Raw genomic sequence first — 112,577 nt, 5'->3', positions numbered from 1 at the left:
GAAGAAGAGCTGATGCACACGGTGTTCCCGCACCCGACGTTGTCGGAGATGATGAAGGAAGCCGTGCTGGACGCTTACGGGCGGGTGCTGAATATCTAGCCCCCGCCGGAGCCGTCATTGCGAGCGAAGCGAAGCAATCCAGACTGCCTCTGCGGAAAGATTCCGGATTGCTTCGCTGCGCTCGCCATGACGAGCAGAGAGATCGACTGCAAAACAAGAAGGAAACCAACCCATGCAAGACAACGACAATCTCACCATCGAACGCCCGACCTTCGTCACCCATCTCGAATGCGCGATGGAAGGCGATCATTACGCCGCCGACCAGGTCCACAACCTCTCCAAGGCGGGCAAGCCATTGCTGGTGCGCTACGACCTCGCGGGCGTGAAGAAGGCGCTGACCAAGGACGCGCTGGCGCAGCGGCCCGCGGACATGTGGCGCTACCGCGAGCTGCTGCCCGTGCGCAAATGCAAAGACATCGTCTCGCTCGGTGAAGTCACGACGCCGCTGATCCGGCTGCCGAAGCTCGGCGCGAAACTCGGCGGCGGCGAGATCATCGTGAAGGACGAGGGACGCCTGCCGACCGGCTCCTTCAAGGCGCGCGGCCTGGTGATGGCGGTGTCGATGGGCAAGGCGCTCGGCATCAAGCACATGGCGATGCCGACCAACGGCAACGCGGGCGCTGCGCTCGCGGCCTATGCGACGTCGTGTGGCATCAAGACCACGATCTTCTGCCCCGCCGATACGCCGGAAGTGAATGTCAGCGAGATCGAGCTCCAGGGCGCGACCGTCTATCGCGTCAACGGCTATATCGACGATTGCGGCAAGATCGTCGGCGAAGGCAAGGCAAAGGTCGGCTGGTTCGACACGTCCACGCTCAAGGAGCCGTACCGGATCGAAGGCAAGAAGACGATGGGCCTCGAGCTCGCCGAGCAGCTCGGCTGGGACGTGCCCGACGTGATCTTCTATCCGACCGGCGGCGGCACCGGCCTGATCGGCATGTGGAAGGCGTTCGACGAGCTGGAGAAGATCGGGTTCATCGGCTCCAAGCGCCCGCGCATGGTCGCGGTGCAGGCCTCGGGCTGCGCGCCGATGGTGCGGGCCTATGACGCCGGCACCGAGCATGCGACGCGCTGGGAGGACGCCCACACGATTGCCTCGGGTATCCGCGTGCCGCAGGCGATCGGCGATTTCCTGATCCTGCGCGCGGTGCGGCAGAGCAAGGGCTTTGCGATTGCGGTCGACGACGACAAGATCTCGTCGGCGCTGAACGAGGTCGCGCGCGAGGAGGGGCTGCTGCTGTGCCCCGAGGGCGCCGCGACCTACGCCGCCTACAAGGAAAGCCTCGCCGACGGCCGCGTCAGCAAGACCGACCGCGTCATGCTGTTCAACTGCGCGACCGGCCTGAAGTACCCGCTGCCCCCGGTTGCCCGCACGCTGGATCGTCACAAGCCGATCGACTACACGCAGTTCTAGCGCGTCATTTCGTCTCTTCACGAACGATCCCTCTTCCCGTACGCGGGAAGAGACAAAAAACAACAATGACATCGCTGGGGAGAAGACAATGAAGAAGGCCATCTGGGCCGGGCTGCTCGGTATTCTCGCTGTTTCAGGCGCCGCGCGCGCCGACGACTATCCCTCGCACCCCATCACCATCATCGTTCCCTTCGCCGCCGGCGGCCCGTCGGACGCGATGGCGCGGGTGCTTGCCGAACGGATGCGCGTGACGCTCGGCCAGCCGCTGGTGATCGAGAACGTCACCGGCGCCGGCGGCTCGATCGGCGTCGGCCGCGCCGTGCAATCTCCGCCGGACGGCTACACCATCTCGTTCGGCCATCTCGGCACCCACGTCGCCAATGGCGCCGTCTACAAGCTCAAATACGACCTCGTCGCCGATCTCGAGCCCGTGGTGCTGTTGCCGAGCAATCCGATGATCGTCGTCAGCAAGAACGCGGTGCCCGCGACCTCGCTGAAAGAGCTGATCGAATGGCTGAAGTCACGGCCGTCGCCGCCGACCGCCGGCACCGCCGGCGCGGGCTCCGGCAGCCACATCGCCGGCGTCTATTTCGAGAGCGTTTCCGGCATCAAGCTGCAATACGTGCCGTATCGCGGCACGGCCCCCGCGCTGAACGATCTCATCGCCGGCCAGATCGACGTCATCATCGACCAGACCTCCAACTCGATCAACCAAGTCCGCGCCGGCACCATCCGCGCCTACGCCATCACCGACGACAAGCGACTCGCGTCGGCGCCGGATATCCCGACGGCAGCCGAGGCGGGCCTCAAAGGCTTCAACATGACGCTGTGGTCGGGCCTGTGGGTGCCGAAGGGCACGCCGAAGGAGATCGTGACCAAGCTCAATGCCGCAGCGGTGGAAGCGCTGAACGATCCCGCGGTGAAGAAGCAGCTCGAAAGCCAGGGCCTGGAGATGACGCCGCAGGACCAGCTCACCCCCGAAGCGCTCGGCAACCGCCAGAAGGCCGAGATCGCAAAGTGGTGGCCGATCATCAAGGCCGCCAACATCAAGGTGGATTGAGGCGAGGACGACACGTCGCCGCACCCTGTGGAGCCATCAGGGTCACGCGGCGTCGCGTCAGGATTTGGCTTCACCGGGGCTCGCCAGCGCCGTCTCCAGACATTTGATCAGGGTCGGCGTGGAAAACGGCTTCGCGAGAAAGCAGATGGCGCCGGCTTTCAGCGCGCGCTCGCGCACGGCATCGTCGGGAAAGGCCGTCACGAAGATGAACGGCGTGAGGTGACCAAGGCCGCGCATATGCATCAGGAGATCGACGCCGCCCATGACCGACATCTGCACATCCGCGATCACGCAGGACGTCGTATGCAGTTCGGCGGACTGGAGAAACTCGCGAGCGGAGCCGAAGATGCAGACCGTGTATCCCCGCGACGTCAGGAGATTGTTCGTCGCGAGGCGGACTGACGGATCATCGTCAATGATGGAAATGACCGAGAGAACCGACAAGATGATCGCTCCTGATCGGGAAGCCGCCGATCATGGTACGGCACCCGCCGGAAATTGGGCCCTCGGGGCGAGCTTGGAAAGCATACTTAGGTTTGCACTTTTCCCCTTGGCCGGGGGATTCCGAGCGTCTCGGTCATTCTGACGAGATCTGCCAATGACTTCGCGCCCATTTTCCGCATGATCTGCCCGCGATAGATCTTGACGGTAATCTCGGCCAATCCAAGCTCGGCAGCGACCTGCTTGTTCATCAGGCCGGACGCAACCAGGGCGAGGATGTCGCGCTGACGCGCTGTCAGGCCTTCAAAGCGTGTCCGCACGCTTGACACCGACTTCTCGGCATCGCGCCGCCTGCGGTCCCGTTCGATCGCGGCCTGGACCGCATCCAGCATGTCCTGGTCGCGCACCGGCTTGGTCAGGAAATCGATGGCACCACTCTTCATGGCCCTGACGGTCATGGGAATATCGCCATGACCGGTGATGAAGATAATAGGCGTGTGAATGTCGGCCTTTACGAGGTCCGCCTGGAGGTCGAAGCCGCTCGAGCCGGGCAGGCGAATGTCGAGCACAAGGCAACTGGGGACCACCGGCGGCTTGGCCTCCAGGACCTCCGCCGCCGAGCCGAAGGCCTCCACCCTGAGGCCGACCGATTGAAAGAGATTGGTGAGCGCACGCCGCATCGACGGATCGTCGTCGACGATCAGGACGATCGGATCATCGGCGCTTGCCTGGGCCTGCACCTGCGTCGGCTTGGCGTGGTCAGTCACGACGCGTCCTCTTGTGGGAGGGGCAGGGCGATCTGAAATGTTGCACCGCCCCCCTCATTGGGAAACGCCGAAAGCCGGCCCGCGTGAGCCTCGATGATGGATCGGCAGATCGACAGTCCCATCCCCAGGCCGCTCGATTTTGTGGTGAAGAACGGCGTGAAGATGTGGTCTGTCACGTCGCCGCCAAGGCCGACACCGCGATCTGTCACGGTCAGGAGCAGGTGCTCGTCACCGTCCTCGCCGGCCCGACTGGAGCGGATCGCCAGCTCGCGCGGGCGGTCGACATTGGCTTGCATGGCTTCAATCCCGTTCACGACAAGGTTGATCAGCACCTGCTGGAGCTGGATCCGATCGCCGCAAATACTGGGCAGGCCGGACGACAACTCCATTCGCACCGACACGGCATGCGTAGCGAGCTCGCGCCGGACGAGGGCCATCGCCTCCCTGACGACCTGATTGATGTCGAGTGGCACCATCTCGATCTCGGTCTTTTTCGCATGCGCCCGGATCCTGCGGATCACCTCGCTGGCCCGATTGGCGTCCTCGACGATCCATTCCACGGAACGGCGCGCAGCCTCCAGATCGGCCGGCTCGCGGCCGAGCCACGCGATGCAGGCGTCTGCATTGGAGATTACGGCGGCGAGAGGCTGGTTGATTTCGTGGGCGATCGAGGCGGTGAGTTCGCCGAGCGTCGTGACGCGCGTGACATGGGCGAGCTCGGCTTGCGTTTTCCGCAGCTCTTCTTCGGTCTGCTGGGCGCGGATCGCCGCCGTCACATCGCTGCTGACGCCCCTGTAGCCGAGAAAATTGCCGTCCTCGTCATGTAACGGCTTGCCGCTGGTGCGCACGTAAATTGGCGATCCATTGCGATCCCGGCCGCGGTAAACCAAATCGCGGAACGGGAGGTGAGCGTCGAGCGCTGCGCGATGCTGCTCCCACTTCCCCGGCTCGAGCTCGGCGTCGGGCCGAATGTCCCAACGGGTCAGGCCGACCAATCCCGTCGGCGCAGCACTGGCCGTATCGGCGTGTTCTGATATCTGCGTGATGCGGTGATCCGGCCCGGTCTCCCAAAACCAGTCAGATGCGGTTTCAGCATAGTCGCGGAAGCGCTGCTCGGATGCCTTGAGTTCATCAAATGCCTTTTGCAGTGCTTCTTTTGCAGCGACCTGCTCGGTGACGTCCACATGCGTGCCGATGATCTCCCTCACTTCGCCGTCGCTGCCGACAACGGGGAGTCCCTCGGTGTGGACCCGTCGTATCGAACCGTCCGGGCACGCAATGCGAAAGTTGATTTCGAACGGTTCCCTTTGGCGGAGGGCCTGACGTTCCACCTCGACGATCCGTTGGAAATCCTCCGGGAGTATGCGTTGCTGGAAAGCCCGCGCCGGTAAGTCGGTCTGGCCCGGCTCAAACCCGAACAGGCGGAAGAGTTCAGCCGATCGGTAGGCAAACTCCTGACGACGTACATCCCAGGCCCAGCTGCTCGTGTGGCTGAGTCGCTGGGCCTCGGCCAAATAGGCCTCGCTGCGACGCAGCCTCTGTTCTGCCTCCTTCGCTATGGTGACATCGGTCACAGCCCCGACAAACTCGATGCGCCCGGATGCGTGTCGCACCGCGCGTGCCACGGAATGAAGATATTTGACCGATCCGTCCGGCATCAGCAGGCGATATTCGTGGTCGAAATCCTCCGCGAGGCGCGAGGCGCGATCGAGGGTCCTGCGGACCGTATCGCGATCTTCCGGATGGATGCGTTGAAAGACGAAGTTCAGGGTCGGCTTCGTCGCGGGGTCGCATTGGAAGATACGAAAAGTCTCCCTCGACCAGACGGCCTCGCCGGTCGCAAGGTTCAAGCCGAAGCTGCCGGTGCGGCTCAGCTCCTGCGCCTGCGCGAGGTAGGTCTCGCTCTGCCGCAGCGCGTCCTCCGCCTCCTTGCGCTGGGTGATGTTCTCGCAGGCGACCAGCACGATCGGCGTGCCGTCGCCGCGCAGCATCGCCTTGGCGTTTTCACGGACCCAAAGGACCGAGCCGTCCTTCCGGAACTTGCGAATCTCCCAGGTATGCGACTGGTCCAGGGTTTCGAGGGACAACGCCACGCATCGACGGACGAAGTCGTGATCCTCCTCGAAGAACACGTTGAGCACGGACTGGCCGATCAGCTCGGCCGCCGTGTAGCCCAGTTGTGCGGCGCCAAATGTATTGACGTTGAGCACCGTTCCGGCCGGATCCACCATGAAGTACATGACCGGGTTGTGCTCGAACACCTCGCGCCACTGTTTCACTGCGTCGCGTAGATCGATGGTGTCCTGCCGCGAGGCACCTCCGAGCGCGGGGCTGTCCTTCTCGCCGTTGCCGAAAGATCGAAGCGCCGCGAGGCCGCCGAGCAGCAATTGCGCGGCCGAATTCCCGATTTTCGCGATTTGGCCAGGCATCATCGCGGGCGTCCCGGCACGCTGGGGTCGAAGCAAGTAGAGCACTTTGCAACAAGGGGAGCAATTCCCTCCGACCAAAGTAGAACGCCGCTGCGAAACTCGCGGCAGCCGTGCAGCCTACCGGCCATGCGCCGTCTCGTTGCGAAGGTGCGGCGGAGACCCGAAAAACTACGGGACAAACCTACGTATAGCTCGCGCATCCCAAATCATAGAGCACATTTACCTCCGTACAATTGAGGAGTCCGTTGCACGCGGATTACTCTCACAAGCATCGAGGGGACGCGATGTGCAAGGCACAAGCCGGCGATTAGCTCGATGTGCAGCTCATATCTCTGCCTCCGTTGTCCGACTTGCCGCATGATCGGCCGGTCACGATCGAGAGGCCGCATTTCACTAACGAGCGTGGATGGCCGTGCGTCAGCGCACGAGCGAAGCCACGACCATGAGAGCCAGGAGAGAGCATGATGTGCGATACGCCTGAATACTCCGAGCGCGCTTCTGCCGTAAGAGGTTGCGCCGTCTGCAGCGGCAAGTTCGGCCTGATCCGATATTATTCCTGGCGAACGCCGCTGTGCTCCAGAAAATGTCTCGATCGCTTCAGGGCACGCCGCGAACGCGACCGTCGATGGCTTTTTCGATTTCAGGCGGCATGAGGATTAGCGCTTCGGTCCGCTCCATTCGGTAAACAGGAGGCTGCGTGCTGAACCGTGCTTGCAAGCTCCTCTTGATGGTCGCGCTGCTGCTTCCGTTGATGACGGCAGCGCAGGCCGATGAGGTCGGACGGGATGGTGGACATCGTCATCATCCGGTCCAGGATCAGCTCCTGCACGAGAAGTTCTATTCCAGCTGGCATATGCCCGACAATCCTGTGCTCAGCTGCTGCAACAGCGCGGATTGCTACCCGACCGAGGTGCGATACGTCGACGGCAGGATCTACGCGCGGCGGCGGGAAGACGGGAAGTACATCCTCATCCCGTCCCAGAAGGTTGAGAGAAACAGGGACAATCCGGACGGCCGCAACCATCTTTGTGCGCCGCCGCCGTCCGCCTCCCTGGTCGACACGGTCTACTGCTTCGCGTTGGGAGGTGCCACGTGAGATTCATATTGGTGAATGGCAGGACCCCTTTTCGCAAAACCTTCTGTCTGTGGTGCTGCGAGGAGATCAGCGGCAGCTATCTGCGCGATGCGAAGTCGCTGCTGCCCTACTGCGGCTACGAGTGTTACGCGCTTCATCACGAAGCAGCAGCGCCGTTGATCGAGAGGCCGGCGCGAGCGGCGTCTTGAGCAGACGGGTGGGCGAGGCGGAACCGGCGGAGACGGCTGCTGGCACAAGAGGACATGACGTTGAGATTCATGCTCGTCAATCAGGACCAACCCCACCATGGCGTCACCTGCAGCGCGTGCGCACAGCCGCTGGGCTCGAGTTACGTCCGGCATGTGTCCACGCAACGGCGGTACTGCGAGTATGATTGCTACCGTCGATATCAGCAGACGACCATGGAAACGCTCTGGCCTTACCGCAGTTCGCTCGAGGCGATCACGGTGTTTGCGGCCATTTCGAGCTGGAGCTGGATGATGCAGGTGAGCGCGCTCTCTGGCGCGCTGACGGAGGCATTTCTGCGCGCGCGCGAACCTTCTGACCACGGAAGGAGGTGACCGCTAGCCGAACGATGCGAGCCGCGCAGAGTGGTCGGCCGCAGTCACTGCATCCAGCTTCGAGCCGCGTCCAGCCCCGGCGTTGCGAAGCTAGGGCGCGGTGGCTGCGGCCGCTGCCGTAGGTGCCGCGCTGACTTCGTGCGTCGGAACGCGTTGCTCGGATTTCGCCGTGGCTGTGCCGCTGCCCTCGAACCGGGCGCGGTAGACCAGCACGTTCTCCATCACGCGCTGGACGTAGTTGCGCGTCTCCGACAGCGGGATGCGCTCGACCCAGTCGACCGGGTCGACCTTGGGGTCGCGCGGGTCGCCGCGGACCTGCACCCATTCGCGCACCCGGCCGCGGCCGGCATTGTAGCCGGCGAAGGTCATGATCTGGTCGCCGCGATATTCCGACAGCAGCGCGCTCAGCTCGGCCGCTCCCATCTGCGTGTTGTAGACGGGATCGGAGACCATCCTGTCCCAGTCATAGGTCAGGCCGAAGCGCCTCGCCGTGTCGCGTCCCGCTTCCGGCGTTACCTGCATCAAGCCGACCGCGTTGGCGGGCGACTTGTCACGCTGGTCGAACGAACTCTCGGTGCGCGCCACCGAATAGATCACGCTGGTCTCGATCGCTGGGGCGACCTGCTTGTGCTCGGGAATGCCGATGGTCGGGAAGGCGTAGTGGTCGAGCGCAAGTCCGCGCGCCAGCGCCGACTTGCCGACCTCCAGCATCACGCGCGCATCGTTGCGGCGGCCGGCGAGCTCGCCGAGCGCTTCGAGCGCCGCGACATCGGTGCTCTCCCTGGCGAAATCCTCGGCGTAGTAAAACACCACGTCGCGCTCGCCGATGCCGTAGAGCATGTCGGCAGCGCGTACGCGCTCGTCGGCCGGCGGAGCATCGGCGGCGGCCGGCACGGGCGAGGGCGGGCGCAGCTCGATCCGGTCAAGGCCGAGCCTGGCGCGTGCGAGCTGGCCGTAATAGGCGGTCGGATAGCGCGCGGCAGCCTGATAGCTCATGCGCGCATCCGCCGTCGCCCCCATCGCCTCGGCCGCGCGGCCGCGCCAGTAATGTCCGCGCGACAGCGCGATCGGATTGGCCGAGCCCTCGTCGATCGCGGCGAAATGCGCCATCGCCGTCCTGGGATCGTCGAGATAGCGCAGCGCGATCCAGCCGCACATGAAGTGGTAGTCGACGCGGTAGACTTCCTTCTCGGGCACCGCCGCGGCGCGCACGACGTCGTAAGCGGTCTTGAATTTGCCCTGGTCGAGCAGCTTTCGCGCGAGCAGGCGGCGCTCGCGCCACCAGGCATCGGTGTCCTGTGCCGCCATGGTGGCGGGCGCGGCGGCGAGGATCACCGCGGCGGCGTCGTCGATGCGGTCGTTCTGGAGATGCCACTGCGCGCGGCACAGGGCATAGCCGAGATCGCGGCGCGCCTCGGCCGGCACGTCCTCGAGATAATCCCCGGCCTTGTTGGCCTTGCCGGTGACGGCGGCGCAGGCCTTGACGATCGCGAGTTCGTCCTCGCCGAGCCGTTTGGCGGCGCGCCGTGCGCCTGCATAATCCTTGGCGCCGAGGCGCTTGTCCATCCGCGCGCGATGATCGTCGGCCGTCAGGAGATCGCGGAAGGCCTCGTAGGAATCCTCCTCGCTGCGCTCGGACAGTTCGTCCGTGCGCCAGGCCTCGCGCACGAGGCGAGCGGCCCTGTCGGTCTCGCCCTCGGTGAGCAGCACGCGGGCGAGCGCGAACTTGCCCTTGGCGCTGGCCGGCCGGTCCATCGTGAATTTGTGCACGGTTGCCGCATCGCTCTTCTCCTGCCACAGCCGGGCCTCGGCGCGGCGGCGGAGCAGGGCGTTGCTCGGCCAGTCCGGATTGGCGGCGACGAAGGCCGCGTAGCGCTTGAAATTCGCGGTGCTCTCGGAATGGCGCAGCATGAACCAGTCGGCGAGCTTCTGTCCGGCGGAATCGGCAATGCGGTCGCGCGCCGCGCTCGCATCCTCGGTCTTGCCCTTGCGCGCGAGGGTGATGGCGTCCTTCAGCGCGGCGAGGTCGCCGGTCAGCGGCGGCGGCGCCGGCTTGTCCGAGAGCTCGTCGTCCTTCCTTGACTTGCGCTTGGCCTCGGCGTGTTTGCCGCGGCGCGACTTGACCGCAGCCTGGCGCTGCTTGCCGGCTTTGGCCTCATGCGTCTTCTTCGACGCGGACGGTTTGTGGCTGCTCTTGGCTGCCAGCTCGGTTGGGATGAAGGCCAAGGCGGCCATGGCAACGAGACACGCGAGCGAGCGTAGGCACTGGTTCATTCGATGGTCCCCCTGCGAAACCACTACAAACCAAGGTCCGCGACGACATGCGGCTTGAGAATCAAAGACGACACCAAAACGATGCCATGACATCGTTTCGCATTCCTCACGCTCGTTCAACAATGCGGCAAAATACGGATGGGAACTGGGGAACTTCCGAAACGGCGGAAACGGCAGTTGTTTTAGCTTTTGTTAACGAATGGGGCTCGCGCGACGGTTGCGCGCGGCTCGGGGCGTCGCAACGGCCAGATTGCGCGTGTTCCCGCCGTCAAATCCGGTGTATTGAGGTTCCAACCCGTCCCTTCAGCCCTTTACTCCATCGCTCATGCCGCTTTTCAACCAGTCGATCCGGCGCAAGATTGTCGGCATCGCCCTCGGATTGATCGTCCTGATGCTGGTCACCTCGATCCTGTCGATGGTGATGTCGAGCCAGGTCGGCGTCCTGCTCGGCGAGCTGACCGACCGCTACATCCCGGCCTACGGCAACCTCGCGCGCGCCAATATCCGTTCGCTGGAGCGGTCGGTGGCGCTGCGGCGCATGGTGATGATGAAGATGCAGGATGCTTCGGACGAGGAGGCCTATGCGGCGCGTCTCAAGGAGTTCGAGGAAGCCGACCGCAGGATCGAGGAGGAGACCTCGGGCGCGCGCAAGCACATCAACGCGATCATCGACGATAGCAGGACACCGTCCGACAATGCCGCGCTGGCGCGGATCGACACCCGCATCGAGGCGACGGTGTCCGAGCTGCGCCAGGGCATGAAGGAAGATCACGCAAGGCTCCTCAGTCAGATCGACGGCAAGCAGATGACGGAGGCGCGCGGCACGCTCGAGCATCTCGACATGCTGCGCGACCAGTTCAACCAGAAGATCGACGGTATCCGCGCCGACATGCTCAAGCAGGTCTTCGCCTCGACGTCGACGGTGATCGGCCGCCAGCATCAGGCGATCATCATCTCGGGTGTCGTCACCGTTCTCGCGGCGATCGTCGGCTTCGTCTTTGCGCTGATGGTCAGCAGCGGCATCACGCGGCCGGTGCGACTGCTCCTCGCCGGCACGCGCGAGGTCGAGGCGGGGCGCTTCGACAAGACCATCACCGTCTCGACCCAGGACGAGATCGGCGAACTCGCCGCCGCCTTCAACCGCATGACCGAGCAGCTGCGCCACAACGAGCGCGTCCGCGAGACCTTCGGGCGCTACATCGATCCCAAGGTGGTTCAGGGCCTGATCGACCGGCCGGAGGTCGCCATCGACGGCCAGCGCCGGGTGATGACGATCATGTTCTGCGACATGAGCGGCTTCACCTCGATGAGCGAGGGCATGACCCCGCGCGGCCTCGTCAAGGTGATGAACCATTATTTCACGGTGATGTCCGCGCCGATCCGCAGCCATCGTGGCATCATCGACAAATATATCGGCGACGCCATCATGGCCTATTGGGGCCCTCCCTTCATCGAGGAGGACGAGCCCGCGCTGCTCGCCTGCTTCGCCGCCATCGACATGGCCGATCAGGTGCCTGCGCTGCAGAAGCAGTTGCCCGATCTGCTCGGCATCCGCGCCATGCCCGGTCCCTGCGACCTGCGCATCGGGATTGCCACCGGCGAGGTCCTGACCGGCAGCATCGGCTCGGAGCTGATGATGAGCTTCACCGTGATGGGCGACGCCGTGAACCTCGCCTCGCGGCTCGAGCTCGTCAACAAGGTCTACGGCACCCGCATCCTGGTCTCGCAGGCGACGGCGGACGCGATCGGCGCGGCCTGCGAGCTGCGCGAGATCGATCGCCTGGCGGTCGCCGGCCAGAGTGCGCCGCAACCCATCTTCGAGGTGATGAGCAAGGCGCATGGGCTCAGCGTTCCGCAGGAGAGCTTGCGCGCGCACTATGCCGAAGGCCTCGCCGCCTATCGCGCGCGGCGCTTCGACGATGCCCGGACCGCGTTCAATGCCGCACTGGAAACCGTCCCGGGCGATGGCCCCTCGCGCACGCTGCTCGCCCGTATCGCGCAGTTCGAGGCCGATCCGCCGGGCGTGGAATGGGACGGCGCCTGGCGGCTGGAGCAGAAATAGGTAGTCACATCCTCTCCCTGCGGCCCGCGCTGGCGAAAATTGATTCTACTCCATAACGATGTTCGCAGTGACGTATTTCCCGGGCTTAGGTTACGTGTCCTTGAGGCGTTTGACGGGGACACGCCAATGACAGAACTTGAGGACAGGCTGGAGCGGTTTGAGACTCTCACCGCCGAATGCGAGCTGATTGCCAAGCTCGCCACCGACAGCACCAAGCGCGAATTTTATTTGAAGCTCGGGGAGCAGTACCGCCAGCTGGCGGTCGATATGCGGTACGTGATCGCGGCCAGGGCCGCGGCCTGAGGCCGGCTGCAAGCCGTTCTTAATGTTTGGCGCGCATCCTCCTGGATGCGAGCGTCGCGATCCATGATTGCTCGCGGTGGGAATGCCGAGGTCCGTTGCGATGCAGCGTATCTCGCCGACGTCGCTTTGCCGCTCCTTACCAGGGCAATCCCATGCGCCTGCTTGCAGTCCTCATCTTCGCGCTCATGACGGCGGCCTGCAACCAGGAGCAGGACATCACCGGCTCGACGCCGGTCTGCGCGATGCGGAACTACAGCTCCTACAATCCCCGCGACATGAACCAGTGCGTGGCCGCCTGCAAGGCGTGCGACCACGGCAACACGGTCACCTGCACCACGTCATGCACCCTCAAGGGCGCCCACTGAGCGGCGGAGGTTCGGGAGCCGGGGCTGACGGTGCTCGGGCACCGGAACGATTCACAAGGGTTAATCATTGAAGGGATGGGCAGGACGCGGAGTCCTATGGAATGGGTATGCTCGATCCCGGTCGGTTCCTGGTGTCGTGCTCGCATTGCAATGCATGGCCGATGGCGGCCAACGTAAAGCGTGCGAGCTGGTCGGCGTCGCCGCACGAGGTCCGCTTCGTATGCCCGCGCTGCCGCCGCGAGGAGACCGCCATCATCTCCGCCTCGGGTGAACTGACCCCGATCCGGCGCATCGACGTCCCGCCGCGCGACGTCACCGCGGCCTGGGCGCAGGCCCAGCGGCCAAGAGGGCGGGCATAGCCCACCCGTCACAATAGGACAGGGCGGGCGTAGTCGGTTCTGCACAGGGCCCGGTGCCGTTTGGAACCCGGCCGACCGCCAGGCGTTTTAGCCCGACATCAAACGCATCAAGGTCCTGCGAATGATCAGCGAGCATTTCGACACCCGCACACGGATCAACATGAAGCTGGCGCTGGATCGGGTCTGCCGCAATCGCCCGGTCGGCGAGGACCATGACTTCCGCAGGTCCGTTGCCGAACACATCATCCGATGCGCGCTCACGGGCCGCACCGGCATCGGCCAGCTCGTCGATGCCGGCGAGCGGGCGATGATCAGGACGCGTCAGCAGCGGGAGCCGACCTGATTGCGCCAGGTCAACCTGCGCGCGGTGCTGCGACGATCATGCAATCAGCCGATTGACTCACCGCTCCAACGACCCGTAAATTGGATCCTGACGGTTCTCCTCACGGAGATCAAAAGGGAACGTTGTGCGGGATTGTCCCAACGCCGGGATATTCTCAATGCAGCGGCTGCCCCCGCAACTGTAAGCGGTGAATCTTTCGTCATATGCCACTGGGAATCTCGGTCCTGGGAAGGCGACGTAAGGTAACGACCCGCGAGCCAGGAGACCTGCCGTCAGCCGTGGTCACACGCGAAGATGTCGGTCGGGGAGTACAGACATTAGCTTCACCGGAGCAATCGATCGCTCCGTGAAACCTCGTTCGCTGTGACGTGCCACTGACGTCATACCGAGGTTACAAGAGTGTCCCGTATTGTCTCTGCCGCCAGGCGCCTCAGCGCCGGCCTCTTCACGTCTGTTTTCCTGTACTCGTTCAATCCTTCCGCCGCGTTCGCCCAACAATCGGCATCGCCCAATCTGCTGCCCCCGGTCGAAGTCGGGCCATCCGAGCGTACGGCTCGGCCACCGGCCGTACGACATACGTCTGACAAGCCCGAGCGCGGGCGCGTCGTTCGAGCGCTGAGACCAGTGCCGCCGGTATCGCCCCCCGTTGCCGGTATATCCGCGGCCAATCTGTTTCCAACCGTCGTTGTCAGTCCAACTGGCATTGTCACTCCGACCAATCTGGTCGCGAGCTCGGTGACCGTCCTGACCGCCAGGGATATGGAGCGCGATCAGCGCCGCACAGCGTCCGATGCGCTCAGCGCCGTTCCCGGGCTCAACCTCGTCCAGACCGGCGGACCGGGCGGACAGACGTCGGTCTTCATGCGCGGAACGAACTCCAATCACACCAAGGTCCTGATCGACGGTATCGACGTCAGTGATCCCGGCAATCCGAACCGATCGTTCGACTTCGGCCAGTTGTTGACCTCCGACATTCAGCAGATCGAAGTCCTGCGCGGCCCGCAGGGCGGTCTCTACGGCGCGGATGCGCTGGGGGGCGTGATTTCCTTCGTGACCAAAAAGGGTGATGGTCCCGCCCGCGCGACCGGCTCGGTCGAGGGAGGCTCGTTCGGGACGTTCAATCAGACGGCAGGTCTGAGCGGGTCACAGGACCACTTCAACTATGCCTTCAACGTCGCGCATTTTCGCGCAAGCGACGTGCCGGTGACGCCTGTCGAACTGCTGCCGCCGGGCCAGAAGGCGATCGGCAATTCTTACGACAACATGACTTATTCGACCAAGCTCGGTGCCGATGTCAGCGAAAGCCTGACGCTCAATGGCGTCGCGCGCTACACCGACGCCACGCTGCGCTTCACGGGAGACACGTTTGATCCCGTGACACTTGCCAGCTTTCCCGCCGCCGCGCAAAGCACGCAGACCGTGCATCAGCTGTTCACGCGCGGCGAGGCGGTCTGGTCCATTCTCGACGACCGGATGAAGAGCTATTTCGGCGTCAACTACACCAACCACTGGAACCACAACATTTCGCCGGGCGATGCGATGCCGACCATCACCACCGGCGATCGTGTCAAATACGATTGGCACACCACCACACGGCTCGCGCCCAACAACAATGTCATCATCGGCGCCGAGCATGAGACCGAAACGCTGCAAACGGCGACGGTCTCCGCCCAGAACGTCAACAAGGCAGGATATATGGAGTTGCAGTCCCAGTTCGTGGACCGCGTCTTCTTCACGGCCAACGTCCGGCAGGACGACAACGAGCGGTTCGGCGAGCACCCGACCTTTCGCCTGACGTCAGCCGTGATCGTGCCGGTCACGGACACGAAGTTCAGGGGAAGCTACGGCACGGGATTCAAGGCGCCAACGCTCAACCAGCTTTACGTCAGCTTTCCTGCGTTCTTCTTCTTTGCGAATCCCAACCTCAAACCCGAGGAAAGCGTTGGATATGACGCAGGCTTCGAGCAGCCCTTGTTCAACGATCGCATTCGCTTCGGGTCGACCTACTTCCGCAACAACATCACGGACCTGATCCAGAGCACGTTCGATCCAGTGACATTCACGAGCACCAACACGAATATCGGCAGGGCCATCACGGAAGGCACGGAAAGCTTCGTCGCCGCCGCAATCACCGACCGCCTCCGCGTTCGTGCCGATTACACCTTTACCCGCGCCGTCGATGCGACGGCGGGACTGGAGCTGCTGAGGCGTCCGAAGGAGAAGTGGAGCGCGAATGTCATCTGGAATCCGATCGATCCGCTCACGCTGTCCGCGACCGTGCTGCACGTCGGAAGTTTCGTGGACGGCAACCGCGACTTCAGCATTCCGCGTCTGCTGGCGCCGGCCTACACTGTCGTCAACGTGGCCGCCGAATATCTGGTCACCGATCAGATCAAGGTATTTGGCCGGGTCGATAATCTCGCCAATGTGCGCTACCAAAATCCGACAGGCTTTCTACAGCCGGGACTCGGCGTCTATGGCGGCATTCGCCTTGCGAATTACGACGTCAGATAGCGGGACTCCGGAGGAAGCGATCTCATGACGACAGCCGATCCGATCATGGACTTGCTTGCAGGTCAGCTTGCCGATGCCGAGGCGGGCTGGAGCGTCGGTACGTTCGGGGCCATTGCCGAGTTCACGCGCGAGCCCGGCGATGCCTTGGACACGGAGCGGTCTCGCAACGGGATCAGCGTTGTGACGGAGAAGGGTGGGATACGCATCGCCTCCCACCCCGACCTGCGCCTCATCGCGTCGGAATCGCCGACCACCGAAAGCTGGAGTCACCGCGTCGCGATGTGTCTTCCGCATGAAGCTGGCATCATGAGCGGCCGCACGGTGCTGACGGAAATCGGTCCTGATCGCGCAGCGCTGCGCCATCGGGATCGCAACGGCATCCTGTTCGACCTTGGCCTTGGAACGTTGCAGATCGACGCCTGCATCCGGACCGGCGAGGCGGATGTCGTCGCCGCGCTCAGGAGCCGTGCGGGGCAATCCGTGTTCGCGCCGGATAGCGATGCCATGCGGGTCATCCTCGCCGCCAATCCGCATCGCGTCTTCATCAGCCGGATCGGGCGGGCCGAAGTGTTCCAGCCGATCCCGCCACCGGGCGGCAAAAGCCCAGATGGTCCGCACACGCACGTCCTGCCAAAGCTGCTCGCGCATCGCCGCACCCATGCTGCGACCGAGCCGCTGCCTGATGGCTGGATCCCCTGTGCGCATCTTTATCCGGCCCATCCGCTGCGCGATCAACTCGGCCGGCCACACCCGTTTCGGCCGGATCAGCACGCAGCGTTCCAGGCCCTGCTCGAACGCTACGGGCTGCCGGAGCTGACGGCGCTCAAAAGCAACGTAATCGGAGCCGTCGCGAAGGGGCAGGGACCTGAGACCGTGACGCTTCCGTCCGACCGCACTGCGCGCGCCGCAGTTCGGGTGACCGTGCGGCAGCTCGCGGCCGCGGAACCGCGCGCGCCGTTGCTTCTCGCCTGGCTCGCCGCATACGACCGGCGCGATCCGACCGAGGCCGAAGACCCCATGGAGGCCCTTCACTAAAGCCCGGATGCACTGACCCCATACCCGCAAAATGTGCTACAAATCCTGCAAGGAGATCGTTTCATGACTGTCACTATCCTGCCGCCTCATGCCGACCGCTTCCGCCTTCATCCGGTTGCGCCACGGCTTGCGCCGATGTTCTGCTTTGCGCTGCTGACCCTGTCATGCGCGCTCGCCAGCTTTGCGCTGGCCTGCGCAACGCCGTTTGCAGCCTTCGCGGTCGTCGCGGCCGCGATGCTGCCGCTGCGTCCGGCGCTGCTCGTCGTCACTGGCGCCTGGCTCGTGAATCAGACGATCGGTTTCAGCGTCCTGCACTATCCGATCGACGGCAGCACCATTGCCTGGGGTTTTGCGATTGGCGCCGCGGCGCTTCTATCGACCGTAGCAGCATCGGCTGTGCTCCGCATGCTGCCGCAGGGCCGCGCGCCGCTGGTGCTGGCGATCACGCTCGTTGCCGCCTACGCGGCCTATGAGCTCGTGCTGCTCGCCGCGACGCCGGTCCTCGGCGGCGAGGGGGCCTTCACCGCGGCCATCGTCACGCGCATTGGGCTGACCAGCGCCGTCTGGCTCGCCGGCCTCGTTGCCGCCTGCGAGATCGTCCGCCTGGTCGATCCGTTCCGTCGCAAGGGAGCGATGTCGGCCTGAGCGCCGCTTCGCTCCATACGGGCTACGAGACTGAGGTCCGGTCATGGCGATGACCGGCCCTTTGCCCATCGCCGCAGTACGACCGCCGTCCAGACCGGTTGCGGATGAACAATATCTGCCGGGAGCTGCCGTCCGGCATGGACGCCCTTCAGCCGCGCCCGGTGCGTGGCTTCAACCATCCCATGATCACTGAGCACGGCGTTTGACGGCTGCGTGGCAGCCTGTGCCTCTCGCTCGCATCTCTTGCGAAGGTGAGGGCCTGTTGGCTGGACCGCCGCTGCGCGGGCGCGCGTGCCATCCACTCGCGAATGACTGCGCGTCGTATCTTCGATTTCAACATATGAGGGTCTCCAAGGGCTGGATCAGCCATGCGGCTGTTCCAGCTCTCTCTGATCGCCAGCGTGCCTAGGCCGCCTTTTGCATCGGATAGGCTTGCGAACGTCGCGCGAGCAGGGCGCTGCCACACGGATGTTCGGTGCCTTGCAGGACGACGAAGCCACGCTTTGCGACCGCGGCGCGAAGATTGTCCTTCGCTGCCGATTTCTGCGCGTCGAGCCAGATCACCAGCACGGCGCGGGGGCCGAGGAAACCGTCGAGCCAATCCACCGCCGCACCGAGAGCGCCAAGCGGGCGTCGTCGCCAGTCCACGAGGGCTGCGTCGTATTGGGCGGCCGCCCGGCCGCAATTGCCGGCCGCTGCGGCCAGGAAATATCCGCGCCTTTGCAGATCGATCGTCAATTCCATGCTCTTCGCGCCGACCACGACGATGCGCTGCCGGGGTGAGCAGCCTGCGAGCGCGATCATCGGTTCTATGATTCTGTCGCTGATCTCTGAGGGAGACATGAGTTCACCGGTTCGGTTGTTGTTGTCGCGGTCCCTGCGATGCATCGGGCTGCGTGACCGGCTCGATATGTTTCCGGTTGCGATAGGATTTCGAGATGAGCGCGGTCCCGATTGTATAGATTCGGCATAGGACCAGCGCGGCACCTATGCCGTTCCTAGAAACGGGCGATGCGATCCCCATCGAATTCAAATTTGTCCGCCGTCATGTTCTGACGTGAAGCTGCAACTCTTTCTTGGAGGTCAGGATGCCGGCATACCGCGCATTTGTCGTGGGACGACACAGCGTACCGATCGGAGTGGTTCAGATGGACTGTGCCGACGATGAATCCGCGATCTCTCGCGCCGCGAAACTCGTCGACAGCCACGATGTGGAGCTCTGGCAATTCGACAGGCCGGTCGCGAGATTCGAGGCGCAGTCCGGACAGACGCACCGGAAATAGACCATGGTCCTTCGGATGCTGTCTTCCCGACTGCGCTCAGCGTGCCGTCCGGAACGCAAGTTCGCGCAGCCTCGGCAGCGCGGCGTTACGGTTGTCGCTGCGCCAGATCGCGTGCAGCTCGGCGAAGACGGATGGTCCGAGCCTGATCGGGCGAAACACGACATTGTCGAAGCACGCATTGCGGGTCTCGTCCGGCACGATGGCAAGTCCGAGGCCCGCGCTTACCAGCGACAGGATCGCCTGCGCCTGACTCATCGATTGCACCACTTGCGGCCGCACACCATTGGCATCGAACGCCGCGGTCAACAGTGAACGCATATACGGTCCGTCGGGCGAATACATGATGAAGGGCTGTCCCTCGAGATGCGACAGCTCCGGCCGCCGGCGCACCGCGAGCGGATGGTCGAGCGGCAGCGCAAGGGCAAGTCCTTCGCGGAAGACGCTCGCACTTCTGATCGGCTTCTCCGTCTCGATCGGCCGAACGAGGCCAAGGTCGATCCGCCCGGATCTCAGCGCATCGAGCTGCTGGCGCGAGGTCAGCTCTTCGAATGTGATCTCGATGTCAGGCAACTCATCGCGAACGCGCGTCGCAAGCCAGGGCAAATAGCCGTAAGTGGTCGCGCCGACGAAGCCGATCGACAGCGCGCCGCCGGTCAGCGCCGCTGCCTGGCGCGCCGCCTTCACAGCGTGCTCGCGCTGCTGAAGCAGTGCGCGCGCTTCGCCGAGGAAGGCGCGGCCTGCGGCGGTCAGCTTCACGGAGCGGCTGGTGCGCTCCAGCAGCTTCACCCCGAGCGTCCCTTCCAGAATCTGGATCTGCCGGCTCAGCGGGGGCTGCGTCATGTTCAGCCGCTTGGCGGCGCGACCGAAGTTCAACTCATCGGCCACCGCCACGAACGCGCGCACTTGCCCGAACTCGATCATTGATACCTTTTCTGGATCAATTAAATCCAAAAATGAGTTTAGACCTGAATTGATCGCTGATCTAGCTTTCTCGCGTCCGGACGTCGCTGACGTTGCGGACCTCCACGGTCGCCGAAGGCGGCCGGGCAAAACAAAACCGGGAAAGGGAGCAGCGTGACCATGGAGCAGAAGCCGTCCGCACGGACGCATTATCGTTTCGTCACCTTGGCGTTGATCACCATCCTGCTGGCGCTCAGCAGCGGCGATCGGGCGACACTGTCGATCGCCGGTCCCAACATGTCGAAGGCGCTCGGCATCACGCCGGTCGAGCTCGGCTGGATGTTTTCGGCGTTCGCGTGGGCCTACGTGCTGGCGCATCTGCCCGCAGGATGGATCGCGGACCGGCTCGGCGCGAAGCAGACCATTTTGGGCGGATTGATCCTGTGGTCGTTCGTCACCTTCCTGATGAGCTGCGTCGGCTGGGCAAGCTATCCGTTCCTGGTGATGCTGATCTTGCGCTTCATGCTGGGCGTCTTCGAGTCACCCGTGGGTCCCGCGGCCGGGCGCATCATCGCGGCGTGGTTTCCGTCCGCGGAGCGCGGTATCGCAGGCGCCATCTTCAACAGCGCGCAATACGTCTCGCTTGTCGTCTTCATTCCGCTGATGGGCTTCCTCGATCATCGATTTGGTTGGGAGCACATCTTCGCCGTCATGGGCGCGCTGGGCTTCCTGTTCGCAGCGGTCTGGGCCGTCACCTATTATCCGCCGAGCGGTCATCCCAAGATAAGCGCGGCGGAGCTCGATCATCTGCGTGCGGGAGGCGCGCTGGTCGAACTCGGCGGTGCATCGCCGGCCGTTGCCGCGGCGCATGGCCCGCAATGGTCCGATCTCGCAGAGCTGTTCAAAAGCCGCATGCTCGTCGGCATCTTCCTCGCGCAATACGGCATCTCGTCGATCACCTGGTTCTTCGTCTCGTGGTTTCCGACCTACCTCGTCAAGGCGCGCGGCCTGTCCGTGCTCGATGCGAGCCTGATCGCGACCATTCCCGCCATCTGCGGCTTCGTCGGCGGCGTTGCGACCGGATTCTTCTCTGACTGGCTGTTCAAGCGCACCGGTTCGCTCAGCATCGCGCGCAAGACCCCGATCACGATCGGCCTCGTCATGACCGTGCTCATCATCGGCTGCAACTACACGGACTCGACGGTCCTCATCACGGTGCTGATGAGCGCGGCCTTCTTCGGCAAGGGTTTTGGCTCACTCGGCTGGACGGTCGTCGCCGACACCGCACCCAAGGAGGTGATCGGTCTTACCGGCGGCGTCTTCAACGCTATCGGCAACACTGCCGGAATCGTGACGCCGGTTGCGATTGGCTACATCCTCTCTGCCACCGGATCGTTCAACGGCGCGTTGCTCTATGTCGGCCTGCACGGGCTGCTCGCGGTGCTTTGCTACTGGGTCATCGTCGGGCCGATCGAACGCCTCGTCATTCGCGAGGGCGCCGGGCTGATCCGCGCCGCGCCAGTGGCGGCCGAATAACCTCATCACCTGAAAATCCACATCAAAGGAGAAAGCCATGAACGTCCACACGCAGGCCAATACGCGCATCATCGCCAACCCGCTGGCTGCCGGTCTTGCGGCCGGCGAAGCCACGACCGACCGGATCGCCTGGGTGCGGACGTCGCTCGTCTTCCTGCCGCTAGCCCAGGCGATCAGCGACGCAAAGGTTCTCACCGGCCGGCAGAAGCCGCTCACCGAGATCGCCTTCCTGTTTGCGGAGATCGAGACCGAGAACGGCCATAGCGGTATTGGCTACAGCTATTCGAAGCGCGCCGGCGGTCCGGGCCAGTTCGCGCATGCAAAGGAGATCGCCGGCGAGCTGATCGGCGAGGATCCGAGCGATATCGCGCGGCTCTGGGACAAGCTGGTCTGGGCCGGCGCCTCGGTCGGCCGCAGCGGCATGTCCACGCAGGCGATCGCCGCCTTCGACATCGCGTTGTGGGATCTCAAGGCCAAGCGCGCCGAACTGCCGCTGGCAAAGCTGCTCGGCGCCCATCGCGATTCCGTGCGCTGCTACAACACCTCGGGCGGATACCTCTCGATGCCGATCGAGGAGGTGAAGGAGCGCGTCAGCATGGCGCTCGACAGGGGCATCGGCGCCATCAAGCTGAAGGTCGGCCAGCCCGATCCGATGGTGGACCTCAAGCGCATCGAGGCGGTGCGCAATCATATCGGCGACGTTCCGCTCGCGATCGACGCCAACCAGCAATGGGACCGCACCACCGCCTTGCGCTTTGGACGTATCGCCGAGCAGTTCAACCTGACCTGGATCGAGGAACCGCTCGACGCCTACGACTACGAGGGCCATGCCGCGCTCGCGGCCGAGCTTGCGACCCCCATCGCGACCGGCGAGATGTTGACGAGTGTCGACGAGCACTACGAACTGATCCGCAACAATTCGGTCGACTTCATCCAGCCCGACGCGCCGCGCGTCGGCGGCATCACGCCGTTCCTCAAGATCCTCGCGCTCGCCGATCACAGGAAGCTTCAGCTCGCTCCGCATTACTGCATGGAGATCCATCTGCACCTGACGGCCGCCTATGCGCGCGAACCCTGGGTCGAGCATTTCGAGTGGTCGGAGGCGATGTTCAACGAGAAGCTCGAAGTCGTGAACGGCCGCATGATCGTGCCGAACCGGCCCGGTCTCGGCTTCAGTCTGTCGGAACAGGCGCGCGCCTGGGCGCGCGACGTCCACGAGGTCGGCAAGCGCCCCTGAGGGAGAACCGCCATGTATGAGCCAAAGACAAAGTTGCAGCCCCTCGATCCTTCCGTCATCCGCCGGCTGAGGGACGTCTCCTCGGGTTCGCTGACCACCGAGCTGTTCAAGAAGGGCCTGCGCCAGTGTTTTCTGGTCGGGCTGGTGCCGATGAACAGGGATGCGGTCCGCTTCGCCGGCGAGGCCTTCACCATGCGCATGATCCCGGCGCGCGAGGATCTCGACACGATCGAGACGCTCACTTCGCATCCGAACGCCGACAATCTGCAATGGGAGGCGGTCGAGAACATTCCGCCCGGCCACGTGCTGGTGATCGACAGTCGCAACGATCCGCGCGCCGCATCGGCCGGGGCGATGCTACCAACGCGGATGAAGGTGCGCGGCGCAGCAGGGATCGTCACCGATGGCGCGTTTCGTGACGGCCAGGAACTGGCGCAGCTCGATTTCCCGGCCTATGCGCGGCAGGTCACGGCATCGACACGGCTGTCCTATCACCGGGTCGCCGACCTCAACGTGCCCATCGCGTGCGCCGATGTCGCGGTCTATCCGGGAGATGTCATCGTTGGCGACGGCGACGGCATTACCGTCGTGCCGCGGCATCTGGCGGCCGAGATGGCCGACCTCTGCGAGAAGCGGGACCAACTCGAGAAATACCTGTCGTATCGCATCGGCGCAGGCGAGCCGCTTTATGGCGTCTATCCGCCGACGCCTGCCGTCCGTGCCGATTTCGAGGCCTGGAAGAAGGCCGGCGCGGATCCGGCGAGCGCGACGACGATCCGGGCGGGAGGGTGAGATGAGCAATACATCGCCCGCCGCCATGGAGGCGACGATCCGTCGCTATTTCGACGCCTGCAACGCTGCTGACCACGAGGCCCTGATGTCCTGCTTCACCGCGGACGCAGTCCATTATTTTCCACGGGGCTTGCCGGACATTCCGTGGCGCGGCGCCGAGACCATTGCGCGCAAATGGATCTGGTGCGTCGAGACTCTCGGCTCGCAATGGACGATCGAAAAGATCCTGTGCTCGTCGACGGCGCCGGAAGCCGTGATCGAATGGACCCATTGGAAGCGCAAGCAGAATACCGCGCTGCGTGGCGACGAATGGTATGTGTTCGACGAGGCGACCGGTCTCATCAAGGAGATCCGGGCCTATTACGCGGCGCCCGCCGATCCCTTGGTTCGGATCTGCGAACTCGTGGACTTTGATTATCGTGGTCGCGGATATCACCTCCCGCACGAATAACGCCAGGCCGGGAAGCTTCGGACCGACGGGCGTCCCGACCGCGGGTGCGGCCGGCACCCGGCCTTCCCTGCGCCCCCGGATATGAGGGTGGGGCGAGCAAAGCAAAGCAAAGCTCGGGCGGAATGCGCCGCGAGGACGCGAAGGTGTGTCCGTCGTTGGGGTGCAGAAATCGATGCGGCGAACAAGACGTCATCCCGCGCAATGGCAAAGCCGTTGTCGCTGAGGTGCGTTCTGCGGCGCGATGGGGCTCTCTATGGGGCGCGCTACGTCCCATGCCTCGCAACTTCAGGAGGGACAGGACCAGAAGTGTCGCGACTCAGCAGAGGCGCCTTCGCATAGGATGAAGCCGGGTGCGTCGTTCCAGCCACAAAATCTGAAGTTGTGAACGACCTTCCAACTGCGGGTATCACGGTAAGCCTAGCCGTGTCCTCCGAGCCACGATTGTGCCGTCTCTGCAACACTCATCTTGGATTAAACCCTTATCTCCGTCCGTTCGCATCAGCGCCGCTTTTTGGCCACACCCGGATATGAATAAAATCGCTCTAAAGTTTGAAGGGTAGCGGCGGTCTTTGAAGAACGAGAAATCCCAAGGTCGATTCAAATCTTGGCTCTGATTTTTCGGGTCTGAAAGGGTTGGCCGGGGAAACTGGTTTGCGATGGACGCGAAGACCGACATCAAGCAGAGGCTGCCGAGCCGTCACGTGACGGAAGGCCCTGCGCGCGCGCCGCACCGGTCCTACTTCTACGCCATGGGTCTGACCACCGACCAGATCCACCAGCCCTTCGTCGGCGTCGCCTCATGCTGGAACGAGGCTGCTCCCTGCAACATCGCCCTGATGCGTCAGGCGCAGGCGGTGAAGAAGGGCGTGGCGTCGGCCGGCGGCACCCCCCGTGAATTCTGCACCATCACCGTCACCGACGGCATCGCCATGGGCCATGACGGCATGCGCTCGTCGCTGCCGTCGCGCGAGTGCATCGCCGACTCGGTCGAACTGACCGTCCGCGGCCACGCCTATGACGCCCTGGTTGGACTCGCCGGCTGCGACAAGTCGCTGCCGGGCATGATGATGGCGATGGTCCGCCTCAACGTCCCCTCGATCTTCATCTATGGCGGCTCGATCCTGCCCGGCAATTTCCGCGGACAGCAGGTCACCGTGCAGGACATGTTCGAGGCGGTCGGCAAGCACTCGGTCGGTGCCATGTCGGACGAGGACCTCGACGAGATCGAGCGCGTGGCGTGCCCCTCGGCGGGCGCCTGCGGCGCGCAGTTCACCGCCAACACCATGGCGACCGTCTCCGAGGCGATCGGCCTCGCGCTGCCGTACTCGGCCGGCGCCCCGGCACCGTACGAGATCCGCGACGCTTTCTGCATGACCGCGGGCGAGAAGGTCATGGACCTGATCGCCTCCAACCTGCGGCCGCGCGACATCGTTACCCGCAAGGCGCTGGAGAACGCCGCCGCCGTGGTCGCGGCGTCCGGTGGTTCGACCAATGCTGCACTGCACCTGCCGGCGATCGCGCACGAGGCCGGCATCAAGTTCGACCTGTTCGACGTCGCCGAAATCTTCAAAAAGACACCATATGTCGCGGATTTGAAGCCGGGCGGCCGTTATGTCGCCAAAGACATGTTTGAAGTAGGTGGCATACCGCTTCTGATGAAGACGCTGCTCGACAACGGATTTCTCCACGGTGACTGCATTACGGTTACCGGTCGAACGATCGCCGAAAACCTCAAAAGCGTGAAATGGAATCCGCACCAAGACGTGGTGCACCCGGCAGATAAGCCCATCACCGTGACTGGCGGTGTGGTCGGTCTGAAGGGCAATCTGGCGCCAGAAGGTGCGATCGTGAAAGTCGCGGGAATGTCCAACCTCAGGTTTACCGGTCCGGCCAGGTGCTTCGACCGCGAGGAGGATGCTTTCGAGGCAGTCCAGAAGCGCACCTACCGCGAAGGCGAAGTCATCGTGATCCGCTACGAGGGGCCCAAGGGCGGTCCCGGCATGCGGGAAATGCTCCAGACCACCGCGGCGCTGACCGGCCAGGGCATGGGCGGCAAGATCGCGCTCATCACCGATGGCCGCTTCTCCGGCGCCACCCGCGGCTTCTGCATCGGCCATGTCGGCCCGGAAGCCGCCATCGGCGGCCCGATCGGGCTGCTCGAGGACGGCGATATCATCGAGATCGACGCCGTCGCCGGTACCCTTAACGTAAATTTGAGCGACCAGGAGCTCGCCCAGCGCAAAACCAAATGGAGCGCTCGCGCGACTAACCACACGTCGGGTGCGCTCTGGAAATATGCTCAGCAGGTTGGACCAGCGGTCGGTGGGGCAGTAACCCATCCGGGCGGCGCGCACGAGAAACAGTGCTATGCGGACATCTAGGCGTACCATAGTTGCGTTTGTGTTGGGGGCCAGTGCGCTGGCCGCGCCGGCGCTCGCCTTTGACGGTTCGGCCAGCAAGGACGCGACCATCCCGGTCGTGACGACCTTGCCGGGCGCCGCCGGGACCGTCCGCAGCAAGGTCGCGCCGACGACCGCACCCCAGGAAACCTCGCTCAGCGCCCTGCAATATGCCGCCGAAGGCGGCCATCCCGGCGCCCAGTTCAAGCTCGGCCGCATGTATGCCAACGGCGACGGTGTCGCCCAGGACGATGTGCGCGCCTTCGAATATTTCAGCCGCATCGCCAATGCGCATGCCGAGGACAGCCCGTCAGCGCCGCAGGCGCAGGTCGTGGCCAATGCCTTCGTCGCGCTCGGCCGTTATTATCTCGCCGGCATCCCGAACTCGAAGATCAAGGCCGACCCGGACCGGGCGCGGGAGATGTTCTCCTACGCGGCCTCCTATTTCGGCAATGCGGATGCGCAGTACGATCTCGCCCGGCTGTATCTGAAGACCCCCGACGCCTCGCGCGAGGATTTCCGCTATGGCGCGCGCTGGCTCGGCCTTGCCGCCCAGAAGGGCCAGCACGAGGCGCAGGCGCTGCTCGGCCAGATGCTGTTCAACGGCGACCGCCTGCCGCGGCAGGCCGCGCGCGGCCTGATGTGGCTGACGCTGGCGCGTGACAGCGCCGGGATCGAGGAGACCTGGATCAAGGAAAGCTACAACCGCGCTTTCGCCAAGGCCTCCGACGACGACCGCGCCATGTGCCTGCAAATGCTGGAACAGTGGGTGCAGGGCGTTCAGGGCCGCCGGTAGTCGGTACCCGTATTGGCCGGGTCGGCTCGCGGCTGCGCGAAGCGCAGTCTGCTGGGGTAATCCAGGATCCCCACCCGCACCGGCTCAAGCCGCCTCGAGATCCAGATCCGCCCATACCGGCACGTGGTCTGACGGCTTCTCCCAAGCCCGCACATAGCTGTCGATGCCGACATTGGCGAGCCGGTCGCTGGCTTGCGGCGACAGCAGCAGATGGTCGATCCGCAAGCCATGATTCTTCTGCCAGGCGCCGGCCTGGTAGTCCCAGAAGGTGTAGAGCCCGGGCTCGTCGGTGACCGCGCGCAGGGCGTCGGTGAGGCCGAGGCCGAGCAGGGACTGAAAGCTCTCCCGCGTCTCGGCCTTGAACAGGGCGTCCTCGGTCCAGGCGGCGGGATTATGGACGTCGCGGGCATGCGGGATGACGTTGAAGTCGCCCGCGAGGATCAGCGGCTCCTCGGCCTTGAGGCGCTCCTTCGAATACTCAAGGAGCCGCGACATCCATTTGAGCTTGTAGGGATATTTCTCGGTCCCGACCGGATTGCCATTGGGCAGATAGAGGCAGGCGATGCGCAGCACCCCGCGCTTCAGCGTGACCACGCCCTCGAGGAAGCGCGCATGGGCGTCCTCGTCGTCGCCGGCGAGCCCCGACTTGGTCTCCTCGAAGCGGAGCTTCGAGAGCAAAGCGACGCCGTTGAAGGTCTTCTGACCGTGGGTGACCACGTTGTAGCCGAGCGCCTCGATCTCCAGTCGCGGGAAGGCCTCGTCGACGCATTTGATCTCCTGGAGGCAGACGATGTCCGGCTGGCACTCTTTCAGCCAGGTCAGCAGCAGATCGATCCGCTGCCGGACCGAATTCACGTTCCAGGTGGCAACTCTGATGGGCATGTCGGCGGGCTCCGGGCAGGGGCCATGGTTAGAACAAACTGCAAACACGCCCGTCAAGGACGCCGCAAAATCTCCCACAAAATTAACCCGGTTGAAGCCGGGCCTGGGCCATTGATACCGAAAAGGTTTTTCGAATGGGATGGCCGGACAAATCCATGAGGGCAAGCGAGCCGCGCGACGGCCTGGTCGGCGCGTTCCTGTACTGGCTCGGCGGCTTCGAGATCGAGGACGGCATGACCGCCGATCTCAGCGAGCGCGAGCTGCGCCGCATCCGTGCCAAGCAGATCGATGCGGTGACGCGGCAGATCCCGGTGACCATGGCCGTCACCATGCTCAACGTCGCCATCGTGCTGATCCTGACTTGGGGCAGGGGCTGGAACGATTTCCTCGCGATCTGGGGCATGACCCTTGCCGCCACCGCCTCGCTCGCGGTGCGCGCCTGGCGGCGCGCTCACCAGAACCCGCCGCAGGAGGCCTCGGCGCGCGCCGCGCGGCAGATGCTGCGGCAGGCGTTCTTCCTCGCGGCGATCTGGGGCACTCTGCCGCTCGCACTGTTCAGCCGGGTCGAGCCGACCAGCCAGCTGATCCTCGCCTGCCTGATGGTCGGCATGATGTCCGGCGGCGCCTTCACGCTGTCGACCTTCCCGCGCGCCGGCCTCGTCTATCTCGCGACCGTGACGATGGCCTGTGCCGGTGCGCTGCTCCTGTGCGGCACCGGGCCGTATCTGGTGACCGCGGTGTTCCTGCTGCTGTTCGCGTTCTTCATGGCGCGCAACATCGTCTCGCAGGGCAATCTGTTTCTCGGCAATCTCAAGGCCCAGCTCGAGCTTGAGCGGCAGACCGAGATCATCTCGCTGCTGCTGAAGGACTTTCAGGAGAACGCAAGCGACTGGCTGTGGCAGACCGACGCCGAAGGGCATCTGGTCGACGTGCCGCAACGCTTCGCCGAAGTGGCGCAGCTTCCGCTTCCACTCCTGAAGGGATCGCATTTCGCCGACGTGCTCGACATGCTCTGTCCCGAGGACAAGAGCGCAGCCTACAACGTCGTCGGCCTGATGGAGCAGAGCGAGCCGCTGCACGAGATGAACCTCAAGGTCGTCGCCGGCGGCGAGGCGCGGCTGTGGTCGCTGACCGCGAAGCCCGCCTATGACCGCGACGGGCAGTTCCTCGGCTATCGCGGCTTCGGCCGCGACGTCACCGAGCGCTGGCGCGCGGAAAAGGCGGAGGCCGAGAGCCGCGCCAAATCCAACTTCCTGGCGGTGATGAGCCACGAGATCCGCACGCCGATGAACGGCGTGCTCGGGCTTGCCAGCATGCTGCTGGAAACCAGGCTGGATCCGGAGCAGCACGAGGCCGTCACCACGATCCGGGAGTCCGGCGACAATCTGCAGCGCATCCTCAACGACATCCTCGATCTGTCCAAGCTCGAGGCCGGACGCTTCGCGTTCGAGGCGATCGACTTCGCCCCGCAGGCGCTGGTCGAGGCGGTCGCGACCGTCGTGCGGGCGAGTGCCAAGAGCAAGGGACTGGCGATCAAGGTCGAGCTCGATCCGGCGCTGCCGCCGACGCTGCGCGGCGACGTCGCGCGCATCCGGCAGGTGCTGCTCAATCTCGCCTCCAACGCGGTGAAGTTCACCGACGAAGGCGAAGTAACGATCTCAGCCGTCTGTCAGGCGCGCCGCGATCTGCTTGCGACCGTCGAGTGGACCGTGACCGACAGCGGCATCGGGATCTCGCCCGAGAAGCTCGGGCAACTCTTCAGCGACTTCGCCCAGGCCGACGCCTCGATCAGCCGCCGCTTCGGCGGCACCGGGCTTGGCCTTGCGATCTCTCGCCGCATCATCGAGCAGATGGGCGGTACCATTGGCGTCACCTCGACACCGGGCGAGGGCTCGACCTTCCGCTTCACGCTGGTGCTGCCCTGGAGCCAGGCGCAGGCATCCGACCAGGCGGCCGGCCGCGATGAAGCCGACGAGCTCAAGGCGCGGATCGCCGGGCTGGACCGGTCGCTGAAGGTGCTGGTCGCCGAGGACGACGCCGTCAACCGCATGGTCGTGAGCAAGATGTTAGGGGCCTTCGACGTCGAACTGCGCGTCGTCACCGACGGCGTCGAGGCCGTCGCGGCGGCCTCAGAAGGCGACTACGATGTCGTGCTGATGGACGTGCGCATGCCGGACATGGACGGCCTTGCCGCGACGCGGGCGATCCGCGCGCAAGGCGGGCGCTTCGAAGCCTTGCCGATCATTGCGCTGACCGCCAACGCCTTCCCCGAGGACGTCACGATCTGCCGCGAAGTGGGCATGTCGGACTTCCTGGCCAAGCCGCTACGCAAGCCGGCGCTCGCCGCAGCCTTGCTGCGCGCACTCGATGGACACGTGATTACGGAAGACGCGCCGCTCCAGCCCGAGCTGATGCCTGATGAGGTGGAGTGGACGGATGAGGAAAGGCAGATGACGGGCGCTTAAACCGCCCGTCAGATCGTCACAGTTTTCCATAGACTCGCCCGGCGACCGCCGTCAGGCGCTCGACCGAGCCGGACTCCGGATGCGGCTTGACCGGCGCGAACAGGATCGAAGCCTGCCTGCCGTTCTTCCAGACATAGATGTTGACGGCGTTGCCGTTGCCCTTGGTGCAGGAATGCTCGCCGAACGCTTCACTGCCGAGTGCCGGTATCGCCACGTGCTTGCACGGGCCCGCGCGTTTCATCATGCCGATGACGGTGTCGCGCGACATCGCGATCACTGCGACGGTCATGGTGTTGGCCTCGCGATCGAACATCATGCAGCTGCCTGCGCCGGTGCGCTGGACCGTCAACGTGCTCGTGTCGAGAAAGCCGTCGGCATCCGCGGCCGTGAGCCACTCGCAATTGCCGAACCGCTCGCTGCTCTTGCTCACGTTGGCGATGGCAACGCGCGCGGCTTCGGTAATCGGTCCGAGCAGCGCGCCGTCGGCACGCCGGCCGACCGGATAGACGCTGATCTGCAGAATGTAATCGCCGGACAAAGCCACGACCGATGCCTCCTGGCGCTCTGCGCCTGCGGCGCTCGTTCCGCCCTGGCCTTCATCGCCGATCCCCGCGACTGCGTTCAGCGGCATGCGCTCGCCGAGCGTCTTGACGAAGGTCGCGTATAATTCCTTGGCGCGGTCCTTGTCGGGATTGCGGAACACGGTGAGCATCATCGTGTCGCCGCGCCCGCCCTGGTAGATGCAGCCGCGGCCGTCCTGATTTGAAATCAGTGACCATTTGAGCGCCGGCATCGCGCCGGCTAGCTCCTTGGCGCTGATGAACGGGCAGGTTTCCGCAGCGAGCGCGGGAGGCACCGGGACGGCTGCGATGGCAAGGAACAGAGCGAGGCACGCGAACAGACGATCGATCATGCGCATTGGATCATTTACAACCGCTATGGGGGCGCTACGGCCGATGAAGAATCGGCGTCGCCTAAACAGATTGGGCTGTTCGCACGTCGCTCACTACCTGCGATGTCCGAGTCGGGTCAAGAGCCACTATCGCGACCTTCGGAGCGCGCGGGGGCCTAGTACAAGCGGGGAAAGGCTGAAAGGCAATCCTTCACTGCCCACCGTGGCCGCATCGGCGCTCACGCCGATGCGGCGCGTATGAACGGATTGCCGCGACGATAATTTAGGACGACCTGACGAATCCAAGATCGTCTTCGATCACGGCGTTGGGTCCGACCGGCACCCGACCTGCATTGGCTAGATTGAGTTTGCGGAAGACGATCTTGTCGCGCCAGACCTTGCGGAGAAAATCTTCGAACACCTGAATGGTCAACTGCTCGCCTGGACACCGTCGGTATCCGAAGCCGAATGGTGCGAAGCCGGCATAGTCACAAACGGGGATGCTCTTCCCGTCGACAACACCGAAAACCGTCCCGAAACCACTATTCGTCACGTTTGCCTTACGTCCATCCTTGACCTCGAAATTTGTGATCTCAAACGGGCATCGCGCGAGGCCGATCTGCTGGCATTTACCTTCATTGATCTGGGCGCTGGTGGGAACGCCAAGATACCTTGATGGATCGAAAGCATCCGGGTCCTTCCAGTGGACCGGGTCCAGGCTGGTACTTGTGTGGGGTGTGCTGATGTAGCTATGGCGTTCCACGGGTAGGCCAAATCTTTGCTGCGGAGATGCGCCATAGGCGCTGGTCCTGGCATCCTGGATAGCTGAGATGCTGCCGCCGTTTGGCGATATGACGCGGAATAATTCCATGACGAACAATTCAAGTGGTGTGTAGGGAGCGCCGTTGGCGTTATCGAAATTTCCGCTCATCGTCGTCTGAAAAGATGCCCGCACGGCCGGATCGCCACCATCTTCGGACAAACGCGACATGATCCCGAAGATCGAGTTGCCCCATTGGCTGAGCGCCACAAAATTGTGGAAGCACTCGAACACGACGTCCCGCTTCGCAAAGTGATGTCCGTCGCCGGCGTTCTTCAGCCAATACCAAGCCATCGTCTTTTCGGGATTCTTGGTCTTGCCACTTTCAATGTCGGCGAGTCGATCGTCGATCCATGATTTCAGAAAGTCGAGGCGCTCACGAACTATCATGTAGTTATCATACGTGATGGGCAGCAGAGGATTCCGGTACGCAAGAACCGTGTTGAATGCTTCACCAATCTGCCGCACCTCGAAGGGAATGGCGTTCCCGGTCACTCCAAGGTGAAGGTCCCAATAGAGGTCGAAATAATAGTTGAGGTAATGCCGCATGAACGGCTTGTTGGCGAATTGCTTGTCCATGAGCTTATCGAAGAATGCGACGACCTTCGGTCCATACATTGGCTTGTAAAGGTCCGGCGTCACCCCCGAGAAGTAAATCCTCTTACGGAGATTATTGGGGCCACGTTTCTCAAGACCCTGCAAAAAGACCGTAACGCCATCTTCGGGAGTCGGCCGCCAGTCCCGGGTAATAAGTCCCCATAGGTCGTAGGGTAGTGCGTTTTCCTTGCTGAACGTGACGTCGATCAGGGGGAGCATTGGACGCTCGCCTTCATAGAAACTCGTCAGAAAAAACGGTTTGACGGCCTTCTCGACATACTCATGATCGAAGTTTGCTGGAATCGTTTCGCGGAAGCGTTGAAACGCAGCCTGAATTTTATCCGGAACTGACGATGGCGGCGCATCGGCGGATGCCTGTTGTACGCCCGCCACCAGCGAAGCGGACGCTCCGCTCCCCAACATGCCGACTGCAGCTGCGCTCCCCTTAAGAACCGTCCGACGTTCCACTCTCTTCGATTCCATTGTCTTCTCCTTTTTGCTCGCGTTCGAATGTTCTCCGTATCTTTGGCAGCCACGCACTTGTCGTGCGCGGCGATCGCAAACCTTTACGGCAACTGACGATTGGCGAAGACGATGTTCGGCCGCTGGCCTGCCTCAGCGGCGACGAGAGAATTGCACCTGAAGCCGACGTGGCTTGATCAAGAGGTGTACAGGGACGGAGCTGCACACTTCTGGATTGATCTAGATCAAAAGGACCGCACCAAGGATTGTCAGCGGCCCGATGCTCCTTACCGGCAGCTGCTTCTGCGCCGCTTGCAGTGGAGCGATGACGCGGTTGTCCAGGGCGCACCGTCCCCATGGAAAACTCGACACGATGGTCGTGGAGTACATCGAGCACCGTTTGTTGGAGCCCAAGTGGCTGGAACGCTGCTGTCGCACGTACTCGATCGCCGCACCGAGCGCGCCGAGCGGCGAAAGTCGCACACCGCCGAATTGCGCGAGCGGGCGGCCGAAGGCAGACGCCAAACTCAAGCGCCTCGACGACGCCATCGAGAACGGCGTCGTCGATCTCTCTGACCCGATGCTGAAGGATCAACGCGTCGAAGTCGATCAGAAAGAACTGCGGATCATGGGATCGAAGAGCGGGCTTCTGCGCATGCTCGTCGCCGCTTCAAGCGCAAAAACGGCAGGTTTTGGCGTGCCCAGTTCTGTACCGAAGTGGCGCCGCTGACGAGATTCGAACTTTTTCGAATTTTGAGTCGGGCTAGATCGAGAAGCTGGTCCCGCAGCCGCAGGACGCCGTCGCGTTCGGATTGTTGACGCGGAACGAGGCGCCGATCAGGTCGTCGACGAAATCGACCTGCGAGCCCGCCAGGAACGGCTGGGAGGCGGAATCGACCAGCACCACCGCGTTCTCCTGCTCGATCACGAGATCGTCGTCGGTGCGGTCGCGGTCGATGTCGAACTTGTACTGGAAGCCGGAGCAGCCGCCGCCCTCGACGGAGATGCGCAGCATCGCGCCAGAACCTTCGCCCTTGAGGATTTCCCCAATCCGGCGTGCGGCGCGGTCACTGATGGTCACGTCAGTCGTCATGGCTTGTCTCCGATCGTCCCGCGGTCATACCAAATTCACTTGTCAGGTTCACGTGCCCAATTCATTTGGTATCGCGCGTCCGGCATAGTTAAGTGCAAGGATACGCAGAATCAAATGGATAGGGACTAAATTCGTCGTGTCCGTCGGAATGGCAGCCCCCCGCGCGCCCTATGCCTGCGACCCCGACCGCAGCCGCGGCCGGCTGGTCACGGAGCCGCCGAGCCGGACCCGCAGCCCGTTCCGGCGGGATTGCGACCGGGTGATCCATTCCACGGCATTCCGCCGGCTCAAGTACAAGACCCAGGTGTTCGTGTTCCACGAGGGCGACCATTACCGCACCCGGCTGACCCATTCGCTGGAGGTGGCGCAGATCGCTCGCGCCCTGGCCCGGCAGCTCGGGCTGGACGAGGACCTCACGGAAACGCTGGCGCTGGCCCATGATCTCGGCCATCCGCCGTTCGGGCACGCCGGCGAGCGGGCGCTGGACGCCTGCCTGAAGGATTTCGGCGGCTTCGATCACAACGCCCAGACCTTGCGCGTCGTCGCCTCGCTCGAGCACCGCTACCCCGAGTTCGACGGACTGAACCTGACCTGGGAGTCGCTGGAGGGTATCGTCAAGCACAACGGCCCGCTGGCGGATCGCAGCGGCGCGCCGGTCGGGCGCTATCGCGAGCACGGCATTCCCGTCGGCATCGCCGACTACATCAAGACCTACGATCTCGAATTGTGGAGCTTCGCCTCGCTGGAGGCACAGGTCGCCGCGATCGCCGACGACATCGCCTATGACGCCCACGACATCGACGACGGCCTGCGTGCCGGCCTGTTCCATCTCGACGATCTCAAGGTGATGCCGCTGACCGCGGAGATCATCGCCGAGACCTCGGCGCATTATCCCGAACTCGAAGACGTCAGGCGCGGCGCCGAGCTGGTGCGCGAGCTGATCTCGCACCTCATCGGCGCGGTGTTTGCGGAGGCGCGGAAGAACCTCGCGGCCGTGAAACCGCAATCGGCCCAGGACGTCCGCCAGCAGGATAGGGCGCTGATCGCATTCCCGGCCGACGTCGCGGAGGAAGAGGCCGCCATCAAGCGCTTTCTCTATCAGCACATGTACCGCCACAAGCGGGTGATGCGGGTGATGGGGGAGGCGGAGCAGATCCTGTTCGACCTGTTCGCAAAATACCTGACGTCGCCCGGTGAGCTGCCGCCTGAATGGCTGCTGGGGGCGGAGACGGACGATGAGGGCGACCGGGCCCGCCGGATCGGCAATTTCATTGCCGGAATGACCGACCGTTTCGCCCTGACCGAGCACCAGCGGCTCTTTGACTCGACCCCGGATTTGCGTTAGGCGGCGCCCATGCCCGACACATCCTCAGCACCGCACCTGTTCGCCGACGTGCTCGCACGTGTGCACGCCGCCTGCCGCACGCTCGCGGCGGACGCCAACTGGCCCGAGGGTATCGATTTCTCCCGCGTGGTGGTCGAGCCGCCGCGCGATGCCTCCCATGGCGACATGGCGACCAACGCTGCCATGGTGCTTGCGAAAGAGGCAAAGGCAAAGCCGCGCGACCTCGCCGAGCAGATCGCCGAGCGGCTCCGCGCCGATGCGCTGATCGCCAAGGTCGACGTCGCCGGTCCCGGCTTCATCAACCTGACGCTGAAGCCGGCCGCCTGGGCCGAGGCGCTCCGCACGGTGCTGCGCGAGGGCGCCGATTACGGTCGCGTCCGCGGCGGCTCCAAGGTCAACGTCGAATACGTCTCGGCCAATCCGACCGGGCCGATGCATGTCGGCCATTGCCGCGGCGCCGTGTTCGGTGACGCGCTGGCGAGCCTGCTCCAGTTCGGCGGCCATGACGTCACGCGCGAATACTACATCAACGATGCCGGCGCGCAGGTCGACGTGCTCGCGCGCTCTGCCTTCCTGAGGTATCGCGAGGCGCTGGGGCAGGACATCGGCGCTATTCCGGAAGGGCTCTATCCCGGCGACTATCTGAAGCCGGTGGGTGCGGCGCTCGCAAAGGAGCATGGCGACAAGCTCCTCGCGATGAGCGAGGCCGAATGGCTGCCGACGGTGCGCGCCAAGGCGATCGCGATGATGATGGACGAGATCAAGGACGATCTCGCCGCTCTCAACATCCGCCACGACGTGTTCTTCTCCGAGCGCTCGTTGATCGAGACCGGCAACAACAAGGTTGCCGAGACCATCGATTTCCTGCAGGCCAAGGGCGACATCTACGAAGGCCGCCTGCCGCCGCCGAAGGGCGCGCCCGTCGAGGATTGGGAAGACCGCGAGCAACTGCTGTTCAAGGCGACCGCTTACGGCGATGACGTCGATCGTCCGCTGATCAAGTCGGACAATTCCTACACCTACTTCGCCTCCGACATCGCCTACCACAAGAACAAGTTCGACCGCGGCTTCGCCGAGATGATCGACGTCTGGGGCGCCGACCATGGCGGCTATATCAAGCGCATGCAGGCGGCGGTGAAGGCGACGACCTCCGGCAAGGGCGCGCTCGACGTCAAGATCGTCCAGCTCGTCAAGCTGCTGCGCAACGGCGAGCCGGTGAAAATGTCGAAGCGGAGCGGGGACTTCGTCACCCTGCGTGAGGTGGTGGATGAAGTCGGTCAGGATGCTGTCCGCTTCATGATGCTCTACCGCAAGAACGACGCGGTGCTCGACTTCGACCTCGCCAAGGTCATGGAGCAGTCGCGCGATAACCCGGTGTTCTACGTCCAGTACGGCCATGCGCGCGGCCACTCGATCTTCCGCAACGCGCGGGCCGAGGTGTTCCCGGAACTGCCTGAGGATACCGGCAAGCGCATCGCCTGGCTGGGCGAGTCGGCGGTGGAACGACTGTCGGACCCGGTTGAACTCGACCTGCTCAAGCGCCTCGCAATTTTTCCGCGCATGCTGGAGGCGGCCGCCGCGGCCCATGAGCCGCACCGAATTGCCTTCTATCTCTATGATTTAGCCAGCGAATTTCATGCACTTTGGACGAAGGGGCGCGATTTGCCCTATTTACGCTTCATTATCAATAATGATGCAGATCTAACGAAGGCGCGGCTGGCCATGGTCCAGGGCGTCGTCTCTGTCCTGGCATCGGGCCTCGCCATCCTCGGCGTCCATGCTCCGGACGAGATGCGGTAGTTTGGGGCGAACTACTTAAGAGGAATTTGGGGGTAACCGGCAGAAGCCGGATCGCTTAGACTTGGTTGAAAGCCTTGTGGGTCGAAAGCCGCGCCTTGGTCGAGGGGCGCGCGGCTTTCCCGAAGGGACGCATCATCACGATGGCCGAACGATATCAGCACAGACCGTTTCCTTCCGATGACTACGGTCGCGGTGACGATCAGCATGGGAAGACGGAAAACGATCCCTTGGCCGAGCTCGCCCGCCTGATCGGACAGACCGATCCATTCGCAGCGCAGGGGCGACCGAACGCACAGCCAGCGGCAGCGCCCGCCCAGAGCTATCAGGACCACCACTATCCGCAGGACGATTATCAGCAGGACCATGCGGAGCAGGCCCCGCCGGCTCAGCCCGGGCCGCCCTCATGGATGCGGCGCGCCAACGTGCAACCGCAACCGCAGCCGGCGCCCGAGCCCGACTATCCCGTCTCTGTGAACCCGGTTCATCCGTTGCATCGCTATTCAGCCCAGCCGACCGCGCCCGAACCTGATTTTCATCAGCCGCAGGCCCGTCAGGACCACGGTTACCAAGCTCAGGCCTACCAAGCTCAGGCCTATCAGGATCAGGCCTATCAGGGGCATGCTCACCAGCAGCATGATCAGGCGTATCAGGAGCAAGCCTATCAGGAGCCGCATCAGCAGCCCGATCCGGCGCGCTACGACGATGCGCTCTACGGGCGGCTGGAGTCGGGCGAGCAGGACTATCAGCGCGATCCCGCCTATCCGGATGATCCCTACGCGTTCCAGAGCGACTACCCCGAGGCCGATCTCGACGAGCCGAAGAAGCCCCGCGGCGGCATGATGACGGTCGCGGCGATCCTCGCGCTTGCCGTGGTCGGCACTGGCGCGGCCTTCGCCTACAAGACCTATGTCGGCTCGCCCCGCAGCGGCGAACCGCCGATCATCAAGGCCGACAATACGCCGACGAAGATCGTGCCGGCGCCGACCGACTCCTCGGCCAAGGTGCCGGATCGCATGGCGAGCGGCGACGGCTCCGAGAAGATCGTGCCGCGCGAAGAGGCGCCTGTCGACGTCGCAGCCAAGGCGGGCGGTCCCCGCGTGGTGTTCCCGCCGCTGAACCAGAACGCGAATCCGCCGACGGTCGCGAGCGTCTCGCCATCCACGGTCCCGCCGCCGAGTGCAGGTCCGATCCCGAGCAACGGCACGCTGCCGGCCAACGCGCCGCGATCGATCAGGACCGTGGCTGTGAGGGGCGATCAGACCGATAGCGCCGCGCCGCAATCGGCCGCCGCCAAGCCGACGGCAGCCGCGCCGAAGTCCGTTGCTACGCCCCCGGCCATGCCACACAATCCACCGACCTCGGCCAATGCCAGTGCCAACCAGCCGATGTCGCTGGCTCCGCAGGCATCGCCAGCCGAGCCGCCGCAGCGGATGGCTGCGAACAATCCGACGCAAATTGCGCCCGCGAGCAGCGCCGGCGGCGGGTTCATCGTACAGGTCTCCTCGCAGCAGACGGAGGATAGCGCTCACGCTTCCTACCGGGTGCTTCAGAGCAAGTATGGCAGCGTGCTTGGATCGCGCTCGCCGGTGATCAAGCGGGTCGACCTTACCGACAAGGGCAAGGGGGTCGTCTACCGCGCCTTCGCCGGCCCCTATGCTTCGGCCGAGGAAGCGACGCAGGCCTGCAACAGCCTGAAGTCTGCTGGCCTGTCCGCCTGCTTCGTCCAGAGGAATTAACGGCGGTTTCCTTGACCCCCTCGCGGGGCAGGGTTAATCGGCCGTTATGAGCACGCGGGCCTTCATAACGGGCGTATCCGGAACGAAACTGACCGCCGCCGAGCGGGAGTTTATCCGTGCCGAGCGCCCGTGGGGCTTCATCCTCTTCAAGCGCAATGTCGAGACGCCGGCTCAAGTTGCTGCGTTGGTTGCGGAATTACGGGCAGTTGCCGGCGCGACTGACGCGCCTGTCCTGATCGACCAGGAGGGCGGACGGGTGCAGCGGCTGGGCCCGCCGCACTGGCCGGTCTATCCGCCGGGCGTCATTTTCTCGACCTTGTACGACACTGATTCGGCGCTCGGACTGACGGCCGCGCGCCTCAGCGCCCGGCTGATAGCGTCTGATCTCGCCGATCTCGGCATTACCGTGGATTGCCTGCCGCTGGCCGACGTGCCGGTGCCGGGCGCCGATGCCGTCATTGGGAACCGGGCTTACGGCACTGAACCCAGCAAGGTCGCCGCGATCGCGCGCGCGGTCACCGAGGGCCTGGAGCAGGGCGGCGTTCTGCCGGTTCTGAAGCACATTCCCGGTCATGGACGCGCCACCGCCGACACTCATTTCAAGCTGCCGACCGTCGATACCCCGAGGGACGAGCTCGACCGAACCGACTTTGCGGCCTTCAGGCCGCTCGCGGACCTGCCGATGGCGATGACTGCACATGTTGTGTTTAGCGCTGTCGACCCCGCCCATCCGGCGACGACTTCTGCGACAATGATTGCGCAGGTGATTCGCGGCGTGATCGGGTTCCAGGGTTTGTTAATGAGTGATGACGTGTCGATGAACGCGCTGTCGGGGAATATCGCCGAACGGACCCGTGCCATCTTCGCGGCCGGCTGCGACATGGCCCTGCATTGCAACGGCAACATCGACGAGATGCGCGAGGTCGCCGGCCAGACACCTGAGCTGTCCGGCACGGCGCTGGAGCGGGCGAAAGCCGCGCTTGCGTCGCGCAAGGCACCGCAGCCGTTCGATCGGGCGGCCGCACGCGCCGAACTGGACGCATTGATCGCACGGGCAAACACGGCATCCGCATGACCGCAGAAATCCTATCGTTCGAAACCGGGCGGCCCGCAGAGCTCGCCGAGGATGAACCGGCGTTGGTGGTGGACGTCGAGGGCTATGAGGGCCCGCTCGACCTGTTGCTCGCGCTTGCTCGCAACCAGAAGGTCGATCTCGCCAAGATCTCGATCCTGGCGCTGGCGGACCAGTATCTCCACTTCATCGAAGCTGCGCGAAAGATCCGGCTGGAGCTTGCTGCTGACTATCTCGTCATGGCGGCCTGGCTCGCCTTCCTGAAGTCGCGCCTGCTGCTGCCGGAGCCGCCGAGTGCGGAAGGTCCGAGCGCCGAAGAGATGGCGACCGCGCTCGCCAACCGGCTGCGCCGGCTCGAGGCCATTCGCGAAGCCGCCAACCGGCTGATGAACCGGCAGCAATTGCTGCGCGACATCTTCCCGCGCGGCGAGCCCGAGCAGATCGCCGAGATCAAGCATCCGAAATACACTGCGACGCTGTACGACCTGCTGACCGCTTACGCTTCACAGCGCCAGTCGCGCGTGCTGGCGAGCGTGCATCTGGCCAAGCGCACGGTGTGGTCGCTCGCCGAGGCGCGCGCCACGCTGGAGCGGCTGGTCGGCAGCATCAGCGAACAGGACGATTGGGGCGTTCTCGACGACTTCCTGGTCCGCCACGTCGCCGATCCGACGCAGCGCGCGACGGTGTTCGCTTCGAGCTTCGCCGCCGCGCTCGAACTGGTGCGTGAAGGTCAGCTCGAGCTGAACCAGAAAGAGGCGTTCGCCCCCATCTATTTCCGGAAGGGGCGCCCGAAACCGGTCGTGGACGCAGCTCCTGCGCCTGATGCGCCGGTCGGTTAAGTGCAAGAAGGAGAAGCTACCATGGCAAGCCTGGCTGAAGTGCGGGTAGAAGAGGCCGAGCCGATGGAGAACGAGTCCCAGGCACGTCCCGAGGAGCTGCGGCTGCTGGAAGCGCTGCTGTTTGCTTCGAACGAACCGCTGGACACCGCGACGCTGGCCAAGCGCATGCCCGAGGGCGTCGACGTCAAGGCCGCGCTCGAACAGCTCCAGGCCGACTATGCCTTGCGCGGCGTGAATCTCGTGCGCGTCGCCAACAAATGGACCTTCCGTACCGCAGGCGATCTCGCCTGGCTGATGACGCGGGAGAGCACCGAGACCCGCCGCCTGTCGCGCGCCGCGATCGAGGTGCTGGCGATCATCGCCTATCACCAGCCGGTGACGCGCGCCGAGATCGAGGAGATCCGCGGCGTCGTCACCTCGAAGGGTACGCTCGACGTGCTGCTGGAGACCGGCTGGATCAAGCCGCGTGGTCGCCGCAAGACGCCCGGCCGGCCCCTGACCTTCGGAACCACCGAGGACTTCCTGTCGCAGTTCACCCTGGAACAGCTTGGCGATCTGCCGGGCCTGGAAGAGCTCAAGGGCACGGGCCTGCTGGATTCACGCCTGCCGACCGGATTCAGCGTGCCGACCCCGTCGGACGACCCGCAGCTGCGTGAGGACGAGGATCCGCTGGAACCCGGCGAGGACCTCGATCTGGCGCTGGCACCCGCGGTCGAGCCCGAGGCGCCGGAAGGCGGCACTGAGGGCGGCGAGGGTGGTAGCGAGGACTGACGTCCCGGCCCTGGAGAGGCTCCCTGCGACCAGTTAACACTTAGCAAGATTACGTAGCGCCAACAGCGAATTGGCGCTGCCTTGGTCCTTGTTTTTGAGGCCTGCCGAGCCTAGGTTTCGGGGAAGATCGGTCGGGTCCCCGGCCAAGCGTGTTTGGAGGGTTGCAGGATGGGTTCGCTTAGCATTTGGCACTGGATCCTGGTGATCGCAGTCGTCCTGCTGCTGTTCGGCCGCGGCAAGATTTCGGATCTGATGGGCGACGTGGCGCAGGGCATCAAGGCGTTCAAGAAGGGCATGCAGGACGACGACAAGGTCGCCGACAAGCCCGAGCCGGCCAAGTCGCTCGAGCACAACGCAGCGCCGAGCACGACCCGGTCCGACGTCGGCAGCAAGGCCGTCTGAGAAAGAGAGCACGCGAGACGCGGGTAGCGGTCCCGATCCTGCGCGCGAGGGATTGGGCCGGTTGCGGCTGGCGTGAACGGAAGACCTCATGTTCGACATCGGGTGGAGTGAACTGGTCCTGATCGGGGTCGTGGCCCTGGTCGCCATCGGCCCGAAAGAGCTGCCGGGCGTGCTGCGCATGGTCGGGCAGTGGATGGGCAAGGCCCGCAAGATGGCCGCCGAATTCCAGGGCCAGTTCCAGGAAGCGATGCGCGAGGCCGAGATGGCCGACCTCAAGAAGAGCTTTGACGAGGTCAAGGAAGCGGCGTCGGGCTTTGCCGGCAACAATCTGATGACCTCGCTCCAGAAGGACGTCAGCGACGCGCTTCGCGTCGATGCGCTGGACAAGCCCGCCGAGACGACGGCCACCGCAGCTGTCGAGCCGCCGGCGACTGAAGCGCTGGCGACACCGACCACTCCGGAAGCGCCGACGCCGGAGACTTTCGTGGAAGCTGAGGCTCATGCGGCGGTGAATGAGCCGCTCGCCATCACTCGTGAGGTCGAGCAGGCGCAGGCCGCCCAGACCTCGGTGACCCAGGACACTGCGCCATCCGAGGCGATCAAGGACGTCAAAGCGTCATGAGCGACGCCGATATCGAGGCCAGCAAAGCCCCTCTGATGGACCATTTGATCGAGCTGCGGTCGCGGCTGATCAAGGCGCTGCTCGGATTCGGCGTGGCCTTCATCTTCTGCTTCTTCTTCGCCAAGCAGATCTACAACGTGCTGGTCTGGCCGTTCGTGTGGGTCGCGGGTCCCGAGAATTCCAAGTTCATCTACACGGCGCTGCTGGAATATTTCATCACCCAGCTCAAGCTCGCCTTGTTCGGCGCGGGCTTCATCTCGTTCCCGATCGTCGCGACGCAGATCTACAAGTTCGTCGCGCCCGGGCTCTACAAGCACGAGAAGCAGGCCTTCCTGCCTTATCTGGTCGCGACCCCGTTCTTCTTCGTGCTCGGCGCGGCGCTGGTCTATTTCGTCGTGCTGCCGATGCTGGTCCGCTTCTCGCTCGGCATGCAGCAGGCCGGCAGCGACGAGACGGCGCAAATCCAGCTGCTGCCCAAGGTCGGCGAATATCTCTCGCTGATGATGTCGCTGATCTTCGCCTTCGGCATCGCCTTCCAGCTTCCGGTGATCCTGACGCTGCTCGGCCGCATCGGCATCGTGACCTCGAAAATGCTGCGCGAGAAGCGCCGCTATTTCATCGTCATCGCCTTCGTGATCGCGGCGGTGCTGACACCGCCCGACGTGCTCAGCCAGTGCTCGCTCGCGATCCCCTTGCTGGCGCTCTACGAGGGCTCGATCATCGCGGTCGGCATGGTGGAGAAGAAGGCGGCCGCCGCACAGGCCGCGACCGGCACCGACGTGTCGACGCCGGCCAATCCGGCGGAGTAGGGCGGCCACATCACCAGTGTCATTCCCCGCGAAAGCGGGGAATCCAGTACGCCGCGGCTCCTCGGGGAATCACTCCCGTCTCTGGAATACTGGATCACCCGCTTTCGCGGGTGATGACAGCCGTGCTAGGGGAAGCAGCCATTTGCATGAATGCAAATCCAGAGTTTGCATGTCTGCAACAAGCCCCAGGACCGCCCCCATGCACGACATCAAATCGATCCGCGACAATCCGCAAGCCTTCGACGCCGGCCTCGCCCGGCGGGGCCTGAAGCCGTTGTCCGCATCGCTGCTGGCGATCGACGAGAAGCGGCGGGCGGCGATCCTGGCCTCGGAGCAGGCGCAGGCGCGGCGCAACGCCGCCTCCAAGGAGATCGGCGACGCCAAGAAGGCGAAGGACGAGGCGCGCGCGGCCAAGCTGATGGCCGAGGTCGCCGAGCTCAAGACAACGATGCCCGAGCTCGAGGCCGCCGCGAAGGCCGCCGACGAGGAGCTGACGAAAGAGCTGTCCGCGATCCCGAACATTCCGTTCGACGAAGTGCCCGATGGCGTCGACGAGCACGGCAATGTGCAGCACCACGTGTTCGGCAACAAGCGCAACTACAGCTTTGCGCCGAAGCTGCATGACGATCTCGGCACCGCGCTCGGCTACATGGATTTCGAAGCGGCGGCAAAACTCTCCGGCGCGCGCTTCGTCGTGCTGAAGAAAGGGCTGGCGCGGCTCGAGCGTGCGATCGGCCAGTTCATGCTCGACCTGCACACGACCGAGCACGGCTACACCGAGATCAACCCGCCGCTCCTGGTGCGCAACGAGGTGATGTTCGGCACCGGACAGTTGCCGAAATTCGAGGACGATCAGTTCTGGGCGATCAAGGGTGAGCTGTTGGCTGCACCCGATCACGAGCGGCTGAAGACCGAGCGCCTCGGCCTGATCCCGACCGCGGAAGTCTCGCTCACCAACCTCGCGCGGGAATCCATTCTCGACGAGAAGCAGCTGCCGATGCGGCTCACCGCGCTGACGCCGTGCTTCCGCGCCGAGGCGGGTGCTGCGGGGCGCGACACCCGCGGCATGATCCGCCAGCACCAGTTCACCAAGGTGGAGCTGGTCTCGATCACGACGCCGGAGGCGAGCAAGGACGAGCTGGAGCGGATGCTGTCGTGCGCGGAGCAGGTGCTCCAGAAGCTCGACCTGCATTATCGCGTGATGACGCTCTGTGCAGGGGATATGGGTTTCTCGTCGCAAAAAACCTATGACATCGAGGTCTGGATGCCGGGGCAGGGCGATGGCGGCATGTTCCGCGAGATCTCGAGCTGCTCGGTCTGCGGCGACTTCCAGGCGCGGCGCATGGATGCGCGCTCGCGCGGGCCGGACGGCAAGCCGCGCTTCGTGCACACGCTGAACGGCTCCGGCACCGCGGTCGGCCGCGCGCTGATCGCCGTGATGGAGACCTATCAGCAGGAGGACGGCTCGATCGCGGTCCCCAGCGTGCTCCAGCCCTATATGGGCGGGCTGAAGGTGGTCGCGCGCGACTAGCGCGCATTGCCTGCCTATAACGCAAAACGTTTGGTTGCGAAGAACGGGCGGCCGGTTATCCTGCCGGCCACCCGACAACGCGAACCCCACCGTTCATGCCCTTGCACCGCGACATCTTCTGGGTCGGCAGACAATGGGCGGTGACAGGTGCCGGCATCCAGGCCGTCGATCAGCGACTGCGCGGTGTATTGGACATCGCGATCGCGCGGCTCTGGGATGACGATCTCGTGCGCAGCCGGCGGGCCAAGCCCGGCGTGAATGCCGCAGATTTCGACAAGGCGCTGACCGTGGCGCGCGAGCGCTTTCCGCAGACGCCGGCGTCGGACCCGATCGTTACGCATCTGGAGACGCTCGGGGTGATCGAGGCTCCGGTCGTGAGCCTGGTGGTGCCGGCGATGCAGCTGCGCGCGGAAGGCAGGCTCGCACGCTTCCTGCCGCAATGGCGCGTCCGGCGCTAGCAGGACCAGGCCGGGAACCTGCCGCCGGACCCAATCGGCCGGTTTGCCTGATCGGCCCCGGCCGGATAAGACGGCTCAGACCCGCTTCAGGAATCGACCCTTCGCATGCGCATTCTCTGCACCAATGACGACGGCATTCACGCCCCCGGCCTCAAGGTCGTGGAGGAGATCGCACGCGCCTTGTCCGACGACGTCTGGGTCGTTGCGCCCGAGCTCGACCAGTCCGGCGTGTCGCATTCGCTGTCGCTGAACGATCCGTTGCGCCTGCGCGAGGTCGGCCCGCGCCACTTCGCCGTGCGCGGCACGCCGACCGACTGCGTCATCATGGGCGCGCGCCATATCCTGGGCACCAAGCCGCCGGACCTCGTGCTCTCGGGCGTCAACAAGGGCCGCAACGTCGCTGAGGACGTGGTCTATTCCGGTACCATTGCCGGCGCGCTGGAAGGCACCATTTTGGGGCTGCCGTCGTTCGCGCTGTCGCAGGAGTTCAGCGTCGAGACCCGCGACCGGCCGCAATGGGACACCGCGCGCCAGTTCGGGCCCGACATCCTGCGCAAGGTGATCGCCGCCGGCATCCCCAAGGACACCGTCATCAACGTCAACTTCCCGTCCTGCGCGCCGGAGGAGGTGCTCGGTATCCGCGTGACGCGGCAGGGCAAGCGCAATCTCGGTTTCTTGCGGATCGACGAGCGCAGGGACGGCCGCAACAATCCCTATTTCTGGATCGGCTTCGAGCGCGCGGCAATGATGGATACGCCCGCCGAGGGCACCGATCTGGCGGCGCTGCGCGAGCGCTATGTCTCGGTCACGCCGCTCCGGCTCGACCGCACCAACGAGGCGTTTTCCGAAGCGCTGAGCGCGACGCTGAAGTAGCGATCCGGGCTACAGGTCCGGAAGTCGCGGCTAGCCGCCGCGCAGCGCGGCTTCGATGGTCTTGCCGAGCGCGTCGAGCTGGAACGGCTTCTGAAGCGCCGGCCGGTCGCGGTACTGCTCGGGCAGGCCGGAGGAGCCGTAGCCGGTGGCAAAGATGAACGGGCAGCCCTTCGCCTTGATGACATCGGCAACCGGCGAGATGACCTTGCCGTTGACGTTGACGTCGAGGATGGCGATGTCGAACTCGGTGGCCTGGGCGAGCCGCATCGCCTCGGTGATGTCGCCGGCTTCGGCTGCGACCTTGTAACCGAGCTCTTCGAGCATGTCCGCGACCATCATTCTGATCATCACCTCGTCCTCGACGAGGAATACAGAGCGGCCCGAAAGCCCTGTTGCGGTCATTTTCGTTGAGTCCTTGCCCATTCCCAAAAAACGTTCGCAGATTATGCGAATCGACGCAATGCGCGTTTCGGCGAACTGAAACCGCAAAATGACCTTTGCGGCCAGTCCGTTGCAAGCCAATTTATGGTCTAATAACGCACCCGAAAGGCTATCTTGGGTTCCTGAGCAGGAACAGGATTCTTGCCCCGGGTCTTGGCGATACGGCTGACGATCCGGACGGGACAGGACGACACAAGCAGCGATGATCTCCAATCAGAACCCACCGGAAAAGATGATGTTTCAGCTCACGCTGAGGCGTCGGGGCATCAGCGACCAGGCGGTGCTGCGGACGATGGAGGAGGTGCCGCGCGAGCAGTTCGTCGACGAAGCCGACCGCGACGGCGCCTACCGTGACAGCGCGCTGCCGATCGCCTGCGGGCAGACCATCAGCCAGCCCTTCGTCGTCGCCTACATGACCGAGCAGCTGCAGCTCCAGAAGAAGCACCGCGTGCTCGAGATCGGGGCCGGGTCCGGTTATCAGGCCGCGGTGCTGTCGCGGCTCGCAGGCCAGGTGCTGACCGTCGAGCGCTACCGCAAGCTCGCGGATGCGGCACGTCTCAGGCTCGAAAAGCTGAGCTGTCACAATGTCGAGGTGATGCTCGGCGACGGCCTCAACCTGCCGGCCAATATCGGCCCGTTCGACCGCATCATCGTGACCGCCGCCGTGGAGCAGCTTCCGGAGAACCTGGTCGAGCGGCTCGAGGTCGGCGGCATCCTGATCGCGCCCATTGGCCCGCACCAGGGCGTGCAGACGCTGGTCCGTCTCCGCCGGACCGAAACCGGGATCGAGCGCAAGGAACTCGTCGAGGTCCGCTTCGTGCCGGCACTGCCCGGGGTGGCGCGGGAGCTGTAGATTTCCGGATCGGCTGTGCTGCCAACATCTTATTGGGAGGGTTAAGCCGTTATTTACTCGTCGCGTGTTTACTTAAAACACCAGTTCTGTTGCGTACGAGTGAGTAACCATGTCTGTCGTCGCCGAGTTGCTTTACTCGCGCCGCGTACCGCAGGTCGCGGTGCTGGCGCTGATCTCCTTCAGCTTCGCAGGGTGCAGCGCCGACATGTCGTCGCGGCTCTCCCAGTCGAATTTCTCCAATCCCTTCGCGTCTGACCAGACCGGCTCGGTGCAGCAGGCGCCGCCGCCGCAGCAGCGTGAGCTGCCGCAATATTCGCGGCCGCAGACGCAGCCCGGTTATTATCAGTCGCAGCCCTTGCCGCCGCCGGCGGTCTCCGCGCCGCAATCCTATCCCGTCGCGGCGGGTGGTGGCGTGTCCGGAGGCGGCCGTGGCGTCGGCTCCTACGCGCCCCCGGCGCAACCGCGCCTCGAGACCACAGCCACCGTGCCGTCGCGCTCGGTCGCGGCCGCCCAGCCGGCCGGCGGGACCAAGATCATCGTCGGCACCAGCGACACGCTCGACGTGCTCGCCAAGCGCTATCACGTCACGCCGCAGGCGATCCTCGCCGCCAACGGCTACAAGGGTCCGCGCTCGCTGTCTCCCGGTCAGCAGTTGATCATCCCGCATCCGGGCGCAACGGCTGCTGCGCCGGCGCCACTGATGGCTCCCGTCGCTGCGGCTCCGGCGCTGGCACCTGCTGCGAAGCCGGTTGCGGCCGTCGCTGCGCCGCCGAGCATGCATTTCGTCAATCGTGGCGACACGCTCGCCAGCATCGCCCGCAAGAACCATATCTCGTCGGCCGAGCTCGCCCGTGCCAACGGTCTCGCTCCGTCGGCCAAGCTCAAGCTCGGCACCAAGCTGACCGTGCCCGGTGCAAGGACCGCTGCTCTTGCGGCGCCGGTTGCCGCGGCTCCAGTCGCCGCCGCTCCGGTTGCGGGGGCGCTGCAGCCCGTCGCGGCCGCTCCCGCGCCCGCCACCAAGATGGCCGCTGCTGCCACGCCGGTGCAGAGCGCGCGCCTGGCTCAGGCCACGGCCAATGTCGAAGAGAAGCCCGCCGAGACGCCGGCGAAGGCTGCGGAGGCCACCGGCGCGCTGCCGACCTTCCGCTGGCCGGTGCGCGGCAAGGTAGTCACGAGCTACGGCGCCAAGACCAATGGCAAGTCCAATGACGGCATCAACCTCGCGGTGCCCGAGGGTACGCCGGTCAAGGCGGCTGAAGACGGCGTCGTCGCCTATTCCGGCAACGAGCTGAAGGGTTATGGCAATCTGGTTCTGGTTCGGCACTCCAACGGCTACGTCACCGCATATGCCCATGCGAGTGAGCTGATGGTGAAGCGCGGAGATACCATCAAGCGCGGCCAGGTCATTGCCAAGTCGGGTCAATCCGGGGAGGTGGCGTCGCCGCAGCTTCACTTCGAGATCCGTAAGGGATCGAGCCCGGTTGACCCGCTTCAATTCCTGAACGGGGCTTGAGGCCGACGTTGCTTCGGCAGAGCGCGGCTCCCTCCCTCTCGGAAGCCGCGCCCTATTCAATCACTGAGCTAGTCGCGTATGATTTGAGGTCATGAGATCAGGTTCGGCTTGAGGGGTTTGGGACCGGACCATCAAATTTCGAAAAACAACCCCATGCAAAGTAGCCGATGGCTACCGGTGAGACGTCCTAATAGTCTGAATCTGTTTCGGTTTCGATCGCGCTGGCGGACCCGGCAACGTCGTGAATAACCCGAGCGGGATCTTTTGATTTAGATCAACCTGAAAGTCCTTCATTCCGTGTCCGTAGCAGCGCAGGCCAACGGGTCCGGAGATCGGAATGAAGCTGGCTGGTACGAAATCGTCGTCTGATTCCGGACAATCGTTCCAGCATCCAGCAGGTGAGGGGATGCTGCACGTGCCGGGTGGCACGTTTCGCATGGGGTCGGATCGGCACTATCCGGAGGAAGCGCCGGTCCACCGCGTCACAGTAGATGCGTTCTGGATGGATCGCCATCCAGTGACGAACCGGCAATTCAAGGCGTTCGCCAAGGCAACCGGTTACGTCACCGTTGCCGAGATCCCGCCCGATCCAAAGGACTATCCCGGAATTCTCCCGCACATGGTCTATGCGGGCTCCCTGATGTTCTCTCCGCCTCCGTATCCGGTCAGTCTCCGGGACTTCAGCCAGTGGTGGACCTTCGCCAAAGGCGCGAACTGGCGGCATCCCTACGGGCCGGGCAGCGACATCCGTGGGCTGGACGATCATCCCGTTGTGCATGTGGCCTTCAACGATGCGCTCGCCTACGCAACATGGGCCGGCAAGGCTTTGCCAACCGAAGCGGAATGGGAATTCGCGGCGCGCGGCGGGCTGGATGGCGCCGAGTTCGCATGGGGAGATGAATTTGCGCCCGGGGGCCGTCACATGGCCAACACCTGGCAGGGCGAATTTCCGCGCCAGAACACCAGGGAAGATGGATACGAACGGACATCGCCGGTCACCGCATTTCCACCGAACGGATACGGGCTGCACGATCTGATCGGCAACGTCTGGGAATGGACGACCGACTGGTATTCGCCTCGGCATGAGGCCGACGCTGCAAAAGCGTGCTGCATTCCAGAGAACCCGCGCGGCGGCCGCGAGGCCGACAGCTACGACCCCCGAACGACCAACGTCAAGATTCCACGCAAGGTCATCAAAGGCGGCTCGCATTTGTGCGCGCCGAACTACTGCCGACGCTACCGGCCGGCAGCGCGACACGCGGAGCCGGTGGATACTTCCACGAGTCATCTCGGCTTTAGGTGCGTTAGGCGAGGAGCCTGTGATGCATCATAAACAGGAGAGCGTAACCATGTTGAGTTCCATATTGCCCGACAAGCCATGCAAGACACCAGGTTTGCACAAGAGGTCCTGCGCCTCGCTGCTTGGCGCGACGATATTGATGTCGCTGTCCGGGGCAGCCAGCACTCCGGCGACCGCCCAGCCGGCGCAAAAGCCCAACATCCTCTTCATCATGGGCGACGACATCGGCTGGATGCAGCCGAGTATTTACCATCGCGGCCTGATGGTCGGCGAAACGCCGAATATCGATCGCATCGGCAACGAGGGCGCGATGTTCGTCGACTACGTCGCCATGCAGAGCTGCACCTCGGGGCGCAACGCGTTCTTCACCGGCATGTATCCGCTACGCACGGGCATGATCCCGCCGCAGCTCCCCGGCAGCCCGTCCTACCTGCGGCCCGGCACGCCGGCGATTGCGAGATTCCTGCTCGATCTCGGCTACAACACCGGCGAGTTCGGCAAGAACCATCTTGGCGACCACACGGAATCCCTGCCGACGGCGCACGGCTTCCAGGAATACTGGGGTTACCTCTATCACCTCGACGCCATGCAACAGGTGAGCTTCCCCGACATCAACAAGACTCCGCTCCAGCAGACTGTTGCGCCGCCCTGCAAGAACACGCCGATCCCCGGCATCCCGGAAGTGCCCGGCGCGGTGGATCCCAAGACCACGCTGTGTCTGACACCCCCGCGCAACATCCTGTCGTGCAAATCCTCGGACGGCACCGGTAAGAACCAGATGTGCAGCGACGAGGGGCCGCTGACGCTGGACCGCTCCAGGACGGTGGACGAGGAGATCTCGGAAAAGGTCGTCAGCTTCCTCGATCGCAACGATCCCAAGAAGACGAACAAGCCCTTTTTCGTCTGGTACAACCCCGCACGCATGCACATCGTGACCGTGCTGCCGCCGAAATACGAGGCCATGGTGGGTGAGCGCGGTGGCAAGGACTGGGGCGTCAACGAAGCCGGCATGAAGCAGATGGACGACAACATCGGTGCTGTTCTCAAGAAGATCGACGACATGGGCCAGGCCGAGAATACGATCGTCGTGTTCACCACCGACAACGGTGCCGAGGCAATCTCATTCCCGGACGGTGGCGTAACCCCGTTCAAGGGCCAGAAGGGCGAGTCCTGGGAAGGCGGCTACCGGGCGCCGATGGTGATCAAGTGGCCGGGCGTCATCAAGCCAGGCACGGTGAAGAACCAGCTGTTCGCCGCCCTCGACTGGGTCCCTACGTTGGTGGACATCGCCGGCGGACCCAAGGGTGACGAGCTGAAGCAGCAGATCGAGGCGGGGCGGTACCCCGGCATCGTCAAGACCACCCTCGATGGCGTCGACCAGCGCGAATACCTCGAAGGCAAGTCGGAGAAGTCGGCCCGCGACTACTTCTTCTATTTCTCGGGGTCGACGCCGTCCGCGGTGCGGTACAAGAACTGGAAGATGTACTACACCATGTCGCAGCCCGGGCCGGCCGGCTGGCTGATGCCGCTCATCCCGTTCCACTTCACTCTCGTACAGAACATCAAGCGTGATCCTTTCGAGCAGAATGTCGGCATCGACCAGAAATCGGCCATGAGCCTGGGCGGCGCGCTCGGCGCCCCTGCGACCGCCATGCAATACGACTGGAACATGCTGCCGATCGGTCAGCGGCTGTGGCTCGCGCACCTAGAGAGCTACGAGAAGTTCCCGCCGCTACAGGAAGCCGCATCCTATAACCTCAGTCAGGTCCTGGAGCAGGTCAAGAAGGCCAATGCCCGTGCAGCGAGCGACTAGCTGCGTCGGACCGCGCATGAACTTGCGGGCGCCCCACGACGGGGCGCCCGCTCGCACGCACTTCAGTGTTGACCGGTAGCGACCGCACAATCGAAACGGATCGACAATGAAACAGCTCACGCGATTTCCGCGCCTTGACCGTCGCGAACTGCTCGCGTCTCTGGCGATGCTTCCGTTTCTATCTGCCGCTCTGCGTTCCACGTTCGCCATGGCCCAGACGCAAACCGGTCCTCTGCCATCCTGGAACGAGGGCCCGACGAAAGCTTCGATCGTCGAGTTCGTCGCGCGGGTCACAGAGAGTGGTGGGCCCTATTTCGTACCGCCCGATCAGCGCATCGCGACTTTCGACAATGACGGGACGCTCTGGATCGAACAGCCGATGTATGTGCAGCTCGCCTTTGTGCTGGATCGCGTGAAGGTTCTTGCGCCCATGCATCCGGAATGGAAGGACAAGCAGCCCTTCGCGGCAGTGCTGAACGGCGACTTGAAGGCGCTCGCAGCTGTCGGAGAAAAGGGCGTGGCCGAGCTGGTGGCGGTGACTCACGCCGGCATGACGACAGCGGAGTTTGAGAAGATCGTCACAGACTGGCTTGCGACCGCGCGTGATGGCCGCTTCAAGCGTCCCTACACCGAACTCGTCTATCAGCCCATGCTCGAATTGCTCGCCTACCTCCGCGCCAATGGCTTCAAGACCTTTATCGTGTCAGGCGGCGGCATCGAATTCATGCGGCCATGGACCGAGACGATTTATGGAGTGCCTCCCGAGCAGGTGGTCGGATCGTCAATCAAGACCCGATATGAAATGCGCGACAGCACGCCGGTTCTGTTTCGCTTGCCCGAGATCGATTTCATCGACGACAAGGCCGGCAAGCCGATCGGGATCAATAGCCACATCGGCCGGCGTCCGATCGCCGCATTCGGGAACTCCGATGGGGACCTGGAAATGCTGCAATGGGCGACGCTCGGTACCAGCGGCGCGCGGTTCGGCCTGATCGTCCACCATACCGATGCGGAACGTGAATATGCCTACGACCGCCAATCACATTTCGGCAAGCTCGATGTCGCTCTCGATGCCGCGGCGCCGAACAGGTGGACCGTTGTGGACATGAAGAAGGATTGGAAGAGGATTTTTTCGTTTGATTAGAGGCGAAGCCCATGCCGGGGAGGAAAAGGGCGAGGGCAAAAGGCACCCCAGATCCCTCCACCCCGCCAGAGCGGGTTTTCATGCGCGCCGTTGATTCCCCGCCTTCGGGGAAAGACAGCCGTAAGCGGGGTTGCGATCCGGCCGCTACGCCGTCGCCAGCTTCACGCCGAGCCGCCCCGCCAGCTCCTGCACGAACTGCCAGGCGACGCGGCCCGAGCGGGAGCCGCGCGTGGTCGACCATTCCAGTGCCTCACGCTCCAGCGCATCGTCGGCGACCTTGATGCCGAAATGGCCGCAATAGCCGCGCACCATGGCGAGGTATTCGTCCTGGCTGCAACGGTGGAAGCCGAGCCAGAGGCCGAAGCGATCCGACAGGGAGACCTTCTCCTCGACCGCTTCGCCGGGATTGATCGCGGTCGAGCGCTCGTTCTCGATCATGTCGCGCGCCAGCAGATGGCGGCGGTTGGAGGTGGCGTAGAGGATGACGTTCTCGGGCCGGCCCTCGATGCCGCCTTCGAGCACCGCCTTGAGCGACTTGTAGGACGCGTCATTGCCGTCGAAAGAGAGGTCGTCGATGAACACGATGAAACGGAAGCTGGCGTCGCGGAGCTTCTCCATCAGCAGCGGCAGCGTTTCGATGTCCTCGCGGTGGATCTCGATCAGCTTCAGTCTGTCGGCTGGCTTGCGGTCGGCGTTGATGCTGGCATGCGCCGCCTTCACCAGCGACGACTTGCCCATGCCGCGCGCGCCCCAGAGCAGGGCATTGTTGGCGGGCAGGCCGCCTGCGAAGCGCTCGGTGTTCTCCATCAGGATGTCGCGCATCCGGTCGACGCCCTTGAGCAGGAACAGCTCGACGCGGCTGACCCGCGGCACTGCCGAGAGGCGGCCGTCGGGGTGCCAGACGTAGGCATCCGCCCGCTCGAACGACTCGGGCTCGAGGGCCGGCTTTCCCTGGGCGGCGAGGTGCGCCGCGATGGTCTCCAGCGCGCGGACGATGCGCTCCTGGGAGAGGTCGGTGGGGGCTGCCGTGGGGCGTTTTGCCGCGACGCGGGCGGGCTTCTTGGCAGGGGTACGGGGGCCTTTGCCGGCCGGGCTTTTGCTTGGTTTTTTGGGCATGTCCGAAGTTCCTGAGAATGCAGCCTTATCGGGCCTGAGGGCGCGCCGCAAGGTGGCCAAATCGACGGTCTGGCAGCGTTGCAATTGGGGCAATGGCCGCTATAGTCCGCGCGAATTTGACCGAACCGGTCGCCTTTGAGGGCCTGACCGGTTCTCCCCCGTTCTCACGAGGATCGTCCGAATGTTCATTACCCCTGCGTATGCCCAGGCTGCGGGCGCCGGCGACACCAACAGCATGTTGATGTCGCTGCTGCCGTTCGCCCTGATCTTCGTGATCATGTACTTCCTGATTCTGCGTCCGCAGCAGAAGAAGGTCCGTGACCATGCCGACCTCGTGAAGAACATCCGCCGTGGCGACACCGTCGTGACCTCGGGCGGCCTCGTCGGCAAGGTCACCAAGGTCGTCGATGACGACCAGATCGAGTTCGAGATTTCCGATGGCGTGCGCGTGCGGCAGATGCGCCAGATGATCTCCGGCGTGCGCGCCAAGGGCGAGCCGGCCAAGGAAAGCGCCAAGGAAGCCGCCAAGGACGATACCGCGGCGAAGTGAACGCTTCCGCGAGCATCTCAAGTCTCCTGATCTGACAGGTCCAGTCGATGTTGTATTTCACGCGGTGGAGGGCGCTCGGGATTATCCTGACGGCGCTGATCGTGTGCCTCTGCGCGGTCCCGAACTTCTTCCCCGAGGCGCAGGTCAAGACCTGGCCCGCCTGGGCGCAGCGCCGGCTCGTGCTCGGCCTCGACCTCCAGGGCGGCTCCTATCTGCTGCTCGAGGTCGATTCCGCCTATGTGAAGAAGGAGCGGCTCGACCAGGTCCGCGACGACGTTCGCCGGACGCTGCGCGATGCCAAGATCGGCTTCACCGGCGGTGTGACCGTGCGCAACGACGCGGCCGAGGTTCGCATCACCAAGGAATCCGACGTGCAGCCGGCGCTCGCCAAGCTGCGCGAACTGTCTCAGCCGCTCGGCGGTCTGATGGGATCCAGCGGTCAGCGCGACCTTGAGGTCGCGGATGCCGGGGGCGGCGTGATCCGCCTGAGCATCCCGCAGGCGGCCATGCTCGACCGCATGCGCAAGACCATCGAGCAGTCGATCCAGATCGTCGAGCGCCGCGTCAACGAGCTCGGCACCGTCGAGCCCGTCATCCAGCGCCAGGGCAACGACCGCATTCTGGTGCAGGTCCCCGGTCTTCAGGATCCGACTCGCCTGAAGGAATTGCTGGGCAAGACCGCGAAGATGGAATTCCGCATGGTCGATACGTCCGTGCCGCCGGATCAGGCGCAGCAGGGACGGTTGCCTCCGGAATCCGAGCTGTTGATGAGCGCCTCGCCGCCGCCCACGCCCTATGTGGTCAAGAAGCAGGTGCTGGTGGCCGGCGGCGACCTGACCGATGCCCAGGCGAGCTTCGACCAGCGTACGGGTGAGCCGGTCGTCAGCTTCAAGTTCAATACCTCGGGTGCGCGCAAGTTCTCGCAGGCCACGCAAGAGAACGTGGGGCTGCCTTTCGCGATCGTGCTCGACAACAAGGTGATCTCGGCGCCCGTCATCCGCGAGCCCATCACTGGCGGCCAGGGCCAGATCTCCGGCAATTTCACCGTGCAATCGGCCAATGATCTCGCGATCCTGCTGCGCGCCGGCGCGCTGCCGGCGCCGCTCACGGTGGTCGAGGAGCGCACGGTCGGCCCGGGTCTCGGGCAGGACTCGATCGAGAAGGGCGAGCTTGCGGCCTATGTCGGCTCGATCCTGGTCATCATCTTCATGCTTTTGACCTACCGGCTGTTCGGGGTGTTCGCCAACATCGCGGTGGCCATCAACGTTGCCATGATCTTCGGCCTGCTGTCGCTGCTCAACGCCACGCTGACGCTGCCGGGCATCGCCGGTATCGTGCTCACCGTCGGCATCGCGGTCGACTCCAACGTGCTGATCTACGAGCGTATCCGCGAGGAACTGCGCGGCGGCCGCAACGCGATCTCGGCGATCGACGCCGGCTTCAAGCGGGCGCTCGCGACCATCCTCGATTCCAACATCACCACCTTCATTGCCGCCGCGGTGCTGTTCTACATCGGCACCGGCCCGGTGCGCGGCTTCGCCGTGACGCTCGGCATCGGCATCATCACCACGGTGTTCACCGCCTTTACCCTGACCCGGCTGATCGTCGCCTGGTGGGTGCGGTGGAAGCGGCCGCAGAGCGTGCCGATCTAGGAGCCTGATCGTGACTCACACCGTTCTCATCGGGCTCGGCGTCCTCATTGCCGTTCTCACCGTGGTCGCGGCGCTCGGCCTGCTGCCCTCGCTGCGCATCGTCCCGGACAATACCCATTTCGACTTCACGCGCTTCCGCCGCATCAGCTTCCCGATCTCGGCGGCGCTGTCGATCGTCGCGATCACGCTGTTCTTCACCCACGGCCTGAACCTCGGCATCGACTTCAAGGGCGGCACGCTGCTGGAGGTCAAGGCGAAGTCCGGAACCGCCGACATTGCTGCGATGCGCACCTCGCTCGACGCCCTTGGTCTGGGCGAAGTGCAGTTGCAGCAGTTCGGCGGACCCGAGAACGTCCTGATCCGCGTCGCGGAGCAGCCGGGCGGTGACGCCGCGCAGCAGGCAGCCTTGCAGAAGCTTCGTGGCGCGCTCGGCGACAGCGTCGACATTCAGCGCACCGAAGTGCTCGGTCCGCGCGTCGCCGGCGAGCTGCTCGCCTACGGCATGGTTGGCCTGATGCTCGCGATCGTCTCGATCCTGATCTATCTCTGGTTCCGCTTCGAGTGGCAGTTCGCGCTCGGCGCCATGATCGCCAACGTGCACGACATCGTGCTGACGATCGGCTTCATGTCGATCAGCCAGGTCGATTTCGACCTGACCAGCATCGCGGCACTTCTGACCATTCTCGGCTATTCGCTCAACGACACCGTCGTCATCTACGACCGTATCCGCGAAATGCTGCGCCGCTACAAGAAGATGCCGATGCCGCAGCTGCTCAACGAGTCCATCAACTCGACGCTGTCGCGTTCCATCATCACCCACTTCACGGTGACGCTGGCGCTGCTGGCACTGCTGCTGTTCGGCGGTCACGCCATTCACAGCTTCACCGCAGTGATGATGTTCGGCGTGGTGCTGGTCGGCACCTATACCTCGATCTTCATCGCGGCCCCGATCCTGATCTATCTCGGCGTCGGCGAGCATCGCGAAGATGCGCCCGACACGGCTGCGCCGGCGAAGAAAAGCAAGGCATGATCCGAACCGCATGCCCTCGCACGCGTTTGCGAGGGCGATGAGCTCATTCGGACGAAACTGATGGTCGGCGATCCCAACGCTCCGCATTTCCCGCGCTCGGCGCCGATCGAGGCCTATGGCAAGGGCGGCTTCGCCTTTGCCGGCATGTCGCATCGCGGATCGCTGCTGTGCCTGCCCGACGCAATCTGGGCCTGGGACGTGACGGACCCCGGCAGGATCGACCGCTATTCGCTGGATCGCGTCTTCACGGCGGCCAACAGCATCGACACGCTTCTGATCGGCACCGGAACCGGGGTCTGGTTGCCGCCGCCGGAGCTGCGGCAGGCGCTCAAGGCGGTGAGGGTGGTGCTGGATACGATGCAGACCGGTCCTGCCGTGCGCACCTACAACATCATGATCGGCGAGCGGCGCCGCGTCGCGGCCGCGCTGATCGCCGTGCCATGAGCAGCGCTGCGCCGCCCGACAACGTTACTTTCTGCGCCGATCTCGTGCGCAGCCACGATTTTCCGCGCTATGCCGCGACCCTGTTCGCGCCCGCCGCGGAGCGCCGCGCGCTGCTGGCGCTCTATGCCTTCAATGTCGAGATCGTCCGCGTCCGCGACCAGGTGAGCCAGCCGTTGCCCGGCGAGATCCGCTTCCAATGGTGGACTGACCTGTTCTCGGGTCTCGTCCACGGCAGCGCCGAGGGCAATCCGGTGGCGGCGGAACTGCTGCGCGCGGTTCGCGATTTCGACCTGCCGGTGGAGCCGCTGTCGCTGCTGGTCGATGAGCACCAGTTCGACCTCTACAACGATCCGATGCCGACGCTGACGGCGCTGGAGGGCTATCTGGCGGCGACCTCATCGGCATTGCTCGGTCTGGCGGCGCAGGTGATGGCGCCGCCGTCGGAGGCCGTCGAGCATCTCGCCCGTCATGCCGGGCTGGCGCAGGGCATCGTGCAGGTGATCGCCAATCTGCCGCGCGACTCGGCGCACCGGCAGTTGTTCCTGCCGCAGCAGCTGCTGGCGAGCCACGGCTGCCAGATAGAAGACGTGTTCGCCGGCAAGGAGACGCCGAATCTGCATGCGGTGCTGGGCCAGCTCGTGGGCGAAGCCGAGCGGCATTTGACGACGGCCATGTCGCTGCTGGCGGAGGTGCCGACGTCGGCACGGCCTGCGTTTCTGCCGCTGAGCCAGGTACGGGCGGACCTCAAGCGCCTGTCGCAACCCGGGCGCAATCCGTTTGCGCCGCAGCCGTCGTCGCGGCTGCGTACGCTGTGGACGCTGTGGCGGGCTTCACGTTCTCGGGAATTTACCAAATAGCGGCTGGCTTATCGCCCCGAACCGCCAGATGCTCTATGCTGTCCTATGGCTGAGTTGTCCCAAAGCACGTCGTCCGATCTCAGCGGCTTTCCGGTCGCACCTGAAGACATTCATGCCGCCGCCGACACCATCCGCGGCGCCGTCGTCGAGACGCCCTGTAGCTACAGCCGCACGCTGAGCAACATCTGCGGCTGCGACATCTGGCTGAAATTCGAGAACCTCCAGTTCACGTCCTCGTTCAAGGAGCGGGGCGCGCTCAACCGGCTCACCGCGCTGACGCGGGAGGAGCGTGCGCGCGGCGTCATCGCAATGTCGGCGGGCAACCACGCGCAGGGCGTCGCCTATCACGCCAAGCGGCTCGGCATTCCCGCCACCATCGTCATGCCGGTCGGCACGCCCATGGTGAAGGTCGAGAACACGAAGCACCACGGCGCGGAGGTGGTGGTGACGGGCGCGACGCTGGAGGAGGCGGCCGCGTACGCGCGCAGCCACGGCGAAGCCCGCGGCATGATCTTCGTCCATCCCTATGATGATCCGCTTGTCATCGCGGGGCAGGGAACGGTCGGACTCGAGATGCTGAAGGCGGTGCCGGAGCTCGATACGCTGGTGGTCCCGATCGGCGGCGGCGGCCTGATCAGCGGCATCGGCATTGCCGCGAAATCGATCAAGCCGTCGTTGCGGATATTGGGCGTCGAGGCCTGGCTGTATCCCTCGATGTACAACGCCATCCATGATGGCAATCTGCCCGCGCGCGGCGATACGCTCGCCGAAGGCATCGCGGTGAAATCGCCGGGCAAGATCACCACCGAGATCGTCCGCCGCCTCGTCGACGACATCGCGCTGGTCAACGAAGCCGAGCTCGAGCGCGCGGTCGCGACCCTGATCTCGATCGAGAAGACGGTCGTGGAGGGCGCCGGCGCCGCCGGCCTTGCCGCGCTGATGTCCGATACGTCCCGCTTCGCTGGCCAGAAGGTTGGCCTGGTGCTGAGCGGCGGCAACATCGACACGAGGCTGATCGCATCCGTCCTCACGCGTGAGCTGGCACGCGAAGGACGGCTGACCCAGCTGTCGCTCGATATCCCTGACAGGCCCGGGCAGCTCGCCGCGGTGGCGTCGCTGCTGGCCGAGGCCGGCGCCAACATCATCGAGGTCTCGCATCAGCGGACCTTCTCCGATCTGCCGGCCAAGGCGACGCTGCTCCAGCTCGTCATCGAGACCCGCGACAGCGCGCATCTCGACGAGGTCATGGCCAAGCTCGGTGCATCCGGACTGAGCGCGCGCTGCACCTGAGCGCCGTTATCGCGGCGCCAGGCCCGCGATGTGGCTGACCAGCCGGTCGATCTCGGCTTCCGTATTGTAGTAGTGCGGGGAGGCCCGCACGACGTTCGGCAGCGAGCGCATTTCGGCGTCGATCCGGGTGCTCGCGGGATCCGAGGCGCCGATGGTGATGCCGGCCGCGGCGGCGCTGCTGACAATGCGATCCGCCTCGTGTCCCTCCATCGTGAAGCTGACGATGGCACCCGGCGTACGTCCGAGGTCGCGAATGGTGACGCCGCTGACGGCAGCGAGGCCGCTGCGAAGACGGCTCGAGAGCAGGCGACAGCGCTGTTCGATGGGGCCGATGCCGACCTCGAGGGCATAGTCGACAGCCGCGCCCAGACCAAGCCGGGCTGCGTAGTTGTTTTCCCAGTTCTCGAAGCGGCGGGCGTCGTCCCGTAGTTGATATTGGTCCCGCGAGACCCAGGGCGCCGCGAAGTGGTCGATCATCGGTGGCTCGAGCTGCTGCAGCAGCGGCCGGCGGACGTAAAGGAAGCCGGTGCCGCGCGGACCGCGGAGGAATTTGCGTCCCGTCGCCGACAACATGTCACAGCCAATGGCTTCGACGTCGACCGTCATCTGGCCGACCGCCTGGCAGGCGTCGAGCAGATAGGGAATGCCCCGCGCCCGCGCGATCCTGCCGATCGCCGCCGCGGGATTGACCAGCCCGCCATTGGTCGGAACCCAGGTGATGGCGATCAGTTTCACGTGCTCATCGATCATGCGTTCGAGCGCATGGACGTCGAGCTCGCCGCTGGAATCGCTCGGCACCACGTCGACGACCGCGCCCGTGCGTTTGGCGACCTGCAGGAACGCGACGTAATTGGCGGCATATTCCGCCTCGGCGGTCAGGATGCGGTCGCCCTTGCGAAACGAAAGCGAATAAAACGCCATCTGCCAGGCAACCGTCGCGTTCTCCACGAGGGCGATTTCATCAGGCGCGGCATTCAGCAGACGCGCCACCGAGCCGTAAACCGCGTTAAGCCGGCCGGCTTCGCGGTCAGCGGCGGCATAACCGCCGATCTCGCTCTCCAGATCGATATGTCGCTTCATCGCCTCCACGACGGGCGTCGGCATGAGGGCCGCGCCTGCATTGTGGAGATATGCGAGCCGGGAGGCGGCCGGCGTGTCGGCCCGAATTTGGTCGATGTCGATCATGTGCTGGTCTCCGCCTCTGCTACCCCGGTCCGATGAATTAGGCGGGATGGCGGGCTCGGGCAAGCCTGCGCATTGCTTGGAACAAAATGGCGGATTTGCACTCTGCGTTGGCATCCGATTCTAAAATCATCCGCTCCAGGCTGGAAATTTGGGAAATCAGGGGGTGTCGAAGGCTATATCCTCCCGCGTCGGGAAACAGACCATGCAGGACAAAACGCAGTCGTCGCGCTCGACGAGCGGGACACCCAGGATCAACATCGCCAGACGGATCGACCTTACGACCCTGCGGCTGTTCATCGCCATCTGCGAAGAAGGCAATTTGACGCGCGCCTCGCAGCGCGAGGCGATCGCGCCATCCGCCGTCAGCAAGCGCATGCACGATCTCGAGGAGGTGCTCGAGGTCGCCCTGTTCGAGCGACATCCGAACGGCATGGCGCTGACACCGGCGGGTGAATCGTTGCTGCATCATGCACGCGTGACGCTGCTCAACGTCGAGAAGATCGCAGTCGACATGGCCGAGCATGCGCGCGGCGTGCGCGGGCATGTGCGGATGCTGGCCAATCTGTCGTCGATCGTCGAGTTCCTCCCCGACGATCTGCCCGGCTTCTTCCGCTCGCACGAACTGGTGCGCCTCGACCTGCAGGAACGGCCGAGCGCCGATGTCGTCCGCGGTGTCGAGGAGGGCGTGGCCGAAATCGGCATCTGCTCGGCGGATGTGTCGACGCGCGGGCTGGAGCGGTTCTCCTATCGGCGTGACCGCCTCGTCATCGTGGTGCGGTCCGATCATCCGCTTGCGTCGGCGAAAGACGTTTCGTTTGCCGATACGCTCGATTACGACCATGTCGGCCTGTTTGCGACGAGCTCCATCTACCTGCGCTCGCAATACACCGCGCAGCAGATCGGCAAGTCGATCCGGTTGCGGGTCCATGTTCCCGGATTCGATGCGGTGTGCCGGATGGTGCAGGCCGGCATGGGCATTGGCCTCATCCCGGATCGTGCGTTCGAGGTCCTCAGTCACGGCATGAACCTGACCGCCATCGAGCTGAGCGACGACTGGGCCGATCGCGAACTGGTGCTGGTTGCGAGGGATCCCGCCGGGTTGTCGGCGACGAGCCAGCTGATGCTCGATCATCTGCGGACACCGGACAGCAGGCCGCACTGACTGCGCTCTTCATGTCGTTCGTCATCCGCGAACGCGTGTTCATCAAAGGATATTGGACTTAAGACCTCACACTCGGCGACACCACGATCAAAGACGATCGAGGAGCGCCAGACGTGCACGGACCATTATCCGGAATACGAGTCGTCGAACTCGGAACATTGATCGCTGCGCCGTTTGCCGCGCGGCTGTTCGCCGAATTCGGCGCCGAAGTCATCAAGATCGAGCAGCCCGGCAGCGGTGATCCCTTGCGCACATGGCGCAAGCTGCATCAGGGCACCTCGCTCTGGTGGTACCTGCAATCGCGCAACAAGAAATCGATCGCGATCGACCTGAAATCGCCTGATGGCCGCGACGTGGCGCTGCGCCTGGCCGCGCAAGCCGATGTCGTGATCGAGAACTTCAAGCCGGGCAGCCTCGAGAAGCTCGGCCTCGGCTGGGACGTGCTGTCAAAGCTCAACCCCGACCTCACGCTCGTGCGCATTTCCGGCTACGGGCAGACCGGCCCTTATCGCGACCGCTCCGGGTTCGGTGCGATCGGCGAAGCCATGGGGGGCTTGCGCTTCACCACGGGCGATCCGGACAGCCCGCCGGCGCGGGTCGGAATCAGCATCGGGGACAGCCTTGCGTCCCTTCACGGCGTGATCGGTGCGCTGATGTCGCTGCTCCGCGTCAAGACCGGGCAGGGGCGAGGGCAGGTCGTCGACGTCTCGCTCTACGAGAGCGTGTTCAATCTGATGGAGAGCCTGGTCCCCGAATACGACCTCATGGGTCATGTCAGGAGCCGCACGGGCGGCGCGCTGCCGGGCATCAGTCCATCCAATACGTACCCGAGCTCGGATGGCCGCCACGTCGTGATTGCCGGCAACAGCGACGCGATCTTCCGGCGCCTGATGCGGGTGGTCGGCCGTCCGGACCTCGCCGACGATCCCGCGCTTGCCAGCAACGACGGACGTGTCCGCAACAACGCCTTGCTCGATGCCGCCATTACGGCGTGGACGTCGGAACGGTCCATGGACGAGATCCTCGTGCGCCTCGATGCGGCGGATGTACCCGCGGGCCGGATCTATTCGGTTGCCGATATCGTCGACGATCCCCACTACGCCGCGCGGGAGATGATCCTGCCGACCGAGCTGCCGGGCGACGTCACCGTGAAGATGCCGGGCATTGCGCCGAAGCTTTCCGACACGCCCGGCGCGGTCCGATGGCCCGGGCCGACGCTGGGCCAGCATACCGACGAGGTGCTGACGGGCCTCGGCTTGCAGGCGGGCGATATCGCGCAGCTGCGCCGAAGCGGAGCGGTGCAATGACGGCAACACCGCCCGACATCCTGATCCAGGAAGTCGCCCCGCGCGATGGCCTCCAGATCGAGGCGAAGTGGGTCGAAACCGCCAAAAAAATATGGCTGATCAATTCGCTTTCGGCCATCGGATTCGGCCGCATCGAGGTCTCCTCGTTCGTATCGGCCGCGGCCGTTCCATCGTTGCGGGACGCGGCGGAGGTGTTCGCCGGTATCGAGCGGCGTCCCGGCACGATCTACACGGCGCTCATCCCGAACCGGAAGGGTGCCGAGCTGGCGCTGGCGGCGCGCGCCGACGAGCTCAATTTCGTGATGTCGGCGAGTGAAACGCACAACCGCGCCAACATGAACATGACGCACGCGCAATCGCTGGCGTCGCTCTCCGAGATCGTGAAGCCGGCCCATGCAGGCGGCGCGTCGGTCAATGCCACCGTCGCAGCCGCATTCGGCTGTCCGTTCGAAGGCGTGCAGCCGTTCGAGAAGGTGCGCGACATCGTTAGGCGCTACCTCGATCTCGGCGCAGACGGCGTCACGCTCGCCGATACCACGGGCATGGCCAATCCCAATCAGGTGTCGAAGCTGGTGGCCGAGGTCCTAACGCTGGTCCCTGCGGACAGGCTCACGGTTCACTTCCACAACACGCGCGGTCTCGGACTGGTCAATGTTCTCTCGGCCTATGACGCGGGCGCGCGCCGCTTCGATGCGGCGCTCGGCGGTCTTGGGGGATGTCCGTTCGCACCGGGCGCGACCGGCAACGTCTGCACCGAGGACCTCGTCAATCTCTGTCATGAAACGGGCTTGCGGACCGGCCTCGATCTGCAGCGCCTGATCGATCTCTCGTTCCGATTGCCGGGACTGGTCGGACACGAGGTGCCGGGGCAGGTCGCCAAGGCTGGCCGCCCCCTCGACCTGCATCCCATACCCGAACGTTTGCGGCGCTCAGGCTGAGCGACCGCGATCAAATTCAAAACATAATGGAGGAAACCATGACTATTGCCACGGCGGCGACCGCCGACCTCGAGACTGGACTCACAGAGCACCAGGTCATCAAGAAGATCGCGTGGCGGCTGATGCCGCTGATCATCGTCTGCTACTTCTTTGCGTTCTTCGACCGCGTCAACATCAGCTTCGCCAAGGCTGCACTGCAGGCCGATCTCGGCCTCAGCAACACGGCCTATGGCTTCGGCGCCAGCCTGTTCGTGGTCGGCTACGTCCTGTTGGAGGTGCCGAGCAACATGCTGCTTTATCGCTTCGGCGCGCGGCGCTGGATCGCGCGCATCATGATCTCCTGGGGACTGGCGACGGCTGCCATGGTGTTCGTCCAGAGCGAATGGCAGTTCTACGCGCTGCGCTTCGTGATCGGCGCCATGGAGGCGGGATTTGCTCCCGGCATTCTCTATTACCTGACGCTCTGGTTTCCGAAGTCGCATCGCGGACGCATGACGTCCGTGTTCTTTCTCGCCACGGCGTTTTCGGGGATCATCGGCGCGCCGATCTCGGGTCTCATCCTCAACTACCTGAACGGGCTGCACGGTCTCGCCGGCTGGCAATGGCTGTTCCTGGCCGGTGGCATTCCGTGCGTTGCGCTGGGCATCGTCGTGCTGCTGCGCTTCGACGACGGGATCGAGCAGGCCGAATGGCTGAGCGACGACGAGCGCCGGCTGATCTTGGTACAGCTCGATCGTCAGAAGAGCGAGATCGGCGAGCACTCGGCATGGCGGTCGCTGCTCATGCCGGGCGTGCTGCTGCTCGGATTCATCTACTTCCTGATCCAGATCGCGTCTTACGGCCTCAATTTCTGGGCGCCTGACCTGATCAAGGCCGCCGGCGGAGGCAGCGCAGCCGCGATCGGCTTCCTGACCGCCGTGCCCTATATCTGCGGCGCGATCTGCATGATCGTTGTGGGCCGTTTATCCGACGCCTCGGGCGAACGCCCGAAGTTCGTCGCGGGCCTGGTTCTGGCCGCAGCGGTAGGCTTCTTCGCCTCCGGTGTATTCGACAGGAACGTCGTCACGCTGGTTGGTGCACTCGCGATCCTCGGCGGCGGCGTGGTCGCGGCCATTCCAACCTTCTGGACGCTGCCTCCGAAGATTCTCACCGGCGCGGGCGCAGCCAGCGGCATCGCGCTCATCAACACGCTGGGACAGGTCGGCGGCATCGTCAGCCCGGTCATGGTCGGCTCGGTCAAGGATATGACCGGCAGCACGACACCGGCGCTCTACGTCATCGGCGGCCTTTGCGTGCTCTGCGCGATGCTACTGCTGACGGTGCTTCCGCGGGACCTGAAAGCCAGGGATGTTGCGGAACCCGCGCGATAGGGGCTGCGGCAATCGGCGCGCCTTGGTGAGGCGCGTCCAAGAGGGTATCTAGGCGAAGTCGATCACGCTGCGCTCCGATCTCAACGGGCTGCGGTGTGATTGGCCTGAAACCAAAGGGAACGCGCAATGGCGAAGAACACGATTTGCCTCTGGTACGACAAGGACGCCGAGGCAGCTGCCCGCTTCTATTCCGAAACGTTTCCCGATAGCGCCGTGAGTGCCGTTCACCGTGCGCCCAGCGACTACCCGTCCGGGAAGGCCGGCGATGTGCTGACGGTCGAGTTCACGGTGGCCGGCGTTGCCTGTCTCGGCCTCAACGGCGGTCCGATCTTCAAGCACAACGAGGCCTTCTCGTTCCAGATCGCAACCGACGACCAGGAAGAGACCGACCGCTACTGGAACGCCATCGTCGGCAATGGCGGGCAGGAGAGCGCCTGCGGCTGGTGCAAGGACCGATGGGGCGTTTCCTGGCAGATCACGCCGCGCGCGCTGACCGAGGCGCTGGCGGCCGGCGGCGCCGAGGCCAAGCGCGCGTTCGACGCGATGATGGGGATGACGAAGATCGACGTCGCCGCGATCGAGGCCGCGCGTCGCGGCTAATGTGATCGCGCCTCAGATGCAGAGGCTGAGCAGCTTGATGTGGCAGCCGCTGGACTTGGGCTTGGGCTTGCTCGCGGGCGCGGCTTCGCGCTTCACGGCGACCAGCGGTTCGGTGTCTTTCTTGCCTTTGCCCTTGCCCTTCGGCTCGTAATCGCCCGCGATCACCATCGCCCAATAGGTGCGCTTGCCGCTTGCATTCCTGGCGCTCGCGATGCCGACCCGGGAGGCGTTGTGCAGCAAGAGGTTCTTGCGGTGCCCGGACGAGTCGATCCACTGGCCCAGCGTCTTCTCGAAATTGTCGTAGCCGTAGGCGATGTTCTCGGCCGCGCGTCCCGCGCCGGCCGGTGCGACGCGCCGGTTGAACGGGCCGAGGGCGTCGTGGCTGAGATCGTCCTTCGCCGCCATCGCGCGGGCCTGATCCATGGCGATGCGGTCGAGGGTCGAGTCGCGGACGACGCGGACTTCGCCATGCTTGAGGCGGAAGCTCGAAATCAGCTCGGAGGGGGATTCGGCCATTGCGGGCGCAGTAGCCAGCAGCAGGAGGCCGGCGATGAGGCCGCCAACCCCACGATGCATTATCGTCCCCCGCATGCCCATAGCCCCGCCAAGCCTGCCTGTTCCCGATCGCTTCTCTATCGCCAATGTGGACGCTTCAAGGCACCAGCGCGCCGCGCTAGCTGGTCGGCAGGTCCGCCTCGAAATTGAAGCGGTCGCGCAGGTTCTTGCGCTGCTCCAGGATGTCCTTGAGGAAGGCGCGGTCCTGGTCGTTCTTCATCATCGGCTCGATCAGATCGAGCTGGTTCATGGCGACCAGCTGCAGGATCTCGGTCCGCGGCTTGCCGCTGCCATCACGGGGCAGCGCGTGGACGACCTGGATGTGCTCCGGCGGCTTCGGGCCCTTCGCAGCGGTGAGCTCGCTCCGAAGCTCGCCCTCGAGCGTGGCCAGATCGGCCTCGACGAAGGCATAGAGCCCGACGCCGGAGCGGCGGTCGGCAAACGCGACGATGGCGGTGTCGCGCACGGCCGGATTCTTGCGGATCAGCTCGGCCAGCACCGGCGCGTCGTTGACCAGCCGGCGGCCGCCGCCCTCGCGGTCGGTGAAATTGAACAGGCCGCGCGTGATCGCGCGGTAGACTTTCTTGCCGGTGGCGAGCCACAGGCTTGCCGCGAACGATTTCTTGGCGAGGATTTTTCGTTCGCGCGGCGTCAGCGATTCCGGCGCATAAGAGCGCTTGTGCTTGAGCAGATGGCGGAGATCTTCATACGCGAGGATGCGATAGAGCCGGCCGCGGCGATTGAAGCAGGCCGCGAGCTGGAAGTCGGTCACATAGGCGCGGCCGTCGCGACCGACCAGCCAGTTCTGTTCCTTGGCGAGATCGTTGTGGCAGATGCCGGCGCGGCGCAGCCGGCGCAGCGCCGCCTTGGCCGAGCGGAAATAGGCGAGATCGCCATGCGGCTTGGCCAGATGCAGCGCAACGCCGTCGACGAAGCCGCGCACCAGCGCGCGGCGGCCGGCCCACAGCAGCTCAGGGCCGACATTCAGCCCCTTGGCGAGGGCGAGCGCATGCTTCTCGCGTGCGAACAGGTGGCGCGCCAGCAGGAATGACCACCACGGCACTTCGTCGAGCCGGCGCAGCACCGCGTCGACCTCGCCGCTGTCGCCGCGGAAGCGACCGCGCTCGACGGTCGAGAACACGTCGCGCTTCAGCAGCACGCCCTCGGTCCAGCGCGCCGACAGTGTCGCGGCGTCGTCTTTGGGGAGACTCATCGTAAACTCACGCGGCTGCGGCAATGCGCAGATGATCGGCGATCCAGCGGTCGAGATCGGCGAGCGCCAGTGCGCTCATCGCCTGCTTCTTGGCCACCGTCTTCTCGTTGCCGCGCAGCCGCGTGCCGTCGGGCTTCTTCGTCGGTGCGCTCGCAAGTGGCGGAAACAGGCCGAAATTGATGTTCATCGGCTGGAACGAGCGTGTGCCCGGCTCGATGGTCTCGATATGGCCGCCGGTGATGTGGCCGAGCAGCGACCCGAGCGCTGTGGTGCCCGGCGGGCTCCCAAGCGTCTCGCCGCGCGCATCTGCCGCCGCATAGAGACCGGCAATCAAGCCGACGCTTGCGGATTCCACATAGCCCTCGCAACCCGTCATCTGGCCCGCGAAACGCAGCCGCGGCTGTGCGCGGAGACGCAACTGGCCGTCGAGCAGTTTTGGCGAGTTGAGGAAGGTGTTGCGATGCAGGCCGCCGAGGCGGGCGAATTCGGCCTTCTCCAGCCCTGGAATGGTGCGGAAGATGCGCTGCTGCTCGCCATATTTCAGCTTCGTCTGGAAGCCGACGATGTTGTAGAGCGTGCCGAGCTTGTTGTCCTGCCGCAGCTGCACGATCGCGTAGGCTTTCGTGGTGGGATCGTGCGGATTGGTGAGGCCGACGGGTTTCATCGGGCCGTGGCGCAGCGTCTCGGGGCCGCGCTCCGCCATCACCTCGATCGGCAGGCAGCCGTCGAAATAGGGCGTGTTGGTCTCCCACTCCTTGAACTCGGTCTTCTCGCCGGCGATCAGCGCCGCAACGAAGCCGTCATACTGCTCCTTGGTCATCGGGCAGTTGATGTAGTCGGCGCCGTTGCCGCCGGGGCCGACCTTGTCATAGCGCGACTGGAACCAGGCCACCGACATGTCGATGGACTCCCGATGCACGATCGGCGCGATCGCGTCGAAGAAGGCGAGCGCGTTTTCGTCGGTCAGCTCGCGGATGGCGTCGGCCAGCGGCGCGGAGGTGAGGGGACCGGTCGCAACGATGACGTTGCTCCAGTCGGCCGGCGGCAGGCCTGAAACCTCGCCGCGGGCGATCTCGATCAGGGGGTGGTCGTTGAGCGCCTTGGTGACGGCCGCCGAGAAGCCGTCGCGGTCGACCGCGAGCGCGCCGCCGGCGGGCACCTGGTTGGCGTCGGCCGCGCGCATGATCAGCGAGTCGAGCCGGCGCATTTCGGCGTGCAGCAGGCCGACGGCGTTATTGGCGGCGTCGTCCGAGCGGAACGAGTTGGAGCAGACCAGCTCGGCAAGCCCGTCGGTGCGGTGCGCCTCGGTCATGCGGGTCGGCCGCATCTCGTGCAGCACCACGGGCACGCCTGATTTGGCGACCTGCCAGGCGGCTTCGGAACCGGCAAGGCCGGCGCCGATGACGTGCACGGTGTTGGATAGGGGTCCTGTCATGGGGCGGACAGGTAGCGCTTTTCGGCGGTCAGTGGAATCGCCGAGATCGAGTTTTCTGCCATCAGAAACGACAACGCCCGCACGAGGCGGGCGCTATCGGTTCGTCCGGTGAAGGGCTGAACGATATCAGCCCTGATACTGACCGGCGGCAACGCGCGGGATGTCCGAGCGATCGAGGCCGATGTCGGCCAGTTCGCGATCGCTGAGCTGGGACAGCTCGGCAACATTACGCTGATAGTCCCGGAAAGCCTGGATCATGCGGATGAGCGAGAGCAGCATTGGTAGTCTCCTGTAGTTCGATTCAGCCCTTGCCCGGGCCTCATCGTTGAAATGAATATAGGTGAGAGTGGTGCAGTGCGAAAGTTCCGATGTTGCGATGCAGCTAAGCGTGGGGTGCATAGCGGTGGTAACGGACGATTAACCCGACGGCACTCCCGCCCAAAGGGTAGGCGGAAGCGGGATTGGATTGCCATAAAGCCCCGTGAATTCACGGATTTAGTTCAGTCGATCCGGTTCCCTCAAGGGAGGAAATAGGTTGCGTTCCAATCCCTCGCAAGGCAATCGAGCAGCTTCTGCGCCCAAGTCTCGCATGCACGAATCGCATGATGAAAAAGCGACAATTGTGAATTTAAATTCATTTATTGGTCGTGAGCGATCGGCAGGACGATTCGCCTCGCTCGGGGTCTGGCGAATCCGCCCGACGAGGGGGCAGCAAGGCTTGGACGCCCTGATCCGGCCTCGTTTCAGACCGCAACACCTCGCTGTTGCAGTGCACACACGCCGAGCGTGTGGCGTTCATTACAAGGGTGTAATGAAAATCAGAATTTTCGCATGCGCCTCTGCGCCGCGCGCAACATCACGCAATTCTCGCGAGGAATTTATTGCGGCAAGTTGCCGCGCCCGGAGGAAAGTCATGTCGCAGATTCCGGCAATGTCGCTGGTTCTGTCTCAAGAACAAGAGAAGGGAAGTAACATCATGACGAAGTTACTCGGGGTTATCGCAATTGCCGCCGTCGCGTTCGCTGTCGCGCCGGCCCAGGCCGCCAAGCACGCCATGGGCGGCTGCAGCTCGGCCAACCTGGAGAAGACGGAGACCGCGATCGAGAACATGGCCGACGGCGACAGCAAGTTCGTTGCGCAGAAGGAGATCGCGGCCGCGCAGGACGCGCTGCTCAACGGCAAGATGGGTGTGTGCGGTGCGCACCTGAACAAGGCGATGCACGCCACCATGGGCAAATAGAAACGTCGCGAGGTCAACGCTACCCAAGAGAGGGCCGGTCGCCGGGCGATCGGCCCTACACGTTTGCCAGGTATCCTAAGGGGCGCGCGCGAGCTGGGTCGCGAACGAGGCGACCGTCTTGGAGTAGACCTCGCTCTTATTCCACTGCTGCAGCACTGCGAAATTCGGAGCGCCGGGCTGCCAATCCTTGCCGCGCTGCCAGCCATAGCCGGCAAGATAATTGGCGGTGGAGGCGAGCACGTCCGGCGCGTTGTGCAGGAGGTCGCGCTTGCCGTTGCCGTCGAAATCGACGGCGTATTTCATCCAGGACGACGGCATGAACTGGGTCTGGCCGAGCTCGCCGGCCCAGGCGCCCTTCATGTCGGCCGGTGCGAGGTCGCCGCGCTGGACGATGCGCAGCGCATCCAGCAGCTCTGCGCGAAACTGGTCGGAACGGCGGCAATCATAGGCCAGCGTCGCCAGCGAGCGAATGGTCGCGAACTTGCCGGTGTTGACGCCGAAATCGGTCTCGAGACCCCAGATCGCGACCAGCACCTCGCCCGGCACGCCGTAGGTCTGCTCGATGCGGGAGAGCACCGAGCCGTATTGCTTCATCATGTTGGAGCCGCGCGTCATCCGCGGCGGCACCATCCGGCCGGAAAACTCTTCGAACGTCTGGGTGAAGACCTTTTGCGAGCGGTCGCGATTGAGCACGCTCTGATCGAGCGTCACGCCGGCAAGCCCCGCGGTGATGGCCTGCTGCGAGATGCCTTTGGCCGCGGCGTCGGTTTTGAAGTCCGCGAGCCAGGCGTCGAAATTGCCCGAGCCACAGGCGACAGCGGCAAGGGCTGGCTGGGCGGACAGGATGGATGCGGAGAGGGCGAAGGCTGCGAGAGCGAGACGAGAAATCGTCGGGGTCATCAGATGAAATGGATTCCGTGAAGTGGTCTGGCCGGCGGGCGCAATCTCGGTTGTAACCGCGGCCAAAGCAAGGCGTATGACAGTGCGCGCTCCTGCCCGGTCCCGGGCAGGAGCGCATGTCACGATATCGTCAGGCGTCCGTCCGATTCCTCCAGGGGAAGAGGTTGGCGGGGAAGTCGGCGGCCGGCTTGCGCGGGCGATGCGGCGGGGGCGGCACTGGACGTGCACCGGGCTCCGAGGCGATCACCTTGCGGTAGAGGTGCCAGGTGGCATGGCCGAGCAGGGGGATCACCACGGCAAGGCCGAGGAACGCCGGGATCGTGCCGAGCGCCAGCAGCACCGCGACGATCAGGCCCCAGGCCAACATCGGCACCGGGTTCTTGGCGACGACGCGCAGCGACGTCACCATCGCCTCGAACGCGCCGGCATGGCGGTCGAGCATCAAGGGGAACGACACGGCGCTGATGCAGAGCGCGGCAAGCGCGAACAGGAAGCCGGTGCCGCAGCCGACCACGATCAGCCACCAGCCTTGCCGGCTGGTGAGTGTCATGAAATCAGAGATCCCGGTCGCGCCCTCATAGCCGAACGCCGCGATATAGATCGCCTGCGCGGTCGCAACCCAGGTCACGAACAGCGCGAGCAGCAGTGTGCCGAGACCGAGCATGGCGCCGAACGATGGCGAGCGCAGCACCTCCATGGCATCCCAGGCGCTGGCCTCTTCATAGCGTTCGCGCCGGCTGGAGAGCTCATAGAGACCGAGGGCGGCGAACGGGCCGATCAGCGCGAAGCCTGCGGCCAGCGGGAACAACAGCGGCAGCACCGAATAGCCCATCACCGCGCGGGCGAGCACGAGGCCCAGCACCGGATAGATCACGCAGAGGATGATGGCGTGGCTCGGCACCGCCTTGAAATCTTCCCAGCCCCGCCTGAGCGCGTCGTGCAGATCGGAGATTTGGATGGTGCGGATCACCGGTCCAGCCGCCTTGGCGGTCTGGCCCACGGTGGGGACATTGCCCTGGTAGAGTGTGGCCATGGTCGCTAGCTCCCTTGCCATGCAGCCGAATTCGGCGCCGGCAACGGCGCAAGCGGCCGCTTTTCTGAGTTTCGCGATGTCGACCAGACGCGAATTCCGGACGCCATCGCGAGCTGAAGCTCAAGCGTACGCCCATTTCCGAGTCCTGTCCCTCACGCCTGGTTGAGATTCGATGCCGCACTGCAACCTCAATGATGTCATTCGGCCGTCATTTCGCCGCAGATAAGCTGATGCTGCTTGTCGGTTCGCAGGACTTCGCGGGCGCAACGCAGAAACTTCGTTTATAAGTGCCACTCAAGGCCCTTCCAACGGATCCTATTCGGGGAGCAGACATGAGCATTTTCGGGAAAATCATGGGCGCGATCTTCGGCAGCCATCCAGCTTCCGCCGCACCTGCAGGCAGCGCACCGTCGGGCAGCGCGCCCGCTAGCGCCGCGCCGGGCGGAGCAGCGCCTGCCGGCGCGCCTGCGTCGACAGTGGACGTTGCTGCGATCGTCGATGCGGCCGTGGCCGCGCACAAGGGCGAGAAGCTGGAATGGCGCACCTCGATCGTCGACCTCATGAAGGCGCTCGACATCGATTCCAGCCTCGCCGCGCGCAAGGATCTCGCCAAGGAGCTCGGCTATAGCGGCGACACCAACGATTCCGCGAGCATGAACGTCTGGCTGCACAAGCAGGTGATGTCCAAGCTCGCCGCCAATGGCGGCAAGCTCCCGCCCGAGATCAAGCACTGACCGATCGCTCGGTCGTAAGCCGGGGGCCCGCGATCTCGCGGGCCCTTTTGCATTCAGGCGACGAGGTCCGCATCTTCCGGATGCCTGTCGAGATAGTCGACGACGAAGCCGCAGCCGGCGATCACCTTCCTGCCGTCGCGGCGGATCAGGTCCAGCGCACCCTTGATCAGCTCGGATGCAATGCCGCGGCCGCGGAGCGCGCGCGGCGTCTCGGTGTGGGTGATGATCACGGCCGACGGCGTGAGCCGGTAATTGGCGAAGGCGATTTCGTTGCCGACATCGAGCTCGAAGCGACTGCTGTCCTTGTTGTCCCGTACCGTTGCCGCCATGCAATATCCTTCCGAAGCGCTGTCTGCCTCCTGATCTAGGCGCCAGCACCGGCTCTTGCCAAGGTGCGACCAGGGCAGCGGGGGCCAAGCTGCTGCCCGGCAACGGGAGATCCTAAATAATCCGCGATACGGCCCTTGCAAGTTCCAGGGCGATTGCCACGTCCTTTGAAGGACATACGCCTGAATGCGGCCGGCAGAGCTGCCAGACGTTCGGAGTATCATGTTCGCCAGCCGCAGACGTATGCCTCTGTCGTAGGAGGGTACTATGTCGGACTTTGGTTTCTTGAATACTCATCGAACGTGGGAAGATTGGTGCGGGATGTTGCTCGGCGCACTGATCGTCGTTTCGCCGTGGTTTCCCATCCAGGAACAACCGCCGATCGCCGGACACCAGATGATGATCCTGAATGCGGTCGCGGTCGGCCTTGTCGTGTTTGGCCTCAGCCAGCTCGAATATGTCGCGCTGCAGCGCTGGCAAGAGGTGACGACAATACTGATCGGGCTGTGGCTCATCGCCTCGCCCTATGTCATCGGCTATTCCGGCGAAGGCTATCTTCGCGTCTATCATACGAGCCTCGGCGCGGTGGTGGTGCTCCTCGGCGTGCTCCAGCTGTGGCAGGACTGGGACCTGAGTGACCAGGACATGCTCAGGCACGGGCAATAGCCTCAGAGACCGGCAGGCCCGCCTGGCTGCGGCGGGCCTGCGCCGTCATCTCTTCACCAGGTCCTGGTATTCCGGATGCTTCTCGATCCATGCCTTCACGAACGGGCATTCCGGGATCAGTTTCAATCCGGCCGCGCGGACGTGGTCGAGTGCGCCTTGCACCAGTTTCGAGCCGACGCCCTTGCCGCCGAGCTCCTTGGGGACGTCAGTGTGCTCGAAGGTGATGAAATTGCCGTCGAGCTTGTAATGCTCGGTCGCAAGATGGCCCTCGACCTCAAGCTCGAAGCGGTGATGGTCCTTGTTGTCGATGACGTCGCTCATGTCGTCTCCGGTCAGCTCTTCAGCGAGTCCGTCAGCATCTTGCGGATCGACCAGGCCTCGCCGTCGGACGAGCCCTTGATGTCGTCGATCCGCCAGCTATTGGCCTCGCGCACGAAGTCGTAACGCACGATCAGATCGGCGGGTTTGCGGTCGTTGCGGTGGCCGGTGATGGTCACCGCGATCGTCGCCTTGTCGGCCTCGATCTTCTCGGCGTCAACCTTGAACGATTTTACGTCCGGTTCCTGCGAATTGGTGACGGGATCGAAATCGACCGGCCCGACGTCGCCCTTCGGCGTATGCGCGTCCGCCCTGGCCCACAGCGCGACCAGCGCCTTGGAGAGATATTGCGCCTTGGCCGCCTTGTTCTCGATGACGAAGCCGCCGCCGCCGTCGCCCTTGCCCTTGGCCGCGCGGGTGTAGATCGCGGTCAGGATCGCGATGGGATCGCTGGAGACAGGCATTACGGCGAATGCGGGGGAGACGGTGGCAAGCAGAGAGGCGGCGACGAAGGTCCGACGGGTGAGCATGGAATGTCCCTGAGAGCATGGCGCGCGACCACAGGCCGGAACGGCCTGCGTCAGCGCGTATCTCTGTAGACCGATGGAGCCGCGGTTCGGTTCAATCGGTTGCTTTGGCGAGCCTGGAATCTTCGGGCTGCGGCTGCGGGCGGAGGCAGCCCTGGCAGATGACGAGCGAGCGGTTGACCCTGGCGTCCTGCTCGGCCTCGATGCTGTCCTGCGCCTGCCACCATTCCTTCGAATAGGGCTCAAGTCCGGCTTGCGATCTGTTGCGCTCGGATCGGCCAGCGGTCCGCGCAGGCCCGGACGCCGCACGCGACTTGTTGGGATCCTCGCCGGCGCCGTCCCAGGCATAGAGCGCAGGCTTGAAGGCGGGATCGGAGGCGAGATGCGCTTGCGGGGCCACGGCACATCCGGCGAGCGCCAGCGACAACAGGAGGAAGGCGGGCGCTTTGACCATGATGCAGCACTCTGTACGCAAGAACTGAGCGAGGTTGCGCCGATCATGTTTAAAATTCCCCGAACGATCGCAGCTGCGCCGGCGACAAACGCGCATGCGCCATCTGATCCTCATGCTCGCTCTGTTCGCCACTGCTGCGCGTGCCGACGAGGCAAAGCCCTTCAATCCCTCCGATTATCCGCCCGGCGTGCAGAAGGCGCTGCGCTATGCCAATGCCGAATGCGAGAGCCAGGATGGAGGTCCAGTGACCTTTGCCGCGGACACGGTGCGCAAGGTCGACCTGACCGGGGACGGCCGTGAGGACTACATCGTCGATTTTCGCGATACCAAATGCGGGGAGCGCGAGACCACCTATTGCGGAACCGGCGGCTGCGTCATGAACATCCTGGTGACTCTGCCCGATGGCAGCGTGCGCCCCGTGTTCGATGGCTATGTCCGCAGCTACAAGATTTTGGCGCCGCCGATGAAGCGCGGCGCCGCGCGCACCGTTCGCTTCGATCTGCACGGCAGCTATTGCGGCGGCTTTGGTGCGCAGGCCTGCTGGAAGGAGAAGGCCATTACGGCGACGCCATTCGCGTTCAAACAGCCGTAGGGCAGCTGTGCGGCAGGCGGCCTTGCGGGGCCGGTGGCGATGGCGATAAATGGGCTGAAACGAGCGGGCGGCTGGCATGCCGTCCGCCGCCGAAGAGGAAGCCCGATGCAGCCCCTGCGCATGTCCCGCCGCGTCATGAATCTCGCTCACATGCTGACGCAGAATGCGCGGCGGCATGGGGCGCGTTCCGGTTTCGTCTGGGGGGACAAATCCTGGACGTGGCGTGAGATCGACGCGCAGGTTTCGGCGCTGGCGGCTGCGCTCGCCGCGCGCGGCATCGTCAAGGGTGACCGCATCCTCGTCCATTCCAAGAATGGCGACGAGATGTTCTTCTCGATGTTCGCCGCGTTCCGGCTCGGTGCGGTCTGGGTCCCCACCAATTTCCGCCTGATGCCGGACGAGGTCACCTATCTCGCGCAGGCCTCCGGCGCCAAGGCGTTTCTGTGCCACGTCGATTTTCCCGAGCATGCCGCGGCCGTGAAGGGCGGCGCGCTGGAATTCACATGGAGCATCGACGGCAAGGCATCGTTCGGGGAGCGCTCGGTGGCCGATGCCATCGCTTCGCAAGCCGGCGCAAGCGTTACGAACGTCGACGTCGAGCACGACGATCCCTGCTGGTTCTTCTTCACCTCGGGCACCACGGGCCGCTCCAAGGCGGCGGTGCTGACCCATGGCCAGATGGGCTTTGTCGTCACCAACCATCTCGCCGATCTCACCCCCGGCGTCACGGAAGAGGACGCATCGCTGGTGGTGGCGCCGCTGTCGCATGGCGCCGGCGTGCATCAGCTGGTGCAGACCGCGCGGGGCGTGCGCACCGTGCTGCTGCCGACCGAGAAATTCGACATCGATGAGGCCTTCCGCCTGATCGAGGCCCATCGCGTCAGCAATCTCTTCACGGTGCCGACGATCCTGAAGATGATGGTCGAGCACCCCGCCGCGGATAAATACGATCACTCCTCGCTGCGTCACGTGATCTATGCCGGCGCGCCGATGTATCGCGAGGACCAGAAGGCCGCGCTGAAGAAGCTCGGCAAGGTCATCGTGCAATATTTCGGCCTCGGCGAGGTCACCGGCAACATCACTGTGCTGCCGGCGGCGCTCCACGATCCCGAGGACGGGCCGTACGCGAAGATCGGCACCTGCGGCTTCGAGCGCACCGGCATGCAGGTCTCGATCCAGGATGACGAGGGCCGCGAGCTCGCGGCCAACCAGAGCGGCGAGATCTGCGTGATCGGGCCTGCCGTACTTGCCGGCTATTACGACAACCCCGAAGCCAATGCGAAGGCGTTCCGCAACGGCTGGTTCCGCACCGGCGATCTCGGCCACATGGACGAGGAGGGGTTCGTCTATATCACGGGACGTGCCTCCGACATGTACATCTCCGGCGGCTCCAACATCTATCCGCGCGAGATCGAAGAAAAGATCCTGACCCATCCCGCGGTCGGCGAGGTCGCCGTGCTCGGCGTGCCCGATGCGACCTGGGGCGAGGTCGGGGTCGCCGTCTGCGTCGCGCGCGAAGGCGAGAAGCCCGTGAGTGAGGCGGAGATGGCGGCGTTCCTGTTGCCGAAGGTGCCGCGCTACAAGATGCCGAAGCGCTTCTTCTTCTGGGAGGCCTTGCCGAAATCCGGTTACGGCAAGATTCCAAAACGCATGGTGCGTGACGAGCTCGAGGCGCGCGGGCTGCTCGATCTCGACAAGAAGCAGGCAGGCTGAGCGTACGCGATGCGGAGTATCAAGCAGCCGGGCACGCCAGTCAGCGAGCGCATCCAATGGGTGGAGGCGAGGGGGCGCGCCTTCGCGTTCAGGCTCGAAGCAGGGCTGCCGCTGCTCGAAGCCGCGCGGCGTGGTTTTGCGGCGGAGGGGTTTGCCGGCGGCGTGCTGAATTTTGGCAGCGCTGCGCTCGGACCGTTCGCATACGTGATGCCGGCGCTGTCGAAGACAGCTGAGAACGCGGCGTTCTACAGCGACACTTTCCGCCCTAGCGGCGTGACGCGCACCAGGCTCGGCAGCATGACGCTGGGCACGCGCGACGGCGCGCCGTTCTTTCATTGCCATGGGCTGTGGACCGAGGCGGACGGCAAGACGAGCGGCGGCCACATGCTGCCGGATGAGACTGATGTCGCCGAGCCGTTCGTGGTCGAGGCCTTTGGCGTCGATGGCGCGATGTTCACGGCCGAGCCTGACCCGGAGACCAATTTCAAGCTGTTCGGGCCAGTCGCGGCCGCGAGCACCGGCGCGCGCGCCACCAGCCGCGCCTTCGCACTGCGGCTGCGTCCCAATCAGGATTTTGCCGGCTGTCTCGAAGCGTTCTGCCGCGCGCACGGCATCGCGCGTGCGAAGATCCACGGCGGAGTCGGCTCGACCATCGGCGCGCGCTTCACCCATGGCGGCGTGACCGTACCGTTCGCGACGGAGCTTGCGATAACGGCCGGCGTGATCGCGCCGGGAGCTTCCGGCGCGCTGGAAGCCGCGCTCGATGTTGCCCTGATCGACTACACCGGCGGCATTGCGGAGGGCCGTTTGATCCGCGGCGACAATCCTGTGCTGATGACCATGGAGCTGGTGCTCGAGGTGTTAGGCTAGGATCGGCGCGCGATCATCAGTGAGCACGCAGTTTGGCAATCGCCAGGTACGTGGATTCACTCATGCTCGAGATGCCGGAGCTCGATCCTTGAAAGAGATTGAGCAAGGGAGATTGTCCCTGGCCGGTGCTCTCGCTGTTTTTGACGTCATACATGGCGGAGAAACGACTCAGCAGCTTTTCGACCTTCGCGGGATCGGACAGATCCTTGATCTTCATGAATTTGTCCACGAATTTGGCCTGCTGATCGATCGGCATCGCCGCCATCGAATCCGGCAGATTGAAGGTGGTCCTGAACACCTCCGAAAGCGCCTTGTCGGCCAGGATGTCGTATGCGGACGTGATTTCTCCCGCCTTTCGCTGGAAATAGAGCGCCAGGCGCACGCCGGGATTCGTATCGCCCTGCTGCTGCTCCAGGCTTTGCTGGAGATAGTTCGCCTGCGTTTCCCGGAATTGATCCCGCTTCTGCGGACCCATCATCGCCAGGCGCGCGACGTTACCCTTGCTGTCGAAGTTGAACGACGCCACGATTTCGGCAAATCGAGGATCGCTCTGCGCGTTCACGAAGCTCTTCTTGTCGTTCAGGTCGGATGCGAAGATCTTCTTGAGAAAATCGTCGCTGACCTTCCTGGGGTCCAAACCCTTGGCCAGGAGAATAAAATCGACCATCGGCCGGTTTGCAAGAAGATCGGAAACGCTGTCGATGCCTGCGATCGCCTCCTGATAGTCCGTCGCATCCTTGGTGGCTTGTGCCCGAACGGCCGCCTGCTGCTGGGTGCTCGCCGTGCTTGCACTCTTCACCGCTTGAATGACGTAGTCCTTCGCAATCTGGAGGACTTCAGCCCGGTCCTGAGCAACCAGGGGGGTCGTCAGATTGCCCTTTGCGTCGAAGTTGAAGGCGCGCGCGAGCTCTACGTACCGATTGTCCTTGAGGGTATAGACGTAGCTCTTGGGATCGCTGAGGTCGCTTTCGAGGACAGCCTTGACGGTAGCCTGCGAGACCTGTTTGGGATCGAGGCCGACGGCGCCCAGTGCAAAATCATACACGGCTGGTGTCGATACGAGCGACTGGACTGAATTGATATTGAGGATGGCGTTTCTGAAATTCTTGATTGCCGCAGCTTCGCTCAGCGGGCTTGCCGCCGCATAGACGGCGGACTTGCTGTCGTCGAACTGTTTTTTGGTGAGCGTGATGTTTGCGGCCGTCTGGGCGGGCACACCCGACGGAAGCGACCCGTCAGCCGAAAACTCGAACGCGCCAGCCAGATCTACGAACTCGCCGATCGTCGAGATCTGGTCGTTGAGGCTGGAAACGCTCTTCGTATATGTCTCCAGATGATATTTTTCGACCAGGATCTGGACGTTCAACTGGGCTACGTCTGCGCCCGGTTGCGAGAGCTGGGCCGTGTAGTCGGCGATCTTCGTATTGGTGGCGTTCACATCTGATTTGGCTTGCGTAAGCTGGGCGTTGAGGCCGGTCAGCTGGGAGGTGAAGGTGGTGCTGACGTAGCTGTTTGGATCGGACGGATCGCTGCGCAGGACCTGGCTTATGGTGTCACGCGGCCACTTGCTCTCGTCGATCCCGAATGCCGAATAGACATAATTGCGAAGACGGTCGTCGTTCAGCAGCTGGTCTGCACTGGTGATGCCGCCGATTTTGGAGTTGTAGTAATTCGTGTCGTCGGCGAGTGCGTCGACCTGGCTTTTCATGGTCGCCGTGTACAGGCCGATCATCTCGTCGGTCTGGTTCTCCGATTGCGCAACCGGCGTCGCACTGCCGTTGAAGGAAAACGCCGCGGCAAACTCCTGGTAACGCTTGTCGACCAGCTTGTTGACGAAGCTCTTGGAGTCGTTGAGGTCGCTCTCCAGCACCTTCTTCATGAAGGCCTTGGCGTAGGCCATGTCTTCCAGGCCATATGCCTTCATCGCATAATGATAAAGGCGATAATCCTTCATGAAATCGTCGACGGTCTTCACCTTGCCGATGTTGGCTTTGTAATAGGCGGCCTCCCGCGCCACGTCCGCTTGCTGTTCGACCCGCGTCAGGGACTGCTTGAGGTTGCGCGTGATGTAGTTGTAACCGAAATACGTTGATACCATCGCGCATTCCTCGCGGCTTTTAAGGTCCCGGACTTCCGCCAATCATTGCCGGGTCGCGAGGTGGGGCTGGCCTCATGCCAGCAGACGGTCTTGCAGCTACGTTTTCTTGAGGCGATTCTTGCCCACAATCTTAGATTTTAGTGTTCACCCAAGTGACGCATATTGAGTCTGTTTCTATGTGTTTCTGTATGTTTCTCAGATGCGGCTTTCGTGAAGATTGTGTTCCTGATATGTTCTAACCGACGTTCGGGTCCGCTTGTGGGCACCCTTGCGCATCCTCGCGGCACGTCGTGCCCGAGCTTTGCTTCGGTCGCAGCCCCCGAAAGTGCCGAGGGCGCAGGGAAGGCCGGGTGCCGGCGGGCACCCGCGGTCCGCTGTGCGCGAAATGCGCTGGAAGTGATGCACAGCGGCATACAGGTTAAGCCAAACATCCGGCCTTCCCTGCGCAGTGGGTTGACGGCTTATGTCGTGCTCTCCCCGGGGAGCGATGCACTATTGCCCCCGTCGCCTTGCCGATGGCTGATGTTGCGGACCCGGTCGGGCCGCACGCATCACCGCAAGACTTGGCACACAGGCCCCGGGCGCCAGGACCACACGATTTTGCCGTAGGCAGGCTGCACCGGTCGTGTGCGCGCGGCGCCTGCTCACGGTGTGACCCGCCCCTGCAAACCACCTTCGCGCCGACGCCGCCTGCGTCCACCACGTCCCATCCCGCGTTCGTGACGATCGCGATCCGCCCCTCGGCCGGGTTGGGATGGCTTTCTATGTGATAATCCGAAATACGGATAAAGAGAATTATTTTCGCGTGGTGTGGTTGACCCTCCCGTTGGGTGTTTTGCCCGCCGGGCGGCGCAAGGGGTTGTGGAGCGCGCGAGCGCCCGCCGCAACGGCGCCACGAACAGGTCTCCCCGCAGCCGCAAAATGCGCTACCATGATCCCAGCGCGCCTCAAGTCGCGCACGATCAACTGGACGCATGAGGAAACGAGATGAGGGTGACGATTGGACGGCGCACGGTCATGGCCGCGGTGCTGACTGCCGCGGGCGCGGCGGCTTTGACGGCGGCGTTGGCGCCAGCCTTTTCACCTGCCTGGGCGCATGGGCCGACCCGGCAGAAGGTGCGCGAATCCATCGAGATCAACGCAGCCCCGGCCAAGGTGTGGGCCGCAATCGGCAATTTCCAGGACATGAGCTGGCTTCCGCCCGTCACCAAGACCGAGGGCGAGAAGGGCAACGAGATCGGCGCCACGCGGAAGCTAACGCTGACGGGAGGAGCCACCGTCGACGAGGAGCTCTACAAGTTCGACGCCGCCGCGATGACCTATTCCTACCGGATCACCACCGTCGACGTGAAGGTCTTGCCGGTCACCAATTATTCCTCGACGCTGACGGTGACGCCCAGCGCCGACGGCAAGGGCTCGACGCTGGAGTGGGCCGGCGCATTCTACCGCGGCTTTCCCAACAACGATCCGCCGCCGGAGCTGAGCGACGAGGCCGCCAAGACTGCAGTGAGCGGGCTCTACAAGGCCGGCCTCGAGGCGCTGAAGAAGAAGATCGAGAGCGGAAGCTGACCGTGCGGACGCTGGCCCTGGCGGCGCTCGCCGCCAGCCTTTGCGTTGCCGGTCTCGGCAGCGCGGCCGCCGAGGAGGCGTTCGTCACCAACCAGCTCAGCGACGATCTGATGGTCGTGGACCTCGCGACATCGCGCAGCGTCGCGACCATCCCGATCGGCGGCAAGCCGGCCGGTGTGGCCGTCAGCGCGGACGGGCGCTTTGCCTATGTGACGAGCCCCGACGCCAAGGCCGTGACCGTGGTCGACGCAGCAACGCGGCAGGTCGCTGGCCGCGTCGAGGTCGGCGGCGGGCCGCTCGGCATTGCCGTCGCGCCCGACGGCAAGACGGTCTATGTCGCCGACTGGTATGCGGCGGCGGTGCGGGTGATCGATGCGGCCTCGCGCAGTGTCACGGCCAGCATCGCAGTCGGCGCCTCGCCGTCGGGCCTGGCAGTGATGCCTGACGGCAAGCTGCTGCTCTCGGCGGACCGCGACGACGACAGTGTCTCGGTCGTGGACACCGCGACCCGCCAGCGCAAGACGACCATCAAGGTCGGCACCCGCCCGTTCGGCGTCACCATCGATGCCGAGGGCAAGCGCGCCTATACCGCCAATGTCGGCTCCGACGACGTCTCCGTGATCGACATTGCAGAGGCGCGCGAGATCGGCCGCGTGGCGGTCGGGATGCGTCCCTATGCGGTGGCGCTGACGCAGGGCCGGGGGTTCGTCACCGACCAATATGGCGGCACCGTCAGCGTGTTCGACCTTGCGACGCTGAAGCCGGTGAAGCGCATCAATGTCGGTGACTATCCGGAAGGCATTGCCGCGACCGCGGACGGCAAGCGCGTCATCGTGGCGTGCTGGGAGAGCAACACGCTCCACATCATCGATGCAGCCGAGCTGAAAGTGGTCGGCGAGATCAAGACCGGCGACGGCCCGCGCGCGTTCGGGGCGTTCTTGCGGAGGACGGAGTAGGGGGCTGTTCAGGTGCCGTAGGGTGGGCAAAGGCGCATCGCGCCGTGCCCACCGTCTCCCTCGGCCTGGCACGTGGGCACGCTTCGCTTTGCCCACCCTACGGCACTTGCTTCGCGGCAAACGCCTGCAGCTTCGCGAAAAAATCCCTCAGGATCGGGTTGCGATCCACGTAGGTCACGTAACGGATCGGATGCCGCCGGCGATCCACGCTCCAGGTCATCTGATCGGTCAGAACCGGGGCCGGGATGATCACGCTCGGTGCCCACACGGGATTGAGCAGCCAGCCGACCGCCGCCATGTCCCAGATCTCCTTGGCCCAGCCCATGTGGTCGGAGGAGTATTCCTTGAAGCGCATGGCGAGGAACGCGCCGATGCTGCCATGTGGTTCGACATAGCGCTCGATCTCCGGCACGGTACTGTGAAGGCGCGAGGTCACGCCCTTGCACGGCACGAGGACGAGCGGCACGCCGCTGTCGAGCAGCACCTGAGCGCCGCCGACATCCTGCTTGAGGTTGAACTCGATGGTATCGGGCCATTCCAGCGCATGGCCGCCGAGCCAGACCACCACGACGCGGTCGATGATGTCGGGCGCCTCGAGCAGCGCAGAGGCGACGTTGCTGATGGCGCCGATGGCAATCACATAGAGCGGTTTGTCTGGCGAGCCCGCCCGCGCCCGGGCCACGAGATCGTCGACGGCGGCTGCCGGCCGTGCGGTCTTGGCCGAACCGACATAGTCGGTGACACCGCGATGAACCAGGCCGTCAGGCGCGACGTTCAGGCGCTCCAGCAGGCGAAGGATTTCCTGATAGCTCAGCTCCATGCCGTGGCCGGGACTGTCCGCGCGCGCGTTGAAGAACGGCGCGGCATAGATCGCCTCGACGTCAAAACGTTCCGGCGACAGCAGCATCTGCACCAGCGCAAACTGATCGTCGATCTCGTTATAGGTGTCGGTGTCGAGCACGACGCGCAACCGGCCGACCGGCGGCGCCAGGAGCTTGAGGCGGGCTGCGTCCGTGAGTGTCATCATCGCCTCTCCGAGCAGTTCATATGGTGGGTTAGGCGCTGCTGCGCGAAGCGTGGTCCCTGGCGTAACCCACCTCGTCTGTCTCTGCGGATGCGAACAGTGGTGGATTAGGCTTCGCTAATCCACCCTACGTTTCCGCACAAGGTCTCCGCAATGTCGCCCATGTGTTCAAACATGTGATCGGGCGCAAGCGCCTGCAACGCGGCTGGCGCAGCATAGCCCCAACTGACCGCGCCGCAGGCAATCCCCACGGCCCGCGCCGCCTCGATGTCGCGGACCTCGTCACCGATCGCGATCACCTTGTCCGGGTCCACGCCCGCGCGCCTGATGACCCGGCGGAATTTCGCGGGCTTGCCGAACAACGATGCCGCGCAGTCGAAATGCGCGATCAGGGCGGCGGAATCGCCGAGCTTTTCACGCGCATTGGCCTCGCTGTCGGACGTCACCAGCGCGAGCTGCACGCCGTTATCGGCCAGCGTCCGCAGCATCGTCTCGACGCCCGCGAAAAGCGAGATCTCGGCCGCCGCCTCCGCCTTCAACCGCCGCGCATGCCGGGCGATCGCCGGCAGCTTCCACAGCGGCACCTCGAGGCGGGCGAGGATCTCGCGGCTCGATGCATGCCGCAGCCCCTCGATGTCTTCATCCGCGACGCGGCGAAAGCCGAAGCGGTCGGCGACATCGTTGATGGTGCGCAGGAACCACGGAAAGCTGTCGGCCAGCGTGCCGTCGAGATCGAAGATGGCGAGGGAGTAGGGCATGGAAAAGAAGTTACGGCCTCAGGATTTCCATACCGTTTCTTCGGTCCATCCGAGATCGTCGAATTCGGCGGACCTGAGCGGCGCTTCGCCCTCGGCGAAGAACTCGTCGAGCTGAGGCGGCGCGACGCTGGTTTCGGAGAGCATGGCGTGCGCCTGTCCGCGGTGATGGATTTGATGCTGAAACAGATGCATGAGCAGCCGGTCGCGGCGTTCGGTCTGAACGCTCGTGTCGCGGTTGATCCGGACAAAGCCGTCGAGACCTTCAGGTGTCAGCGCGTCGCAGACGGCGAGCAGTCGCTTGTCCATTGCTGCCTGGGCAGGTTTCAGCTCGGAAAGCGAGGGATACGGCACCTCGTTTTCAAAGGCTCGTGGTCCGAGCCAGCCGCCCTCAAGCGCATCGATGTAGAAGAGGTCGATGACGTAGATGTGGTTCAGCGTGCGCTGAATGCTCGGGAAGAAGCCGGTTCGCGCGGCTTCGAATTCGGCCTGGCTGAGACCGGTGCAGGCTGTGAGCAGGCGATGGTTGGCCCAGGCATTGTTATAGGCGAACGACCGATAGGTCTGCACGAGTCCTGCGGACACAAATGTTCTCCCATGGACCGACATGTCGGCGGAAGCTACTCCGCCGCCTCGCTCGCTGTCCGCCTTCGCTTCGGCTTCCGGGCCTTCTCCAGCACCGGAGCCAGAAACTGCCCCGTATAGCTCCTAGGCGCTTTCGCGATGTCTTCCGGGGGGCCCCAGGCGACGATCTCGCCGCCGCCGTCGCCGCCTTCGGGACCGAGGTCGATGACCCAGTCGGCCGTCTTGATGACTTCGAGATTGTGCTCGATGACGACGACCGTGTTGCCTTGCGCGACCAGTTCGTGCAGCACTTCCAGGAGCTTCTTGACGTCGTGGAAGTGCAGGCCGGTGGTCGGCTCGTCCAGGATGTAGAGCGTGCGGCCGGTGGCACGTTTTGACAATTCCTTGGCGAGCTTGACGCGCTGGGCTTCGCCGCCCGACAGCGTGGTGGCCTGCTGCCCGACATGGATGTAGTCGAGGCCGACGCGGTGCAGGGTCTGGAACGTCTCGCGCACGCGCGGCACCGCCTTGAAGAACTCGGCGGCTTCCTCGACGGTCATGTCGAGCACGTCGGCGATGCTCTTGCCCTTGAACAGGACTTCCAGCGTTTCGCGGTTGTAGCGTTTGCCCTTGCAGACGTCGCAGGTGACGTAGACGTCGGGCAGGAAGTGCATCTCGATCTTGATGACGCCGTCGCCCTGGCAGGCCTCGCAGCGGCCGCCCTTGACGTTGAAGGAGAAGCGTCCGGGCTCGTAGCCGCGCGCTTTCGCCTCGGGCAGGCCGGCGAACCATTCGCGGATCGGGGTGAAGGCGCCGGTATAGGTCGCGGGATTCGAGCGCGGGGTGCGGCCGATCGGCGACTGGTCGATGTCGATGATCTTGTCGATGTGCTCGAGGCCCTCGATGCGGTCGTGCGGGGCTGCACCCTCGCTGGCGTTGTTCAGCTTGCGGGCGATCGCGCGGTAGAGCGTGTCGATCAGGAGCGTCGACTTGCCGCCGCCGGAGACGCCGGTGACGCAGGTGAACAGGCCGAGCGGAATCTCGGCGGTGACGTTCTTGAGGTTATTGCCGCGCGCGTTGACCACCTTGATGGTGCGGCGATGGTTCGGCGGGCGCCGTTCCGGCACCTCGACCTCGAGCTCGCCGGTGAGGTATTTGCCGGTGAGCGATTTCGGATTGCGCATGATCTCGGCGGGCGTGCCTTCGGCGACGATGTTGCCGCCATGCATGCCGGCGCCGGGCCCGATGTCGAGCACGTAATCGGCGAGGAGGATCGCGTCCTCGTCATGCTCGACCACGATCACGGTGTTGCCGAGGTCGCGCAGCCGCTTGAGCGTATCGAGCAGGCGCGCATTGTCGCGCTGGTGCAGGCCGATCGAAGGCTCGTCCAGCACGTAGAGCACGCCAGTCAGCCCCGAGCCGATCTGTGACGCCAGGCGGATGCGCTGGCTCTCGCCGCCGGACAGCGTGCCGGACGAGCGGGAGAGGGTGAGGTAGTTGAGGCCGACGTCGAGCAGGAAGGTGAGGCGCTCGCGGATTTCTTTCAGGATGCGGCCCGCGATCTCGTTCTGCTGCGCGTTCAGGGAATCCGGCACGGTCTCGAACCACTCGCCGGCCTTCCGGACCGACAGCTCCGAGATCTCGCCGATGTGTTTGGTGCCGACCTTGACGCAGAGCGCCTCCGGCTTGAGCCGAAAGCCCTTGCAGCCCTCGCAGGGCACGTCATGGAAATATTTTGCGAGCTCCTCGCGCGCCCATTCGCTCTCGGTCTCGCGGTAGCGGCGGTTGATGTTGGTGATCACGCCCTCGAACGGCTTCTTGGTGTCGTAGGAGCGCACCCCGTCCTCGTAGGAGAACTTGATCTCGTCCTCGCCGGACCCGTGAAGGATCGCGTTCTGCGTCTTCTTGGGCAGATCCTTCCATTTGGTGGTCAGCGTGAACTTGTAGTGCTTGCCGAGCGCCGTCAGCGTCTGAATGTAGTAAGGCGACGACGACTTGGCCCAGGGCGCGATCGCGCCCTTGCCGATGGCGAGCTCCTTGTCGGGGATGACGAGGTCTTCGTCGACATGCTGCTCGACGCCGAGACCGCCGCAGGCCGGGCAGGCGCCGTAGGGGTTGTTGAACGAGAACAGTCGCGGCTCGACCTCGGGGATGGTGAAGCCGGAGACCGGGCAGGCGAATTTTTCCGAGAACAGGATGCGCTCGGGCCCGCTCTTGTCGTGGATTTTCGCGGTCTTCTTTTTCTCTTTTTCCTCCGCGGGCGCTGCCGCCGGCGCGTCGGCGAACTCGACGACGGCAAGACCTTCGGCGAGCTTCAGTGCGGTCTCGAAGCTCTCGGCCAGGCGCTGGCCGATATCGGCGCGCACCACGATGCGGTCGACCACGACGTCGATGTCATGCGGGAATTTCTTGTCGAGAACAGGCGCTTCGGCGAGCTCGTAGAAGGTGCCGTCGATCTTGACGCGCTGAAAGCCCTTCTTGAGCCATTCGGCGAGCTCCTTGCGGTACTCGCCCTTGCGGCCGCGCACGACGGGAGCGAGCAGGTAGAGGCGGGTGCCTTCGGGCAGCGCCAGCACGCGGTCGACCATCTGCGAGACAGTCTGGCTTTCGATCGGCAGGCCGGTGGCGGGCGAATAGGGCACGCCGACGCGCGCCCAGAGCAGGCGCATGTAGTCGTAGATCTCGGTCACGGTGCCGACCGTCGAGCGCGGGTTCTTCGACGTCGTCTTCTGCTCGATCGAGATCGCTGGCGAGAGGCCGTCGATCTGGTCGACGTCGGGCTTCTGCATCATCTCCAGGAACTGGCGGGCATAGGCCGACAGCGATTCGACGTAGCGGCGCTGGCCTTCGGCATAGATGGTGTCGAAGGCGAGCGAGGATTTTCCCGAGCCCGACAGGCCGGTGAACACCACGAGCTTGTCGCGGGGAAGCTCGACATCGACATTCTTGAGGTTGTGCTCGCGCGCGCCACGGATCGTAATTGCGCGCAGGTGCGATCCCGCGTTCTGCTGTTGGCGCTTCGCCTTGATCACTTCATCCATCCGAGTTGCCCTCAAGGAATCCCAAAGGTGCGCGATCGCGCCAACAAAAAAGGCGCGCTTCGCCCGGAACCGGGATCGGCGCCGATGGGTATGTCAGCGAACGTAGGAAGAACGGGGACGGATTTCCAGTGGGACTTGCGAATCGTCAACGGATTGTTGGCGCGCTGGCGGCATCTGGCAGGAGGGGGCATCCGGAACATGTCAAGGAAAAGGCCAAGGACATGGCAAAGGGCCGGCGTGAAGCCGGCCCTTCGTTCGCGTTTGAATGCGGACTTGGGGCAATCCGCACATGATCAGGACTTGGAGGTTCCTGCGAGAAACGCTTGCTCAGTATTTGGCGACGACCGGGTTGCCCCAGCGATAGTTGATGCGGATCAGGCCCATGTCGATGTCCTGGCCGATCCGGTCGGTGCGCGGGAGGAAGCCGCCGGTGAGGGTGGCGAAATCGGAATTGTGATGGCCGAGGAACACGTGGTTGTACTCGCCGCCGACCGACCAGTTCTCGGCAAAGCCCCATTCCACGCCGATACCGATGCTGTAGCCCCAGCGGGTCTGGTTGACGCTGTTGAATGCCGGCAGGCCGGGAAAGAAAATGTCGTATTTGTCGTGGGCGACGGCCGCGCCAGCCTTGCCGTAGAGCAGCAGGCTGTTGACGGCGTAGCCCATCTGGCCGGTGAACAGGCCGAAGCTGTCGATCTTGGTCTGGTTGGTCTGCGGCGCCAGCACCACGCTGACATTGCTGCCCTTGAAGTCGGCCCAGTTGCCCTGGCCTTCGACGCCGAGAACCCAGCGCCCCCTCTGCCAGCGATAGCCGAGCTGTCCGCCGATCGTGCCGCCGCCCGCGTTGTGACAGCCTTCGCCGATGGGAGGATCGACAGCGGCGCCCAGCGAGTTGGTCACGGCCCAGCAGGCATGGGCCCAGCCGCCACCGCCATTGATGCCGACATAGACGCCGCTCCAGTCGTAGGCGAGGACGGGCGCTACGGGGGCCTTGTAGAGCGGCAGTTCCGCGGCACCGGCGGGCGCGACCGCGCCGAGGGCGAGCAAGCTGACCGCAGCCAGCGTCCAAGTTTTCATGTCACGTCCCCAACGCACCCAGCCAATCCGCGTGGGCGATTCCCCGCCCACGATTCCTTGACGGTTCGGCGCTCCCGCGCGCGAAAACAAAAAGGCCGGCGCAAGGCCGGCCTTTCGTAACGCGATGGCGTTGGGGCGAAGCTTAGTACTTCGCTCAGTACTTGGCGACCACCGGGCCCCCGAAGTGATAGTTCACGCCGACCTGCACGGTGTGGAAGTTGAGTGTGCCGGTGGGCAGGACGCCCGAGAAGTAGGTCTCGCCGCCGAGGCTGCGATAGAGGTACTCGCCCTTGACCGACCACTGCGGGGCGAAGAAAGCTTCGACGCCGGCGCCGACGGTCCAGCCCGAGTGCCACTTGCTGTCGGAGATGCTCACGCCGAGTGCGCTGACGGTGAGCTTGTTGTCGATCCAGGCGTAACCGCCGGTGCCGTAGAACAGCACGTTGTTGACGGCCCAGCCGATGCGGCCGCGCACGGTGCCCATCGCGTCGGTCTTCGAGCTCAGGGTGGTGCTGACAATGCCGAAGCCGGGGACGGCGACGGGGCCCGTGGCCGAAGCGCTGACATCAGCCCAGGTGCCGTCGGCCTCGATGCCGAACACGACGTTGCCGGTCTGCCAGTTGTAGCCGGCGGTGCCACCGACGAAGCCACCCTTCATCTTCGGGTCGCCGGAGCCGTTTTCCCAGGCGCCGCCACCGACGATACCGAGGTAGAAGCCGGTCCAGTTGTAGACCGAGGCCACAGCCACCGGAGCCTTGGTGTAGGGGCGCGCCGCGAGATCAGCGGCCGAAGCCGGAGCGGCGAGAGCGAACAAACAGGCCGAAGCCAACAAAACCTTCTTCATTTTAACGTAATCCCAGTCCCGGTTTCTATTTTTGCCTTCCGTGCGCCGAAAGGGCATTAGACGCTGTGGTCCAACTGACGTCGTGCTTACACCAACAAAGCCGCAAGTTGTGTCTCCCAAAAGTCACAATAATTGCAAAACGTAACAATCGCTGACGTATAGTTCCTGTTGGCCTGCGCTCAGCAAAAAGGCCGGCGCGAGGCCGGCCTTTGAATTCTCAAGTGGGATCAGAGAGGTTAGTACCTCGCGATCATCGGGCCACCAAAGCGATAATTCAGGCGGACCAGGCCGATATCGACGTCCTGGCTGATGCGCTCAGAGCGTGTGGCGACGCCGAGCGGGGCGATCAGGAAGTTGCCAGAACCGCTGAAGCCGATGGTGCGATTGCCGAGGAAGATGTGATCGTACTCGAAGCCCACGGTCCAGTTCGGCGCGAATCCGAACTCGACGCCTGCACCGACGGTGCCGCCCCAACGGGTCTCGTTGGCCCGATCGAATTCGAGGCCGGTGACGGTGTCGTAGCTGCGGTAGCGATCGCTGACGACGGCGCCGCCGCCCTTCACGTAGACGAGGACGTTGTTCCAGGCATAGCCGACCTGGCCGGTAATCAGGCCGAAGGCGTTGATCTTGGACCGATCGCGAAGACCCGTGCCGAACAAGGTCGTACTGATATTGTCGCCGGAGAAATCGGCCCAGTTGCCCTGGCCTTCGAAGCCGAACACCCAATTGGCAGACTGCCAGCGGTAGCCGACCTGGCCACCGACCGTGCCGCCGGTGGCGTTGTGGCATCCTTCGCCGAGCAGAGTGCCGGTTACGGGCGTGACGAAGTCCCAGCACTTGTGACTGGTGCCGCCGCCGCCGTTGATGCCGAGGTAGAAGCCGCTCCAGTCGTAGATGGTAGCGACCATCGGTGGTGGAGCCTTGGTGTAGGGACGCGCAGCGAGATCTGCTGCGCTTGCGGGCGCCGAGAGGCCCAACGCGATTGCACCGATTGTACCAATCAAGATCTTATTCATTGCAGTCTCCCCAGTTTCGTCCGCTTCTTAAATTCCCCGAAGCGGTTGATCAGGCGCGACGCCCATATGAATCAATTCCAAGGCGAGCGTAGCTGAGCCGGGAGGCGGAGTCCGTCTCCGAAATGCAACAGTCGCGAGCCGGCTGAAGCGCCGCAACTTGATGAATGTTAAGAGTTTTTTCCTATTCGCGGGAACCCGAAAGGGTTCCATTCATCGCGCCGGTATCTGGTTGCAGATCAGAGCCCACCCAATTCCGCATTGCGCCTGGATCATCGAGAAGAACAAATCTGGAACACGCCGCGGGTCGGTGCTATATGTGGGGATAAGTTGAGGGGTACCGGGCTGATCAGCCCTCGCAAGCGTATACGGTCGCCTCAACAGGGCGACAGAGCTTCGCGGGGCGCGGGGTCGGCCTTTGAATTCAGTGGCATTTGGAGTGGAGAGCGGCGATGGCGGGAAGCGTCAACAAGGTCATTCTGGTTGGAAATCTCGGCAAGGATCCCGAAATCCGCCGCACCCAGGACGGGCGGCCGATCGCGAATCTGAGCATCGCCACCTCGGAAACCTGGCGCGACAAGAACAGCGGCGAGCGCAAGGAAAAGACCGAGTGGCATCGCGTCGTGATCTTCAATGAAGGGCTCTGCAAGGTCGCCGAGCAGTACCTGAAGAAGGGCGCGAAGGTTTACATCGAGGGCGCACTCCAGACCCGCAAATGGACCGACCAGAGCGGCGTCGAGAAGTACTCCACCGAGGTCGTGCTCCAGGGCTTCAACTCGACGCTGACGATGCTCGACGGCCGCGGCGGCGGAGGAGGCGGTAGCTTCGGCGACGAGCCGGGCGGCGATTTCGGCTCCTCCGGTCCCGTCAGCAGCGCACCGCGCCGTGCCGTTGCCGCCGGCGGCGGTGGTGGTGGCCGCAACAGCGACATGGACGACGATATCCCGTTCTAAGGTTCGGGAGGAGCGGACGCGGGTCGTGACAGGAAACGGCCCACGCGGCTTTCGAGTATCCGGACCAACATGGGGTCCATGAACTCGTAGTCGTCCGGGATGTCGAGGCAGATGACCCGCTTGCCATTCAAGCTGGATCGGAATTTCCGGTTCAGCTTGTTGCGGTGGGCCTTCTCCATGACGAAGATGATATCGGCCCACGCGACCTGTTCGGAAGACAGCAACACGTCCGCGCCGTTTGAGACGCCTGCCGAATCGGTCTCGATCCCCGGCCAGGTCGAAAAGACTTGTTCGGCGGTCGGGCTGCGAAGGCGATTGGCGCTGCAGACGAACAGGACGTTGGTCACTTCTGGCTCCAGGAGAACGATCGGGACCTTAAATACACACCTTCTGATCGTCGGTGGACTCTGGGACATCCCGAGCTCGGTCGGAGCGCTCGCTCCTTGGATCAGTCTGCTCGCGTGAAGCGACAGGATCTCTAGTCAGCTGACGGGGAAGGTTCGGCTTTTCCGGCCTTGCTTCACGTGTCGCTTGAGCTTTGACGGCGCGCGATGTGAATGGTTAATCCTGTTCCGATGGTCGGGCTCCCACGGACCGGAGGACGCCGTATGAGCTTTACGCCGCTGCTTGAGGCCGCTCCGGCCATTCCGCTGCACGCCTTCGCTGCCATGGCTGCGTTCGTCCTGGGGATCGTCCAGCTCGCCGCGCCCAAGGGGACGTTGCCGCACCGGGCGCTTGGCTGGGTCTGGGTCGTGCTGATGCTTGTCGTGGCGATCAGCTCCTTTTGGATCCACGGGATCCGGCTGGTCGGGCCATGGGGGCCGATCCATCTGCTCTCGATCTTCGCGCTGGTGATGCTGGTGTCCGGCGTGGTGGCGGCCCGAGCCCGCAATGTCCGCCGCCACAAGATCACGATGATCTCGATTTTCTTCGGCGCTCTCGTGATTGCCGGCCTGTTCACCTTCGTGCCTGGCCGGCTCATGCACGCGGTGGTCTTCGGGCCGTAGCGATGGCTGAATTCGGCTTCCCGCGGCAGTGCCCCTGGCACCCAAAACGGCCCCCGGGAACAGCCTCCTGACAGCCCGGTAAGTCCATGAAAAAACGAAGGGAAAAAGCGCTTCCCGAGACCCTCGCAAGGGTGGTTATCAGGGAGCCGATGCGCTATATGATTCCCAGATAAAACCTCACCGGATTTCCCCTTGGCTGACGACGACAACAAGCCCGGCGACCAGCCGGCGCAACCCTCGGACATTCGTCCCGTTTCGATCTACGAGGAGATGAAGAAGTCCTACCTCGATTACGCGATGAGCGTGATCGTGGCGCGTGCGCTGCCTGATGCGCGCGACGGGTTGAAGCCGGTTCATCGCCGCATCCTCTACTCGATGAACGAGCAGGGGCACACGCCTGACAAGAAGTACGTCAAGTCGGCGCGCGTGGTCGGCGACGTCATCGGTAAGTATCACCCGCACGGCGACCAGTCGATCTACGACGCCATGGTCCGCATGGCGCAGGACTTCTCGATGCGCGTGCCGCTCATCGACGGCCAGGGCAATTTCGGCTCGGTCGACGGCGATCCCCCGGCGGCCTATCGATACACCGAAGCGCGACTGACGAAGTCGGCGTTGGCGCTGCTGGCCGACATCGACAAGGACACCGTCGACTTCCAGCCGAACTACGACAACAACGAAACCGAGCCGTCGGTCCTGCCGGCCAAGTTCCCGAACCTCCTCGTCAACGGCGCGGGCGGCATCGCGGTCGGCATGGCGACCAACATCCCGCCGCACAATCTCGGCGAGGTCATCGACGCCTGCGTCGGGTTGATCGACAACCCTGCGCTCACCATCGACGAGCTCATCAACATCGTGCCGGGACCGGATTTCCCGACCGGCGGCGTCATCCTCGGACGGCAGGGCATCCGCGCCGCCTATCACCTCGGCCGCGGCTCGATCGTCATGCGCGGCAAGGTCGCGATCGAGACCATCCGCAAGGAGCGCGAGGCGATCATCATCACCGAGATTCCCTACCAGGTGAACAAGGCGACGATGGTCGAGCGCATCGCCGAGCTGGTCAAGGAAAAGAAGATCGAGGGTATCGGCGACCTGCGCGATGAATCCGACCGCGAAGGCTACCGCGTCGTCATCGAATTGAAGCGCGACGCTGTGCCTGATGTGGTGCTGAACCAGCTGTACAGGTTCACGCCGCTGCAGACGAGCTTCGGCGTCAACATGGTTGCGCTCGACAGCGGCCGTCCGCGGATCATGCATCTGAAGGACCTGCTGGCGATCTTCGTCGACTTCCGTGAGCGGGTCGTCACGCGGCGCACCAAGTACCTGCTCGCCAAGGCGCGCGATCGTGCGCATATTTTGGTCGGCCTGGCGATCGCGGTCGCCAATATCGACGAGATGATCCGCGTCATCCGGACCTCGCCCGACCCGACCACGGCCCGCGACACCCTGATGTCGCGCGACTGGCCGGCCCGGGATGTCGAGGACATGCTGACGCTGATCGACGATCCTCGCCACCGCATCAGCGAGGACGGCACGATCCGGCTGTCGATGGAGCAGGCGAGGGCCATTCTCGATCTGCGCCTTCAGCGCCTCACCGCACTCGGCCGCGACGAAATCCGCGACGAGCTCGACAAGCTCGCCGGCGAGATCGCCGATTATCTCGACATCCTGCGCTCGCGCGCCCGCGTGCTCGGCATCATCAAGACCGAGCTCGCCGAGGTGAAGGCCGAGTTCGCGACGCCGCGCCGCACCGTCATCATCGAGCAGGAAGGCGAGGTCGAGGACGAGGACCTGATCCAGCGCGAGGACATGGTGGTCACCGTCTCTCACGCCGGCTACGTCAAGCGCGTGCCGCTGTCGGCCTATCGGGCGCAGCGCCGCGGCGGCAAGGGCCGCGCCGGCATGCAGACCCGCGACGAGGATTTTGTCAGCCGGCTCTTTGTCGCATCGACTCATACCCCGGTGCTGTTCTTCTCGTCCCGCGGCCAGGTCTACAAGGAGAAGGTCTGGCGCCTGCCGATGGCCGCGCCGAACGCGCGTGGCAAGGCGATGATCAACATCCTGCCGCTGGAGCAGGGCGAGCGCATCACCACGATCATGCCGCTGCCCGAGGACGAGTCCACCTGGGGCAATCTCGACGTGATGTTCGCCACGACAGGCGGCAACGTCCGGCGCAACAAGCTGTCCGACTTCGTCGATGTCCGCCGCTCCGGCATCATCGCCATGAAGCTTGACGAGGGCGAGGCGATCGTCGACGTGCAGATCTGCACCGAGCATGACGACGTGCTGCTGACCACGGCCGCCGGCCAGTGCATCCGCTTCCGGGTCAGTGACCCTCGACCTGACAAGGATGGCGAGATCAAGGAGCACGGTGTTCGGGTCTTCGGTGGTCGAACCTCGATGGGCGTTCGAGGCATTTCGCTTGAAGATGACAAGGTCATCTCGATGTCGATCTTGCGCCATGTCGAGACCACGTCCGACGAGCGCTCGGCGTATCTGAAGATGCGTCGCGCGGTGGCCGGCGAGGCCGCGGCCGAGGAGCCTACGGTGGATACCGAGGCGGAAGAGACCTCCGGCAACTTCCAGCTCACCCAGGAGCGCTATGCCGAGATGTCGGCAGCCGAGCAAATCGTGCTGACCGTCTCCGTCAACGGCTATGGCAAGCGGACCTCGTCCTACGAGTACCGCACCACCGGCCGCGGCGGCAAAGGCATCGTCGCCATGAGCGTCAACAACCGCAACGGCAATCTGGTCGCGTCTTTCCCGGTTGAAGATGCCGATCAGATCATGCTGGTCACCGACAAGGGCCAGCTGATCCGCTGCCCGGTCGAGGGCATCCGCATCGCCGGCCGCTCGACCCAGGGGGTGATCGTGTTCGACACCGCCGAGGACGAGCACGTCGTCTCGGTCGAGCACATCACGGAAGAGGCCGAGAGCGGCAACGGTGCGAATGGGGATTCAAACGGGGAGTGATACGTCACTCCGCGGAGACTGCGTCCCACCCTCCACTGTCGTCCCGGACAAGCGAAGCGCAGATCCGGGACCCATAGCCACAGGGAGATGTGGTAGCGCGAGATTTGTGATCTCAAGTCGTCGTCAAACCACTTCCTGTGGTTATGGGTCCCCGCGTCCGCGGGGACGACACCGAACGTGTTGCGCGGTCATCGCGCTAAATCTCCAGCTCCGTCCCGAACTCCACCACCTGCTTGGTCGGCACGCCGAAGAACGCGGCTGAGCGTTCGGCGTTGCGCTGGAGGAAGGCGAACACGCCTTCGCGCCAGACCCACATGCCCGGGATGTCTTCACTCGGGATGATGGTCTCGCGGCCGACATAGTAGGTGATGTCTGAGAGGTCGATGCCGGGCAGCTTGCCCTGGCGGCAGGCGAGCTTGAGTCCGTCATAGATCGTCGGGTTCTGCATGAAGCCGTAATGCAGGATCACGCGCGTAATGCCGTGGATGATCTCGATCACCTCGGCGCGCTCTTCGTCGGGGATATGCGGGGATTCCTCGATCAGCACGGTGACGAGGACGATGCGCTCGTGCAGCACGTGGTTGTGCTTGACGAACTGCGTCAGTGCCAGCGGCACGCCGTTGGGCGCCGACGCCAGGAATACGGCGGTGCCGGGCAGTCTGGCGCTGCACTTGTTCACCGCAGTCTCGATCAGGTCCTCCTCGGGCTGACGCAGCTTGCCGCGCGCGACCTCGACCAGCTTCACGCCGCTGCGCCAGGTCAGCATCATGAAGGCGACGAGGGCCGCGAGCAGCAGCGGAAACCAGCCCCCTTCGAACAGCTTGACCGAATTGGCCGAGAAGAAGATCACGTCGATCACGAAGAAGAAGCCGTTGACGGCAATCACGATCCACGGCGAATAGCCCCACTGGATCGCGACGAGGGCGGCGAGCAGTGTGGTGATCGCCATCAGCAGCGACACCGCGATGCCGTAGGCACCCGCGAGCGCGTCCGAGCTGCCGAAGCTCAGGACCGCGCCGAGCGTGGCCGCTGCGAGCAGCCAGTTGACCAGCGGCACGTAGATCTGGCCCATCGCGTCGCTCTGGGTGTGGCGGATCTGCATGCGTGGCAGGAAACCCAGCTGGATCGACTGTTGCGTCAGCGAGAACACGCCGGAGATGATCGCCTGCGAGGCGATCACAGTCGCCACCGTCGAGAAGGCGACCAGCGGGTAGTGCAGGGCGTCGGGGCAGAGCTGGAAGAACGGATTCTCGATCATCGTGGGATCGGTGATCAGGAGCGCGGCCTGGCCGAAATAGTTCAGCACGAGGGCGGGCAGGCAGATCGTAAACCAGGCGAGCCGGATCGGCAGGCGGCCGAAATGCCCCATGTCGGCATACATGGCCTCGCCGCCTGTTACCGCCAGGAAGGCCGCGCCGAGGATCGCGAAGGAGATGTGAAAGTCCTGGTGGATCAGGAAATTGAAGGCATAGAGCGGACTCAGCGCCGCGAGCACGGCCGGCGCCTTCGCAATGCCGTGGATGCCGAGTGCGGCGAGCACGAAAAACCAGGCCAGCATCACCGGCCCGAAGATGCGGCCGATGAAGCCCGTGCCCTGCTTCTGCATCATGAACAGACCGATCAGGATGGCGATGGTCACGGGCACCACCGCAGGCGCCAGCGAGGGCGCGTCGACCTTGAGACCTTCGATGGCGCTGAGCACCGAGATCGCCGGCGTGATCGCGCCGTCGCCGTACAGCAGCGCGGCGCCGACAAGGCCGACGACCAGCAGATGCGCGCGCCATGTGCCGGGCTGGGCGTGGCGAGCATGCAGCAGCGCCAGCAGCGCGACGATGCCGCCTTCGCCGCGATTGTCCGCGCGCAGGATCAGCAACGCATATTTCAGCGAAATGATCAGCAGCAGCGCCCAGAGGATCAGCGAGGCAACGCCCAGGACAGCGTCGTGGCTCAGTGTGCCGCCATGAGCAGCCGCCTTGGCGGCTTCCTTCAGGGCATAGAGGGGGCTGGTGCCGATATCGCCATAGACCACCCCGAGGGCGCCCATGGTCATGGCAATCGGCAGAGGGTCAGGGTGATGGCCGGAAGCGACCGCGGGCGTACTGGACAATGTCGACCCCCCGATGGGATCGCGCCCGGCGGGCCATTCCGACGAGCGCGATGATCACACAGTCTGCGACGGGACGTCGCAAATAGCCAAGGGAATCATCTCGGGGATTATAGGGGGAGCTTTCTGACGCGAAGCTGACAGACCCGACTACGGGGTGCGGTCGGCGGTCACGAGGCGAGCCTCGCGGATGTCGGCCTTGGTGCCGGCTTGGCGCAGGCAGGACGCTTCGAAGTTCGGCCAGGCCTGCTGCGAGCAGTCCTTGCCAATGGTGCGGATATCGAGGCGGTCGCTCTTGGCGAGCGGCTGCGGAACGCTCGCTTCGACGGTCGGAGCGAAGCCGGGAAGGACGGTGAGGGCAGCAGCGACAAACGCGGCAATGCCGATGGCCGAGATGGTCTTGATCATTGACGGTCCCCTGTGATGCGGCCGCTAGCGCCTTGTGTGCGGCCCGTCATTCGTTGGGTGGTTTAGTAACCATGGCCAGTTTCCGGACGTCTTCGCGGACGCCCGAAATGGTTTCGTTCGCGCTCCGTTTTGTTTCGTGGCCGCCCCCAGGACGAAACAAAGGGCTCTGGCCCGGCACGGCCGACGGCACGATTTGCAGGGAAACGGGCGGATACCGGCAAGGAACCTGTCCGGCTTGCCGGGCCGGGCCGGGCGCGGTAGGACGGGGCCATGCCGCGCATTGCCTTCTACCCAGGTTCCTTCGATCCCATCACCAACGGCCATCTGGACGTGGTCCGGAACACTGCCCCGCTGTGCGACAGGCTCGTTGTCGCGATCGGGGTCCATCCCGGCAAGAAACCTTTGTTCTCGACGGAGGAGCGGCTCAAGATGCTCCACGACGTCTGCGGGCCGGTTGCGGCCGCGGCCGGCTGCACGCTCGAGGCTGTGACCTACGACGATCTGGCGGTCTCTGCGGCGCGCAAGCACGGCGCAACCATCATGATTCGGGGCCTGCGCGACGGCACCGACCTCGACTACGAGATGCAGCTCGCCGGCATGAACGGCACCATGGCGCCCGACGTGCAAACCGTCTTCCTGCCGGCCTCTCCGGCGGTCCGCCCGATTACCGGCACATTGGTGCGCCAGATCGCCGGCATGGGCGGCGACGTCTCGGCCTTCGTACCGCCGCTCGTTGCGGCACAGCTCAAGGCAAAATTCGCCGGATAGCGGCGCGTTTCCTCTCATCCTGATCCGGAGTTGTCATGATCCGAATTTTCGCAGTTCTTGCCGCGCTTCTGTTCGCGGTGCCGGCGGTGGCGCAGCAATTGCCGGCGGGCCTCGACAAGGCCAACGCCATCGTCATCGACACCACCAAGGGCCGCATCGTCATCAAGCTGCGGAACGACATTGCGCCCCAGCATGCCGAGCGCATCAAGCAGCTCGCGCGCGAGGGCTATTACAACAACGTGCCGTTCCATCGCGTCATGGACGGCTTCATGGCGCAGACCGGCGACGGCGAAAAATTCAACGGCACCGGCGGCTCGAAATATCCGAACCTGAAGCAGGAATTCTCCAAGGTGCATTTTGGACGCGGCATCGTCGGGATGGCGCGGCGCGGCGACAGCGTCGACAGCGCCAACTCGCAGTTCTTCATCATGTTCGCGGACGGCGGCAGCCTCGATAACCAGTACACCGTGATCGGCGAGGTCGTGCAGGGCATGGACGTCGTCGACAAGCTGAAGAAGGCACCGCCCGGCTCGGCCGGCGGCGCCGTCACCGATCCCGACAAGATGGTGAAGGTCCAGGTCGCCTCCGACATCAAATAGGATGAGATGATGGCGCGTCGCGGCGAAAAGCTTCTGCTGGCTGCCGCGCTGCTGCTGTTTGGCGTCTCCGGCACGGCCGCGGGAGACGCGCAGGTCAACACCATCCAGGACATCTTCCGGCACTTGCGGACCTGCTGGAAGCCGCCACCGCCGGCCAAGGCTCGCCCTATCGACATCACCGTCGTCGTGAGCTTTAACCGGTCCGGAAACATTTTGGGCCATCCGAGGATTTCCTATGAGTCCGCGGAGGCCTCCGACGATGACCGGCTGCAATACCGGATCGCGGTGATGGAGGCGTTGCAACGCTGCACGCCGATGCCATTTACCGATGCAATGGCCGGCGCCGCCGCGGGACGTCCATTCGCGATCCAGTTCCGTAGCCGTAGGACTTCACCCCCAACGCAAGAGAGACGAGCATGAGCGCCACCGAAAACACCCTGATCCTCGAGACCACGCAGGGCCCCGTTACCATCGAGATGCGGCCCGATCTCGCGCCCGGCCATGTCGCGCGCATCAAGGAACTGGTCCGCGAGGGCTTCTACGACGGCATCGTGTTCCACCGCGTGATCGAGGGCTTCATGGCGCAGACCGGCTGCCCGCAGGGGACCGGCACCGGCGGCTCCGGCAAGAAGCTGAAGGCCGAGTTCAACAAGGAGCCGCATGTGCGCGGCACCACCTCGATGGCCCGCGCCGCCAGCCCCGATTCCGGCGACAGCCAGTTCTTCATCTGCTTCGACGACGCCCGCTTCCTCGACAACCAGTACACGGTGTGGGGCAAGGTCACCGAGGGCATGGAGAACGTCGACAAGATCAAGCGCGGCGAGCCCGTGCAGAACCCCGACAAGATCGTCAAGGCGCGGATGGCGGCGGACGCGAAGTAAGCGCTCGCCCCTCATCCTGAGGAGCGCGGAACGCGCGTCTCGAAGGATGCAGGCCCCACTGCTGCAGCTCGGCCTTCATGGTTCGCACGGCGATGCGAAGCATCGTCCGGAGACGGCGCTAGTGCGCCTCCTCACCATGAGGGTCCAGCTGTGTCGCGCCAGGCCCAATTATGCGCACCGATCTCTTCGATTTCGATCTGCCCGCCGAGCGCATCGCGTTGCGCCCGGCGAGCCCGCGCGACTCCGCGCGCCTCCTGGTCGTGGAAAAGGGCGCGCTGCGCGACCAGATCATCTCCGACCTGCCGCAATGGCTGAAGGCGGGCGACCAGCTCGTCGTCAACGACACCAGGGTGATCGCGGCGCAATTGAAGGGTCGCCGCATCGGCCGCGAGACCGAGCCGAAGATCGAGGCGACGCTGATCAAGCGCCTCGACGGCTCGCGCTGGCAGGCGCTGGTGAAGCCGGCGAAGAAGCTCACAGCCGGCGATCGCATCCGCTTCGGCAACGAGGGCAAGGTCTGCCTGCTCGGCCATCTCGACGCCGAGGTCGAGGCCAAGGGCGCGGAGGGCGAGGTGACGTTGTCGTTCTCGTTCCACGGACCTGCGCTCGACCAGGCCATCGCCGATCTCGGCAGTCCGCCGCTGCCGCCCTACATCGCCTCCAAGCGCACGCCTGATGACCAGGACCTCGCCGACTACCAGACCATGTTCGCGGCGAATGAAGGTGCCGTTGCCGCTCCCACCGCGGGTCTGCATTTCACTCCCGCGCTGGAGCAGGCGCTGCACGCGCGCGGCGTCGGCATCAACCGCGTCACGCTGCATGTCGGGGCAGGGACGTTCCTGCCGGTGAAGGTGGACGACACCGAAGGCCACAAGATGCACGCCGAGTGGGGCACGATCTCGGCCGAGACGGCGGCGCAGCTCAATACCGCGCGGAAGAACGGCGGCCGCATCATCGCCGTCGGCACCACGTCACTGCGGTTGCTTGAAAGCGCGGCCAGCGAGGACGGGACGATCCAGCCGTTTGCGGCCGAGACCTCGATCTTCATCACCCCCGGCTATCGCTTCCGCGCCGTCGATATCTTGCTGACCAACTTCCACTTGCCGAAGTCGACGCTGTTCATGCTGGTGTCGGCCTTCTCCGGGCTCGAGACAATGCAGCAGGCCTATGCGCATGCGATCGCGAGCAGCTACCGGTTCTATTCGTACGGGGATGCGTGCTTGCTGTTCAGGGCAGAGCCGTAGGGTGGGTTAGCCGTCAGGCGTAACCCACCACTTCTCTATACGCGTCGACAGCAAGGAGGTGGATTACGCCTTCGGCTAATCCACCCTACGTATCTTCCGTTACGCCATCACCCGCTGCGGCAGCAGCTCCGCGATCTGCACCGCGTTGAGCGCGGCGCCCTTGAGCAGCTGATCGGCCGCCACGAACATCGAGATCGAATGACCGCTGGGATCGCTGAGATCCTTGCGGATGCGGCCGACCAGGACGTCGTCCTGGCCCGAGGCGTCGATCGGCATCGGGAAGTAGTTCTTCGCGCGGTCGTCGACGACCTTCACGCCGGGCGCCTGGGCCATGATGGCGCGGACCTGGTCCTCGCTGATCGGCTTCTCACATTCGAAGGTGATGGCCTCGCAATGGGCCCGCAGCACCGGCACGCGGACGCAGGTGACGCCGATCGCGATGTTCTCGTCCTCGAAGATCTTGCGGGTCTCCTTGATGACCTTGGTCTCTTCGTCGTTGTAGCCGGTGTCGGGGTCGATCGCCGTGTTGTGGTTGAACAGGTTGAAGGCGTAGGGGTGCGGCATCACCTTCGGCGTATAGACCTGCCCGTTGAGATTGGCGCGGGTGGACTCGACGAGCTCCTCCATCGCGGCGGCGCCGGCGCCGGAGGCGGCCTGGTAGGTCGAGATGATCACGCGCTTGATGCGGTTCTTCTGGTGGATCGGCCAGAGCGGCACCAGCGCGGTGATCGCGGCGCAGTTCGGGTTGGCGATGATGCCCTTGTGGTCGCGGATGCGGCTGCCGTTGACCTCGGGGATCACCAGCGGCACGTTCGGGTCCATGCGGAAGGCGGAGGAGTTGTCGACCACGACGGCGCCGGCCTTGACGGCGATCGGCGCGTACTTCTTCGAGATGCTGCCGCCGGCCGAGAACAGCGCGATGTCGACGCCCTCGAACGCGCGCTCGGTCAGTTCCTCGATGACGACATCCTTGCCCCGGAACGACACCGTCTTGCCGGCCGAGCGGGCGCTGGCCAGCGCCTTGAGCTTGCCGACGCGAAAGCCGCGCTTGTCCATGGTGGCGATGAATTCGGCGCCCACCGCACCGGTGACGCCGACAATCGCGACGACGGGATCGTTACTCACTTTGTCCTCCATTGCGTTGAAATCCAGACAACAAAAAAGCCCCGGACCATCGAGGGCGGGGCTTCGGTAGAGCTGATGCGTTTTAGTCGACGACTACACGCGCACGCCTCCCCGGGCCCCGAAGGCCGTGGTGGTTTTGGTCGTGCGTTTGGTGGTCGTGAACATGGCGGCGACTTATGCGGGAGAGTCTTGCGCCCGTCAATGGCTTTTCGGCGGGATTGTGGCCGCGGGCGGGACCTGCGTTCCTTGGCGTTACTTGGCCCGGGCGCCCGGCGGCTCCAGCAGGACCTCCTTGAGGTTATCGCCGCTGATGACGACAATCGCGAAATTCAGCCGGCCGCGTTCGCGCACAAGTCCGCCGCTGATCGCCTTGCCTGAGGCCGCACGTTCGGCGACGTGCACGGCATCCGCAAGGCGGTGCTTGATGGCACCGAGCGCTGCGAGGTTGCTACGGTCGTCGAGATCGAGCTCGGCGAGGGGGAGGGCGGCTTCCCCGCCGACCAGCTCGCCGGTCGCGGCATTGATGGTGTGGCGCCAGATGCGGTCGTTGTGCAGGGTCTTCACCCGGTAGACCGGTACGCCGGAGGCGCCGTCGAAACTCACATCCGCCGTCGTGGCGCCGGCATGACGGGCTTCCGCGATCGCCATGGCCTGGCTGATCGAGATCGACGAGCTGCGGAAGCGCTCGATCTCGCGGCTGACCGCTTGGCGGTCCGCTTCGGCATCACCATCTGTGTCGCCGTGGAGCGCGGTCGGCGTGCCCGTGGTGACGATCGCCTGCGCCGGCCCAGCGAGGAGCAGTGCGGGCAAGGCGATCGCAAGCAGTCGTGAGGTCCATCGTTTGGCTGTCGTCATGCTCGAAACCCTCGGCCAGCGAGTGTGCCGGATGATCGTAAAGAATTCGCGGCCGGCCTTGGGCATCGGCCGGCCGCGGAGCGACGCAACGGGCTGTACCCGTTGCGGCGATCGAAGCGGTACGGACCTCTTTGGGGCTGGTGAAAAAGCGGTCCGTATCGCCCTATAATTAAACCATACCGTATCGTTTTGTTTTGGTCAATGGAGCGGGCGTGTCCCCGCGGGGGATAGATCGCGATCTCACGGAATTGTCAGCGGGACGGGCGCCGGCGCTGCGGACCTTTTGCGGCGCCCTGGATGCGGTCCGCGGGTCCCAGCGCACCGGCCAGGAACAGCTTGATCGCCGCGCGCATGCGCTTTTCCGCGGCCTTCAGCTCGAGCGCCATTCCGAACGTCGCCATGCGGTGGGTGTGACCGACGACGACGTCGAGAAAGACTTCCGCTGCGATCGTGGTGTCGTCGACGTCGAGCGCGCCCTGCGCCACCAGATGGTCGAAGAAGCGCGCCGTGGTGGCGACGGCCTTGAGCCAGCCTTCCTCCTTGCCGAGCTTGGCGACGTCGGGGAAGTTGATGGCCTGCGACGTCATCATGCGGCTGAACGCGACGGCGTCGGGCCCGCAGGTGAAGGTCAGCATCTCGCGCCCGATCTCGACCAGCCGCTGCTCGACCGAAATATCCGAGGCGCTGCTGAGCTGCGTCTCGGCGGCCGCCGACAGCGGCGCGAGCCAGCGCTCGATTTCGCGCCTCAGCACGGCGGCAAACAGGCCGCGCTTGTCGCCATAACGGGAATAGACGGTGGGCTTGCTGACGCGGGCCGCTTCCGCGACCGCATCGAGGGAGGTCGCGTCAAAACCGCGATCCAGGAACAGACGGGTTGCGACCTCGATCAGCCGCTGGTCGCGCTCGATCGCGGCTGTCTTGGTCGGCCGGCCGCCGCGCGATTTCGGCACCTCGCGCCGTGGCGCAGCGGTTCTGGTCCTGGTCGCAGTCAATCCCATGCCCAATGATTCCTGCGCGTCTTTGATGGTCGACATTCGCTCTATATCGCGCAGGAGCGGAGGCGTCATCGCGAATCTGGCCGAATTGGCCGTATCGTCAACGATTTCAGCAAGGCCTCGTTCCGTCACGAGGGATCACGGAAGCGTCGACGTCCAGGCCTGGCCGGACGCGGCCTTCTCATATCCGTACTGATAAAGCGCCCGCATATAGGCGGTGTCGAACCCTTCCGAGGGCGGCGCGGGATAATCGCGCGCGATGTAGGAGAGATGAAAGCCGAGGCGGTTGCGCTTGGCGAAATCATAGGTCGAGAAGATGATCGACCGCGTCTGCGACTGGGTGATCGACGACAGGCTGCGCGAGGCGACGTCGATGGTGCTGTTGGACACCAGCTCGAAGTTGCGCTCGATCTTCTTGTTGACGAGGATGTAGATGTTCATCCGCGCGTTGCCGGGCAGGCGGTCCTGGGAGAACAGGGCTTCCGGCAGCGTCAGCACCGGTGCGGTCACACCGCCGTCGACATGCATCTCCTGAAATCTGCGGCCCTGGCCTTCGGCGTCGATCATGATAGGCGGAAACACCAGCGGAATGCTGGCGGAGGCCGCCATCACGTCGCGAAACAGTTTTAGCGCCTCGGGTGTTCCGACCGCTGCGATCTTGCCCATGTCCCAGATGGCGGTCCGCTGGGTGTCGAGATCGGTGGTCACCACCAGCAGTTTTCGGCCCTTGGCGTTCTCGCGCGCCACCTGCGCCAGGATGTCAGGTCCGACATAGCGGGCGACGAGCTCGCGCAGCCGCGTGTTGCCGAACAGGCCGGATCCGAACAGCACGCGCATGATGCTGGGATCGTTCAGGAGGCTCTCGGCGATGCCGCTGGTGTAGACCTCCTTCAGCGTGTCGTCGTATTGCGAGCCGAGGAACGCGAACGGCGCGATCAGGCCACCGGTGCTCACGCCCGAGACGACCGAGAAGGTCGGACGGGTGCGTGCCGTGGTCCAGCCGTTGAGCACGCCGACGCCATAGGCACCGTCGGCGCCGCCGCCGGAGAGTGCCAGATAGGACTTCGTCGCGGTGCTGGTGTCCTTCTCGAAGCTGAATTTCGTGACGGGTTCGTCGGCATAGCGGCGCAAGCCGTCGATATCGAGCACGCGCGATGTGCTGGCCTCGGCGGCCGTATAGGGCGTGCGGGGCAGGGAGGTGCAGGCGCCCAGCGCCAGGCTGCACGTCAAAGCGAGGAAGCCGATCAGGCGGGCGGCTGTCCGTCTTGTCCGGCCGCGTGCGGGGCCGGAGACGTCGGTCGAACATGAAGCGGAGGGCATCGTCGGTGGCTGGCGATCACGCATGTACTGCCGCCGGCAAATCTCGCCGCAGCATCTCGTCCAGCCCCCACGAAGAAACTACACTGTATCGTTTTATTTTGCAAGGTGTCGCGGACATCAAGTCCGCGTCAAATGTGTCCCAGTCTGAGGCATCGTGCGCCCGAGCGGGTTGATCGTCCCTGCCCGACACGCAATAAGCACGCCCATGAATCTACCCAATCATTTCGAACTGCTCGCCACCGATGGCGCCGCGCGCACCGGCCGCCTGACCACGCCGCATGGCGTGGTGCGGACGCCGGCCTTCATGCCGGTCGGAACCGCTGGGGCCATGAAGGGCATGCACTGGCGCGAGGTGCGCGAGGCCGGCGCCGACATCGTCCTCGGCAACACCTATCATCTGATGCTGCGGCCCGGCGCCGAGCGGATCTCGGCGCTCGGCGGCCTGCAGCGGTTCACCGGCTGGAACGGGCCGATGCTGACGGATTCGGGCGGCTTCCAGGTGATGTCGCTGTCGGACCTGCGCAAGGTCACCGAGAACGCCGTCACCTTCCGCTCGCATATCGACGGCGCCAAGGTCGAGCTGTCGCCGGAGCGGTCGATCGAGGTGCAGCGCTTCCTCGGCTCCGACATCGCCATGCAGATGGACGAATGCGTGCGGCTGCCGGCGGGGCGCGACGACATCGAGCGGGCGATGCGGCTGTCGCTGCGCTGGGCCGAGCGCAGCAAGCGTGCATTCGAGAGTGCGCCCGACGGCTACATGCTGTTCGGCATCGTGCAGGGCGGCGACGTGCCGCAGCTTCGTCATGCCAGCGCCGAAGGCCTCGTCGAGATCGGCTTCCACGGCTATGCGATCGGCGGCCTTGCCGTCGGCGAGCCGCAGGCGGTGATGCTGGCGATGATCGACGAGACCGCGCCGGCATTGCCGACAGAGCGGCCGCGCTATCTGATGGGCGTGGGCACGCCCGACGACATTCTCGAAGCGGTGAAGCGAGGCATCGACATGTTCGATTGCGTGATGCCGACGCGCAATGGCCGGCACGGGGTTGCCTTCACCCGCTTCGGCCAGGTCAATTTGCGCAACGCGCGACACGCCGACGATCCACGTCCGCTCGATGAAGAGAGTTCCTGGCCGTCGGCACGCAACTACGCGCGAGCCTATCTGCACCATCTCGTCAAGGCCGGCGAGACGCTGGGGGCGATGCTGCTGTCCGAGATCAATGTCGCCTACTACCAGTTCCTGATGCAGGGCATCAGGGACGCGATCGCACGAGGAATGTTCGAAGAGTTCTATCAGCGTACGCGCGAGGACTGGGCGAGGGGCGACATCGCCCCGCGCTAGTTGCAGATCAATCGCTGCTTGACGGCGTGCTTGGTCACGAAGCCGTAACCGCAGGTGTCGCAGGTCCAGAGATAGCTGATCACCTGGTCGGAGATGTAGGCGGAGGCTTCGGCGGCGACCATCGAGTCGGCGCAGACAGGACAAGTGGGCAAATCACTGCAACGCGGAGCGCGGTGATGTGCGACGGTCGACAACACTTCAGCAACTGCTGACATCGTGGTGACCTCTCTGCTCTGAGACCTAAGTCTAACATAAGCAGAATCAGTTGACGAGGTCGCAACACAAATGCGTTGGTTTTCTGATAATTACGGCTCACGTGATTTTGCGATGCAGCGTATTTAACATGTGCCGCATTGTCGCCTGCGTGTCATCTCAAGCTGTCCGTAACTGCGCAAGAGACGCTACGGAAACGTAAATTGTCGCCACAGGGAGTTCATCATGGACGCATCGTCCAATACGAGTGCAGCGCACCAGCCCGGCCGCGGCCGGATCTACTCTTCGATCGTCGAGGCTTTTGGCGACACGCCGATCGTGCGCTTGCAGCGGCTGCCGGGCATGCACGGCGTGAACGCGACGATTTTGGCAAAGCTTGAATATTTCAATCCCGCCGCGAGCGTGAAGGATCGCATCGGCGCGGCCATGATCATCGCCATGGAGAAGGCCGGTATCGTCAAGCCTGACACCGTGCTGATCGAGCCGACCTCCGGCAATACCGGCATCGCGCTTGCGTTCGTTGCCGCCTCGCGCGGCTACCGGCTCAAGCTGGTGATGCCGGAATCGATGTCGATCGAACGGCGCAAGATGCTGGCCTTCCTCGGCGCAGAGCTGGTGCTGACGCCGGCGGCACAGGGCATGAAGGGCGCGATCGCGACCGCCGAGGAGCTCCTGAAGACCACGCCGAACTCGGTCATGCCGCAGCAGTTCAAGAACCTCGCCAATCCCGAGGTGCACCGTCGCACCACCGCGGAGGAGATCTGGAACGACACCGCCGGCAACATCGATTTCTTCGTCGCCGGCGTCGGCACCGGCGGCACCATCACCGGCGTCGGCCAGGTGCTGAAGCCGCGGAAGGCCTCCTTGCGCATCGTCGCGGTCGAGCCGGAAGAAAGCCCGGTGCTGTCAGGCGGCCAGCACACGCCGCACAAGATCCAGGGAATCGGCGCGGGCTTCGTACCCGACATTCTCGACCGCTCCGTGATCGACGAGATCGTGACGATCAACTCGACGACCGCGATCGAGACCTCTCGCGCGCTGGCGCGGCATGAAGGCATTCCCGGCGGCATCTCCTCGGGCGCTGCGATCGCGGCGGCGCTCCAGATCGGCAAGCGGCCGGAAGCTGCGGGAAAAACCATCCTGGCAGTGGTGCCGTCCTTCTCCGAGCGGTATCTTTCGACGGCTCTGTTTGAGGGAATCTAGGACATGGCGGATCAACCACCGAGGCGGCCGCGGACATTGGGCGATGCGCGCACCGAAGCCGAGGCGGCGTTCAAGAAGGTGACCGCCAAGGTCGCCGCGGCGCCGCCGAAGCAGAACGTGGCGCCGGGGATCAAGGAGCAGGTCAGTTTGCGCATCGACCAGGACGTGCTGGAGTTCTTCCAGGAGGGCGGACCGGGCTGGCAGGACCGCATCAACGAGGCGCTGCGCAAGGCGGCGGGGAAGTAGGCTCTCCCCCTCATGGTAAGGAGGCGCGTCACGCTGTCTCGGACCATGGAAGGCCACGCCGCTGCATCCGGGCCTTTCATCCCTTCCAGACGCTTGCTTCGCAAGCTCCTCAGGATGAGGAGTTGGCAACGAAAAAAGCCCGGCTCGCGCCGGGCTTTTTGTATCCGCGATCCAGTCTCGCCTCAGCGGCGGAACATGCCGCCCATCATGCCGCCGACGACACCACCGACGAAGGCCGCGCCGGCAGCATCGCCGGGGTTGCTGCGGGGAGCTGGTGCGGGCGCGGGCGCGCTGCCCGCGGGGGCGCTGGCGGCACGCCGGGCCGCCTTCTGGCTGCTATCGCTTGCGGTCGCCGGCGCGGCCACGACCTCGGAGAGCAGGGCCTTGTGCTGCGGCTTATTGAGGTAGCCTGACGAGGGATAGCCGCGCGCGGCCTGCCAGCGTTTGATCACCGACCGGGTGTCATCGCTGAAGGCGCCGGTCTGTTTGGTGTCGAAGCCGAGCCCGGTGAGGCGGCGCTGCACGTCGCGGCGCTGGTTCTTGTCGAGGCCGATCTGATCCTCGGTGAGCTGGCTGGCCTCATCGGTAAAGGCTGCGGGGTCGACGCCAGCATTGAGGGTGCGAGTCGCGGTCGAGGGGCCGCTCTTGATCGCAGCGAGTCGCGCCAGCGCCAGCGCCTTGAACTGGCCGTTCGGATAGGCGGCGAGATAGGCGTTGAGCTCTTCCGGCTTGTTGGACTCCTTCACGGAGCGCCAGTACTCGAGCTCGACGCCATCAGAGCCGTTGGTGGCGGCAGCCGCGGGAATGCTGCCAGCCGCGGTCGGCGCCGCATTGGCCACCTGTGTCTGCTGCGAGGGGTTGAGATACACCGCGCCGATCAGGTTGGTGTGGCCCCAGGGAAGCTGGCCCTTGCGGGTCTCCTCGTTGACCTGGGCGCGCACCGACGTCATCGCCTGCTGGATCTCGACGCCGGGCTTGGTGATGTTGTCGATCAGCGCGCGGGTGAACGGGCTGTTGTTGCCTTCCTGGCCGTCGAGCGCGGTCTGGCCCGGGCCGGTGGCAAACGCGATCAGCGTGCCTTCGCCCGACTTCATCTCGGCAAGGCCGCTCTGCACGTTGACGCTGCGGGTCGCCGAGTTCGACTTGATCTTGGCGGCGAACGGATTGTCGCGGCAGGCATCGAGGAAGACGAGCTTGACCTTGGCGTCGCCCATGGTCTGCTCGAGCGTCAGGTCGATATTGATGGCGGCCCCTAACTTGACGTCCATCTCCGACTTGATGTCGGCGTCGACGGGCAGGAGATAGTTGCTGCCGCCGACGGCGATGCCGTGGCCGGCGTAATAGAACACTGCGACATCCGAGCCCTGCGCCTTGCGGCCGAAGTCCAGCAGCTTCTCCGTCATCTGGTCGCGGCTGAGGTTGGATCCCTCGATCACCTCGAAGCCGACATTGCGCAACGTCGCCGCCATCGCCTTGGCGTCGATCGGCGGGTTCGGCAATTGCGCGACGTTCTTGTAGGAGCCGTTGCCGACGACGAAAGCGACACGGCGGTCGGCGTTCGCGGCGCTGACTGACAGTGCCATGCACATCAGCGAAGCGAGCAGAGTGAGAGTGCGCATCTGAAATCCCCAACAGAATCGAATTGCAGGCAGCAACAAATTGGCAACGAAC

At 64.3% G+C, this 112,577-nt stretch carries 108 protein-coding genes and 1 riboswitch (1 of these 109 only partly in view); of the genes, 68 read left to right on the top strand and 40 right to left on the bottom strand.

Translation table 11 applies throughout. The features are described 5' to 3' along the window. The 3 genes from lpdA to NLM25_RS24615 all read left to right on the top strand — a co-directional run. Positions 1 to 99 carry the 3' portion of a dihydrolipoyl dehydrogenase gene (gene lpdA / locus NLM25_RS24625; protein ID WP_254138707.1) on the top strand. The gene continues 1,323 nt to the left of window position 1, outside the view, so the window shows 99 of its 1,422 coding nt (coding positions 1,324-1,422); its start codon lies off the left edge, out of view; it ends in the stop codon at positions 97 to 99. Positions 100 to 232: 133 nt separating this feature from the next. Then, complete coding sequence (locus NLM25_RS24620) at positions 233 to 1,474, top strand: threonine synthase (RefSeq protein WP_254119841.1); 1,242 nt, start codon at positions 233 to 235, stop codon at positions 1,472 to 1,474. Positions 1,475 to 1,562: 88 nt separating this feature from the next. Further along, positions 1,563 to 2,534, top strand: coding sequence for a tripartite tricarboxylate transporter substrate binding protein BugD (locus tag NLM25_RS24615; protein WP_254138706.1), 972 nt, complete (start codon positions 1,563 to 1,565; stop codon positions 2,532 to 2,534). Positions 2,535 to 2,591: 57 nt separating this feature from the next. On the opposite strand, the gene NLM25_RS24610 is transcribed toward NLM25_RS24615, so the two are convergent. The 3 genes from NLM25_RS24610 to NLM25_RS24600 all read right to left on the bottom strand — a co-directional run bounded on the left by NLM25_RS24610 (position 2,592) and on the right by NLM25_RS24600 (position 6,174). Beyond that, positions 2,592 to 2,978, bottom strand: a complete 387-nt coding sequence (locus NLM25_RS24610) for a response regulator transcription factor (protein ID WP_254138705.1) — start codon at positions 2,976 to 2,978, stop codon at positions 2,592 to 2,594. An 86-nt stretch (positions 2,979 to 3,064) separates the two neighbouring features. Continuing rightward, complete coding sequence (locus NLM25_RS24605) at positions 3,065 to 3,742, bottom strand: response regulator transcription factor (RefSeq protein ID WP_254119836.1); 678 nt, start codon at positions 3,740 to 3,742, stop codon at positions 3,065 to 3,067. Then, on the bottom strand, positions 3,739 to 6,174 hold the full coding sequence (locus NLM25_RS24600) for a PAS domain S-box protein (RefSeq protein ID WP_254119834.1): 2,436 nt from the start codon (positions 6,172 to 6,174) through the stop codon (positions 3,739 to 3,741). Before NLM25_RS24600 ends, NLM25_RS24605 begins: the two co-directional genes overlap by 4 nt. 724 nt (positions 6,175 to 6,898) lie before the next feature. On the opposite strand from NLM25_RS24600, the gene NLM25_RS24595 reads away from it, so the two are divergent. Then, positions 6,899 to 7,267: a hypothetical protein gene (locus NLM25_RS24595; RefSeq protein ID WP_254138704.1), complete on the top strand. Its 369-nt coding sequence runs from the start codon at positions 6,899 to 6,901 to the stop codon at positions 7,265 to 7,267. 401 nt (positions 7,268 to 7,668) lie between these two features. After that, positions 7,669 to 7,827: a hypothetical protein gene (locus NLM25_RS24590; protein WP_254119831.1), complete on the top strand. Its 159-nt coding sequence runs from the start codon at positions 7,669 to 7,671 to the stop codon at positions 7,825 to 7,827. Between the two features lie 90 nt (positions 7,828 to 7,917). Here the strand turns inward: NLM25_RS24590 and NLM25_RS24585 are convergent, their stop codons facing one another. Continuing rightward, positions 7,918 to 10,101 carry a lytic transglycosylase domain-containing protein gene (locus NLM25_RS24585; RefSeq protein WP_254138703.1) on the bottom strand — a complete coding sequence of 728 codons (2,184 nt, stop codon included), beginning with the start codon at positions 10,099 to 10,101 and terminating at the stop codon, positions 7,918 to 7,920. A gap of 325 nt (positions 10,102 to 10,426) precedes the next feature. On the opposite strand from NLM25_RS24585, the gene NLM25_RS24580 reads away from it, so the two are divergent. The 8 genes from NLM25_RS24580 to NLM25_RS24545 all read left to right on the top strand — a co-directional run bounded on the left by NLM25_RS24580 (position 10,427) and on the right by NLM25_RS24545 (position 17,727). Beyond that, positions 10,427 to 12,163 (top strand): adenylate/guanylate cyclase domain-containing protein, encoded by a 1,737-nt coding sequence (locus tag NLM25_RS24580; RefSeq protein ID WP_254138702.1) that lies wholly within the window; start codon positions 10,427 to 10,429, stop codon positions 12,161 to 12,163. 126 nt (positions 12,164 to 12,289) lie between these two features. Further along, the gene (locus NLM25_RS24575) at positions 12,290 to 12,466 is read left to right on the top strand and encodes a hypothetical protein (RefSeq protein ID WP_254119825.1); all 177 of its coding nucleotides are present in this window, start codon (positions 12,290 to 12,292) and stop codon (positions 12,464 to 12,466) included. Between the two features lie 152 nt (positions 12,467 to 12,618). Beyond that, positions 12,619 to 12,831, top strand: a complete 213-nt coding sequence (locus tag NLM25_RS24570) for a hypothetical protein (RefSeq protein ID WP_063983092.1) — start codon at positions 12,619 to 12,621, stop codon at positions 12,829 to 12,831. Positions 12,832 to 12,932: 101 nt separating this feature from the next. Beyond that, entirely contained in the window at positions 12,933 to 13,190 is a 258-nt protein-coding gene (locus NLM25_RS24565) for a hypothetical protein (RefSeq protein ID WP_254119823.1), read from the top strand. 121 nt (positions 13,191 to 13,311) lie between these two features. Then, the gene (locus NLM25_RS24560) at positions 13,312 to 13,533 is read left to right on the top strand and encodes a hypothetical protein (RefSeq protein WP_254138701.1); all 222 of its coding nucleotides are present in this window, start codon (positions 13,312 to 13,314) and stop codon (positions 13,531 to 13,533) included. A 74-nt stretch (positions 13,534 to 13,607) separates the two neighbouring features. Continuing rightward, positions 13,608 to 13,822: riboswitch (cobalamin riboswitch) on the top strand. A gap of 110 nt (positions 13,823 to 13,932) precedes the next feature. Next, positions 13,933 to 16,047, top strand: coding sequence for a TonB-dependent receptor plug domain-containing protein (locus NLM25_RS24555; protein ID WP_375167843.1), 2,115 nt, complete (start codon positions 13,933 to 13,935; stop codon positions 16,045 to 16,047). Positions 16,048 to 16,071: 24 nt separating this feature from the next. After that, positions 16,072 to 17,082 (top strand): DUF6925 family protein, encoded by a 1,011-nt coding sequence (locus NLM25_RS24550; protein ID WP_254138699.1) that lies wholly within the window; start codon positions 16,072 to 16,074, stop codon positions 17,080 to 17,082. A 63-nt stretch (positions 17,083 to 17,145) separates the two neighbouring features. Continuing rightward, positions 17,146 to 17,727 carry a hypothetical protein gene (locus NLM25_RS24545; RefSeq protein ID WP_254138698.1) on the top strand — a complete coding sequence of 194 codons (582 nt, stop codon included), beginning with the start codon at positions 17,146 to 17,148 and terminating at the stop codon, positions 17,725 to 17,727. 405 nt (positions 17,728 to 18,132) lie between these two features. Here the strand turns inward: NLM25_RS24545 and NLM25_RS24540 are convergent, their stop codons facing one another. Both NLM25_RS24540 and NLM25_RS24535 read right to left on the bottom strand, forming a co-directional pair. Further along, positions 18,133 to 18,531 carry a hypothetical protein gene (locus tag NLM25_RS24540; protein WP_254138697.1) on the bottom strand — a complete coding sequence of 133 codons (399 nt, stop codon included), beginning with the start codon at positions 18,529 to 18,531 and terminating at the stop codon, positions 18,133 to 18,135. 515 nt (positions 18,532 to 19,046) lie between these two features. Beyond that, positions 19,047 to 19,931: a LysR family transcriptional regulator gene (locus NLM25_RS24535; protein WP_254138696.1), complete on the bottom strand. Its 885-nt coding sequence runs from the start codon at positions 19,929 to 19,931 to the stop codon at positions 19,047 to 19,049. A gap of 159 nt (positions 19,932 to 20,090) precedes the next feature. On the opposite strand from NLM25_RS24535, the gene NLM25_RS24530 reads away from it, so the two are divergent. The 6 genes from NLM25_RS24530 to NLM25_RS24505 all read left to right on the top strand — a co-directional run bounded on the left by NLM25_RS24530 (position 20,091) and on the right by NLM25_RS24505 (position 27,121). Further along, positions 20,091 to 21,446 (top strand): MFS transporter, encoded by a 1,356-nt coding sequence (locus NLM25_RS24530; protein ID WP_254138695.1) that lies wholly within the window; start codon positions 20,091 to 20,093, stop codon positions 21,444 to 21,446. A gap of 37 nt (positions 21,447 to 21,483) precedes the next feature. Then, entirely contained in the window at positions 21,484 to 22,683 is a 1,200-nt protein-coding gene (locus tag NLM25_RS24525) for a mandelate racemase/muconate lactonizing enzyme family protein (RefSeq protein WP_254138694.1), read from the top strand. Positions 22,684 to 22,695: 12 nt separating this feature from the next. Beyond that, positions 22,696 to 23,475, top strand: a complete 780-nt coding sequence (locus NLM25_RS24520; protein ID WP_254138693.1) for a ribonuclease activity regulator RraA — start codon at positions 22,696 to 22,698, stop codon at positions 23,473 to 23,475. Between the two features lies 1 nt (position 23,476). Beyond that, positions 23,477 to 23,926: a nuclear transport factor 2 family protein gene (locus tag NLM25_RS24515; RefSeq protein ID WP_254138692.1), complete on the top strand. Its 450-nt coding sequence runs from the start codon at positions 23,477 to 23,479 to the stop codon at positions 23,924 to 23,926. Positions 23,927 to 24,582: 656 nt separating this feature from the next. After that, positions 24,583 to 26,307: a dihydroxy-acid dehydratase gene (gene ilvD, locus NLM25_RS24510; RefSeq protein ID WP_254138691.1), complete on the top strand. Its 1,725-nt coding sequence runs from the start codon at positions 24,583 to 24,585 to the stop codon at positions 26,305 to 26,307. Then, on the top strand, positions 26,294 to 27,121 hold the full coding sequence (locus tag NLM25_RS24505; RefSeq protein WP_254119801.1) for a tetratricopeptide repeat protein: 828 nt from the start codon (positions 26,294 to 26,296) through the stop codon (positions 27,119 to 27,121). The genes ilvD and NLM25_RS24505 overlap by 14 nt, the downstream gene beginning before the upstream one ends. 84 nt (positions 27,122 to 27,205) lie before the next feature. On the opposite strand, the gene xth is transcribed toward NLM25_RS24505, so the two are convergent. After that, entirely contained in the window at positions 27,206 to 28,003 is a 798-nt protein-coding gene (gene xth, locus NLM25_RS24500) for an exodeoxyribonuclease III (protein ID WP_254138690.1), read from the bottom strand. A gap of 134 nt (positions 28,004 to 28,137) precedes the next feature. On the opposite strand from xth, the gene NLM25_RS24495 reads away from it, so the two are divergent. Continuing rightward, positions 28,138 to 30,468: an ATP-binding protein gene (locus tag NLM25_RS24495; RefSeq protein ID WP_254138689.1), complete on the top strand. Its 2,331-nt coding sequence runs from the start codon at positions 28,138 to 28,140 to the stop codon at positions 30,466 to 30,468. 16 nt (positions 30,469 to 30,484) lie between these two features. On the opposite strand, the gene NLM25_RS24490 is transcribed toward NLM25_RS24495, so the two are convergent. Together NLM25_RS24490 and NLM25_RS24485 are read right to left on the bottom strand one after the other, a co-directional pair. Further along, positions 30,485 to 31,387 (bottom strand): hypothetical protein, encoded by a 903-nt coding sequence (locus NLM25_RS24490; RefSeq protein WP_309143612.1) that lies wholly within the window; start codon positions 31,385 to 31,387, stop codon positions 30,485 to 30,487. A 256-nt stretch (positions 31,388 to 31,643) separates the two neighbouring features. Then, positions 31,644 to 33,260 carry a twin-arginine translocation signal domain-containing protein gene (locus NLM25_RS24485; RefSeq protein WP_254138687.1) on the bottom strand — a complete coding sequence of 539 codons (1,617 nt, stop codon included), beginning with the start codon at positions 33,258 to 33,260 and terminating at the stop codon, positions 31,644 to 31,646. 304 nt (positions 33,261 to 33,564) lie between these two features. On the opposite strand from NLM25_RS24485, the gene NLM25_RS24480 reads away from it, so the two are divergent. After that, positions 33,565 to 33,969: a hypothetical protein gene (locus NLM25_RS24480; protein ID WP_254138686.1), complete on the top strand. Its 405-nt coding sequence runs from the start codon at positions 33,565 to 33,567 to the stop codon at positions 33,967 to 33,969. A gap of 33 nt (positions 33,970 to 34,002) precedes the next feature. Here the strand turns inward: NLM25_RS24480 and erpA are convergent, their stop codons facing one another. Beyond that, the gene (gene erpA / locus NLM25_RS24475; RefSeq protein WP_014495044.1) at positions 34,003 to 34,332 is read right to left on the bottom strand and encodes an iron-sulfur cluster insertion protein ErpA; all 330 of its coding nucleotides are present in this window, start codon (positions 34,330 to 34,332) and stop codon (positions 34,003 to 34,005) included. Positions 34,333 to 34,468: 136 nt separating this feature from the next. Between erpA and NLM25_RS24470 the strand changes: the two genes are divergently transcribed. From NLM25_RS24470 to surE, 12 genes are all read left to right on the top strand, one after another. Then, a complete protein-coding gene (locus NLM25_RS24470) occupies positions 34,469 to 35,677 on the top strand; it encodes a deoxyguanosinetriphosphate triphosphohydrolase (RefSeq protein ID WP_254138685.1) in 1,209 nt (402 codons plus the stop codon). 9 nt (positions 35,678 to 35,686) lie between these two features. Continuing rightward, positions 35,687 to 37,477 (top strand): arginine--tRNA ligase, encoded by a 1,791-nt coding sequence (gene argS, locus NLM25_RS24465; protein WP_254138684.1) that lies wholly within the window; start codon positions 35,687 to 35,689, stop codon positions 37,475 to 37,477. Positions 37,478 to 37,617: 140 nt separating this feature from the next. Next, entirely contained in the window at positions 37,618 to 39,213 is a 1,596-nt protein-coding gene (locus tag NLM25_RS24460) for an SPOR domain-containing protein (protein ID WP_254141258.1), read from the top strand. Positions 39,214 to 39,259: 46 nt separating this feature from the next. Then, a complete protein-coding gene (gene nagZ / locus NLM25_RS24455) occupies positions 39,260 to 40,288 on the top strand; it encodes a beta-N-acetylhexosaminidase (protein ID WP_254138683.1) in 1,029 nt (342 codons plus the stop codon). After that, entirely contained in the window at positions 40,285 to 41,124 is an 840-nt protein-coding gene (locus NLM25_RS24450) for a ScpA family protein (RefSeq protein ID WP_254119784.1), read from the top strand. Before nagZ ends, NLM25_RS24450 begins: the two co-directional genes overlap by 4 nt. Before the next feature lie 21 nt (positions 41,125 to 41,145). Then, positions 41,146 to 41,895, top strand: coding sequence for an SMC-Scp complex subunit ScpB (scpB, locus tag NLM25_RS24445; protein WP_254138682.1), 750 nt, complete (start codon positions 41,146 to 41,148; stop codon positions 41,893 to 41,895). Between the two features lie 168 nt (positions 41,896 to 42,063). Further along, a complete protein-coding gene (locus tag NLM25_RS24440) occupies positions 42,064 to 42,297 on the top strand; it encodes a twin-arginine translocase TatA/TatE family subunit (RefSeq protein ID WP_254119781.1) in 234 nt (77 codons plus the stop codon). 88 nt (positions 42,298 to 42,385) lie between these two features. After that, positions 42,386 to 42,919, top strand: a complete 534-nt coding sequence (gene tatB / locus NLM25_RS24435; RefSeq protein ID WP_254138681.1) for a Sec-independent protein translocase protein TatB — start codon at positions 42,386 to 42,388, stop codon at positions 42,917 to 42,919. Further along, on the top strand, positions 42,916 to 43,728 hold the full coding sequence (tatC, locus tag NLM25_RS24430; RefSeq protein ID WP_092181319.1) for a twin-arginine translocase subunit TatC: 813 nt from the start codon (positions 42,916 to 42,918) through the stop codon (positions 43,726 to 43,728). Before tatB ends, tatC begins: the two co-directional genes overlap by 4 nt. A gap of 199 nt (positions 43,729 to 43,927) precedes the next feature. Further along, a complete protein-coding gene (gene serS / locus NLM25_RS24425) occupies positions 43,928 to 45,259 on the top strand; it encodes a serine--tRNA ligase (protein WP_254138680.1) in 1,332 nt (443 codons plus the stop codon). 95 nt (positions 45,260 to 45,354) lie between these two features. After that, positions 45,355 to 45,717: a hypothetical protein gene (locus NLM25_RS24420; RefSeq protein ID WP_254138679.1), complete on the top strand. Its 363-nt coding sequence runs from the start codon at positions 45,355 to 45,357 to the stop codon at positions 45,715 to 45,717. A 105-nt stretch (positions 45,718 to 45,822) separates the two neighbouring features. Beyond that, positions 45,823 to 46,590 carry a 5'/3'-nucleotidase SurE gene (gene surE, locus NLM25_RS24415; protein WP_254119773.1) on the top strand — a complete coding sequence of 256 codons (768 nt, stop codon included), beginning with the start codon at positions 45,823 to 45,825 and terminating at the stop codon, positions 46,588 to 46,590. A gap of 30 nt (positions 46,591 to 46,620) precedes the next feature. On the opposite strand, the gene NLM25_RS24410 is transcribed toward surE, so the two are convergent. Then, on the bottom strand, positions 46,621 to 46,992 hold the full coding sequence (locus tag NLM25_RS24410; RefSeq protein ID WP_008547195.1) for a response regulator: 372 nt from the start codon (positions 46,990 to 46,992) through the stop codon (positions 46,621 to 46,623). A gap of 241 nt (positions 46,993 to 47,233) precedes the next feature. Between NLM25_RS24410 and NLM25_RS24405 the strand changes: the two genes are divergently transcribed. The 5 genes from NLM25_RS24405 to NLM25_RS24385 all read left to right on the top strand — a co-directional run bounded on the left by NLM25_RS24405 (position 47,234) and on the right by NLM25_RS24385 (position 53,654). Continuing rightward, on the top strand, positions 47,234 to 47,884 hold the full coding sequence (locus tag NLM25_RS24405) for a protein-L-isoaspartate(D-aspartate) O-methyltransferase (RefSeq protein ID WP_254138678.1): 651 nt from the start codon (positions 47,234 to 47,236) through the stop codon (positions 47,882 to 47,884). Positions 47,885 to 47,993: 109 nt separating this feature from the next. Then, positions 47,994 to 49,397 carry a LysM peptidoglycan-binding domain-containing M23 family metallopeptidase gene (locus tag NLM25_RS24400; RefSeq protein WP_254138677.1) on the top strand — a complete coding sequence of 468 codons (1,404 nt, stop codon included), beginning with the start codon at positions 47,994 to 47,996 and terminating at the stop codon, positions 49,395 to 49,397. Positions 49,398 to 49,734: 337 nt separating this feature from the next. Beyond that, complete coding sequence (locus tag NLM25_RS24395; protein WP_254138676.1) at positions 49,735 to 50,730, top strand: formylglycine-generating enzyme family protein; 996 nt, start codon at positions 49,735 to 49,737, stop codon at positions 50,728 to 50,730. A gap of 106 nt (positions 50,731 to 50,836) precedes the next feature. Next, positions 50,837 to 52,510 carry an arylsulfatase gene (locus tag NLM25_RS24390; protein WP_254141257.1) on the top strand — a complete coding sequence of 558 codons (1,674 nt, stop codon included), beginning with the start codon at positions 50,837 to 50,839 and terminating at the stop codon, positions 52,508 to 52,510. Positions 52,511 to 52,616: 106 nt separating this feature from the next. Continuing rightward, positions 52,617 to 53,654, top strand: coding sequence for an HAD family phosphatase (locus NLM25_RS24385; protein WP_254138675.1), 1,038 nt, complete (start codon positions 52,617 to 52,619; stop codon positions 53,652 to 53,654). A gap of 144 nt (positions 53,655 to 53,798) precedes the next feature. Here NLM25_RS24385 and NLM25_RS24380 read toward each other — a convergent pair whose 3' ends face one another. After that, positions 53,799 to 54,770, bottom strand: a complete 972-nt coding sequence (locus NLM25_RS24380) for an ATP-binding protein (protein WP_254138674.1) — start codon at positions 54,768 to 54,770, stop codon at positions 53,799 to 53,801. A 181-nt stretch (positions 54,771 to 54,951) separates the two neighbouring features. On the opposite strand from NLM25_RS24380, the gene yajC reads away from it, so the two are divergent. From yajC to NLM25_RS24350, 6 genes are read left to right on the top strand one after another with little or no spacing between them, the layout of a single operon-like run. Continuing rightward, entirely contained in the window at positions 54,952 to 55,320 is a 369-nt protein-coding gene (gene yajC / locus NLM25_RS24375) for a preprotein translocase subunit YajC (RefSeq protein ID WP_254119764.1), read from the top strand. A gap of 47 nt (positions 55,321 to 55,367) precedes the next feature. Next, positions 55,368 to 56,972 (top strand): protein translocase subunit SecD, encoded by a 1,605-nt coding sequence (gene secD, locus NLM25_RS24370; RefSeq protein WP_254119763.1) that lies wholly within the window; start codon positions 55,368 to 55,370, stop codon positions 56,970 to 56,972. A 10-nt stretch (positions 56,973 to 56,982) separates the two neighbouring features. Further along, positions 56,983 to 58,002 carry a protein translocase subunit SecF gene (gene secF / locus NLM25_RS24365; RefSeq protein ID WP_254138673.1) on the top strand — a complete coding sequence of 340 codons (1,020 nt, stop codon included), beginning with the start codon at positions 56,983 to 56,985 and terminating at the stop codon, positions 58,000 to 58,002. Between the two features lie 60 nt (positions 58,003 to 58,062). Continuing rightward, entirely contained in the window at positions 58,063 to 58,446 is a 384-nt protein-coding gene (locus tag NLM25_RS24360; protein WP_254138672.1) for an Mth938-like domain-containing protein, read from the top strand. Continuing rightward, on the top strand, positions 58,443 to 59,303 hold the full coding sequence (locus NLM25_RS24355) for a phytoene/squalene synthase family protein (RefSeq protein ID WP_254138671.1): 861 nt from the start codon (positions 58,443 to 58,445) through the stop codon (positions 59,301 to 59,303). Before NLM25_RS24360 ends, NLM25_RS24355 begins: the two co-directional genes overlap by 4 nt. A 45-nt stretch (positions 59,304 to 59,348) precedes the next feature. Next, positions 59,349 to 60,593 carry a threonine ammonia-lyase gene (locus tag NLM25_RS24350; RefSeq protein ID WP_254138670.1) on the top strand — a complete coding sequence of 415 codons (1,245 nt, stop codon included), beginning with the start codon at positions 59,349 to 59,351 and terminating at the stop codon, positions 60,591 to 60,593. A 6-nt stretch (positions 60,594 to 60,599) separates the two neighbouring features. Here the strand turns inward: NLM25_RS24350 and NLM25_RS24345 are convergent, their stop codons facing one another. Then, a complete protein-coding gene (locus NLM25_RS24345) occupies positions 60,600 to 61,778 on the bottom strand; it encodes an aminotransferase class V-fold PLP-dependent enzyme (RefSeq protein WP_254138669.1) in 1,179 nt (392 codons plus the stop codon). A gap of 202 nt (positions 61,779 to 61,980) precedes the next feature. Between NLM25_RS24345 and NLM25_RS24340 the strand changes: the two genes are divergently transcribed. The 5 genes from NLM25_RS24340 (at position 61,981) to NLM25_RS24320 (ending at position 67,155) form a co-directional block, all read left to right on the top strand. Beyond that, entirely contained in the window at positions 61,981 to 62,940 is a 960-nt protein-coding gene (locus NLM25_RS24340; protein ID WP_254119751.1) for a LysR family transcriptional regulator, read from the top strand. A 113-nt stretch (positions 62,941 to 63,053) separates the two neighbouring features. Then, positions 63,054 to 64,247, top strand: coding sequence for a CaiB/BaiF CoA-transferase family protein (locus NLM25_RS24335; protein ID WP_309143611.1), 1,194 nt, complete (start codon positions 63,054 to 63,056; stop codon positions 64,245 to 64,247). Continuing rightward, a complete protein-coding gene (locus NLM25_RS24330; RefSeq protein ID WP_254138667.1) occupies positions 64,244 to 65,185 on the top strand; it encodes a hydroxymethylglutaryl-CoA lyase in 942 nt (313 codons plus the stop codon). The genes NLM25_RS24335 and NLM25_RS24330 overlap by 4 nt, the downstream gene beginning before the upstream one ends. A gap of 38 nt (positions 65,186 to 65,223) precedes the next feature. Further along, on the top strand, positions 65,224 to 66,555 hold the full coding sequence (locus NLM25_RS24325) for an MFS transporter (RefSeq protein ID WP_254119748.1): 1,332 nt from the start codon (positions 65,224 to 65,226) through the stop codon (positions 66,553 to 66,555). A 126-nt stretch (positions 66,556 to 66,681) separates the two neighbouring features. Then, positions 66,682 to 67,155, top strand: coding sequence for a VOC family protein (locus NLM25_RS24320; RefSeq protein ID WP_254138666.1), 474 nt, complete (start codon positions 66,682 to 66,684; stop codon positions 67,153 to 67,155). A gap of 12 nt (positions 67,156 to 67,167) precedes the next feature. Here the strand turns inward: NLM25_RS24320 and NLM25_RS24315 are convergent, their stop codons facing one another. From NLM25_RS24315 to NLM25_RS24300, 4 genes are all read right to left on the bottom strand, one after another. Next, a complete protein-coding gene (locus NLM25_RS24315) occupies positions 67,168 to 67,731 on the bottom strand; it encodes a CAP domain-containing protein (RefSeq protein ID WP_254138665.1) in 564 nt (187 codons plus the stop codon). A gap of 97 nt (positions 67,732 to 67,828) precedes the next feature. After that, a complete protein-coding gene (locus NLM25_RS24310; RefSeq protein ID WP_254138664.1) occupies positions 67,829 to 68,923 on the bottom strand; it encodes a serine/threonine protein kinase in 1,095 nt (364 codons plus the stop codon). Positions 68,924 to 68,930: 7 nt separating this feature from the next. Then, positions 68,931 to 70,358, bottom strand: a complete 1,428-nt coding sequence (gene trmFO / locus NLM25_RS24305; RefSeq protein ID WP_254138663.1) for a methylenetetrahydrofolate--tRNA-(uracil(54)-C(5))-methyltransferase (FADH(2)-oxidizing) TrmFO — start codon at positions 70,356 to 70,358, stop codon at positions 68,931 to 68,933. Between the two features lie 126 nt (positions 70,359 to 70,484). Further along, a complete protein-coding gene (locus NLM25_RS24300) occupies positions 70,485 to 70,637 on the bottom strand; it encodes a DUF1127 domain-containing protein (protein ID WP_007590701.1) in 153 nt (50 codons plus the stop codon). A gap of 634 nt (positions 70,638 to 71,271) precedes the next feature. Here NLM25_RS24300 and NLM25_RS24295 point away from each other — a divergent pair. Continuing rightward, positions 71,272 to 71,598 (top strand): hypothetical protein, encoded by a 327-nt coding sequence (locus NLM25_RS24295; protein ID WP_254138662.1) that lies wholly within the window; start codon positions 71,272 to 71,274, stop codon positions 71,596 to 71,598. A 75-nt stretch (positions 71,599 to 71,673) separates the two neighbouring features. On the opposite strand, the gene NLM25_RS24290 is transcribed toward NLM25_RS24295, so the two are convergent. Together NLM25_RS24290 and NLM25_RS24285 are read right to left on the bottom strand one after the other, a co-directional pair. Beyond that, positions 71,674 to 72,498 (bottom strand): lytic murein transglycosylase, encoded by an 825-nt coding sequence (locus NLM25_RS24290; RefSeq protein WP_254119736.1) that lies wholly within the window; start codon positions 72,496 to 72,498, stop codon positions 71,674 to 71,676. A gap of 130 nt (positions 72,499 to 72,628) precedes the next feature. Continuing rightward, positions 72,629 to 73,531 carry a DUF2189 domain-containing protein gene (locus NLM25_RS24285; RefSeq protein ID WP_254138661.1) on the bottom strand — a complete coding sequence of 301 codons (903 nt, stop codon included), beginning with the start codon at positions 73,529 to 73,531 and terminating at the stop codon, positions 72,629 to 72,631. Positions 73,532 to 73,863: 332 nt separating this feature from the next. On the opposite strand from NLM25_RS24285, the gene NLM25_RS24280 reads away from it, so the two are divergent. Continuing rightward, entirely contained in the window at positions 73,864 to 74,265 is a 402-nt protein-coding gene (locus tag NLM25_RS24280) for a DUF3597 domain-containing protein (protein ID WP_254119732.1), read from the top strand. 53 nt (positions 74,266 to 74,318) lie between these two features. On the opposite strand, the gene NLM25_RS24275 is transcribed toward NLM25_RS24280, so the two are convergent. Further along, a complete protein-coding gene (locus NLM25_RS24275; protein WP_254138660.1) occupies positions 74,319 to 74,594 on the bottom strand; it encodes a GNAT family N-acetyltransferase in 276 nt (91 codons plus the stop codon). A gap of 265 nt (positions 74,595 to 74,859) precedes the next feature. On the opposite strand from NLM25_RS24275, the gene NLM25_RS24270 reads away from it, so the two are divergent. Then, a complete protein-coding gene (locus NLM25_RS24270; RefSeq protein ID WP_254119728.1) occupies positions 74,860 to 75,258 on the top strand; it encodes an SPW repeat protein in 399 nt (132 codons plus the stop codon). Positions 75,259 to 75,303: 45 nt separating this feature from the next. Here NLM25_RS24270 and NLM25_RS24265 read toward each other — a convergent pair whose 3' ends face one another. The 3 genes from NLM25_RS24265 to NLM25_RS24255 form a co-directional block, all read right to left on the bottom strand. Then, on the bottom strand, positions 75,304 to 75,579 hold the full coding sequence (locus NLM25_RS24265; protein ID WP_254138659.1) for a GNAT family N-acetyltransferase: 276 nt from the start codon (positions 75,577 to 75,579) through the stop codon (positions 75,304 to 75,306). An 11-nt stretch (positions 75,580 to 75,590) separates the two neighbouring features. Further along, positions 75,591 to 76,106 (bottom strand): DUF3828 domain-containing protein, encoded by a 516-nt coding sequence (locus tag NLM25_RS24260; RefSeq protein WP_254138658.1) that lies wholly within the window; start codon positions 76,104 to 76,106, stop codon positions 75,591 to 75,593. A 91-nt stretch (positions 76,107 to 76,197) separates the two neighbouring features. Continuing rightward, positions 76,198 to 76,557 carry a hypothetical protein gene (locus tag NLM25_RS24255; RefSeq protein WP_254138657.1) on the bottom strand — a complete coding sequence of 120 codons (360 nt, stop codon included), beginning with the start codon at positions 76,555 to 76,557 and terminating at the stop codon, positions 76,198 to 76,200. 94 nt (positions 76,558 to 76,651) lie between these two features. Here NLM25_RS24255 and NLM25_RS24250 point away from each other — a divergent pair, with 94 nt between their 5' ends. The 3 genes from NLM25_RS24250 (at position 76,652) to NLM25_RS24240 (ending at position 79,732) form a co-directional block, all read left to right on the top strand. Then, a complete protein-coding gene (locus NLM25_RS24250) occupies positions 76,652 to 77,149 on the top strand; it encodes a hypothetical protein (RefSeq protein WP_254138656.1) in 498 nt (165 codons plus the stop codon). A gap of 105 nt (positions 77,150 to 77,254) precedes the next feature. Then, a complete protein-coding gene (locus NLM25_RS24245) occupies positions 77,255 to 78,862 on the top strand; it encodes an acyl-CoA synthetase (RefSeq protein ID WP_254138655.1) in 1,608 nt (535 codons plus the stop codon). Positions 78,863 to 78,871: 9 nt separating this feature from the next. Then, positions 78,872 to 79,732: a PCC domain-containing protein gene (locus tag NLM25_RS24240; RefSeq protein WP_254138654.1), complete on the top strand. Its 861-nt coding sequence runs from the start codon at positions 78,872 to 78,874 to the stop codon at positions 79,730 to 79,732. Between the two features lie 16 nt (positions 79,733 to 79,748). Here NLM25_RS24240 and NLM25_RS24235 read toward each other — a convergent pair whose 3' ends face one another. Continuing rightward, positions 79,749 to 81,830, bottom strand: a complete 2,082-nt coding sequence (locus NLM25_RS24235; protein WP_254141256.1) for a DUF1217 domain-containing protein — start codon at positions 81,828 to 81,830, stop codon at positions 79,749 to 79,751. Positions 81,831 to 82,817: 987 nt separating this feature from the next. Between NLM25_RS24235 and NLM25_RS24230 the strand changes: the two genes are divergently transcribed. After that, the gene (locus NLM25_RS24230; protein ID WP_254119714.1) at positions 82,818 to 83,399 is read left to right on the top strand and encodes an SRPBCC family protein; all 582 of its coding nucleotides are present in this window, start codon (positions 82,818 to 82,820) and stop codon (positions 83,397 to 83,399) included. 2 nt (positions 83,400 to 83,401) lie between these two features. Further along, positions 83,402 to 84,355, top strand: a complete 954-nt coding sequence (locus NLM25_RS24225; RefSeq protein WP_254138653.1) for a cytochrome D1 domain-containing protein — start codon at positions 83,402 to 83,404, stop codon at positions 84,353 to 84,355. Positions 84,356 to 84,452: 97 nt separating this feature from the next. On the opposite strand, the gene NLM25_RS24220 is transcribed toward NLM25_RS24225, so the two are convergent. From NLM25_RS24220 to NLM25_RS24190, 7 genes are all read right to left on the bottom strand, one after another. After that, a complete protein-coding gene (locus NLM25_RS24220) occupies positions 84,453 to 85,382 on the bottom strand; it encodes a nucleoside hydrolase (protein WP_254138652.1) in 930 nt (309 codons plus the stop codon). Positions 85,383 to 85,486: 104 nt separating this feature from the next. Continuing rightward, the gene (locus NLM25_RS24215; protein WP_254138651.1) at positions 85,487 to 86,137 is read right to left on the bottom strand and encodes an HAD-IA family hydrolase; all 651 of its coding nucleotides are present in this window, start codon (positions 86,135 to 86,137) and stop codon (positions 85,487 to 85,489) included. An 18-nt stretch (positions 86,138 to 86,155) separates the two neighbouring features. Continuing rightward, complete coding sequence (locus NLM25_RS24210; RefSeq protein ID WP_254138650.1) at positions 86,156 to 86,719, bottom strand: DinB family protein; 564 nt, start codon at positions 86,717 to 86,719, stop codon at positions 86,156 to 86,158. A 35-nt stretch (positions 86,720 to 86,754) separates the two neighbouring features. After that, positions 86,755 to 89,739, bottom strand: a complete 2,985-nt coding sequence (gene uvrA, locus NLM25_RS24205; protein WP_254138649.1) for an excinuclease ABC subunit UvrA — start codon at positions 89,737 to 89,739, stop codon at positions 86,755 to 86,757. Between the two features lie 327 nt (positions 89,740 to 90,066). Continuing rightward, a complete protein-coding gene (locus tag NLM25_RS24200; protein ID WP_254138648.1) occupies positions 90,067 to 90,816 on the bottom strand; it encodes an outer membrane protein in 750 nt (249 codons plus the stop codon). Between the two features lie 154 nt (positions 90,817 to 90,970). Next, entirely contained in the window at positions 90,971 to 91,660 is a 690-nt protein-coding gene (locus NLM25_RS24195; protein WP_254138647.1) for an outer membrane protein, read from the bottom strand. Between the two features lie 236 nt (positions 91,661 to 91,896). Further along, on the bottom strand, positions 91,897 to 92,676 hold the full coding sequence (locus tag NLM25_RS24190) for an outer membrane protein (RefSeq protein ID WP_254119697.1): 780 nt from the start codon (positions 92,674 to 92,676) through the stop codon (positions 91,897 to 91,899). Between the two features lie 449 nt (positions 92,677 to 93,125). Here NLM25_RS24190 and NLM25_RS24185 point away from each other — a divergent pair, with 449 nt between their 5' ends. Continuing rightward, positions 93,126 to 93,626, top strand: a complete 501-nt coding sequence (locus NLM25_RS24185; RefSeq protein ID WP_254119695.1) for a single-stranded DNA-binding protein — start codon at positions 93,126 to 93,128, stop codon at positions 93,624 to 93,626. Here the strand turns inward: NLM25_RS24185 and NLM25_RS24180 are convergent. Continuing rightward, positions 93,623 to 93,973, bottom strand: coding sequence for a low molecular weight protein tyrosine phosphatase family protein (locus tag NLM25_RS24180; RefSeq protein WP_254138646.1), 351 nt, complete (start codon positions 93,971 to 93,973; stop codon positions 93,623 to 93,625). The genes NLM25_RS24185 and NLM25_RS24180 overlap by 4 nt on opposite strands. Before the next feature lie 261 nt (positions 93,974 to 94,234). On the opposite strand from NLM25_RS24180, the gene NLM25_RS24175 reads away from it, so the two are divergent. Both NLM25_RS24175 and gyrA read left to right on the top strand, forming a co-directional pair. Beyond that, complete coding sequence (locus NLM25_RS24175; RefSeq protein ID WP_254119692.1) at positions 94,235 to 94,633, top strand: DUF2306 domain-containing protein; 399 nt, start codon at positions 94,235 to 94,237, stop codon at positions 94,631 to 94,633. 192 nt (positions 94,634 to 94,825) lie between these two features. Next, on the top strand, positions 94,826 to 97,606 hold the full coding sequence (gene gyrA, locus NLM25_RS24170) for a DNA gyrase subunit A (protein WP_254138645.1): 2,781 nt from the start codon (positions 94,826 to 94,828) through the stop codon (positions 97,604 to 97,606). Positions 97,607 to 97,802: 196 nt separating this feature from the next. Here gyrA and NLM25_RS24165 read toward each other — a convergent pair whose 3' ends face one another. Together NLM25_RS24165 and NLM25_RS24160 are read right to left on the bottom strand one after the other, a co-directional pair. Continuing rightward, entirely contained in the window at positions 97,803 to 99,656 is a 1,854-nt protein-coding gene (locus NLM25_RS24165; RefSeq protein ID WP_254141255.1) for a potassium transporter Kup, read from the bottom strand. Between the two features lie 204 nt (positions 99,657 to 99,860). Further along, positions 99,861 to 100,118, bottom strand: coding sequence for a hypothetical protein (locus NLM25_RS24160; protein WP_254138644.1), 258 nt, complete (start codon positions 100,116 to 100,118; stop codon positions 99,861 to 99,863). 270 nt (positions 100,119 to 100,388) lie between these two features. Between NLM25_RS24160 and coaD the strand changes: the two genes are divergently transcribed. The 5 genes from coaD to queA all read left to right on the top strand — a co-directional run bounded on the left by coaD (position 100,389) and on the right by queA (position 103,610). Continuing rightward, the gene (gene coaD, locus NLM25_RS24155) at positions 100,389 to 100,886 is read left to right on the top strand and encodes a pantetheine-phosphate adenylyltransferase (RefSeq protein WP_254138643.1); all 498 of its coding nucleotides are present in this window, start codon (positions 100,389 to 100,391) and stop codon (positions 100,884 to 100,886) included. 35 nt (positions 100,887 to 100,921) lie between these two features. After that, a complete protein-coding gene (locus tag NLM25_RS24150) occupies positions 100,922 to 101,485 on the top strand; it encodes a peptidylprolyl isomerase (protein WP_254138642.1) in 564 nt (187 codons plus the stop codon). A 9-nt stretch (positions 101,486 to 101,494) separates the two neighbouring features. Then, a complete protein-coding gene (locus NLM25_RS24145) occupies positions 101,495 to 101,905 on the top strand; it encodes a hypothetical protein (protein ID WP_254141254.1) in 411 nt (136 codons plus the stop codon). Beyond that, positions 101,902 to 102,366 carry a peptidylprolyl isomerase gene (locus tag NLM25_RS24140; protein WP_254119682.1) on the top strand — a complete coding sequence of 155 codons (465 nt, stop codon included), beginning with the start codon at positions 101,902 to 101,904 and terminating at the stop codon, positions 102,364 to 102,366. The genes NLM25_RS24145 and NLM25_RS24140 overlap by 4 nt, the downstream gene beginning before the upstream one ends. A gap of 170 nt (positions 102,367 to 102,536) precedes the next feature. Beyond that, complete coding sequence (gene queA / locus NLM25_RS24135; RefSeq protein WP_254138641.1) at positions 102,537 to 103,610, top strand: tRNA preQ1(34) S-adenosylmethionine ribosyltransferase-isomerase QueA; 1,074 nt, start codon at positions 102,537 to 102,539, stop codon at positions 103,608 to 103,610. 99 nt (positions 103,611 to 103,709) lie between these two features. On the opposite strand, the gene NLM25_RS24130 is transcribed toward queA, so the two are convergent. The 4 genes from NLM25_RS24130 to NLM25_RS24115 all read right to left on the bottom strand — a co-directional run bounded on the left by NLM25_RS24130 (position 103,710) and on the right by NLM25_RS24115 (position 107,929). Then, positions 103,710 to 104,747, bottom strand: a complete 1,038-nt coding sequence (locus tag NLM25_RS24130; protein ID WP_254138640.1) for an aspartate-semialdehyde dehydrogenase — start codon at positions 104,745 to 104,747, stop codon at positions 103,710 to 103,712. A 240-nt stretch (positions 104,748 to 104,987) separates the two neighbouring features. Next, entirely contained in the window at positions 104,988 to 105,590 is a 603-nt protein-coding gene (locus tag NLM25_RS24125; protein WP_254138639.1) for a PepSY domain-containing protein, read from the bottom strand. A 251-nt stretch (positions 105,591 to 105,841) separates the two neighbouring features. Next, positions 105,842 to 106,588: a TetR/AcrR family transcriptional regulator gene (locus NLM25_RS24120; RefSeq protein WP_254141253.1), complete on the bottom strand. Its 747-nt coding sequence runs from the start codon at positions 106,586 to 106,588 to the stop codon at positions 105,842 to 105,844. Between the two features lie 135 nt (positions 106,589 to 106,723). Continuing rightward, positions 106,724 to 107,929: a patatin-like phospholipase family protein gene (locus tag NLM25_RS24115; RefSeq protein ID WP_254138638.1), complete on the bottom strand. Its 1,206-nt coding sequence runs from the start codon at positions 107,927 to 107,929 to the stop codon at positions 106,724 to 106,726. Between the two features lie 181 nt (positions 107,930 to 108,110). Here NLM25_RS24115 and tgt point away from each other — a divergent pair, with 181 nt between their 5' ends. Next, the gene (gene tgt, locus NLM25_RS24110; protein WP_254119672.1) at positions 108,111 to 109,244 is read left to right on the top strand and encodes a tRNA guanosine(34) transglycosylase Tgt; all 1,134 of its coding nucleotides are present in this window, start codon (positions 108,111 to 108,113) and stop codon (positions 109,242 to 109,244) included. On the opposite strand, the gene NLM25_RS24105 is transcribed toward tgt, so the two are convergent. Next, on the bottom strand, positions 109,241 to 109,459 hold the full coding sequence (locus NLM25_RS24105; protein ID WP_254119670.1) for a hypothetical protein: 219 nt from the start codon (positions 109,457 to 109,459) through the stop codon (positions 109,241 to 109,243). The two genes, tgt and NLM25_RS24105, sit on opposite strands and share 4 nt — an antisense overlap. A gap of 223 nt (positions 109,460 to 109,682) precedes the next feature. Here NLM25_RS24105 and cysK point away from each other — a divergent pair, with 223 nt between their 5' ends. Next, on the top strand, positions 109,683 to 110,660 hold the full coding sequence (gene cysK / locus NLM25_RS24100) for a cysteine synthase A (protein ID WP_254119668.1): 978 nt from the start codon (positions 109,683 to 109,685) through the stop codon (positions 110,658 to 110,660). 3 nt (positions 110,661 to 110,663) lie between these two features. Then, positions 110,664 to 110,906: a BrnA antitoxin family protein gene (locus NLM25_RS24095; protein ID WP_254119666.1), complete on the top strand. Its 243-nt coding sequence runs from the start codon at positions 110,664 to 110,666 to the stop codon at positions 110,904 to 110,906. Positions 110,907 to 111,088: 182 nt separating this feature from the next. Here NLM25_RS24095 and NLM25_RS24090 read toward each other — a convergent pair whose 3' ends face one another. Continuing rightward, positions 111,089 to 112,525 carry a caspase family protein gene (locus NLM25_RS24090; protein ID WP_254119664.1) on the bottom strand — a complete coding sequence of 479 codons (1,437 nt, stop codon included), beginning with the start codon at positions 112,523 to 112,525 and terminating at the stop codon, positions 111,089 to 111,091. Positions 112,526 to 112,577: the final 52 nt, after the last annotated feature.

It is taken from the genome of Bradyrhizobium sp. CCGB01, from assembly GCF_024199795.1.
GTDB lineage: Bacteria > Pseudomonadota > Alphaproteobacteria > Rhizobiales > Xanthobacteraceae > Bradyrhizobium.
Note: the sequence above shows the minus strand (reverse complement) of the source record. Positions and strands in the feature narration are given on the sequence as shown.

Coding starts and splice junctions, on each gene's coding strand:
- NLM25_RS24620 (WP_254119841.1), top strand. CDS start 233: ATGCAAGACAACGACAATCTCACCATCGAACGCCCGACCTTCGTCACC.
- NLM25_RS24615 (WP_254138706.1), top strand. CDS start 1,563: ATGAAGAAGGCCATCTGGGCCGGGCTGCTCGGTATTCTCGCTGTTTCA.
- NLM25_RS24600 (WP_254119834.1), bottom strand. CDS start 6,174: ATGATGCCTGGCCAAATCGCGAAAATCGGGAATTCGGCCGCGCAATTG.
- NLM25_RS24595 (WP_254138704.1), top strand. CDS start 6,899: ATGGTCGCGCTGCTGCTTCCGTTGATGACGGCAGCGCAGGCCGATGAG.
- NLM25_RS24590 (WP_254119831.1), top strand. CDS start 7,669: ATGGAAACGCTCTGGCCTTACCGCAGTTCGCTCGAGGCGATCACGGTG.
- NLM25_RS24585 (WP_254138703.1), bottom strand. CDS start 10,101: ATGAACCAGTGCCTACGCTCGCTCGCGTGTCTCGTTGCCATGGCCGCC.
- NLM25_RS24580 (WP_254138702.1), top strand. CDS start 10,427: ATGCCGCTTTTCAACCAGTCGATCCGGCGCAAGATTGTCGGCATCGCC.
- NLM25_RS24575 (WP_254119825.1), top strand. CDS start 12,290: ATGACAGAACTTGAGGACAGGCTGGAGCGGTTTGAGACTCTCACCGCC.
- NLM25_RS24570 (WP_063983092.1), top strand. CDS start 12,619: ATGCGCCTGCTTGCAGTCCTCATCTTCGCGCTCATGACGGCGGCCTGC.
- NLM25_RS24565 (WP_254119823.1), top strand. CDS start 12,933: ATGGGTATGCTCGATCCCGGTCGGTTCCTGGTGTCGTGCTCGCATTGC.
- NLM25_RS24560 (WP_254138701.1), top strand. CDS start 13,312: ATGATCAGCGAGCATTTCGACACCCGCACACGGATCAACATGAAGCTG.
- NLM25_RS24550 (WP_254138699.1), top strand. CDS start 16,072: ATGACGACAGCCGATCCGATCATGGACTTGCTTGCAGGTCAGCTTGCC.
- NLM25_RS24545 (WP_254138698.1), top strand. CDS start 17,146: ATGACTGTCACTATCCTGCCGCCTCATGCCGACCGCTTCCGCCTTCAT.
- NLM25_RS24540 (WP_254138697.1), bottom strand. CDS start 18,531: ATGATCGCGCTCGCAGGCTGCTCACCCCGGCAGCGCATCGTCGTGGTC.
- NLM25_RS24535 (WP_254138696.1), bottom strand. CDS start 19,931: ATGATCGAGTTCGGGCAAGTGCGCGCGTTCGTGGCGGTGGCCGATGAG.
- NLM25_RS24530 (WP_254138695.1), top strand. CDS start 20,091: ATGGAGCAGAAGCCGTCCGCACGGACGCATTATCGTTTCGTCACCTTG.
- NLM25_RS24525 (WP_254138694.1), top strand. CDS start 21,484: ATGAACGTCCACACGCAGGCCAATACGCGCATCATCGCCAACCCGCTG.
- NLM25_RS24520 (WP_254138693.1), top strand. CDS start 22,696: ATGTATGAGCCAAAGACAAAGTTGCAGCCCCTCGATCCTTCCGTCATC.
- NLM25_RS24515 (WP_254138692.1), top strand. CDS start 23,477: ATGAGCAATACATCGCCCGCCGCCATGGAGGCGACGATCCGTCGCTAT.
- ilvD (WP_254138691.1), top strand. CDS start 24,583: ATGGACGCGAAGACCGACATCAAGCAGAGGCTGCCGAGCCGTCACGTG.
- NLM25_RS24505 (WP_254119801.1), top strand. CDS start 26,294: ATGCGGACATCTAGGCGTACCATAGTTGCGTTTGTGTTGGGGGCCAGT.
- xth (WP_254138690.1), bottom strand. CDS start 28,003: ATGCCCATCAGAGTTGCCACCTGGAACGTGAATTCGGTCCGGCAGCGG.
- NLM25_RS24495 (WP_254138689.1), top strand. CDS start 28,138: ATGGGATGGCCGGACAAATCCATGAGGGCAAGCGAGCCGCGCGACGGC.
- NLM25_RS24490 (WP_309143612.1), bottom strand. CDS start 31,387: ATGCGCATGATCGATCGTCTGTTCGCGTGCCTCGCTCTGTTCCTTGCC.
- NLM25_RS24485 (WP_254138687.1), bottom strand. CDS start 33,260: ATGGAATCGAAGAGAGTGGAACGTCGGACGGTTCTTAAGGGGAGCGCA.
- NLM25_RS24480 (WP_254138686.1), top strand. CDS start 33,565: ATGACGCGGTTGTCCAGGGCGCACCGTCCCCATGGAAAACTCGACACG.
- erpA (WP_014495044.1), bottom strand. CDS start 34,332: ATGACGACTGACGTGACCATCAGTGACCGCGCCGCACGCCGGATTGGG.
- argS (WP_254138684.1), top strand. CDS start 35,687: ATGCCCGACACATCCTCAGCACCGCACCTGTTCGCCGACGTGCTCGCA.
- NLM25_RS24460 (WP_254141258.1), top strand. CDS start 37,618: ATGGCCGAACGATATCAGCACAGACCGTTTCCTTCCGATGACTACGGT.
- nagZ (WP_254138683.1), top strand. CDS start 39,260: ATGAGCACGCGGGCCTTCATAACGGGCGTATCCGGAACGAAACTGACC.
- NLM25_RS24450 (WP_254119784.1), top strand. CDS start 40,285: ATGACCGCAGAAATCCTATCGTTCGAAACCGGGCGGCCCGCAGAGCTC.
- scpB (WP_254138682.1), top strand. CDS start 41,146: ATGGCAAGCCTGGCTGAAGTGCGGGTAGAAGAGGCCGAGCCGATGGAG.
- NLM25_RS24440 (WP_254119781.1), top strand. CDS start 42,064: ATGGGTTCGCTTAGCATTTGGCACTGGATCCTGGTGATCGCAGTCGTC.
- tatB (WP_254138681.1), top strand. CDS start 42,386: ATGTTCGACATCGGGTGGAGTGAACTGGTCCTGATCGGGGTCGTGGCC.
- tatC (WP_092181319.1), top strand. CDS start 42,916: ATGAGCGACGCCGATATCGAGGCCAGCAAAGCCCCTCTGATGGACCAT.
- serS (WP_254138680.1), top strand. CDS start 43,928: ATGCACGACATCAAATCGATCCGCGACAATCCGCAAGCCTTCGACGCC.
- NLM25_RS24420 (WP_254138679.1), top strand. CDS start 45,355: ATGCCCTTGCACCGCGACATCTTCTGGGTCGGCAGACAATGGGCGGTG.
- surE (WP_254119773.1), top strand. CDS start 45,823: ATGCGCATTCTCTGCACCAATGACGACGGCATTCACGCCCCCGGCCTC.
- NLM25_RS24410 (WP_008547195.1), bottom strand. CDS start 46,992: ATGACCGCAACAGGGCTTTCGGGCCGCTCTGTATTCCTCGTCGAGGAC.
- NLM25_RS24405 (WP_254138678.1), top strand. CDS start 47,234: ATGATCTCCAATCAGAACCCACCGGAAAAGATGATGTTTCAGCTCACG.
- NLM25_RS24400 (WP_254138677.1), top strand. CDS start 47,994: ATGTCTGTCGTCGCCGAGTTGCTTTACTCGCGCCGCGTACCGCAGGTC.
- NLM25_RS24395 (WP_254138676.1), top strand. CDS start 49,735: ATGAAGCTGGCTGGTACGAAATCGTCGTCTGATTCCGGACAATCGTTC.
- NLM25_RS24390 (WP_254141257.1), top strand. CDS start 50,837: ATGTCGCTGTCCGGGGCAGCCAGCACTCCGGCGACCGCCCAGCCGGCG.
- NLM25_RS24385 (WP_254138675.1), top strand. CDS start 52,617: ATGAAACAGCTCACGCGATTTCCGCGCCTTGACCGTCGCGAACTGCTC.
- NLM25_RS24380 (WP_254138674.1), bottom strand. CDS start 54,770: ATGCCCAAAAAACCAAGCAAAAGCCCGGCCGGCAAAGGCCCCCGTACC.
- yajC (WP_254119764.1), top strand. CDS start 54,952: ATGTTCATTACCCCTGCGTATGCCCAGGCTGCGGGCGCCGGCGACACC.
- secD (WP_254119763.1), top strand. CDS start 55,368: ATGTTGTATTTCACGCGGTGGAGGGCGCTCGGGATTATCCTGACGGCG.
- NLM25_RS24360 (WP_254138672.1), top strand. CDS start 58,063: ATGGTCGGCGATCCCAACGCTCCGCATTTCCCGCGCTCGGCGCCGATC.
- NLM25_RS24355 (WP_254138671.1), top strand. CDS start 58,443: ATGAGCAGCGCTGCGCCGCCCGACAACGTTACTTTCTGCGCCGATCTC.
- NLM25_RS24350 (WP_254138670.1), top strand. CDS start 59,349: ATGGCTGAGTTGTCCCAAAGCACGTCGTCCGATCTCAGCGGCTTTCCG.
- NLM25_RS24345 (WP_254138669.1), bottom strand. CDS start 61,778: ATGATCGACATCGACCAAATTCGGGCCGACACGCCGGCCGCCTCCCGG.
- NLM25_RS24340 (WP_254119751.1), top strand. CDS start 61,981: ATGCAGGACAAAACGCAGTCGTCGCGCTCGACGAGCGGGACACCCAGG.
- NLM25_RS24330 (WP_254138667.1), top strand. CDS start 64,244: ATGACGGCAACACCGCCCGACATCCTGATCCAGGAAGTCGCCCCGCGC.
- NLM25_RS24325 (WP_254119748.1), top strand. CDS start 65,224: ATGACTATTGCCACGGCGGCGACCGCCGACCTCGAGACTGGACTCACA.
- NLM25_RS24320 (WP_254138666.1), top strand. CDS start 66,682: ATGGCGAAGAACACGATTTGCCTCTGGTACGACAAGGACGCCGAGGCA.
- NLM25_RS24315 (WP_254138665.1), bottom strand. CDS start 67,731: ATGCATCGTGGGGTTGGCGGCCTCATCGCCGGCCTCCTGCTGCTGGCT.
- NLM25_RS24310 (WP_254138664.1), bottom strand. CDS start 68,923: ATGAGTCTCCCCAAAGACGACGCCGCGACACTGTCGGCGCGCTGGACC.
- trmFO (WP_254138663.1), bottom strand. CDS start 70,358: ATGACAGGACCCCTATCCAACACCGTGCACGTCATCGGCGCCGGCCTT.
- NLM25_RS24300 (WP_007590701.1), bottom strand. CDS start 70,637: ATGCTGCTCTCGCTCATCCGCATGATCCAGGCTTTCCGGGACTATCAG.
- NLM25_RS24295 (WP_254138662.1), top strand. CDS start 71,272: ATGTCGCAGATTCCGGCAATGTCGCTGGTTCTGTCTCAAGAACAAGAG.
- NLM25_RS24290 (WP_254119736.1), bottom strand. CDS start 72,498: ATGACCCCGACGATTTCTCGTCTCGCTCTCGCAGCCTTCGCCCTCTCC.
- NLM25_RS24285 (WP_254138661.1), bottom strand. CDS start 73,531: ATGGCCACACTCTACCAGGGCAATGTCCCCACCGTGGGCCAGACCGCC.
- NLM25_RS24280 (WP_254119732.1), top strand. CDS start 73,864: ATGAGCATTTTCGGGAAAATCATGGGCGCGATCTTCGGCAGCCATCCA.
- NLM25_RS24275 (WP_254138660.1), bottom strand. CDS start 74,594: ATGGCGGCAACGGTACGGGACAACAAGGACAGCAGTCGCTTCGAGCTC.
- NLM25_RS24270 (WP_254119728.1), top strand. CDS start 74,860: ATGTCGGACTTTGGTTTCTTGAATACTCATCGAACGTGGGAAGATTGG.
- NLM25_RS24265 (WP_254138659.1), bottom strand. CDS start 75,579: ATGAGCGACGTCATCGACAACAAGGACCATCACCGCTTCGAGCTTGAG.
- NLM25_RS24260 (WP_254138658.1), bottom strand. CDS start 76,106: ATGCTCACCCGTCGGACCTTCGTCGCCGCCTCTCTGCTTGCCACCGTC.
- NLM25_RS24255 (WP_254138657.1), bottom strand. CDS start 76,557: ATGGTCAAAGCGCCCGCCTTCCTCCTGTTGTCGCTGGCGCTCGCCGGA.
- NLM25_RS24250 (WP_254138656.1), top strand. CDS start 76,652: ATGCGCCATCTGATCCTCATGCTCGCTCTGTTCGCCACTGCTGCGCGT.
- NLM25_RS24245 (WP_254138655.1), top strand. CDS start 77,255: ATGCAGCCCCTGCGCATGTCCCGCCGCGTCATGAATCTCGCTCACATG.
- NLM25_RS24240 (WP_254138654.1), top strand. CDS start 78,872: ATGCGGAGTATCAAGCAGCCGGGCACGCCAGTCAGCGAGCGCATCCAA.
- NLM25_RS24235 (WP_254141256.1), bottom strand. CDS start 81,830: ATGGTATCAACGTATTTCGGTTACAACTACATCACGCGCAACCTCAAG.
- NLM25_RS24230 (WP_254119714.1), top strand. CDS start 82,818: ATGAGGGTGACGATTGGACGGCGCACGGTCATGGCCGCGGTGCTGACT.
- NLM25_RS24220 (WP_254138652.1), bottom strand. CDS start 85,382: ATGATGACACTCACGGACGCAGCCCGCCTCAAGCTCCTGGCGCCGCCG.
- NLM25_RS24215 (WP_254138651.1), bottom strand. CDS start 86,137: ATGCCCTACTCCCTCGCCATCTTCGATCTCGACGGCACGCTGGCCGAC.
- uvrA (WP_254138649.1), bottom strand. CDS start 89,739: ATGGATGAAGTGATCAAGGCGAAGCGCCAACAGCAGAACGCGGGATCG.
- NLM25_RS24200 (WP_254138648.1), bottom strand. CDS start 90,816: ATGAAAACTTGGACGCTGGCTGCGGTCAGCTTGCTCGCCCTCGGCGCG.
- NLM25_RS24195 (WP_254138647.1), bottom strand. CDS start 91,660: ATGAAGAAGGTTTTGTTGGCTTCGGCCTGTTTGTTCGCTCTCGCCGCT.
- NLM25_RS24190 (WP_254119697.1), bottom strand. CDS start 92,676: ATGAATAAGATCTTGATTGGTACAATCGGTGCAATCGCGTTGGGCCTC.
- NLM25_RS24185 (WP_254119695.1), top strand. CDS start 93,126: ATGGCGGGAAGCGTCAACAAGGTCATTCTGGTTGGAAATCTCGGCAAG.
- NLM25_RS24175 (WP_254119692.1), top strand. CDS start 94,235: ATGAGCTTTACGCCGCTGCTTGAGGCCGCTCCGGCCATTCCGCTGCAC.
- NLM25_RS24165 (WP_254141255.1), bottom strand. CDS start 99,656: ATGACCATGGGCGCCCTCGGGGTGGTCTATGGCGATATCGGCACCAGC.
- NLM25_RS24160 (WP_254138644.1), bottom strand. CDS start 100,118: ATGATCAAGACCATCTCGGCCATCGGCATTGCCGCGTTTGTCGCTGCT.
- coaD (WP_254138643.1), top strand. CDS start 100,389: ATGCCGCGCATTGCCTTCTACCCAGGTTCCTTCGATCCCATCACCAAC.
- NLM25_RS24150 (WP_254138642.1), top strand. CDS start 100,922: ATGATCCGAATTTTCGCAGTTCTTGCCGCGCTTCTGTTCGCGGTGCCG.
- NLM25_RS24145 (WP_254141254.1), top strand. CDS start 101,495: ATGGCGCGTCGCGGCGAAAAGCTTCTGCTGGCTGCCGCGCTGCTGCTG.
- NLM25_RS24140 (WP_254119682.1), top strand. CDS start 101,902: ATGAGCGCCACCGAAAACACCCTGATCCTCGAGACCACGCAGGGCCCC.
- queA (WP_254138641.1), top strand. CDS start 102,537: ATGCGCACCGATCTCTTCGATTTCGATCTGCCCGCCGAGCGCATCGCG.
- NLM25_RS24130 (WP_254138640.1), bottom strand. CDS start 104,747: ATGGAGGACAAAGTGAGTAACGATCCCGTCGTCGCGATTGTCGGCGTC.
- NLM25_RS24125 (WP_254138639.1), bottom strand. CDS start 105,590: ATGACGACAGCCAAACGATGGACCTCACGACTGCTTGCGATCGCCTTG.
- NLM25_RS24120 (WP_254141253.1), bottom strand. CDS start 106,588: ATGGGATTGACTGCGACCAGGACCAGAACCGCTGCGCCACGGCGCGAG.
- NLM25_RS24115 (WP_254138638.1), bottom strand. CDS start 107,929: ATGCGTGATCGCCAGCCACCGACGATGCCCTCCGCTTCATGTTCGACC.
- tgt (WP_254119672.1), top strand. CDS start 108,111: ATGAATCTACCCAATCATTTCGAACTGCTCGCCACCGATGGCGCCGCG.
- NLM25_RS24105 (WP_254119670.1), bottom strand. CDS start 109,459: ATGTCAGCAGTTGCTGAAGTGTTGTCGACCGTCGCACATCACCGCGCT.
- cysK (WP_254119668.1), top strand. CDS start 109,683: ATGGACGCATCGTCCAATACGAGTGCAGCGCACCAGCCCGGCCGCGGC.
- NLM25_RS24095 (WP_254119666.1), top strand. CDS start 110,664: ATGGCGGATCAACCACCGAGGCGGCCGCGGACATTGGGCGATGCGCGC.
- NLM25_RS24090 (WP_254119664.1), bottom strand. CDS start 112,525: ATGCGCACTCTCACTCTGCTCGCTTCGCTGATGTGCATGGCACTGTCA.